The organism is Kitasatospora sp. NPDC093102 (genome assembly GCF_040683915.1).
Classification (GTDB): Bacteria; Actinomycetota; Actinomycetes; order Streptomycetales; family Streptomycetaceae; genus Kitasatospora.
Genome location: NZ_JBFBFA010000010.1, coordinates 56,328 through 167,828 on the forward strand (window position 1 = coordinate 56,328; position 111,501 = coordinate 167,828).

Consider the following 111,501-nt stretch of genomic DNA (forward strand, 5'->3'; position numbering starts at 1 on the left):
CCGGGCGGAAGGACCACCGCGATCCTACCCGGTGGGGCCCAGGGCTCCGCCAGTGGATTGCACAGGCGTACCGGGCGTGTGGAGCGGGCCTTGAGGCGGGGTGTAGTGGGCGGCGCGAACGCGGCGGAGCCAGGCCTCGACGGGGCGCGGGTCGGGGGCTACGGGCAGGACGCCGGGGCCGGTGAGGCGGTCGGCGGCGTCGGCGAGCAGGCCCTCCGCGAGGGCGGGGCGGTCGGCGATGCGTTCGCCGAGTTCGCGGATGCGTTCGGGGTCGGGCAGCCGGATCAGGTTGCGGCCGGTCTCGTGCAGGCGGACGGCCTGCTCGACCAGCCGGACCAGGTGCCGGGCGTGCTTGGCAGCCCGGCGGCGGGTGGCCGGGTCGGTGGTGTCGCGGGTCAGCAGCTTGCGGAACTGCTGGTCGGCGTAGCCGAGGTAAGCCTTCCGGACGGCCGACGCGCTGAGGAAGGCCGCCCGCAGGCCGACCAGTTCGTCGCCGAGCGGGGTGCGGACCTCGTACAGCTCGTCCGGCAGCCAGACCAGTTCGGAGGCGGTCGGGTTGCAGCTCAGCGCCAGCCTGCACCACTTGGCGGCCTCGTGCAGGGTGAGGTCGGGCGCGGTGCTGACGTGGGACTCGGCCGGGCGGTGCAGGCCGTGCAACTCCTCGGTGGGGGTGGCGAACAGGCCCAGCCGGTCGAGGTCGGAGCCGGCGTGGGCGAAGCCGTACGCGGTGGAGCCGACGATGCCCGAGAGCAGGACCGTGCCGGGAACGGACAGAACGGAAGCTACGGCGGGAACGGCGGGAACCGTGGACATCGGCGGACTCCTCTCGTACGGACGGGCGGGCACCGCATCCTCGTCCGGGCATCCTCGCCGGAGCGGGCCGCGCCGGGCGAGCGAATTCCGGTCCGGGGCCGGCCCGGCCGCCGGTACCTGGGTCCATGGAGCACGGCCCTGATCGCGGCCCTGCGGGCGGCCGCCGCGGGTGTCGCCGGCCGGACCGCCGGGTAGCGTACCGGGCATGTCGACCACCCCCACCGACGAGGTCCTGATCGTCACCGGCGCCGGGCGCGGCATCGGTGCCGCCACCGCCCTGCTGGCCGCCCGCCGCGGCTACCGGGTCTGCGTCAACTACCGTACGGACGAAGCCTCGGCGTCCTGTGTCGTGGACGCGATCCGGGCCGGGGGCGGCACCGCACTCGCGGTCCGCGCCGACGTCAGCCGCAGCGCCGAGGTGGAACGGCTGTTCAGCACCGTGGACGACGAACTCGGTCCGCTCACCGGGCTGGTGAACAACGCCGGCACGCTGGAGAAGCAGTGCCGGCTGGAGGAGATCGACGAGGACCGGCTGAACCGGATCTGGGCCGCCAACATCACCGGCCCGTTCCTGTGCGCGGCCCAGGCCGTCCGCCGGATGTCCACCCGGCACGGCGGGCGCGGCGGCGCCATCGTCAACGTCGGCTCGGCCGCCTCCCGGATCGGCTCGCCGAACGAGTACGTCGACTACGCGGCCGCCAAGGGCGCCGTCGACTCGATGACCCGCGGCCTCGCCCTGGAGGTCGCCGCCGAGGGCATCCGGGTCAACGCGGTGCGGCCGGGGCTGATCCACACCGGCATCCACGCGCTCGGCGGGGAGCCCGGCCGGGTCGACCGGGTCGCGCCCGGCCTGCCGATGGGCCGCGGCGGGCAGCCGGAGGAGGTCGCCGAGGCGATCCTCTTCCTGCTCTCCCCGGCGGCCTCGTACACCACGGGGGCGTTCCTGGAGGTCTCGGGCGGGCGCTGAGCAGCCGGTTCCGCCCCGGCGGGGGCGGGTTCCGGACGGTGTCGCCCCGGCGGGGGCGGGTTCCCGACGGTGTCGCCCCGGCGGGGGCGGGTTCCGGACGGTGTCGTCCGGCCGGGCGGCCTGCGTCGCATTTTTCCTTCCGCCCGCCCGCCACCGCCCGTACGGTGGTGGCCATGACCGACGCCTTCATCGACATCCCCGGTGTGCGCAACTTCCGTGACGCGGGCGGGATCGGCGCCCTCCGCCGGGGCGTGCTGTACCGCTCCGGGTCCTTCCACACCCTCACCGAGGAGGGCGCCCGTCGGCTCAAGTCCCTCGGTCTGCGGACGGTGATCGACCTGCGCAGCGAGTTCGAGCTGGACGTCTGGCCGGACCAGCGGTACGACCTCGACCACGAGACCCTCGGTCTGCCGACCCTGCCCCCGCACGCCAAGGACAGCGACCGGCCGTGGCCCGAGGACCAGGCCGCCCTCTACCCCTTCATGGCCTCGACGGCCGGCCCCTCGCTCGCCGCCGTCGTGCGCCGCCTCGCCGCACCGGAGTCGCTGGCCGCCGTCGTCCACTGCGCCGTCGGCAAGGACCGCACCGGGCTCACCATCGCCGTCCTCCAGTCCCTGCTGGGCGCCTCCGAAGCCGAGATCACCGCCGACTTCCTGCTCTCCAACATCGGCCTCGGCCTCGACAAGGGCCCCACCCCGTACGTCGACGAGACCGGCACCGAGCGCCTCTCCCGTCCGGTCGACGCCGAACTCCTCGTCTCCTCCCTGGCCTGGATCCACGACCGCCACGGCACGATCCCCGGCTACCTCCACCACCACGGCGCGACGGAGGCCGAGGTCGACGCCGTCCGCGCCAACCTCGCGGACTGACGGGACCTCAGCCCGCCTTGCGCTCGAAGCGCCACCACTGGGTCGGGGCGTCGACGTCCTCGTGCTGGTGGACGTCGGCCTCCGGGGTGTCGCCCGCCGTCAGGGGCTTGCCGCTGATGAAGCTGGTGACCGTGTAGGTGCCCGGGGCGTCGACGTGGGCCTCCAGCAGCCACTCCTGGGCGCCGAAGGCGTTGGCCGACCACTGCTGGATCCGGACGCCGTCGTCCGTCGAGGCGCCGGTGACGTCCAGGCGCTTGCCGCTGCCGGCGTTCTCGATGTGGAACAGCGCACCGCCCGGGTGGACGGCGGTGAGGCGCCAGAGCTGGGCATCGCTGCCGTCGTCCGTGCCGAGGACGATCCGGGCACCGCTGCGCCGGGAGGCGTCGGCGACCTGCAGCAGCAGGCCGCTGCCGACGTTGCGGAGGAGGTAGCTGCCGTCGGTGATCGCGGAGTTGGTCACGGCCGAAGTCTGCCACCGGGCACCGACAGGGCCCGTCCCCGGGCCCCGCCGCCGACGCCCACGCCCACGCGTACGCCGCCTCCACCGGGCCGCCCCCGGCCGGGAAACGGAGGCGTTTCCACCGGACCGGCTCCGCCCCCTATGCTGCGGCGAATGTCCACCGAGCAGATACCGTCGCACCGTCAACAGCCCACGTTCTCCGCGGCCGTGGCCGCCCTGGAGGCCGTGGTCACGGCCGGGGACGACGAGCGGTTCGGGCCCGCCCTCGGACTGGTCGGCGGGCTGTTCGGTGCGGCGGACCCGGCCGAGCGGGTGGCGGCCGGTCCCCGGCTGGCCGCGCTGCTGCCGGACGCCCCGCCCTTCCCCCGCGCGCACCTGGCCATGGTGGTGGGCGCCTGCGTGGAGCACGGCGCCGACCCGGTCGCCTGCTCCGGCCCGGTGCTGGCGGGCCTGCGCGGGGCGCTGACCGGCGCGCAGTTGCTGGTGCGGCGCTGGGTCTCCACCGGCGGCGGCCCGCTGCCCAGCGCGGAGGAGGACGATCCCGCCGAGGCGCACGAGCGGATCGCCGACCCGGCGCACCTGGACGAGTGGCACGCCCACCTCGCCGTGGTCGCCTGGTGGACGCTGCACCTGTGGCAGCAGGCGGCCTGGGCGGTCTACGCGCACGCGGAGGTCCGGGCCGAGGCCCGCGCCTCGGGCGTGACCGAGGTGATCCTGGAGCTGTTCGACCGCTACCAGGGCGAGCAGCACGACTTCAAGGGCCTGGCCCACCTGGCGCTGATGCTGGACGACGAGCCGCTGCTGGTGCTCGACCGCCCCACCGGCACCGGCTACCTGCTGCGGATGAACGGCCTGAGCGACACCTTCCAGCTGCACACCCTGCTCGCCGACGTGCTGATCGGCGGCGGCCACCTGCCCGGTGCCCCGCAGGACCGGGAGGTGGTGGCGCTGGCCCGGACGGCGTTCCTGGACGGCCGCCGGGTGATCGCCACCGGCGCCTTCAACCTGGTCGCTCCGGACGGCTCCTGGATCTGGAACGAGGGGACGCCGAGCGACGTCCCGGTGGTGGACGGCGTGCGCACCCTGGTGCTGGAGCCGCTGCCGTACGAGCGGAGCTGGTCGGCCGGGCGGTTCATCCAGGAGGTCCCGGGCGACCTGCGGCTGGAGCGGGTGCTCGACCCGGCGGAGGCCGCCCGCCGGCTGGCCGCGACGGTACCGGGGCAGACGCCCGCCGAGGCGTTCCGGTAGAGGCCCCGGCGGCCCCGTCCGTTCGCCGGGTTATGGTCGGAAACGGACACAGCCCCGAGGAGTGGAGTCGACGATGGCGAAGGTCCCGAACGTGCTCGCGGCCGCCGCGCCCGCCGCGCTGACCGCGGCGAGCGGTCTGGTCGGCGGTTACGGCGTCGCCCGCTGGAGCGGCCGGCGCGAACTGGGCGGCGCGGTGCTGGCGGCAGCCGGCGCCGGGGCGGCCGTGCAGTGGCGCCGGAGCTCGGGCACGGGCACCGCGGCGGCACTGACCGGCCTGTACGTCGCCGCGTTCGGCGGCTCGCACCCGCTGGCGAAGCGGATCGGCGCGTGGCCGTCCGTCCTCGCCGTGACCGGCGTGGTCGCGGCGGCCTCCACGGCCGCGACGGCGCTCTCCGCCCGCAGGAAGTAACCGGCTGCCGGGCGACAGGAGCAGCCGGCTAGCGGACCGCCGCACCGAACCGGGCCTCGAAGGCGGCCCGGTTCGCCGAGACGGGCGAACGGTCCCAGACTGCGAACACCACCCGCTCGAAGGCCGCCCCGTACCGGGCCAGTGCCCCTTCGAAGGCCTCGGCGACCTGCGCCGGGTCGTTGCGGAACACCCCGCAGCCCCAGGCGCCGAGCACCAGCGTGCGCACCTCGTGCCGGGCCGCCGCCGCGAGCACCCGCACGGCCCGCTCGGCGAGCACGCCCCGGACGTCCGTACCGGGCGAACGCCGTTCCAGCTGACCGGCGTTGGGCGCGGGCGAGGTCAGGAAGGTGACCGGGTACGGCTGCGCCAGCAGCTCGCCGCGCCCGTCCCGGATCACCGGCACCACCGGGGAGACGATCACCCGGTGGCTGTACCGGAGGTCGGTGGAGGCCCGGTGCGCCTCGTAGTAGTCCGGCGCCTCCAGCAGACAGCTGTACAGCAGCGCGCTGCGGCACAGGTCCTCCTCCTGGGCGCGGGCGCCGCGCAGGTAGCCGCCGCCGGGGTTGCGCGCGGAGGCGAAGTTCAGCACCCCGACCGGCCCCGCCCCGGCCTCGACCAGTCGGCGGGCGGCCTGGATGCTTCCCTCGGCCGTCACCTCGATCCGCCCCTCCGCCGGCCCCGGCCCGCGGTCGCCCGCGGCCAGCAGCGCGTCCAGCCCCTCCGGCGCATACGACACCGTGCCGGCCTTCGCCGCCGTCAACTCCTCCCCCACCCACACGAGTTCGCCCCCGGTCGTCCGGTAGCTCCCCCGCTCGGCGATCTCCTCGTTCACCCGTGCCACGTCGTGCAGTCTGCTGCTCATGGCCGCGACGCTACGGGACTACCGCACCCGCGCGCCACAGGTTATTCTCACTCCCAGAACAACGCCTCAGGGGGGCACCGCCAGGTGTCGGGGGGTGTCGGGGGAACGCGAAGGGCCCGCTCCGGGGGACGGAGCGGGCCCTTCGTACGTTCAGCCGGGACGGCGGTCGACTACCGCCCGTACGGCGTCAGTTCTTCCAGCGCGGCTTGCGGTCGTCGCGGTCGAAGCCACCGGAGCGGCGGTCGTCGCGGTCGCGGCCGCCAGCGAAGCCGCCACGGTCACGGTTGAAACCACCGCGGTCGGACTGCGGACGGCCGCCGGAGCGGTGGTCGTCGCGGCGCGAGAACGGACGGCTGCTGCCGCCGCGCTCGTCACGGTCCCGGCCGAAGGACGGGCGGTCGCCGAAGGAGCGGGCCGGACGGTCGCCGAAGGAGCGGCCGCCGCGGTCGTCGCGGTCACGGCCGCCACCGAAGCCACCGCGGTCACGGTCGAAGCCACCGGAGCGGCGGTCGTCGCGGTCGCGGCCGCCAGCGAAGCCGCCACGGTCACGGTTGAAACCACCGCGGTCACGGTCGAAGCCGCCCGATCGGCGGTCGTCGCGGTCGCGGCCGCCAGCGAAGCCGCCACGGTCACGGTTGAAACCACCGCGGTCACGGTCGAAGCCACCGGAGCGGCGGTCGTCGCGGTCACGGTCACGGCCGCCACCGAAGCCACCCGAACGGCGGTCGTCACGGTCACGGTCACGGCCGCCGCCGAAGCCACCCGAACGGCGGTCGTCACGGTCACGGTCGCGGTCGCGGTCGCGGTCACGGTCACGGCCGAAGGCCGGACGCTCGCTGCGCGCCTCGCGGTACGACGGGGCGCGCTCCTCGGTCTGCGGCGCGGCGACGGCCTCGGCGGCCGGAGCGGCCTCGGTCGCGGCCGACTCGCCGGACTCGGCCTCAGCGGCCGGCACCTCGTCCTCGATGCCCAGCTCGGCCCGCTCGCGCGCCGCACGGGCGGCCAGACGGTCGGCCTCCTCGCGCAGCTCGGTGGCGCGGCGCTGCGCGCGCTCCAGCTGGCGGGTCATGTCGGCGATCTCGCGCTCGGCGGCACCGGCGATGTTGGCGGCGCTCTCGGCCTGGACCTCGGTCAGCGAACGGGCGCCGGTGATCTTGGCGACCTCCGCGTCGAAGGCGTGGTCGAGGATGTGGCGCGAGGCGTCCACGCCCGCGTCCTCCATCAGGCGGAAGACGCCACGGCGCTGGTGCGGCAGCACCAGGGTGACGACGGCGCCGGAGCGGCCGGCCCGCGCGGTGCGGCCGGAGCGGTGCAGGTAGTCCTTGTGGTCGCCGGCCGGGTCCACGTTGAGGACCAGGTCGATGCCGTCGACGTGGATGCCGCGGGCGGCGACGTCGGTGGCGACGACGACGTTGGTGTAGCCGTCCTTGAAGTCGCCGAGGACGCGGGTGCGGGCGCCCTGGGTCATGCCGCCGTGCAGCGCGTCGGCCTTCACACCGGCCTCGATCAGCTGCTCGGCGACGCGGTCGGCGCCCATCTGGGTGCGGACGAAGATGATCGTGCGGCCCTTGCGGGCGGCGATCGCGTTGGTGATCGGCGCCTTGTCCTTGGGCTTCACCACGAGGATGTGGTGGGTCATGGTGGTGACGGCGCCGGCCGACGGGTCGACCTCGTGGGTGACCGGGTTCTTCAGGTAACGCTTGACCAGGGTGTCGATCTCGTTCTCCAGGGTGGCGGAGAACAGCAGGCGCTGGCCGCCGGCCGGCACCTGGTCGAGGATCTCGGTGACCTCGGGCAGGAAGCCCATGTCGGCCATCTGGTCGGCCTCGTCGAGCACGACGGTCTTGACGTCGTCCAGCTTGGCGGAGCCGCGGTTGAGCAGGTCGCGCAGACGGCCGGGGGTGGCGACCAGGATGTCGACGCCACGCTCCAGCGCGTAGATCTGGTTCGACATCGAGGTACCGCCGCAGACCACCTTGAGGCGCAGGCCGAGCACCGAGCCGAACGGCTCCAGGGCGTCGGCGACCTGCATGGCCAGCTCGCGGGTCGGGACCAGGATCAGGCCGCGCGGGTGCTTGGCGCGGGTGCGCTCGCCGTCGGCGAGGCGGGTCAGCAGCGGCAGGCCGAAGCTGAGGGTCTTGCCGGAGCCGGTACGGCCACGGCCCAGCACGTCCTTGCCGGCCAGCGCGTCCGGGATGGTCGCGGCCTGGATCGGGAACGGGGTGGTGACGCCGCGCTTGGCGAGGGCGCGCACCACGTCGTCGTGCAGGCCCAGGTCGCCGAAGGTGATGGTGGACTCGGCGGCCGCCTCCTCGGTGGCCTCCACGGCCTCGGCGATCACCTCGTCCGCGGCGGTGTCGAGGGTGTCGGTGGTGCCGGTGACATCGGCGGCGGCCTCGTTCGCGGGCATGGCGAAGCGGGCGTCGTCAACGAGAGACATGCAAAACCTTCCGGAAGTGGCACGCGCCAAAGTCCGGGGTTCTGTTTCACAACCGCCTCTATGCGGTCAGCCACGGATCGCCGGAACGCGCCAAGGGCGCCAGATGGGATTAGGGCGCCAGTCAAATGGATCAAACGAACGATCTACCACCATAGACGAGCCTCGGGATCAGAGGCAAACCCCCTGCTCAATCCACTAATGCCCGGCCGCGCGAGGGCTCGGGGCCGAGGAACCGGAGCTGCCGGGGGACGGGTCCGGGGCAGGTGGGACGGTCGCGGCGGGCGAGCTGTGCTCGGGCGCGGGGGTGCTCGACGGGCGGCTGCTCGGGGTCACCGAGGGCGTCCCGGCCGAACCGCCGCCGGAGCGGCCCTCCCCGGTGCCGCCCGCCCCACCGGCGCCGCCGGAGCCCGCCGTGCCGCCGGACCCGCCCGGCCCGCCACCCGGGTGCGGCACGGGGCTGGTGTTCGCACCGCCCGCCGAACCGCCGCCCGGCCCGCCGTCGGGAGCGCCCGCCCCCGGTACCGGGACCACCCCGGCCACCGCGCCGTTCGCCCCCGCGGCCGCATCGCCGGGCACCGTGACGGTGGCCCCGTTCGCCCCGCCCTCGCCCTGGAGGCCCCCCGGCCGCTCGGAGTGCCCCGAGGCCCCGCCCGGGTGCCCGGCGCCCGGCGAGGCCGAGGGCCCGCCGGTCGCCCCCGGCCGGGCCGCCGGACCGGCCTGCCCGACCGGCGCCACGCCGTGCTTCTCCTCCGCCGCCGGACCGACCGACATGCACCCGGTCAGCCCGAGCCCGGCCACCGTCAGCAGCGCCGCCGCCCGTACCGCGCGCGAGCGCAGGACCGCCACCTCCCGCCCCGGAGCCGTACGCACCGCGGCCATCCGTACCCGCACCGCCCGCACCGCCCGTGCCGCCCGTACCGAAGCCACTGAAGGTCCCTCTCTACCGCCCCACCCGGGCCGCCCACTCGCGTGCGGCCGCTTTTCGGTGCCCAACGCGCGCCCGGCCCGGCGGGACACGGGCAGCGCGCAAGCTCGCCCGGCGGGCCCGGCACTCCGGCGTCCGCTCAGCCCCAGAGCGCCGAGGCCAGCTCCGCGCCCCCGTACACCGCGGCCAGGCCTGCCACCACGCTGCCGCCCACGTTGGCCAGCGCGTACCGGCCGGCGCCGGTCTCGGCCAGCCGCAGGGTCTCGTACGAGAAGGTCGAGTAGGTGGTCAGCGCCCCGCACAGCCCCGTCCCCAGCAGAAGCTGGACCTTCGAGGAGGCCGCACCCGCCGCCACCGCGCCGGTCACCAGCCCGAGGACCAGGCAGCCGACCACGTTGACGGTGAACGTCCCCCACGGGAACACCGAGTCGTGCCGGGACTGCACCGCCCGGTCGGTCAGGTACCGCAGCGGCGCGCCGACCACCGCGCCGGCCACCACCAGCAGCCAGTTCACTCCGCCGTCTCCCCCCGGCCCGCGTAGGTCACGACCTCGCAGCGGTCCAGCAGCACCAACCCCTCCGCCACCATCCCGTCCAGCTGCGGCAGGAACGCCCGCACCCGCTCCTCCTCGTCCACGATCACCACCGCCACCGGCAGGTCCTCGCTCAGCGACAGCAGCCGCGTGGTGTGCACCAACGACGAGGCACCGAACCCCTCGATCCCCCGGAACACGCTCGCCCCGGCCAGCCCGGCCTCCCGGGCCCGGTGCACGATCTCGCTGTACAGCGGGCGGTGGTGCCACCGGTCGCTCTCCCCGATCAGCACGGTCAGCCGCAGCGCCGGCCCGCTCAGCCGGTTCACCGCGCGCCCCCGGCCCGCCCGGCAGCGCCCCGCCCGGCTCCACGGCGGACGGCCCGGTGGATCAGGCTCCGGGTCAGCCCGGCCGCCGCCCACACCGCGAACAGCGCGCCCACCAGCGTCAGCCCGAGGTACGCCAGCGCGGGCCCGGGCCGGCCGCCCTCCAGCAGGCGGCGGACGTCCACCGCGTACGTCGAGAAGGTGGTGAACCCGCCCAGCACGCCGGTGCCGAAGAACGGCCGCACCAGCGGATGCGCCTGGCGCCCCTCGGTGATCACCACCAGGAACACCCCGATCACCGCGCAGCCGACCACGTTGACCAGCAGCGTCGTCCACGGGAAGGCCGTCGGCCCGGCCTGCCAGCCGAGCCCGGCCGCGTACCGCGCGGTCGCCCCGATCGCCCCGCCCGCCGCGACCACGGCCACCGCCCGCCCCTGCCCGCGCAGCACCGGCGGCCGGTTCCGGGCCGGGCCGTCCGCCACGGTGCCGCCCGCGGCGTCGTCCACGGTGCCCTCCGAGGTCGTCATAGCCCCATCAAACACCGGCCTCCGCCACCTGGCACACCGTCATCCGACACCGGACAATGATCCGGTGGAGATGACCCGGGAAGAGTTCGAGACGCTGGTCAGCGACGCCCTCGACCAGATCCCCCCGCAGCTCGCGGCCATGATGGACAACGTCGCGATCTTCGTCGAGGACGAGCCCGACCAAAGCGACCCGGAACTCCTCGGCCTCTACGAGGGCACCCCGCTCACCGAGCGCGGCGAGTGGTACGCCGGCGTCCTGCCCGACCGCATCCTGATCTACCGCGGACCCACCCTGCGTCACTGCGAGACCCGCGAGCAGGTGGTCGAGGAGGTCCGCACCACGGTCATCCACGAGGTCGCCCACCACTTCGGCTTCGACGACCACGAGCTGGACGAGCTCGGCTGGTCCTGACCCCCCGCGACCGGCCCCACCACGCCGCACCCCCCACCCGGCCGAAACCCGTTTTGGCGATCCGCCCTGCATCCCATATGCTTCTCGACGTCCCCGAGCGCTGGGAACAGCGGGACAGGCCACAAGCCCTCATCGTCTAGTGGCCCAGGACGCCGCCCTTTCAAGGCGGTAGCACGGGTTCGAATCCCGTTGGGGGCACGCAGGACCGTAGTAAAGTGCAGTGCGCAAGACCTGAGTGGTTCGCCACTTCTAGGTCCCGTGGAGCAGTTGGTTAGCTCGCCACCCTGTCAAGGTGGAGGTCGCGGGTTCAAGTCCCGTCGGGATCGCTCGTCTCGCAAGAGACGGTGCAGTACGGCCAGGTAGCTCAGTTGGTACGAGCGTCCGCCTGAAAAGCGGAAGGTCGCCGGTTCGACCCCGGCCCTGGCCACAGCCGCCTGAAAAGGCAAAACGGCCCCGGAGAGATCACTCTCCGGGGCCGTTTTCATGTCCGGTACGCCAACCGGTACGCCAACGGCTCAGCCGAGCTTGTCGCTCAGCGACCCGAGGGCCTTCCGCTGCTCGTCCAGGGACGCGTGGGCGTAGACCTTCATCGTCACACCGATGTCGCTGTGCCCGGCGATCTGCCGGACGATGTGCGGCGGGACGCCGAGGTCGAGCAGCAGGGTCACGCAGGTGTGGCGGAGGTCGTGGAACCGGAGCGAGAGCCCGAGCCGGTCCCGCAGCGGGTACCAGCTCCGCCGGAGGTTGTCCGGCTCGATCGCCGTCCCGACTCGGCTGGTGAACACCAGCCCCGATTCCGTCCACCGCTCGCCGGCCGCGACCCGCTCCTGAGCCTGCCGCTCCCGGTGAGCCCGCAGGGCCTCCAGGACGAGCGGCGGGAGCGGCAGCGTCCGCAGCGAGGACGCCGTCTTGGTCGGGCCGAGCTGGAGGGCGCCGTCCACCCGCTGGAGGTTGCTGGACACGATGAGCGTCCCGCGCTCCAGGTCCACCGCCGCCCAGTGCAGGCCCAACAGCTCCCCGCGCCGGAGCCCCATGGCCAGGGCGAGGACGTAGAGGGCGTGCAGGCGGTCCGGGCTGGCCGCCTTCAGGAGCAGGCGGGCCTGCGGGACGGTGAGGCCCTTCCCGGTGCCGTAGTCGGGCGTGGGCACCTGCACCAGCTTGGCAACGTTCCTCAGGATCAGCTCCTCCCGGACGGCGTTCTCCAGGGCGTTCCGCAGGACGGCGTGGATCGACTGCACCATGCGGCGGGACAGCTTGGTCTCGCAGCACTCCCCCGCCGCGCAGCACTCCGGCTTCGGCCGTGCCTTGTCCCACTCGTTCTTGCAGCACTGGCAGGCGGTAGCGACACCGGCCAGCCACTTCCGGACGTCGGCGGCCCGGAGGGTCCGGAGCTTCTTGGTGCCGAGCCCGGGGACCAGGTGCACCCGAACCACGCTCTCGTACCCCTGGTAGGTCTTCGGCCGGCGGTTCACCTTCACCACGGTGGCCAGCCAGTACGTCAGGTACTCCTCCACCTTGGCGTTGGTGTCGGGCGTCGGGATTCCCTGGTTGTTCTGCGCCTGAAGCTCCGTCATCTTGTCGCGCACCTCGTCACGGGTCTTGCCGTACACGGAGATGCGCTTGACCTTCCCGGACGTCGTGGTCACGTAGACACGGCCGTGGTAGAGGTCGCGGTTCGTCATGCGGGTGATGCTGCCGTCGCCGTTGGCGCGCTTGGCCATTAGAGGCTCCTGCTCTGGGTGCGGATGTAGGTGGTGAGGTCGTCGGCGGCCACGCGGCGGGCGCGGCCGATGGTGAAGCTCGGCAGGGCGCCGGAGCGGAAGAGGTCGTAGACCTTGCTGCGGCCGAGCCGGAGCGCGGCCATGACTTCGGGGACGGTGAGCGCTTCGGCGGCCGGGCTGGCCAAGGTCTCCTCCTGGGCGGTTGGGGCTGTCGTCTGCCTGTCGCCTCACCTGTCGTGTCGCCTGTCGTGTCGCCTGTCGCCTGTCACCTGTCTGTCGCCTGTAAGGCGCAGGTCAGGGGGGTGTTTCGGGGCTGTGGGGCCCGTTTCGGGGCGGGGACGACAGGTGACAGGCGACAGGCGACAGGCGACAGGCGACAGGTGGGCTCGGCGGGCGGCAGGTCGGGTGGTCGGGTCGGTCGCGGCGGGTGACGGCGTCAGGGGTGTCAGGTCGGCCGTCAGGGGTGTCAGATCGCGGTTGGCCGGCGGGGCGGGTCGGGTCTGCGGGGTGTCAGGACCGTCAGATCGGTCGGCGGGTGGGCGTCAGGGCCGTCAGGGCGGGTGTCAGGCGGGGGTGTCAGGGGCGTCAGAACGGGGTGTCAGACGCGTCAGCTCGCGCGCGCGTGCGCGTTACCCGGGGATCTGGGCGTCAGGACCGTCAGACGGTTTCTGACGCTTCGGGCCTGACGGTCGGCGGCGGTCCTGTGGTGACGCTGTGTGTTGATGGGGGGCTCCTTCGCGCGTACGCGTGCACGCGTACGTGGGACCCCCGGATTCACGGAGCGGGTGATGAAAGTGAGCGCGGAGAGTGACCTCCCACCCACCCCCCACCCGGCCCGGGAACGCCTCCCGAGGGCCCTGGACGGCCGGGGGGAGGGGTTTTCCTCGGGTGGGGGGTGGGTGGGAGGTCACCGGCTGTTGCTCGGCCGGTGCCGGGGTGGCTCGCTCTGCGGGCCGGTGTGCCGTGTGGCGCGGAGGGAAGAGTCCACCCGCCCGCCAGGGGGGCGGGGTGGCTTCTTCTGCCCGGCCGTCCGTGGTGGGGAGCGGGCCCGGGGCGTCGTGGCGGCCGGTGGGACTTCCGCCCGAGCGGCCGATCGTGCGGCGGGTCGGGCGGTGGTCGAGCGGGTCATGGCGGTGGTCTCCGGTCTGGGGTGCGTGGTGGAAAGGGTGGAAAGGTTGGAAAGGGGTCTGACCTGCGGTTTCTTCTGGTGGAAAGCGGGGTGGAAAGGGGTGGAAAGGGTCGGGGGCTGCGGGCGGTCGGGGGCTTTCCACCCCTTTCCACCCGCCTTTTCACCCGGCGTTTTCGCAGGTCAGGGCCCTTTCCACCCTTCTCGCCCTTTTCACCCGGGGGGTGCGAAGAGGTAGACGGTGCGGTGGCGGCCGTCACCGGGCACCTGGACGGCGGCGAAGCCGGGCAGCTCGCACAGGCGGGCGGTGAGGTCGGAGCGGTAGGCGGCGTTGCGGCGCTTGAACAGCCGGTACACCTCGTCCCCGGTGAGCCCGCCGTCCCCGGCGGCCTTCACGGCGGCGGCGAGCTTGTCCAGGTCCGGGTCACCGGTGCCGTTGGCCATCGCCCCGAGGACGTGGGCGGCGCTGGCGCGGGCGTACCGCACGAGGGCCCACGCGGCGCGGAGGTGGGTCTCGCCGATGCGGTCGGTGTGGTCGGTCAGGGCGTAGACCATGGCGGCGCGTTTGGCGTAGGGGGCGGCGCGGGCGGTGAACTCGGCGATCGGGCCTTCGTCGCCTTCGTCCCCGCACAGCGCGAGGTAGACCTCGTCGCGCCAGAGCTGGGCGGCTTCGGGGGTGAGCTGGACTTCGCCGAGGCGGCGGGCGTCGGTGATGACGGTCCGCCAGGCGGAGGCGAGGTTGTCGATCAGTTCGTCGGAGGCGCCGGGGGCGTCGGGCAACAGGAGGTTGCGCCAGACGGCGATGGCGAGGAAGCGGTTGTAGGTGCCGCCGGCCATCTCGGCGTCCTGCATCTTGGCCCGCAGCTCGCGGGAGCTGATGTGGCCGATGACGGCGATGTGCGGGGCGGTGGCGTGCAGCGCGTCGCGGTTCATCACGCCCAGGTCTTCGCCGTTCCAGGCTTGGCGCAGGATGCCGCTCAGGGAGGAGCCTTCGCGGCGGCCCCGGGCCATGGTGACGCCGTACTCGGACTCGATCACCCACAGGCGCTTGTCGGTGACGCCGGGGTCCTTGTCGCCGTCGCCGTCGCGGACCATGTCGATCAGGCCTTCGCCGGAGGACAGGCCGGAGCGGGTGTTGGAGGCGATGAAGTCCGGTACGGCGGCCTTGAGCAGGCGGCGCACGGTGTTGGTGGCGGCGCCCTTCCTGCCCAGGGAGGTGCCGCCGACCGTGAGGGCCCAGATCAGGGCGGGGTGGCGGTCGTTGCCGATCCACATGAACGGCCCCGGTCCGATGGCCGCGCCTGCGGCGGACAGGAGGTTCACGAGGATGCCGACGGGGTCGGCCTCGGTGGTCGGGTCGAGGGCGGCGACGGTCTCTCCGGCCCAGCCGCAGAACACCTCCGGGTCCGGGACGGGGCCCGGCCGGTCGGGGCGCACGAGGCCGGGCGCGGGGTCGTACATCGGGTTCGGTCGGGCCTGTGGTCGGCCGTCGGCGGTGGAGGGGAGGGTTTCGACAGACACGGGTTCTCCAGCGGGTTCACGGGGGCGGGTCGGTCGGTCGGTTGGGTGGTGGGTCGCGCACTGCTCACGCTCCTTCGTCGGGTGCTCACCGCCCCCTTTAAGAGCGCTTCTCCTTGGGGGAGTTGGCGGTGCTCGGTCGGGCACGCTCGCCCCGGTCCGCCGAGGAGAAGCGCTCTTAAGGGGGGGTGTTCACTGGCCGCCGGTCGGGTGCTCACCGGCGCTCACGGCCGTGGTTGAAGAGGCCACCGCCGCGCCTGAAACGGCGGCCGGGCCAGGCGCCGGCGGGTGGGGCACAGACCGGAGAAGCGCTGTTCCGGCCCCGCGTTCACCGGTCGTCGGTCGGGTGCTCACCGGTGTTCACGTCCCTTCGACCAGCGGTTTTCAGGTCCCCGGCCGAGGGCTTCAGCCGGACCCCGGGCCGTTTCAGGGGCGGCTCCGGGCGTTTCAGGCCCGCCTGGTGAGCAGGTGGTGAGCGGGGGTGAACACCCCGGCGTTCACCGGTGAACACCCGGCCGGACCGGGCACCGTTTCAGGCGCCGGGGTGGCCTCTTCAGGTCCGCCCACCCGGGCTTCAGGCCCGCCCGGTGAGCGGCCCGTGAGCGGTCGGTGAGCGGGGGTGAACACCGGTGAGCGTTCACCCGTCCCGGCTGCCGTTTCAGCTCCACCGGCGGCCGTTTCAGGGCCGCCGACGGCCGTCGGCTCGGACGAGCAAGAAGAGCACCGGGGGCGTGCGGGGGTGCTCCTCTTGCTTGTCCAGGTCTCCGGGTTCAGGCGGCCAGCGGGAGCAGCCCGACGGCGGTCTCCGGCAGGCCCAGGAGCCGGGCGACCCGGCGGAGCTGGGTGACGTCGCGGATGGTGCGCTTGCCGCGCTCCAGCAGCGAGACGTAGGGCTGGCTGAAGCCGAGGAGGTCGGACAGGTCCTGCTGCGTCAGGCGGGTCTCGGCGCGGAACTTGCGCAGGATGCCGCCGAGGTCCGGGCCCGCCTCCTCGGCGGTGGGCTCCTCGGCCGGGAGCGGGGCGACGGCGGCCAGGCGGGCGGCACGGCGGTCGTCCGGGCCGACCGCGCGGCGGCACGGGCCGCACAGCCGGTCGGGGTTGCTGCGGCTGAGCCGGGCCGAGCAGCGCGGGCACCGGCGGATCTCGACGACCGTGTTCACGCCGCCACCGCCTTCGAGGCGGCCGGGGCCACCAGCGACAGGACCGGCGCGGGCGGCTGCGGGGCGGTGACACCGAAGATGCGGGTCACGGCGGCGCCGAGGCGGACCGCGAAGTCCCGCAGGTTCGACTCACGACGGCCGGTGTAGACGGCCATCGCCATGTCCGCGTAGGTCTCCGCGTCGTTCAGGTTGGTCTGCGCCATGGCGAACCACAGGCACCCGACGATCTTCTCCTCGTTGCCGTCCTCCAGGTCCTCCTGCATCAGCAGCGCACCCGGGCTGAACAGCAGGCGGCCGAGGATCTCCGCGAACGACAGGTGCAGCGTCATCTGCACCGCCACACGCGGGGCCGTCTCGGTCACCTCCGACTCCCCCCACACGTCCACGAACGTCTGGACGGAGCCGATGGCCAGTGGCTGGGTGTTGAGCGATCCGTGCATGATGGAACTCCCCTCAGTGGGGCCTGAAGCGGCGTACGGACTTGGCGGTTTGAGCGCCGCTTCAGGCATTTCCGCAGGTCAGAGCAGGCCAAAGAAGGCCCTTTGCCGTCTGCGACCTTCCGTCGCTTCCGACACCCACAACATAGACAACCTGCCTAAGCAGGTCAAGAGAGCTGGGTTCCTCGCGCCTGTTGGGCAACTGTCCTAGCATTGGCCCATGGCCCTAGACCCGGACGACTCGCGCCCCCCGTATCAGCAGGTCCGCAGCTATCTGCGGGCCTCGATCCTCGCCAAGAAGCCGGGGTTCGAGCCCGGCGACAAACTTCCCTCCGGCCCTGAATTGGCGAAGCACTTCGGCGTGGCGCGCGGCACCGTCGACAAGGCTCTAGACCTGCTCCGCGCCGAGGGACTGATCGTGACCCGCCAGGGAAGCGGCTCGTTCGTCCGAGAGCGAACCTCTCGGCCGGTCGGACTCCGGCCCCACCTCGAAGCAGCCTTCGAGCAGCAGCAGGTGACTCTGGACTTCGCCGGCTTCTCCAGCGAGACGCTGCACAACGCGTTGCAGGAGCCGCTGGACAAGGTCCGCTCCGGTCGGCTCACCCCGGAGTCCATCACCGTGCGCCTGCTGCTGCCGGACACCACACAGCCGATGGCCGTCCCGGTGCTGGTCGACGGGCTCAAGGACGAAGTGGCGCTTCGCGAGCGGGCCCGGAACATCGCACTGACCAACGCCGGGGGCATCGCCCATTCGGTCGAGGTGTTGGCAGAGCTGGGGCTGGTCCAGTCGGCCAGCGTTCAGGTCAGGGTGCACCAGGCATCCAGCCTGTTCAAGCTGTACATCCTGAACCGGTCGGAAGCCTTCTTCGGCTTCTATCCGCTGCGTGAGCGGACCATCGCGGTGGACGGCACGGACCACACGTTCTACGACGTGACGGGCAAGGACACCACCCTGTTCCACCACGCCGCCGGCCCGGATGACGCCTCGCTCGGATCGCAGTACGTCCAGCAGGCGCAGATGTGGTTCGACAGCGTGTGGAGCACGATCTCCTACGAGCGGCAGCCATGACCACTCCCCCTCAGCAGCTCGCCGACGTGCTCCGGCCGGTGAAGCACGTGCTCCTCGACTTCGACGGCCCGGTCTGCTCGGTCTTCGCCGGTCTTCCCGCCTCCGAGGTCGCGCGCCGACTCCGTGAGGGCCTGCTCGCCAGCGGTGAGCAGGCCCCGACCGGGGCCGAAGAGGAGAGCGATCCCCTCGCCCTTCTTCGGCTGGTCTCGGACGCCCAGCCAGAGCTGACGGAGAGCACGGACGCCGCGCTGACCGCACTGGAGACCGAGGCGGTTCGGGAGGGTCGCCCGACCCCGGGCGGCGAATCGGTTCTGCGGGCCTGCGCCCGGTCCGGTCGGCTGGTCTCGGTGGTCAGCAACAACGCGGGCGCGGCCATCGAGACCTACCTCACCGAGCACGGTCTCACCGGCTACGTGGCGGGCATCTTCGGGCGCATCCCGGGCGATCCCTCGTCCATGAAGCCGAACCCTCGCCTCCTGCTCGAAGCCATGAAAGCCGCGGGCACCGAGCCGGAGCACTGCGTGTTCATCGGCGACGCGGCGCGCGACGTCGAGGCCGGGCAAGCCGCTGGCATCCCCACGATCGGCTACGCCAACAAGCCGGGGAAGGACGCCAAGCTCACCTCCGCCGGCGCCGTGGTGATCGTGGAGTCCATGCAGGTCATCGCAGACGCCTTGACGTGATGGCTCGGACGGCGGCGCCGCCGAAGGCGTACTCCAACCCGTACGCCAACAGCAGCGCACAAGGGCGGACGGCACGGCACAACGACGGACTCTGTGCCCGGCCAGACCTAGGCAGTTGGGGGCCCTGATCCGGCCTGAAAAGCGGAAGGTCGCCGGTTCGACCCCGGCCCTGGCCACAATGCCTGACCAGGCACGATGCCCTCGAAGCAGATCGCTTCGGGGGCATTTTCGTGCTGTTCGACGCCAACGGACGGCGGACGGTCACCGCCCTCCCGCCCGGCGGCACGTACGTGGACCGCGTACGTGACGCGCGCGGCCGCACCGGCACCCACCACATCACCTACGAGTTCGGACTCTCCGACGGGCGGATCCTGCGTACTCGGGTGTCGCATCGGGTCGACCGCACCGGGTACGGCGCGAGCACGTGGGCGCACACCCTCCGCGATCAGCTGGACGTGACAGAGGGACGGACAGGTGTCAGCCCCGCAAGGCCCGGGTTCCCCCTGGAGGGGGAGGGGGTACCGCCCGCGGGATGATCCGGCGGGGTGGGGTGGCGCGGGACGGTGGGTGGCATGGAGACGACACGGAACACGGGCTGGAACCGGGTGATGCCGGCGGCGGGACGGGCGGCAGCGGGGTGGGCGGTGGCCTTCGCGCTGGTGCACGTGTACTGGCTGGCGGACGGGCGGCTGGGGCTGCCGGACGGCCGGTCGGTGTGGAGCAGCACCCCACTGCTGGTGATCGACGTGATCGCGATCCCGCTGTGCGCGGTGGCCGCGGCGGTGGCGCTGGCGCCGCTGCGGCGGTGGGGCGCGCGGGTGCCGCCCCGGCTGCTGGGCTTCGCACTGTGGGGCACCACCGCGCTGCTGGTGCTGCACGCCACGCCGTCCGTGCCGGACTGGATCGCGCTGGCCACCGGCAGCCGGTCGGGTGCCGAGCTGGATGCGATGGCGCGGTTCGCGACCTTCGGCTACGAGCCGTTCTTCCTGGTCGGCGGCCTGCTGTTCGCGGTCACCTCGCTCAGCCGCCGCGCGGTGCACCGGTCAGCCGCGCGGTGAGCCAGTCGGCGGTGGCGGGAAGCCAGTCCGGCAGGGCGGTGCCGAGCAGGTGGTTGCCGTGCGGGACGAGCAGCAGTCGGGCATCCGGGGCACGCTCGGCCAGGGCGGCGGCGTTGGTGACGCCCGGGATGCGGTCCTCGTCGCCCTCGACCACCAGCAGCGGGACGGTGATCGTCGGCGCGAGGGCGGTCAGGTCCACCCGGTCGGCGAAGGCGCGGGCCGCCTCGTCTCCGCCGCAGCGCTGGGCCAGGGTCGCGGTGACGAACGGGACCAGGCCGTCCCAGTCCAGCCGGTACGGGCCGCTGACCACGGCGGCCGCGCACAGCCGCGGCTCGCGGGCGGCGGCCTCGGCTGCGTAGTAGCCGCCCAGGCTGAGGCCGATCACGGCGGTCCGGGCGAGGTCCAGCCCCGCGCGGCCGGCCAGCGCGTCGAGAGCGCGGCCGACCACCCGGTGGTACTCCGGCTCCGGCACGCTGCCGGCGGCCAGTACGCCCTGTCCGGGCCCGTCGACGGCGAGCACCGCGACGCCCCGGGCGAGCAGGGCCTCGGCCACCGCGTGGAACTCCTCCTTGGCCGAGTCCATCCCCGGCACCACCACGACCACCGGGGCCGCTCCCCCGCCGGCCGCCGGGCGGCGCAGCCAGCCCGCGAAGCCCTCGCCCTCGACCCGCTGCGCCCCCGGGTCGAGCAGCGCCAGCGCCCGCCGCATCGCCTCGTCGGCCTCGTCGGCGGCCTCGGCCGCGGCGGCCCGGTCGGGGTGCGGGAGCAGCCCGGCGAAGTGGTACCAGCGGGCGGCGCTCCGGTACCCCTCACCGGCGGTGACGGTACGGCCCCCGGCGGCGGCCCGCTCCGCCGCCTCGGCGTACCGGCGACCGGCGGCCCGGCAGGCGGCCGGCCAGTCGCGCAGCGAGGTCAGCGGGGCGGTCACCCGGGCGTACTCGTACGGGTCCAGGCCGGCGCCGTGGGCGCGCGGGCGGTTCTCCTCGACGAAGGCGGGCAGCAGGCCGGGGGCGTCGAGGAAGGAGAGGTCGGGCACGGCGGGAGTTCCCTTCGAATCGGTCGGAGCGGGGGCTCAGGCGAGGGTCAGGACGGCCTTGCCGCGGATCCGGCGCTCGCGCAGGTCGGTGAGCACGGCGGCGGTCTCCGCCCAGGGCGCGACCCGGCCGAGCTCCGGGCTCAGCCGCCCCTCCCTGGTCAGCCGCACCAGGGTGGCCAGGTCGGTGCCGTCGGAGACGTCCGAGTCCGCGTAGTGGAAGTGCCGGACGACCGCCGACTCCGGGCCCTTGAAGAAGTCGAAGAAGTCGAGCGTGACGGGTGTCCGGGAGGCCTGGCCGAACCAGATCAGGGTGCCGCGCCGGGCCAGCCGGGCCAGCGCGAGCGGCAGCGCGGCGCCGCCGGTGGACTCCAGCACCAGGTCGTACGGCCCGCGGGCCGCGCCCGTCCCGTGGACCACCTCGGCCGCTCCCAGCTCGACCAGCCGCCGCCCGCGCTCCGGGGAGGCGGTGACGGCGGTCAGCTCGGCCCCGGCCGCGGCGGCCAGCTCGGTCACGTAGTGCCCGACGCCGCCGGCGGCCCCGGTCAGCAGCACCCGCCGTCCGGCCAGCGGCCCCGCCGCCCGGAGCAGCCGCAGCGCGGTGAGGCCGGCCAGCGGCAGCGCGGCCGCCCGCACGGCGTCCAGGCCGTCGGGCAGCTCGGCGAGGGAGGAGGTCGGGACGCACACGTACTCGGCCCACCCCCCGGCCGGCGGATGCCCCACCACCCGGCGGCACGCGGCGGGCCCCGACCCGTCGGCGGCGGCCTGCACCACCAGCCCGGCCACGTCCTTCCCCGGCCGCCACCCGGCCCGGGGCGCCTCCAGCTGGAAGGTCTCGCCCCGGTTCACCGAGAACGCCTCCACCTTCACCAGCGCCTCCCCCGGCCCCGGCCGTGGCTGCTCCACCTCCGCGAACCGCACCGGCTCCGCCGCCCGCCCCGTCGCCACCAGCGCCTTCATCCCCACTCCTCCGTCGGACACCCCCTCACCTCACCCCGCGCCGCGCACCCGGTCCAACAACCGGAGGCGCGCGACGACAACCACCGGTTGTGCGGCCGGAAGGGACGCGCCGGAGGCGGTACGGGCGACGCGGCGACCCGCGGGCCCGAGGCGCCCCGCCGACGGGAGGCCGAAGCCAGGCCCTAGGGTGCCGGGGTGGATCTGGATCTGGCGCAGGTGCGGGCCTTCGTCGTCGCGGCCGAGGAGTTGCACTTCGGGCGGGCGGCCGGGCGGTTGGGGATCAGCCAGCAGGGGCTGTCGAAGCGGGTGGCGCGGCTGGAGGCGGCGCTGGGGGTCCGGCTGCTGGACCGGGACGCGCGCGGGGTGGGGCTGACCGGGGCCGGGCAGCGGTTCCTGGAGCCGGCCCGGCGGGTGCTGGCGCAGGGGGAGCGGGCGGTCGCCGCCGCGGGGTGCGCCGCGCGTCCGCTGCGGATCGACGTGTGGGGGCACCTGTACGCCCCGATGCGCACGCTCGCGCAGGCGGTGGACGCGGCGCCGGGACTGCAGGTGGAACCGGTGCCCGGCCGGGACCTGCCGTCCGTCGCGGCGGCCGTGCTGCGCGGGGAGGCGGACGCCGGATTCGGCCGGGTGCACCGGCTCCCCGGCGACGAGGGCGAGTTGACGCACCGGCTGGTCCGGCTGGAGCCCGTGGACGCGCTGCTGAGCACCGACCATCCGCTGGCCGGCCGGGACGCCCTGCGCCCGGACGAACTGCGGGGCAGCGTGCTGCGCTACCCGGCGGCGGTGGACCGGCTGGACTTCCTCACCCGCTTCGCCACCCGCTTCGGGATCTCCCACCGGGTCGGCTCGACCAACCTGGGCCTGGAGCACTTCGTGGAACAGGTCCGCGCCGACCCGGCCTGCTTCTCCCTCGTCCCCGCCGACGGCCCGCTCCCCGGGCGCCCGGGCGTCCGCACCGTCCCACTGGCGGACCCGACCCCGCTCTACGCCTGGTCGCTCCTGTGGCGCACCGGCCCGGCCACCGACCAGCACCCCCGACTCGACGATCTGCTCCGGGCGTTCACCGCCGAGGCGGCCCGCAACCGGTGGCTGGAGTACGACCCGGCCCGCGACTGGCTCCCGGACGCCGACCAGGCCGCGCTCAGCCCCTGACGGCCACCGCGGCCACCCGGCCGGTCCGGTCGGCGACTCAGGAGGTCCGGAGCCAGAGCTCGGTGGTGCGCTCCACCGAACCGTCCGCCTTGTAGTAGGTGACGGACGCGGCGTCGGTGCCCGGCTTCGCGCCGAGGGCGTAGTAGCGGAACGGGGAGTCCCCGACCACGACCGGCACCGCCTCGGTGGTGCCGCCGGCCTTCCAGGTGACCACGACCTTCGCGATCTCGGCCCGGACCCCTTCGATCACCACCGGTGGAACGCCCGAATCGTGGTGGACACCGAGCGACGCGCCGCCGACGGCGGCCGGGTACCGGCCCGGGCCGGAGACCGCGGGCAGGGCGTCGTCCCGCTGCCGCTTGCCGTCCACGGTGTAGTAGTAGTTCACCCTGTCGATGTTCGGGTCCCAGTTGATGTCGATGTCCTTCTGGGTGACGGGCTGTACGTCCGGGTTGGCCTCGCGCTGCTCCGCCCGGATCAGCCGCGCCTGCTCGGCGAAGTCCTCCTTGCTGGAGGGAGCCGGCCACAGGGCGACCCAGGCCTGCCAGGTGTGGCCGTTCGCCGTACCCTCGGCGACCTTGACCCGCACCGGGTTGAACGGGTCCCGGGAGGCGGGAGCGCTCGGGGCGGCGGCCACGGAGCCGGGTGCGCTCGGGACGGCGGCCGCGGAGCCGGGAGCGGCCGGCGCGGAGGCCGGGGTCGAGGCCGCCACCACGGTCGAGACGGCCGCCCGGCCGCGCTCGCCGAGCACCGCCGTACCGCCGGCGACTCCGGCGACCAGCACCGCCGCCGCCCCGGCGGTCAGCAGCCGCCGGCGACACAGCCGCCGCCGGCCTCCGGCGACCAGCCGGTCGTACGGGACCGTTCCGGTGTCGACGCTCCCGGCCAGTTCGCCCAGGGCCCGCACGGCCGCCGACTCGTCGCCGGTCTCCGTGCCCCCGGGCAGGAACCCGTTGTTCATCTCGCCCCTCCGATGCTCGTCAGTCCGATGAGTGAGGAGACCCCGCGGAGTTTGGCCAGCCCTTTGGCCGCCTGGCTCTTCACCGTGCCGACCGAGCAGCCCATCGCCGCCGCGGTCTGGGTCTCGCTGAGGTCCTCCCAGTACCGCAGCACCACGGCCTGGCGCTGGCGCGGCGGCAGGGTGCCGAGCGCGGCGAGCAGCACGGCCCGGTCGTCCGGGTCGGCGCCGGCCGGCGCGGGCCGGTCCGGGAACGCGGTGACCGGGTACTCGACCAGCCGCCGCCGGAACCGTCTGGCGTGCTCGTTGATCACGATCCGGCGCACGTAGGCGTACGGGTCGTCCGCAGCACGCACCCTGTTCCAGGCCGCGTAGGCCCGCTCCAGCGCCTGCTGGACCAGGTCCTCGGCGCCGTGCCGGTCACCCGCGAGCAGGTACGCCGTCCTGAGCAGCCGTGACCACGCGCTGCCGACGAACGTCCGGAACTCCTCGTCCCGGGCGGTCTTGTGGGCTCCCATGAGCACCTCCTCGACCCCCCAGAGCCCGGGACCGCCGCGAACCGTTGCCCGTCGTTCGCGATTCGCCGCCGACGGCTGTGACACTGGAGGGGCTCGAAAACCGAGGTGCGCTCCGCCGTGCCTCCTTGCGAACCTAGAGGGATGCCCGCAGTGAGTTCTCCCGCAGTCCAGTCCGCCACCGCCCCCACCGAGGGTCCCGGAATCGGTGAGCTGGCCGCCCGCCTGCCCGAGCTGACCCTGCGCGACCAGGTGCGGATCGGGCGCCGGCTGGAGGGGGCCCGTCGGGTCCGCAAGCCCGAGGCCCGGCAGAAGATCGCCGCCGAGATCGTTGCCGACATCGACCGCGCCGAGCTGGTCGTCGAGCGGCGCCGGCAGGCCGTCCCGAGGATCGGCTATCCCGCCGAGCTCCCGGTCAGCCAGAAGAAGGACGAGATCCTGGCGGCGATCCGGGACCACCAGGTGGTGATCGTCGCGGGCGAGACCGGATCCGGCAAGACCACCCAGATCCCGAAGATCTGCCTGGAGCTCGGCCGGGGCGTGCGCGGCCTGGTCGGCCACACCCAGCCGCGCCGGATCGCCGCCCGCACGGTGGCCGAGCGGGTCGCCGAGGAGCTGGACAGCCCGCTCGGCGAAGCGGTCGGCTGGAAGGTCCGGTTCACCGACCAGGTCGGCCAGGACACCCTGGTCAAGCTGATGACGGACGGCATCCTGCTCGCGGAGATCCAGACCGACCGCGACCTGCACCAGTACGACACCCTGATCATCGACGAGGCGCACGAGCGCAGCCTCAACATCGACTTCATCCTCGGCTACGTCAAGCAGCTGCTCCCCCGCCGCCCGGACCTCAAGGTCGTGATCACCTCCGCGACCATCGACCCGGAACGCTTCGCCCGGCACTTCAACGACGCCCCGATCATCGAGGTCTCCGGCCGCACCTACCCGGTGGAGGTCCGCTACCGGCCGATCGTCGACGACGTCGACGACGAGGCGGACGAGGCCGACCGCGACCGGGACCAGATCCAGGCGATCTGCGACGCCGCCGAGGAGCTCCAGGCCGAGGGCCCGGGCGACATCCTGGTCTTCCTCTCCGGCGAGCGCGAGATCCGCGACACCGCCGACGCCCTCGGCCGGCTGAAGCTGAAGAACACCGAGATCCTGCCGCTGTACGCCCGGCTCAGCTCGGCCGAGCAGCACAAGGTCTTCCAGCGCTCGCGCAGCCGTCGGATCGTGCTGGCCACCAACGTGGCCGAGACCTCGCTGACCGTCCCCGGCATCAAGTACGTGATCGACCCGGGCACCGCCCGGATCTCCCGCTACAGCCACCGCACCAAGGTGCAGCGGCTGCCGATCGAGGCGATCAGCCAGGCCAGCGCCAACCAGCGCAAGGGCCGCTGCGGCCGCACCTCGGACGGCATCTGCATCCGGCTCTACTCGGAGGAGGACTTCCTCTCCCGCCCCGAGTTCACCGACGCCGAGATCCTGCGCACCAACCTGGCCTCGGTGATCCTCCAGATGACCGCGGCCGGCCTCGGCGACATCGCCGCCTTCCCGTTCCTGGACCCGCCGGACTCGCGCAACATCAAGGACGGCATCCACCTGCTGCACGAGCTGGGCGCGCTCGACCCGGACGAGAAGGACCCGCGCAAGCGTCTGACCCAGCTCGGCCGCAAGCTCGCCCAGCTCCCGGTGGACCCGCGGATGGCCCGCATGGTGCTGGAGGCGGACCGCAACGGCTGCGTCCGCGACGTCATGGTGATCGCCGCCGCGCTCTCCATCCAGGACCCGCGCGAACGCCCGGCGGAGAAGCGCCAGGCCGCCGACGACCGGCACCGCCGGTTCACCTCGGAGACCTCCGACTTCCTCTCCTACCTGGCGATGTGGCGCTACGTCCGGGAGCAGCAGCGGGAGCTCTCCTCCTCGGCCTTCCGCCGGATGTGCAAGTCGGAGTTCCTCAACTACCTGCGGATACGGGAGTGGCAGGACATCTACACCCAGCTGCGCACGGTGGCGAAGCAGTTGGGCGTGACGATCGAGGAGCCGCACCCCGACGCCGAGCCGGACGCCGACCGGATCCACCAGTCGCTGCTGGCCGGCCTGCTCTCCCACATCGGCCTGTACGACGTGGAGAAGCGCGAGTACGGCGGCGCGCGCGGCGCCCGGTTCGCTGTCTTCCCCGGCTCCGGCCTGTTCAAGAAGCCGCCGCGCTGGGTGATGTCGGCCGAGCTGGTGGAGACCTCCCGGCTCTGGGCGCGGATCAACGCCAGGATCGAGCCGGAGTGGGTCGAGCCGCTGGCCGGCCACCTGATCAAGCGCAGCTACAGCGAGCCGCACTGGGAGAAGAAGGCCGGCGCGGTGCTGGCGTACGAGAAGGTGACCCTCTACGGGATGCCGGTCGTCGCCCAGCGCAAGGTCAACTACGGGAGGATCGACCCGGAGCTCTGTCGCGAGCTGTTCATCCGCAACGCGCTGGTCGAGGGCGACTGGGAGACCCACCACAGGTTCTTCGCGGAGAACCGCAAGCTGCTCGGCGAGGTCGAGGAGCTGGAGAACCGGGCCCGCCGCCGGGACATCCTGGTGGACGACCAGACCCTGTTCGACTTCTACGACGCCCGGCTGCCCGAGGAGATCGTCTCCACCCGGCACTTCGACTCCTGGTGGAAGAAGGCCCGGCACGAGCAGCCGGACCTGCTGAACTTCGAGAAGTCGATGCTGATCAACGACTCCGCGGACGGCGTCACCGAGGCCGACTACCCGGACCACTGGCAGCAGGGCAAGCTCCGCTTCAAGCTGACCTACCAGTTCGAGCCGGGAAGCGACGCGGACGGCGTGACGGTGCACATCCCGCTGCCGGTGCTCAACCAGGTCACCGCGGAAGGCTTCGACTGGCAGATCCCCGGCCTGCGGGAGGAGCTGGTCACCGCGTACATCAAGTCGCTGCCGAAGGCGATCCGGCGCAACTTCGTCCCGGCACCGGACTTCGCCCGGGCGGCGCTGCGCGCGGTGAAGGACCGCCAGGAGCTGCTGCTCCCGGCCCTGGAGCACGCCCTGAAGCGCCTGACGGCGGTCACCGTGCCGCCGGAGGCCTGGGACGACGAGCGCGTGCCGGACCACCTCAAGGTGACCTTCCGGGTGGTGGACGGGCGCCGCAGGCTCGCCGAGTCCAAGGACCTGGAGGAGCTGCGGCTGAAGCTCAAGCCCAAGCTCAAGGAGACGCTCTCCTCGGCCGCCTCCGGCCAGGGCATCGAGCAGAGCGGGCTGACCGCCTGGCCGGCCTCGCTGCCGGTGCTCCAGCGCACCTTCGAGCAGCGCTCGCGCGGCCACTCGATGCGCGCCTACCCGGCCCTGGTGGACGAGGGCGGGTCGGTCGGCGTCAAGCTGTTCGACACCCCGGAGGCGCAGGCCCAGTCGATGTGGGAGGGGACGCGGCGGCTGCTGATGCTGACCACCAACTCGCCGGCCAAGTCGATCCAGGGCCGGCTGGGCAACCAGGCGAAGCTGGCGCTCTCGCACAGCCCGCACGGCTCGATCGGTGCCCTGTTCGAGGACGTCGTGGCCGCCGCGACGGACCGGCTGATGGCCCTGGCCGGCGGCCCGGCCTGGGACGAGGCGGCCTTCGGCAAGCTGCACGACAAGGTGCGCGCGGACCTGTACGACCTGTCCGCGGACACCACGCTGAAGACGGCCACCGCGCTGATCGCCTTCCACAAGGCCTCGACCCGGCTGAAGACGGTGGGCAGCCCGGTGCTGCTGAACGCGGTGAACGACATCCGGCTGCACCTGGCCTCGCTGGTGCACCCGGGCTTCGTGACGGCCGCCGGCTGGCAGCGGCTGCCGGACCTCAAGCGCTACCTGCTGGCGGTGGACCGCCGCCTGGAGGCGCTGCCCAACCACCCCCAGCGGGACGCCCAGCAGCTGCTGAAGGTGCAGCAGGTCCAGCAGGCGTACGGGGAGCTGCTGGCGGCGGTGCCGGCCGGGCACCAGCCGTCCACGGAGGTGCGGGCGATCCGCTGGATGATCGAGGAGCTGCGGGTCAGCTTCTTCGCCCAGTCACTGGGCACGCCGAGCCCGGTCTCGGAGAAGCGGATCGTGAAGGCGATGGAGGCGGCGCGGGCGACCCTCTGACCCGGGCGGTGCTCTGAGCTGCGGGGGCCTTCAGGAGCCAGTTCGACCTGGAGGCCCACCATGGGCTACGATCTGTCTTGTTCGCAGCGCGGCAAGCGAGTGAACGAGATCAGAAAACTCTGGTCCCGTGGAGCAGTTGGTTAGCTCGCCACCCTGTCAAGGTGGAGGTCGCGGGTTCAAGTCCCGTCGGGATCGCCGCAGTGCGAAAGGCCCGGAACCGTCAGGTTCCGGGCCTTTCGCTTTTGACCGTTCGGCTCCTTACCCCGACTAGGTCTAGACCACAAGTGACGGACCGTGTGACGGTCGTCACGCCACCCCCTCCGGAGCGGGCCCCTTGGAACCCTCTCCAGAACCTCGCTAATTTAATATGTAAAATTGTACAGGTATTCACTGTAAATCCCCCCCGCCCCACGCGCATCAAATCGTTATCCGGAGTTCAACATTCCGACCGGTTGGCCGGTACCGAACACCGTCGGGCGAGCACGACAAAGGGGCCGCTTACCGGACCCGGCGGAGTCCGGTAAGCGGCCCCTTTAAAGAGCCTTTGGCCTATCAGGCCTCAGTGCGCTGGGCGGGAATCCCGGCCAGCAGAGCGCGCACCTCCGCCTCACGGTAACGGCGGTGACCGCCGAGCGTGCGAATCGACGTCAGCTTGCCCGCCTTGGCCCAACGGGTGACCGTCTTCGGGTCCACGCGGAACATGGTGGCAACCTCTGCCGGCGTCAGCAGCGGCTCAGCATCAGGGGTACGAGCGGTCATGAGCGGCCTCCTCGGGAGAACCGAACCAGGGCGGTTCTATCCTTCAAATTCTGCACCTTGGCCCGCGATGCCCGAAATGGCATAGACGGGCCGAGTCGGTTATAGGACGAACGGCTTGTCCTGGTGTCTACAACTACACCATCCGTCCAGCCCTATCGACCAAACCGCCAAAATTGACCCCTCACGGGTTCAAGGCCGACGGATGGCGATGGACCACCCCATAACGGACAGTCACAAAGCAATGACATCCGGTTACGAGGGGACCAGACCCTCCGTTTCCCCGCAAAGCACGCATCGACTCCAGAACCACCCAAAAGTGGGCACGCTCACGTGAAGTTGGGCTGGTTGTCCCATTTTTGCACATAGGGGTAAGTTCGCGTCAACGGTGAGTAGTGTCACGTTCGACAGCTATTGACCCGAACCAGGACCTTGGTCATCGCGCCCGCGGTCCTTAGGACTCTTACAGTCATACACGCACGGTCCGACGTCAGTTCGCGTGCCGCAGCGCCAGCACCCGGCGCCACCGCGCCGTCAGTTCCCCGTGCACGCGCAGTGCCTCGGCGGTGTCCCCCGCCCGAAGCGCGCGCAGCCCCTCCTCCAGCTCCCCCGCCGAACGGTCCGCCAGCAGCCGCTCCGGGCCCAGCAGATGCACCAGGCCCCCGTAGTCCAGTTCCACCAGCGAGCGCGGGTGGAACTCCTCCAGCCAGCGCCCGACCAGCTCCGCCCCCTGCACCAGCTCCCCGTCCGGCAGCGCCTCGCGCAGCGCCCGGAAGGCCCGCGCCACCCGCCGGCGCGCCTGCGCCATCGGCACCAGGTAGAACAGTGCCGCCGGCCGGTCCCCCCGCTCCTGCCCTTCTTCTTCCCCTCCCCGTCCGTCCGCCGGCCCGGCCCCGCCCGGCACGAAGCAGCGGTCCTCGTCCCCGAACGGCAGGAACCAGTGCACCGGCACCTCCCACCTGCTGGTCAGGATCCACGGCCGGGCGTCCGGGTGCTCGGACCGCCAGCGCTCCCGGTCCGCCTCGGCGGCCGCCCGGGTCACCGGCGGCAGCGCGGTGTCCAGCAGCGCCACCGGCACCCCGGCCCGCAGCTCCTCCAGCGCCTGCCAGCTGCGCAGTCTGGTCGCCCACGGGGAGACGTACAGTACGCCGTCCACCACCCGCAGGTACGCCCGCCCGCTCTCCCGCTCGGGCAGCGCCCGGGGCGTGCGGGCGGCCAGCCCGGCGAGCGCCTCCCGCTGCTCCTCCAGCACCGCCGCCGCCACCGGCTGCGCCGGCTCCACGGCGTCCGGCCCGTGCTCCGCCGCGTAGGCCCGCCAGTGCGCCCGCTCGGCCTCCGGGTAGGCGGCCAGCGGCTCGTACACCCGCAGGTGGGCCGCGTAGGGCGGCTGTACGGAAGTGCGTACGACGGTCACGTCCTGCATGGTCGCACGCGCCGCCGGGCCCCGGGAGAGCACGCCCCCGAACCGTTCGCATCCGCACCCTGCACCCGTTCCCGTCTCACCCTTCGGACGACTGGCCCCAGCTCGGACGAGACGGCGGATCGGCGGCGCGCACGCGGCTACGCTTCGCCTTAGGCGCCCGCACCACAGCAGCGGGCCTTCGATACTGGAGTCACCACAGTGACCGACGTACAGACCCCCGCCACGCACCCCGCACCCGGCGTGCTCAGCAGGATCTTCCGTACCGAACAGGACGGTGCCCCCGGCGACGGTCACGAGCAGGTCGTCCTCTGCCACGACCGCAGCTCGGGCCTGAAGGCGATCATCGCCATCCACTCGACCGCCCTGGGCCCGGCCCTCGGCGGCACCCGCTTCTTCCCGTACGCCTCCGAGGAGGCGGCGCTGGAGGACGCGCTGAACCTGTCCCGCGGAATGTCCTACAAGAACGCGCTGGCCGGACTGGACCTCGGCGGCGGCAAGGCCGTCATCATCGGCGACCCGAACAAGGACAAGAACGAGGCGATGCTCCGGGCCTACGGCCGCTTCGTCGAGTCCCTGCGCGGCCGCTACATCACCGCCTGCGACGTGGGCACCTACGTCCAGGACATGGACGTCATCGCCCGCGAGACCGAGTTCGTGACCGGCCGCTCGCCCGAGCACGGCGGCGCCGGCGACTCGTCCATCCTGACCGCCTTCGGCGTCTTCCAGGGCATGCGCGCCACCGCCCAGGCCCGCTGGGGCCAGCCGACCCTGCGCGGCAAGCGGGTCGGCGTCGCGGGTGTCGGCAAGGTCGGCCACTACCTGGTCGGTCACCTGGTCGCGGACGGCGCCACGGTCGTCGTCACCGACGTCTCCGAGGCTGCCGTCAACCGCGTGCGCGCGGCCCACCCGGAGGTGGAGGTGGTCGCCGACACCGCCGCCCTGATCCAGGCCAAGCTGGACGTCTACGCCCCCTGCGCCCTCGGCGGCGCACTGACCGACGCCACGGTGGCGGCGCTGGGCGAGCTCGGCACCTCGATCGTCTGCGGCGCGGCCAACAACCAGCTGGCCCACCCGGGCGTCGAGAAGGACCTGGCCGACCGCGGCATCCTCTACGCGCCGGACTACCTGGTGAACTCCGGCGGCGTCATCCAGGTCGCCGACGAGATCGACGGCTTCAACTTCGAGCGGGCCAAGAACAAGGCGACCAGGATCTTCGACACCACCCTGGAGATCTTCACCCGGGCCGCCACCGACGGCGTCCCGCCGGCGGTCGCCGCCGACCGCCTGGCCGAGAAGCGGATGCGCGAGATCAGCGCCCTGCGCACGGTGCTGCTGCCCGGCGCCCGCCGCGCCTGACCGGGCCGGTGACCGACCCCGTGATGCGCGGGTGGCCTCCACAGCGGCCACCCGCGCATCACGATGTGGAACCGGATTCTCACTTCTCCGCCCGAACGGGTGATCCGAGGTCCCCGTAGGGGGGATAATCGATCCCGGAACGACGGAGCCGAGCCACCACCGAACAGCGCGCAAACCGCCGCAAAACCTCCGCTGACCTGGGAAGACCCGGTCGCGGACGCGGTCTGTGCGCGCCACGTCACACCGACGACGTACCGTCCGGCGGCGGAAACAGGTACCGTTAATGCTCCAGGGGACGGCTTCTCCACTTCGGGCAGGCCGATCCCGAACATGAACACGTGTCAGACTCGGGGCCGTGAGCCCCGCCGTTGAGGGGGTCGACCCATGGGGCGCGGCCGGGCCAAGGCCAAGCAGACGAAGGTCGCCCGCCAGCTGAAGTACAACAGCGGCGGCTTCGACGCTAACCGTCTGTCCAACGAGCTGGGCGTATCTCCGTCCACCGCCTCGATCGAGCCGGAGCCGATCGAGGAAGAGGACGACGACGACCCGTACGCGGAGTACGCAGCCCGCTACGGCGACCTCGATGACGAGGACGACAACGAGCCGGGCACCGGGCCGTCGCGGGCCTCCCGCCGCTCGTAACCACAGCAGTCCCGCCGGCCGGTCCGGGCGCCCAGGGCGCCGGGCCGGTCTTCGGCGTTCCCTCGTACCGCGTTGCTCCGCACGGTCCGCCGACGGCCTGCACCGCGTGCGAGAGGGCCCCTCCGGTGCACCGGAGGGGCCCTCTCGTCGTCACGGTCCGGGTCAGTTCGCCCGGAAGCCCTCGTAGGCGTTGTAGAGGGCCGCGCCGCCCTCGTGCTCGTCGGTGCGCTCGACGATGTCGCCGAGCAGCCAGGCCTCCACGCCGCGGTCCTCCAGGATCGACAGCACGACGTCCACCGAGTGCGGCGGGACGACCGCGACCATGCCGACGCCCATGTTCAGCGTCTTCTCGATCTCCAGGGTGGCCACCCGGCCGACCTCGGCGACGGTCCGGAAGACCGGCAGCGGGGTCCAGGTGCCGCGGTCCAGGCGGGCGTGCAGGCCGTCCGGGATCACCCGGGCCAGGTTGGCCGCCAGGCCGCCACCGGTGACGTGCGAGAAGGCGTGCACCTCGGTGGCGCGGGTGAGCGCCAGGCAGTCCAGCGAGTAGATCCGGGTCGGCTCCAGCAGCTCCTCGCCGAGGGTGCGGCCGAACTCCTCGACCTTGCGGTCCAGCTTCCAGCCGGCCTCGTTCAGCAGCACGTGGCGGACCAGCGAGTAGCCGTTGGAGTGCAGGCCGGAGGCGGCCATCGCGATCACCACGTCGCCGGCCCGGACCCGGTCCGCGCCGAGCAGCGCGTCGGCCTCCACCACACCGGTGCCGGCGCCCGCGACGTCGTACTCGTCCGGGCCCAGCAGGCCCGGGTGCTCGGCGGTCTCGCCACCGACCAGGGCGCAGCCGGCCAGCGCGCAGCCCTCGGCGATGCCCTTGACGATCGCGGCGACCCGCTCCGGGACGACCTTGCCGACGCAGATGTAGTCGGTCATGAACAGCGGCTCGGCGCCGCACACCACCAGGTCGTCGACGACCATGCCGACCAGGTCGTGGCCGATGGTGTCGTGCTTGTCCATGGCGGCGGCGATGGCCACCTTGGTCCCCACGCCGTCGGTGGCCGAGGCCAGCAGCGGCCGCTCGTAGTCCTTGAAGGCGGACACGTCGAAGAGGCCGGCGAAGCCGCCGAGACCGCCGACCACCTCGGGGCGGTTGGCCTTCTTCACCCACTGCTTCATGAGCTCGACGGCGCGGTCGCCCGCCTCGATGTCGACACCGGCGGCGGCGTAGGTGGCGCCGTTCTGGTTGCTGGTCACTGCGTGCGGCCCTTTCGGGTCAGGTGGGGGCGGTTCTTGAACAGCCGGGGGTGGAACAGCGGTGGGGCCCCGGTTCGCGGGACCCCACCGTGCGTTCGTTACGGGCGGCGCAGCGCGTCGGCCGCGCCCGCCCCGCCGAGCAGCGCCTGGACGCCGTCCAGGTCACTGCCGCTGGTCGGCTTGCCACGGACGGCCGGCTGCTGCTGGCCGCCCTTGATCTCGGCCTCCAGCAGGAGCTTGCCGAGCAGCGCCGGGTCCGGCAGCTCCATCGGGTACTCGCCGTCGAAGCAGGCCCGGCAGAGCCGGTCCTTCGGCTGGGTGGTGGCCTCGATCATGCCGTCGATCGAGATGTAGGCGAGCGAGTCGGCGCCGAGCGTGCGGCCGATCTCCTCCACCGTCATCCCGTTGGCGATCAGCTCCGCGCGGGTGGCGAAGTCGATGCCGAAGAAGCAGGGCCACTTCACCGGCGGCGAGGAGATCCGGATGTGCACCTCGGCGGCGCCCGCCTCGCGCAGCATCCGCACCAGCGCGCGCTGGGTGTTGCCGCGCACGATCGAGTCGTCCACGACCACCAGGCGCTTGCCCGCGATGACCTCGCGCAGCGGGTTGAGCTTGAGCCGGATGCCGAGCTGGCGGATGGTCTGGCTGGGCTGGATGAAGGTGCGGCCCACGTAGGCGTTCTTCACCAGGCCGGAGCCGTACGGGATGCCGCTGGCCTCGGCGTAGCCGATCGCGGCGGGGGTGCCGGACTCGGGCGTCGCTATCACCAGGTCCGCCTCGACGGGCGCCTCCTTCGCCAGCCGGCGGCCCATCTCCACGCGGGAGAGGTGCACGTTGCGGCCGGCGATGGTGGTGTCGGGGCGGGCCAGGTAGACGTACTCGAAGACGCAGCCCTTGGGCTTGGCCTCGGCGAACCGGGAGGTGCGCAGGCCGTTCTCGTCGATGGCGATGAGCTCGCCGGGCTCGACCTCGCGGATGAAGGAGGCGCCGACGATGTCCAGCGCCGCCGTCTCGGAGGCGACCACCCAGCCGCGTTCCAGCCGGCCGAGCACCAGCGGGCGGATGCCCTGCGGGTCGCGGGCGGCGTAGAGGGTGTGCTCGTCCATGAAGACGAGCGAGAACGCGCCCTTGACCTTGGGCAGCACGACCTTGGCCGTCTCCTCGATGGAGAGGTCCGGGTGGCCGGCGAGCAGGGCCGTCACCAGGTCGGTGTCGTTGGTCGCGGCGGTCCGGCCGGAGCGCGAGACGTGCTCCTCGCCGGGGAGTTCGGCGACCATGGCCGCCAGTTCGGCGGTGTTCACCAGGTTTCCGTTGTGCCCGAGGGCCAGCGAACCGTTCACGGTCGCCCGGAAGGTCGGCTGGGCGTTCTCCCAGACCGAGGAACCGGTGGTCGAGTAGCGGGCGTGTCCGACGGCGATATGCCCGTGCAGCGACCCCAGCGAGGCCTCGTCGAAGACCTGGGAGACGAGTCCCATGTCTTTGAAGACGAGAATCTGGGAGCCGTTGCTCACTGCGATGCCCGCGGATTCCTGACCGCGGTGCTGCAGGGCGTAAAGGCCGAAGAACGTGAGCTTGGCGACCTCCTCGCCGGGAGCCCAGACACCGAAGACGCCACACGCGTCCTGGGGGCCTTTCTCACCGGGAAGAAGATCGTGGTTGAGTCTTCCGTCACCACGTGGCACGTCTTCGAGTCTAGGGCAGCTGACTCGGCCTTCCGGAACCCGGGACTGCGGGTTTGTCCGCCGACCACGAGTTAACGCGCGTAGACAAAACCCCTTACGGGGCCGGGATTTCGGGTGGGGGGAATTCCGGCGGGTGGCGGTTGGCCTTGTGGTTCGCGCCCGTTGGGGAGTTCCGTGTGCGTAGCGGCGGGGGTCGGCGCGCGGACGAACGTGAGCCTGCTCACCCGGGCGTTCACCGGGCGGTCGCGCGGACGATTCCGCGGCGACCAGGCCCGTTCCACGCCGCCGGCAGCCGCTACGCCGCCGGCAGCAGCAGGCCCCAGGCCCCCGGGTGCACCGTCCAGGTCCGGGCCCGGACCGGGCCGACCGGGTGGCCGTCCGCCTCGTAGCCGAAGCCGCGCCCGACCACCGAGACGCTCGCCGCCCGGGCGCGCACCAGGGCGCCGGAGGCCGCGACCACGACCTCCATCTCACCCGTCCCGTCCGAGGCGCCGGACGGGAGCGTGACCTGGACCAGCCGGACCGGCCGGTGGACGTCCGCGAGCAGTCGGCCGTCGGCCTCGACCCGGACCCGGGAGCTGTGGTCGGCACCGTCCGGGGTGAGTGCGTTCGCCTGCTCGGCCGCAGCCAGTTTCGCCCATAGCGAACGCCAGCCACCCGTACGGCCCACCGGCCGACGCGCACCCCCGCCGGTGATCCGCACCCCGCCCAGCGCCACTCCGCCGCCGTCGTCCACCAGCAGGTCCAGTCGGCGCGGCGCGCCCGACAGCACGGCCCGCGCGGCCCGCACCGGCTCCCCCGGCACGCCGAGCGCGCGGGCCGCCGCCAGCTCCTCCGAGCGGCCGACCGGAACCATGCCCACCGGTTCTGCGCCCAGCTCACGCTGCCGGTGCAGGGCCTGGAGCACCCGTTGCAGCGCGAGGTCGGAACCGATCACCACCGGTCGCCTCCGCCCCCGGTGCGAAAGCACCCGGTCGAGCTCGGAAGGGCTCTCCGGAAAGGCCACCTTGGCGTCCGCGCCCCCGCAGAGCACGTCCTTCGCGATCCGCACCGACTCGCCGTCGGTCTGCCGGGCCACCGGGTCGAGGAGCAGCAGGAGCGGCTCCGGGCCGCCGGTAGCAGGCGTGGACAGGGACGACACGACCGGTCCTTCCTCAGGTAATCTCTCGGTGCAAGAGCCCCTTGCGCCATTGCGCCAGGGGCTTCGTCTATCTCGGGGCAGACTGCGGCCTACGCAGGATGCCCCAACCGGAAGGGGTGTACGCCTGTGCCGGCACTCGTGCTCGTTGGCGCTCAGTGGGGAGACGAGGGCAAGGGGAAGGCCACCGACCTCCTCGGCGGCTCCGTCGACTACGTGGTCCGCTACCAGGGCGGCAACAACGCCGGTCACACGGTGGTCATCGGCGACCAGAAGTACGCCCTGCACCTGCTGCCTTCCGGAATCCTCAGCCCGAACGTGACGCCGGTGATCGGCAACGGCGTCGTGATCGACCCGGCCGTGCTGCTCTCCGAGCTGGCCGGCCTGAACGAGCGCGGCATCGACACCTCGAAGCTGCTGGTCTCGGGCAACGCCCACCTGATCACGCCGTACCACCGCACCCTGGACAAGGTCACCGAGCGCTTCCTCGGCAAGCGCCGGATCGGCACCACCGGCCGCGGCATCGGCCCGACCTACGCGGACAAGATCAACCGCGTCGGCATCCGGGTCCAGGACCTGTTCGACGAGTCGATCCTGCGCCAGAAGATCGAGGCGGCGCTGCACGACAAGAACCAGATCCTGGTCAAGCTGTACAACCGCCGCACCATCCCGGCCGACCTGGTGGTCGAGGAGTACCTGGGCTACGCGGAGAAGATCAGGCCCTTCCTCGCCGACACCACCCTCGTCCTGGACGAGGCGCTGAAGGCGAACAAGGTCGTCCTGCTGGAGGGCGGCCAGGGCACCCTGCTCGACGTCGACCACGGCACGTACCCCTTCGTGACCTCGTCGAACCCGACCGCGGGCGGCGCCTGCACCGGCGCCGGCATCGGCCCGACCAAGATCGACCGGGTCATCGGCATCCTCAAGGCCTACACCACCCGCGTCGGCTCCGGCCCGTTCCCGACCGAGCTGTTCGACGCGGACGGCGAGGCGCTGCGCCGGATCGGTGGCGAGCGCGGTGTCACCACCGGCCGCGACCGCCGCTGCGGCTGGTTCGACGCCGTCATCGCGCGCTACGCGACCCGGGTCAACGGCCTCACCGACTTCTTCCTCACCAAGCTGGACGTGCTGACCGGCTGGGAGCAGATCCCGGTCTGCGTCGCGTACGAGATCGACGGCAAGCGGGTCGAGGAGCTCCCCTACAACCAGTCGGACTTCCACCACGCCAAGCCGGTCTACGAGACCCTGCCGGGCTGGAACGAGGACATCAGCAAGGCGAAGTCCTTCGCCGAGCTGCCGAAGAACGCCCAGGCCTACGTGAAGGCGCTGGAGGAGATGTCGGGCGCGCCGATCTCGGCCATCGGCGTCGGCCCGGGCCGCGACGAGACGATCCAGATCAACTCGTTCATCTGAGCCCGGCCTCGCGTTCCGAGGGCCCCGCGGATCCGTTCCGCGGGGCCCTTCGCCGTACCCGGTGCAGACATTTGCACTAGTGCAGACATCTATTGCGTCTAGTGCAGAGCCCCGCTACGTTCGGATCATGACCGCGAAGCTGCCCTCACCCGTCACCCTCACCGGCCGCCACATCCGCCTGGAGCCGCTGGAGCGCCGCCACCTCTCCGGCCTCTGGGACTCCATCGGCCACGACCCCGAGGTCTGGCGCTGGATCCCCGTCCACGTGCCCGCCTCGGAGGAGGACCTCGGCGCGCTGCTCGACGTCCGCCTCGCCGAGGCGGCGAGCGGGGAGTCGGTCTACTTCGCCGCCGTCGACCTCGCGAGCGGCACGGCGGTCGGCGTCACCGGCTACCACGACTTCAGCGCGGAGAACGAGTACCTGGAGATCGGCGGCACCTGGTACGCCCGCTCGGTCTGGCGCACGGCGGTCAACACCGAGGCCAAGCTGCTGCTGCTCACCCACGCCTTCGAGGAGCTGGGCATGGGCCGCGTCTTCTGGAAGACCGACGCCCGCAACGAGCGTTCGCGCACCGCGATCCAGCGCCTCGGCGCGCAGTTCGAGGGCGTCCACCGCCGCCACCGGCTCCGCCCCGACGGCACCTGGCGGGACAGCGCCTACTTCGCGATGCTCGCCGACGAGTGGCCGGCCGCCAAGTCCCGTCTGTCGGAGCGGCTTTCGCGGGGCTGAGCCGCGGATCGGCGGAGTTCGGCGGCCACTTCCGCTACTTCCGCTCGCCGGCGGCGGAACGGCCGGCCGCGAACTCCCGCTTCACCGGGCGTGGTTCGTGCGCCTGGATGTTCACCAGCCAGACCAGCCAGCCGACGAACAGGACGGCGAGCAGGAGCACCGACAGTCCGGCGACGAGGAGCGCATTCACCGGGACGCGGAAATGCGCTGAAGAGGGCGGGGCCGGCGGGGAGGGCCGGGGGGCGAGGAGAGGGGCATGGCTGTCTCCGGTCGGTGATTTCGGGCGCCGCGACCATGCATCTGGCGTGTCATTACGGCCGACTGACGGCGGTTCGACGACTGTTTAGGCGGCAACAAGTCAGTGAGTGACACGGACGACCATAGGGTCAAGGTGCCAGAGTTGCTACCGAGCGGGAAGACGTTCACTCCATCGTGGGGTATCCCCCGTTTCGCTGGCTAGGGCCCGGTGTGCGCGGCACACTTCACCGGAAGCATCGCCCCAGCCGCGACCCGGAGAAGAGAGACATGCCACCCCGCCTGTCGCCGACCGTCCGCCAGCAGCGCCTCGGGATCGAGCTGCGCAGGATGCGCGAACACGTGGGCGTCACGCCCAAGAGCCTGGCCGCCACCATCGGCACCGACCTGCCCAAGATCTCCCAGATGGAGAACGGGAAGTCGGGGATCAGCGCCGAGCGGCTCCGGATCTGGGCGCGCACCTGCGGCTGCGAGGACGGCCCCTACCTGGACGCGCTGTTGACGATGACGCAGGACCGGCGCAAGTACTGGTGGGACGGCTACCGCGGCCGGCTGCCGAACGGGATCATCGACATCGCGGAGATGGAGCACCACGCGGCCTCCCTGTCCATCCTGAACAGCACCTTCATCCCCGGCCTGCTGCAGACCCCGGAGTACGCCGCCGCGGTGTTCGAGCGGCTGCCCCCGCAGTACCGGCAGGAGGCGGACGTCCGGAAGGCGTTCCGGATCCGGCGCCAGCAGATCTTCGTCGATCACCCGAAGCCCTACAGCGCATTCCTGCACGAGTCCGCGCTGCGCATGCAGTTCGGCGGTCCGGACGTGCTGCGCGACCAGTTGCGGAGCCTGCTGGAGAATTCCGAACGGCCGGGCGTGGAGATCCGGGTGATCCCGTTCAGCGTGCCCACCTACACCGGCTCCGGGGAGAGCCTGTACCTCGCCCGCGGGCCGGTTCCGGAGCTCGACACCGTCCAGATCGATCTCTCCCACGGGCCGAAATTCGTGCACACCCAGGCCGAGCTGGCCTCCTACCGCCGGATCAAGGAGGAGACCGCGGCGATCTCGCTCGGCCCGGACGAGTCCCGGGACTTCATCCGGGCCTTACTGAAAGACTTCGCATGAGTACGTGGCGCAATACGTGGCGCAAGGCGTCGGCGAGCGGCGAGAGCACCGACTGCGTCGAGGTCAGAGCGGCGGGCGGACTGGTGGAGATCCGGGAGTCGGACCGGCCCGAGGTCATCGTGCAGACCACGCCGCGCAAGTGGGCCGCCTTCGTCCGCGGGGTGAAGTCCGGGGAGTTCGACCGGTACGGTGACTTCTCCCGGCCGTGACCTCCGGCCCGGCCCGCCGCGGACGCCGGGGCCCTTCTCTTTGCCCTAGGCTTGCAGCCCACAGTGGATCCCTGCGCCTGGCACGGCACTCCGGGTGGGGTGCGCGTGCGGGAGAAATCGGAGCATCCGAGGATGGCTCGGCACCTGATCACCAGCGCCCTTCCCTACATCAACGGGATCAAGCACCTGGGCAACATGGTCGGGTCCATGCTCCCGGCGGACGTCTACGCCCGCTACCTGCGCCGACGAGGGCACGAGGTGCTGTTCATCTGCGCCACCGACGAGCACGGCACGCCCGCCGAACTGGCCGCCCAGGAAGCCGGGTTGCCGGTCGCGGAGTTCTGCGCCCGGGCGCACGACGCGCAGCGGGCGGTGTACGACGGCTTCGCGCTCTCCTTCGACCACTTCGGCCGCAGCTCCTCGCCGCAGAACCGGGAGATCACCCAGGAGATCGCCCGCGAGCTCCAGCGCAACGGCTTCATCGAGGAGCGCGCGATCCGCCAGGTGTACTCCAACGCCGACGGCCGCTTCCTGCCGGACCGCTACATCGTCGGCACCTGCCCGCACTGCGGCTACGACAAGGCCCGCGGCGACCAGTGCGAGAACTGCACCCGGGTGCTGGACCCGACGGACCTGCTGGAACCGCGCTCGGCGATCAGCGGCAGCTCCGACCTGGAGGTCCGGGAGACCCGCCACCTGTTCCTGCTCCAGTCCAAGCTCACCGAGGAGGTCGAGGACTGGATCGCCACCCACGCCGACGACTGGCCGGTGCTGGCCTCCTCGATCGCCCGCAAGTGGCTGACGGAGGGCCTCCAGGACCGCTCGATCACCCGCGACCTGGAGTGGGGCGTCCCGGTGCCGGCCGACGTGTGGCCCGAACTGGCCGCCGAGGGCAAGGTGTTCTACGTCTGGTTCGACGCCCCGATCGAGTACATCGGCGCCACCAAGGAGTGGGCGGACGCGGCCCCGGCCGGGCAGCTGCGGGACTGGAAGTCCTGGTGGTACGAGGCCGACGAGACCGTCCGGTACACCGAGTTCATGGGCAAGGACAACGTCCCGTTCCACACCGTGATGTTCCCGGCCACGCTGCTCGGCTCGCGCCGCCCGTGGAAGAAGGTCGACTACGTCAAGGCCTTCAACTGGCTGACGTACTACGGCGGGAAGTTCTCCACCAGCCAGAAGCGCGGCGTCTTCGGCAACGACGCGCTGGAACTGCTGCCCGCCGACTACTGGCGCTACTTCATGATGGCGCACGCGCCCGAGTCGGACGACTCCAGCTTCACCTGGGACCTCTTCGCCTCGGTGGTCAACAAGGACCTCGCCGACACCCTCGGCAACTTCGTCAACCGGGTGCTCTCCTTCAGCCGCAAGCGCTTCGGCGACGACGTCCCGGGCGGCCACGCTCCGGGCGAGGCCGAGCAGCGGCTCGGCGAGCAGATCGCCGCCCTGCTCGCCGAGTACGAGGGCCAGCTGGACGCCCTCAACTTCCGCAAGGCGGCGCAGGCCCTGCGCGCGCTGTGGAGCGCGGGCAACGCGTACCTGGACGAGAAGGCGCCCTGGCTCCAGGTGAAGACCGACCCGGACGCGGCGGCGCTGACCCTGCGCACCGCGATGAACCTGATCCACCTGTACGCGGTGGTCTCCGAGCCGTTCATCCCGGCCGCCGCGGCGGCGATGCGCGGGGCCTTCACGCTGCCCGAGGACTCGCCGGCCGCCACCCGCGACTGGATCGGCCCGCAGGAGGCCCGGGCGCTGGACCTGGTGCCGGCCGGGACGGCGTTCACGGTGCCGCCGGTGCTGTTCGCCAAGATCACGGACGAGGACCTGGCGGCCTGGACGGCGCGCTTCGGCGGCTCGGCGGCGTAGCGGTCGCGCTGCGGACGTGAGGAGGCGGGGCCCGGGAGTGAACCAGGCCCCGCCTCCGTTGCGCCCCCGCCCTCAGCCGATCAGGTCCAGCGCGCCCGTCCCGGTGAGGTCGTACGCCCCGGCGAGGACCAGGAAGAGCAGCACCGCCAGCGTCAGCCCGGTGTAGTGCAGCCGCCCGAACAGGTTCCACCAGCGCCCGCGCCAGGCCAGCACCGTGCAGACCGCCATCGCCGGGCTGAACAGCAGGGCCGTCACGACCAGTGCCGGGACCGCGGTCAGCAGCGGCGAGTCGCCCAGGAACAGCGTCTGGTCGAGCGCGTTGGCGTCCGCCGTCAGCAGGACGAAGCAGCCGGTCGCGGCGAGCAGCAGCGCCCCGGTGGTCCAGCCGAGCAGCCGGACGACGGGCCGGTCCGCCCGGCCCCGGCGGCGCACCGGGCGGACCGCCGCGGCCACCGGCCGGCCCAGCACGGTCAGGACGAGCACGGCGAGGCTGCCGACCGCGACCGCCTGGTGCAGGCCGGGTGCCTGGTACCAGGAGAGCCGCTGGTAGGCGACGGTCGGGTCGGCGTCGGTGAGCAGCGCGAGGGTGCCGTCGGCGGACCGCTGGAAGGCGATCCGCGCGGTGCCGCCGACCTGCCGGAACAGGCCGGGTTCGAGCTGCTCCTACTGCGTCTCCTCCGCCTCCGGGTTCCGGGTGACCGGACCGGTGACGGTGAGCCGGCCGTGCTCGGCGGTGACGTGCAGGGAGCCCATCAGGGCGGCGGCCCTGGTGAGGTCGGCGTGGCTGGTGCGGGTGGAGCGGTAGTCGCCGGTGTAGGCGTCCAGGCCGCCGGTGAGCGGGGCGGCCGCGGCGACCGGGGCAGCGGGCAGGAAGCGGTCGAGGAAGGCGTCGAGCACCTGTTGGGTGGCCCACCCGCCGGAGGCGCCGGTGCCGTCCCCGTCGAGGGTCACGTAGAGGCCGATGCCGCGCTGCGGCAGCAGGGCCAGGTTGCTGTGGAAACCGGGCACGTCGCCGTCCTTGACCAGCAGCTGCTCGTCGCCGTGGGTGCGCTGTTCCAGCAGGTAGGCCAGGCCGGGCAGGCGCGGGTCGGGGCCGTGGTGGCGGGCCAGCAGCCGGGTGACGGAGGCCGGGTCGAGGAGCCGGCGGCCGGGCGGCCCGGGTAGCTGTCCCTGACCTGGAAGGCGGTCAGGTAGTGGTTGACGTCGGTGCCCAGGTCCAGCTTCCCCGCCGCGACCTGCTGGAGGACGGCGATCGCGGTGAACACCTTGGCGTCCGAGCCCATGAAGAAGGCGGTCCTCGCCGGATCGACCGGCTTGTTCGTCCTGACGTCCGAGACGCCGTATCCGCCGGAGAAGACCTCCCGCCCGCCGGCCACCACGGTCACGGCGGCCCCGGGGATCCGGTGCTCGGCGAGCAGCCGGGGAACCAGCCCGTCGAACAGGGCTCTCACCTCGCCGGGGTCGGGCGAGGACGGCGGCGTGCCGTTTCCGGCCGCCGGCCCGGCGGCGTGGGCCGGGGTGAGGCCCTGGAGGAAGAGGCCGAGGGCGGCCAGCGCCAGGACCGACGTCCAACTCTGGTACCAGGACGGCGTACTGAAGGCCCAGGTCACCGACGACGGCACCGGCGGCGCCGACCCCTCGCGCGGCACCGGGCTGCGCGGCCTGGAACGGCGGCTTGCTACCTTCGACGGCGTCCTGGCCGTCCGCAGCCCGCTCGGCGGCCCCACAACCCTGACGATGGAGCTGCCGTGCGAGTTGTCCTCGCCGAGGACCTCTTCCTCCTGAGGGACGGGCTGGTCCGAATGCTGGAGGCCTACGACTTCGAGGTCGTGGCCGCGGTGGACACCGGACCGGCCCTCCTGGAGGCCCTGCTCACCGAACGCCCGGACGTGGCCGTCGTGGACGTGCGGCTGCCCCCGACGTTCACCGACGAGGGACTCCAGGCGGCGCTGGAGGCACGGAAGCGGATACCCGGGCTGCCGGTGCTCGTGCTCTCCCAGTACGTCGAGCAGCTCTACGCCAAGGAACTGCTCGCCGACGGCAGCGGTGCGATCGGCTACCTGCTGAAGGACCGGGTCTTCGACCCCGACGAGTTCGTGGAGACCGTCCGCCGGGTGGCGTCCGGCGGCACCGCGCTCGACCCGCAGGTGATCGCCATGCTGGTCAGCAGCACCGAACGCAACAAGCCGCTGGACCGCCTGACGCCGCGTGAGCGCGAGGTGCTGGAGCTGATGGCGGAGGGCCGCTCCAACGCGGCGATCGCCGAGCGGATGGTGATCACCGAGCGGGCGGTGAAGAAGCACACCGCCAACATCTTCCTCAAGCTCGACCTGCCGCCCTCGGAGGAGGACCACCGTCGGGTGCTGGCCGTGCTGGCCTTCCTGGAGGTCACTCCCTGAGCTGCTCCGCCCGGTCCGCAGCGCGCGCTGCCGCCGCCGTCTCCTCGGCCGCCGTCTCCACGGCCACCGTCTCCACGGCCACCGTCTCCTCGGCCACCCAGGCGAGGTAGCCCGGGCTGCCGCCCGTCACCGGTACGGCGATCAGCTCGGGCGTCCCGTAGGAGTGCAGCCCGGCCACGAACGCGCCCAGCCGGTCCACGAGTTCGGCCCTGGTCTTGAGGTCGATCCGCCACTCCTCGGCATCCTGCACCTCGCCGTCCCACCAGTACACCGACCGTACGGGGTACACCTGGGCGCAGGCCGCCAGCCGCTCCCGCACCACGGCGGACGCCAGGGCCCGGGCCTGCTCCTCGCTCTCGTGGGTCGTGGTCACCACGACGAAGCCCTGCTCGCTCGCTGTCATGCCCCGACGGTATCCCGGGGCCGGACGGCGAACCCGCTGCGGCTCACCTCGCCCGTCCGCGACAGTTCGGGCAGGCCCGCCAGGAGCACGGCGGGTCTCCCGCCGTGCGGGCCGCTTTCCCGCTGCCCCGGCCGTTTTCCCGCTGCCCCGGCCGTTTTCCGGTTGCTCCGGCCGCTCCGCGGTTGCCACGATCACCCGATGACGACCTTCACCGGCCACGACGGCACCCGGCTCGGCTACCGCGTGCTCGGCGGGGGCGAGCCGCTGCTCGTCCTCGCCGGCGGCGCGATGCGCGACTCCGCGTACCTCGGCGACCTCGGCGGTCTCTCCGCGCACCGCGCCCTGCACGTCCTCGACCTGCGCGGAACGGGCCGCTCGGAGCACCCGGCCGACCCGGCGAGCTACCGGGTCGACCGGCAGGTGGCGGACGTCGAGGCCTTCCGGTCGCACCTCGGGCTCGACCGGGCGGACGTCCTCGCCCACTCCGCCGGCTGCTCGCTCGCCACCCTGTACGCACTGCGGCACCCCAAACGCACCGGGCGGCTGGTACTGGTCACGCCCAGCCTCCGGATCTTCGGCGGCACCGCCACCGAGGACGACTACCGCGAGGCGGCCGAGGCCCGCGGCCTCGCCGAGGAGGAGTGGTACCCGGCCGCCCTGGCCGCCGTCCGCAGCGCCTTCACCGGGGGCGCCGCCGACCCCGACGTCGTGGCACCGCTCTTCCACGGCGACTGGAACGCCGGCGCCCGCGCCCACGAGGCCGGCCGCGCCGCCCAGAGCCACCCGGAGGCCGCGGCGGCGTACCACGGCGGCGGTTTCCGGCCCGCCGCCGTGCGCGCCGGAGTCGCAGAACTCCCCTCCCCGGCGCTCCTGTTGGCCGGCGAGTACGACCCCGACCCGCGGCCCGGGGCGGTCCGCGCCACGGCCGCGCTGTTCCGCCGCGCCCGTGCCGTCGTCCAGCCCGCGGCCGGCCACTACCCGTGGCTGGACGACCCGGCCGCCTTCACCCGTACGGTGGCCGGCTTCCTCGCGCCCTGACCAAGCGCCCGCCGGGGCGGTCCCGCGACCGTTGTCCTTCCGCCGTACGCCGCCGGCGGAGCCGCCGGGTCAGTCCCGGCGGGCCGTGTGGACGGTCATCGCGGAGAGGTAGAAGGCGTCCGGGCGGTGCAGGATGCCGGTGGGGGCGTCCTCGGCGAGCAGGGCTTCCAGCGTGGCCCGGTCCTCGGCGTCGAGCTGTTCGGCGAGCTGGTCGCGCAGTCGGGTCAGCCGGGCGTGCAGGTAGCCGCGGACGGGCCCGGCGAGCGGGGCGGGGTGGTCGACCAGGAAGGTGCGGGTGCCGGTCGGGGTCAGCCCGGCCCGCGTGAGCATGGCCGGCCAGTCCTCGATCTCCGCTGTGCTGCCGGGCAGTTCGGCCCGCATGGTGCTGAAGCCGTCCTCGTGGGCGGCGTCCATCCGGGCCTGGAAGCCAGGCCGGCCGAGGCCGAAGTCGCGTGGCAGGTAGCGCGCCGGAAGGCCGCGTTCGGCGACGGCGAGCAGGCCTCCGGGCCGCAGCACCCCGGCGAGCGAGGTGAGCGCGGCCTGCTGGTCTCCCAGGTGGTGGATGGCATTGCCGGACCAGATCAGGTCGGCCTCGCCGAGCTTGTCGAACTCGGCGGGCAGGTCGGCCTGTCGGGTGTCGAGTCGGCCGCCGGAGCGGGTCCGGGCGCGCTCCAGCAGGGCGGCCGACTGGTCGACGGCCACCACCTCGGCCGCGGGGAAGACCTCCGCCAGCAGCCCGGCGATCACCCCGGGCCCGCTGCCGACGTCGAGGACCCGCCGTACCGCGCCCTCCCCGTGCAGGCCGAGCAGCCACCGCCCGGCCTCGGTGACGGCGCCGGCCCGCAGGTCGGCCTCCACCTCCAGGTGCGCGGCGAGCGCGTCCCAGTCGAAGTCGGCGGCGGGGACATGCCCGTGGGAGTGGCCGTGGGAGTGGCCGTGCTGGTGCGCTGACATCCGGATTCTCCGATCGTGGGTTGACGAAAGCTTTCCCGCTCAGGCGGGCAGGGCGGCGCCGGACGCGCGGTACCGGTCGACCGCCCGGTCGACCTCCTCCGCCACGAGGTCGTGGTCGAGCGCGAAGGCGGCCGCCGCGCCCATCCCGGCGGCGGTGACCACCTGGGCGCGCGGGTCGGCGACGTTGCCGACCGCCCAGACGCCGGGGAGGCTGGTACGGCCGGTCCGGTCGGTGGTGACCCAGCCGTTGTCGTCCCGGGCGCAGTCGAGGCCGAAGAGCAGCGCGTCCCGGGGCACCGGCTGCGGGAAGACGAACACCGCCTCGCGCGGCACCACCTGGCCGGTGGCGAGCTCGACCCCGCGCAGGCGCCCGTCGTCGGACACCAGACGGACGATCCGGCCCTCGACCACCCGGACGTCCCGGGCGGCGAGCCGTTCCCGCTCGGCGTCGGTCAGCACCAGGGTGTGCGCGAGCAGCACCACGTCCGCCGACCACTGCCGCAGCAGCAGCGCCTGGTTGACCGCCCCCGGGCCGGTGCCGAGCACCCCGAGCGGCCGGTCGCGGACCTCCCAGGCGTGGCAGTACGGGCAGTGCAGCACGTCGTGGCCCCACCGCTCGGCCAGGCCGGGCAGCTCCGGCAGTCCGTCCCGCAGCCCGGTGGCGATGACCACCCGGCGCGCGTGCAGCACCGGCCCGCCGGCCAAGTGGACCACGAAGCCGGGCGCCGCAAGCCCGGCCTCCCTCGCGAGTCCGGCGGATTCGCCGGATTCGCCGTGCTCGACGTGCTCGACGTGCTCGACCCGGGCGTCGATCAGGTCCACCCCGTAGCGGGCGACCTCCTCCCGTCCGACCGCCAGCAGCGCCGCCGGGGGCATGCCGTCCCGGCTCAGGTAGCCGTGCATGTGGGCGGCGGGCGCGTTGCGCGGCTCCCCGGCGTCCACCACCGCGACCCGGCGCCGGGCCCGGCCCAGCACCAGCGCGGCGTTCAGTCCCGCCGCTCCGGCGCCGACCACCACCACGTCGTAGCGCTCGTTCTCCCTGGTTCCGGCCGTCCCGGTCGTCTCGCCCATGGCGCTCACCTCCACCGCCAGGTTGCGACCCGCTTCAGCACATCGGCAAGCTTTGTTGCCGCCTCAGCAAACCTCGACCTCAGCAAACCTCGACCTCGGCGGACCTCGCCCTCAGCGGGCCTCGACGGCTCGTGCCCCCGTCCGCCGCCAGTACGACCGGGCGGCCACCACCAGCGCGACCCCGTACCCGGCGAACCCGCACATGCCGACCCAGGAGATCTCCAACACGCTCTGCTCGCTGGCGAACTCGCCCAGCCTGATCCGCGTCACCCCGGCGGTGCACAGCGTCAGGTAGCCGATCCCGACCAGCCCGTACGGCGCCAGCGTGGCCGCGCCCAGCAGGGCCGGGGTGAGCGGCAGCCAGCGCGGCACCCGACGGCCGCTCAGCGGCAGGGTCCAGCGCGGGAAGACCTGCCCCCACGGACGGACCAGCCCCCAGAGCAGGAACACCCCGAGCAGCGCCAGCAGCATGGTGCCGTCGAGCCCCCAGCGCTCCAGGGCGAGCCAGAGCTCGGAGGAGCCGTCGCGCACGTAGCCCGCGTACATCTGGTCGCCATCGATCCCGGCGAAGCTGCCACCGAGCGCCCAGACCAGCTTCATCAGCACGTACGGCATGAACGCCAGGGTCCCCGCCCAGGCGGCGAGTTGGACGATCGGCGGGGCCGCCGTGGGAGCCGGCGCGGCCCGTTCGGCCCGGCGCTCCGGCCCGCCGCTGGCGCCCGCCCGCAGGCCCAGGGCGGTGCGGGCCAGCAGCACCGCCCCCACCACCGCCAGGGCGCGCTCCACCGTGTCGGGGACACTGTCCACCCGCTGCCCGAACAACATCGTCACCACGTCCATCAGCAGGCCCCAGGCCCCCACCGCGGCCGCCCCGCACAGCAGCCACAGCAGCCGGCGCACCGACTTCCGCCGCACCACCGCCAGGCCGGCGGCGGCCGAGACCGCCCCCGCACCGGCGACCACCCACCCCGGCCAGCCCGCGCCCGACAGTTCCGTCCCGCTCAGCACGCACCCCAGCCCGAACCCGGCGTACCCGAGGCCCCAGCCGCTCACCGCCCACCCGTTTCTCACCATGCCGCCAGGCTCGCCCGCACCGCCCGCACCACTCCTCCCCCGGTGCGGTGATCCGGCTCCCCCGCCCGGGGGAACCGGGCCGCACTTGCACCGGAGCGCACACCGACCGCCGGGCTCCGGTGCGCAACCGACCCACCGCCACCGCCCGCGGCCCGACTGTTCCGCCAGGCCCCGACGGCCAGGCGGGACGGAAAGCGCGACGCGGCGCATTACAGCGCGATACACTGGCGCCATGAAGACCATCACGCAGCGCGAACTCGCGGCGCGGTCCAAGGCCGTACTCGACGACGTCGAAGCCGGCGAGATCTACCACGTCACCCGCAACGGCACGGAGATCGCCGAAGTCCGGCCGATCAGCAGCCGCCGACGGTTCGTCCCCGTGGACGAGCTTCAGCGCAAGTGGCGGAGCGCGCCCGCCGTCGACGCCGCACAGCTGCGGGCCGAGGCCGACGCCTTCTACGGCAACGAGGACCGGGTCGACGACGGCAGCGACCCGTGGGAGAGCGCATGAGCGAACGACGCCAGCGCGGCCTGCTCGACACCTGCGTGGTGATCGATCTGCCGCAGATCGATCCGGAACTCCTGCCGGTCGAGGTCGCCGTGCCCTCCGTCGTGCTGGCCGAGCTCTCACAGGGTGTCGCCATGGCCAAGGACCCGGTGCAGATGCTGGCCAGGGCCCAACGACTGGCAGATGCGGAGGCGGAGTTCGCCGCCCTCCCGTTCGACCGTGAGGCCGCCCGGCGATTCGGAACACTGGTCGCACTCACGATCCAGGCCAAACGCGACCCTCGCCCTCGCCGCATGGACCTGATGATCGCTGCCACCGCCGCCGCCCACGGCCTGCCGCTCTACACCCGGAACGCGGACGACTTCATCGGCCTGGAGCGGGGGATCGAGGTCATCGCGGTGTAGCCGTCCCGCCCGGCGACGACGGCCGGGCGGGGCAGCGGTTCACCCCCTCGGGGCGGCGAAGCAGTGGACGGTGACGGTACGCCCGGAGGCCCACCGCTGGTCGCCGCTGCCGAGGTTGGTCCAGCCGAGGCGGCGGTAGAGGGCCACCGCGGCGGTGTCGGTGGCGAGGACGTCGAGCACCGGGTGCAGGCCGAGCGCCCGCGCGTGCGTCACGGCGCAGGCCAGCAGCCGGGCGCCGATGAGGTGGCCGCGCGCCCTGGGGGCGACGTAGAGGCGGCCGACCACGGCGGTGAGCGCCGGGGGGCCGCCGGTGCGGTGGCTCCACAGCGCGGGGGCGAGGTCGCCCGGGGCGCTGCGGGCGAGGCCGACGTGGCCGGCGAGCCCGCCGTCCGACTCGGCGATCCAGGCGGCGAGCAGGCCGTCCGGGGTCAGCCAGGCGGTGGGGAGCTCGGGCCAGTCGGCGGGATAGCCGTCGGCGGCGTGGACGTCGCCCAGCACCCGGACGCAGTCGGCGAGGTCGTCGGCGCGGCGCGGTCGGACCACCACCCCCGCCCCGGCCTGCCGCGAGTCGGACGCGACGACGGTGGCGCGTTCTTCGAGGTCTTCCATGCCGGTACGTTACCGGCCGGACCTCACCGTCGCAGCAGGTCGACGACCCCGGTCAGGTCCTCCTCGCCGCCGCCGATCTCCAGTCGACGCTCCATCAACCGGAAGTACGGTCGAAGGAGTTCGGCGCTCACCCCCTGCTCCTCGGCGGTGCGCAGCAGCGTCTCCTGGCCGGCCACCTGCATCGCCAGGTTGGACACCACGTCCTGGGCGTAGTCGCCGCTCTCCAGCTGCTCCGCCGTCCTGGCCACCGAGCCGGACATCGCGGCGAGCCAGCCGCCCAGCAGCGGCGCCAGCTCGCTCGGCGCCACGGCCTCGCCGCGGACCAGCGCGAAGGCGTGCGCGATCCCGGCGAACATCCCGTACATCCCGCTGAGCAGCGCCACGTCGTGCAGCGCCGCGTAGCCGGCGTCCTTGCCCACGTAGCGGGTGCCGGCCGGGGCGGCCAGGGTGCCGCCGTGCTCCTCGAACAGCTCGGCCGAGCCGCTGTAGAACACGTACGCCCCGGACGCCGGGACGCCGATCATCGGCGGGACGGCCATGATCCCGCCGTCCAGGTAGCGGGCACCGCGCTGCTCCGCCCAGGCGGCGCGGGTGCGGGCCTGCCCGGGGGTGCTGGTGACCAGGTTGACCAGGTCCTTGCCGGTCAGGTCCACGCCGTCCAGCGCCTCCAGCACGGAGGCGTCGTCGAGCAGGCAGACGACGACCAGCCGGTTCGCCGCGACGGCCTGCGCGACGGTGGCGGCGACGGTGGCACCGCGGGCGGCGAGCCCGCCGGCGCGGGCGGCGGTGCGGTTCCAGACGGTCAGCGGATGCCCGGCGGCGAGCCAGGCCTCGGCCAGCGCGGTGCCCATCGCACCGAGGCCGAGCAGGGTGAGCGGGGTCTTGGACGTGTTCTCAACGGGGTTGGTTGCCATGGCACTCAGCCTCCGCGCCGGCCCCGGAAACGATCAAGTACGCACTTCGAAGTGGGTGGTTACCCTGGGGTGAGCATCGAGGTCGGCGGGGCCGGAAGGGGTGGGCATGGCGATCGTGCCGAGGCCGGGGGCGTACGTCTGCGGGACGGACGCCGCGATGGACGTGATCGGCGGCAAGTGGAAGGTGTCGATCCTCTGGGCCCTGGGCGAACGCCCGCGCTGCCGCTTCGGCGAGCTGCGCAGGCTGCTGCCGGGGATCACCGAGAAGGTGCTGGCCGCGCACCTGCGCGAGATGGAGGCGCACGGCATCGTGCACCGGGAGGCGTACGACGAGGTGCCGCCGCGGGTCGAGTACGCGCTGACCGAGGCGGGGCACCGCCTCAACACGGCGCTGGGGCCGCTGGGGGACTGGGGGCGGGAGCACGTCCTGGGCAAGGCGCCGTACCCGGCGTAGCGCGGCCCCGCCCGACGGCGTCCGGCCCGAGCGCCGCCGGCCGGTGTCCCGCGGCCCGTCCCGGCGCCGTCGTTGCAGTACTAGGCGATCGCGGCCGACACCACCGCGGCCACCGCGATGTTGCAGGCCGCCGACACCCACACCGCCGGGTGCGGCTCCGGCTCGACCAGGATCTCGCCGAGCCTGCCCGGCGTCAGCAGGTCCACCAGCCAGAAGGCGACGGCCATCAGCACCAGCCCGAGCAGGCCGTAACAGGCCGTCGAGACCAGGCCCTTGGCGAAGTCGGCGTAGGTGTACATGATCGCGGTGAAGACGATGCCGCCGATGCCGAGCAGCGCGGAGCTGAGCAGGACGGCGGCGTTGCGGTTGCGCTCGACCCAGATCTGGTGGCCGAGCCTGCCGGGCGTCAGCACGTCGACCAGGCCGATGCCGAGGAGCAGCAGCACCACGCCGAGGACGCCGTAGGCCGCCGCCGCACCGAGCCCGTGCAGGATGTCGTTCATCGTGGTTCCAGTCCCCGGTCCGCTCGTGCCGTGCCCCTTGACCGCCACGGTCAAGGGTTGGCAAAAGATACCCCACCCGGGTGAGGGGCGGACCGGAGTTCCGGAAACCGGGGACAGTCAGTCCTCGTCCTGCACCAGGTGGTCGACGCAGGCGGCGACGGCCAGCAGCAGACCGGTGTCCGCGCCGTCGGCGATCTCCACCCCGTAGGTGTCCCGGATCCGGAACCACTTGCGGCTGATCCGGGCCAGCTCGTCGCCGTGGTGGTTCTCGATCCGGTAGTCCTTGTCGATCAGGTTGCCGTGGATCTTCAGTTCGCCGCCGGAGGCCAGGTCCACCAGGTACTTGTCCCGGAACGGAGTGAACAGCTTCTCCCGGACCGTCGCGACCACCTCGCCGTCGGCGTCCTCGATCTTCATCGCGTCGCGGACGGTGAGCATCTTCTCCTTCACCACCGCGACCACCTGCCCGTGCGCGTCCTTCAGCTCGAAGGTGTGCCGCAGCCGCAGGACCTTGCCGTCCACCAGGTACGCCTTGTGACCGTGATCGTCCTCGATCCAGTAGTCGTCACCGACCGCGAACAGCTTCTCCCTGACCAGATACCGCACCGTGCGACCTCCTCCGTGTTGACGTCGCCCCATTCGACCCCGAACCCCCGGCCGCGGAAAAGCACCGCCGCGAAGCACGGCCGGGAAACCCCGTCGCACGGCACCGCCGGATGACCTTCAATACCGCCATGCACCGCGACCTCACCACCGCCGAACTGCGCAGCGAACGCCTCGACCTGCTGCCGATCGCCCCCGGACACGCCGAGGAGCTGGCGGCCGCGCTCGCCGACCCGGCCCTGCACGCCTTCACGGGCGGCCGCCCGGCCACCGTCGAGGAACTGCGCGCCCGCTGCGCCCGGCTCGCCGCCGGCTCCCCCGACCCGGCCGAGGCCTGGGGCAACTGGGTGCTGCGGCTGCGCGCCGACGGAGCCCTCACCGGCTACGTGCAGACCACCGTGCGCCCCGGCGGAGCCGAACTCGCCTGGGTGGTCGGCACCCCCTGGCAGCGCCGCGGCCTGGCCACCGAGGCCGCCCGCACCCTGCTCGCCCACCTCACCGCCGCCGGCGTCACCACCGCCGTCGCCCACATCCACCCCGACCACCACGCCTCCGCCGCCATCGCCCGCGCCCTCGGCCTGCGCCCCACCGCCGACACCCAGGACGGCGAAACCCGCTGGCAGGCCGACCTCACCCGGCCGTAGCCCCGCCCCTCCCCCGTCGGCCCCACGCCACCGGAATGCGGGCACCCGGCGTGCGGTTTGATGGGGTTATGGCATCTCGTGCACGTGTACGCGCCCCCGAGCTGGTCGGGGCAGGCGGTTGGCTGAACACCGGCGGCAAGGAGCTCACGCTCGCCGACTTCCGGGGCAAGATCACCGTTTTGGACTTCTGGACCTTCTGCTGCATCAACTGCCTGCACGTCCTGGACGAGCTGCGGGAGCTGGAGGAGAAGCACCGCGACACCGTGGTGATCGTCGGGGTCCACTCGCCGAAGTTCGTGCACGAGGCCGACCACCGGGCCGTCGTCGACGCCGTGGCCCGCTACGAGGTGCACCACCCGGTGCTGGACGACCCGGCGCTGGTCACCTGGAAGCAGTACGCCGTACGGGCCTGGCCGACGCTGGTGGTGATCGACCCGGAGGGCTACGTGGTCGCCCAGCACGCCGGCGAGGGCCACGCCCACGCGCTCGCCCGGCTGGTCGAGGAGCTGGAGGCCGAGCACGCCGCGAAGGGCACGCTGCGCCGGGGCGACGGTCCGTACGTGGCGCCGGAGCCGACCGCCGGGGACCTCAAGTTCCCCGGCAAGGCGGTCCGGCTGCCGAACGGCCACTTCCTGGTCGCCGACTCCGGCCACCACTCGCTGGTCGAGCTGGCCGAGGACGGCGAGACGGTGGTGCGCCGGATCGGCGACGGGCAGCGCGGTCTGGTGGACGGGGACAGCCCGCGGTTCAGCGAGCCGCAGGGCCTCGCTCTGCTGCCGGAGGGCTCGGAGTACGACGTGGTCGTCGCCGACACCGTCAACCACGCGCTGCGCGGCGTCCGCCTCGCCGACGGCCACGTGGCCACCCTGGCCGGCACCGGCCGCCAGTGGTGGCAGGGCTCGGCCACCGGGGGCCCGGCCCGCGAGGTGGACCTCTCCTCCCCGTGGGACGTCGCCTGGTTCGACGGCCGGGTGTGGATCGCGATGGCCGGCGTGCACCAGCTGTGGTCGTACGACCCGGCCGCCGGCACGGTCGCGGTCGCGGCCGGCACCACCAACGAGGGCCTGGTGGACGGGCCCGCCACCGAGGCCTGGTTCGCCCAGCCGTCCGGCCTCGCGGTCTCGGCGGACGGCGAGCGGCTCTGGGTCGCCGACTCCGAGACCTCCGCGCTGCGCTGGGTTTCACGTGAAACAGGGACGGTCGAAACCGCCGTCGGCACCGGTCTGTTCGACTTCGGCCACCGTGACGGCGCGGCCGGTCAGGCGCTGTTCCAGCACCCGCTGGGCGTCACCGTGCTGCCGGACGGCTCGGTGGCCGTCGCCGACACCTACAACCACGCGCTGCGCCGCTACGATCCGGCGAGCGGCGAGGTCAGCACGCTGGCCACCGACCTGCGGGAGCCCTCCGGGGCGGTGCTGGTGGACGGCGACATCGTGGTGGTGGAGTCGGCCCGGCACCGGCTGACCAGGCTTCGACTGCCGGAGGAGGCGGTGCAGGTCGAGTCGGTGGCGCACCGCACCCAGCGCGCGGCCACCGAGGTCGCCCCGGGCGCCTTCCGGCTGGACGTGGTCTTCGAGGCGCCGAACGGCCAGAAGCTGGACGAGCGCTACGGCCCGTCCACCCGTCTGCTGGTCAGCGCGACCCCGCCCGAGCTGCTGGTCTCCGGCGCGGGCGCGGACACCGACCTCTCCCGTGAGCTGGTGCTCTCCGCCGAGGTCGCCGAGGGCGTGCTGCACGTCTCGGCGATGGCCGCGTCCTGCGACGACGACCCGGAGATCGAGTACCCGGCCTGCCACGTGCACCAGCAGGACTGGGGCGTGCCGGTGAAGCTGGTCGCCGACGGCGCCCGCCGCCTCCCGCTGGTCCTGGCCGGGATGGAGTAGCCGCACAGCAGGAAGGGCGGGGCCCGGCGTTCTCGCCGGGCCCCGCCCTTCGTCAGCTCGGCCTCAGTCCCTCAGCTCGGCTTCAGCCCCTCAGCTCGGCCTCAGCCCTCCAGGAAGGCCTTGATCGCGCTCGCCAGCAGGTACGGGTCGTCCGCGCCGCACAGCTCGCGCGCCGAGTGCATGGAGAGCGCCGCGATGCCGCAGTCCACCGTCGTGATGCCCAGCCGCGCCGCCGTGATCGGGCCGATCGTCGTACCGCAGGGCATGGCGTTGTTGGAGACGAAGGTCTGCCACGGCACGCCCGCCTTCTCGCAGGCAGCCGCGAACACCGCCCGGCCGACGCCGTCGGTCGCGTAGCGGTTGTTGACGTTGACCTTGAGGATCGGCCCGCCGTTCGGCATCGGGTGGTGGCCCGGCTCGTGCCGCTCGCTGTAGTTCGGGTGGACGGCGTGGCCCATGTCCGAGGAGAGGCAGACGGTGCCGGCGAGCGCCCGGGCCCGGTCCTCGGTGTTGCCGCCGCGCGCGTGGATCGTCCGGTCCAGCACGTTGCCGAGCAGCGGGCTCTGCGCGCCGGTGTCGGACTCGCTGCCGGTCTCCTCGTGGTCGAAGGCGGCCAGCACCGGAATGTACGGCAGGTCGGCGGCGGCACCGGCCGTGGCGACGGCGGCGAGCGCGGCGGTGGCCGCGTGCACCGAGAGCAGGTTGTCCAGGCGCGGGGCGGCCAGCAGCTCGCGGTCGCGGCCCAGGTAGGAGGCGGGCTGGACGTCGTGGGTCATGAGGTCCCAGCCGACCACGTCGGCGGTGGCCAGGCCGGCCCGCTCGGCGACGTAGGAGATCAGCGCACCCTCGTCGACCGGGCCGAGGCCCCAGATCGGGGTGAGGTGGCGCTGCTTGTCGAGCTTCATGCCCTCGTTGACCTGGCGGTCCAGGTGGATGGCGAGCTGCGGCACGCGCAGCAGCGGCTCGTCCAGCTGGACCAGCCGGGTGGTGCCGTCCTTGAGCGCGAGCCGCCCGGAGAGGCCGAGGTCGCGGTCCAGCCAGGTGTTCAGCGGGACGCCGCCGTAGATCTCCACCGCGACCTGCCGCCAGCCCTCCGAACCGGTGTCCGGCACCGGCTTGACCCGCAGGTTGGGCGAGTCGGTGTGGGTGCCGACGATCCGGAACGGCGTCTCGGGGCCCGCCCCCTCCGGCAGGTACCAGGCGATCAGCGCGCCCCCGCGGATCAGGTAGCGCCCACCGGCGGCCCCGTCCCAGGCGTCCGTCTCGGCGACCTGCCGGAAACCCGCCTTCTCCAGCCGCTCCGCGGCGCTCGCCACCGCGTGGTACGGGGACGGCGAGGTGCCGAGGAACGCGATCAGGTCGTCGGTGTGCGTCCGGTCGAAAAATGCCTGGCGGGCGGCGGTCGACATACTGCTCCTGGGTCGAGTGAGGGCCGAAGCCGGATGGGGAGTCGGCTTCGCCCCTGAGCATATGCCCGTACACAGACAGGGCATTCGGAACAGTCCGGTCCGATGCGCAACCCGGACACGGCCGTGAACCACCCCGCACGGCCGGAGGTTTCCTCCCTTCGGGTGCGGTCCCGTGACGCGCCGACGGCCCCGGACCCGCGCAAGGCCCAGGACGCGAGGCCCGGGACACACCGAAGGGCCCGGTGGCAGCCGGGCCCTTCGGTGCGAGGGTGTGTCAGGCAGTCAGAGAGGTGTCACACGACGGGGATCCCCCGGGTGACGGCGGGCGGGGCCTAGAAGGCCTCCTCCGCCAGCTCCATGATCTCGTTGTCGATGCCCTCGGCGATCAGTCGCTGCGGGGCGACGGTCGGCAGGACGTTCTTGGCGAAGAAGCGGGCCGCCGCGACCTTGCCCTGGTAGAAGGGGACGTCCTTCTCCGAGGCGCCGGCCTCCAGCTTGGCCAGGGCCACCGCGGCCTGGCGCAGCAGCAGCCAGCCGACGACGACGTCGCCGGAGACCATCAGCAGGCGGGTGGTGTTCAGGCCCACCTTGTACATGTTCTTGACGTCCTGCTCGACCGAGGAGAGGTCGGCCAGCAGCTTGCCGACGATGGCCTCCAGGTCGCCCGCGGCCTTGGCGAGCAGGTCGCGCTCGGCGGCCAGGGCGTCGCCGCCGGCGGCGGAGCCGAGGAACTTCTGGATCTGCTCGGACAGCGCGGTGAGCGCCTGGCCGCCGTCCTTGACGATCTTGCGGAAGAAGAAGTCCTGGCCCTGGATCGCCGTGGTGCCCTCGTACAGGGTGTCGATCTTGGCGTCGCGGATGTACTGCTCGATCGGGTACTCCTGGAGGTACCCGGAGCCGCCGAAGGTCTGGAGCGACTGGGCGAGCTGCTCGTAGGACTTCTCCGAGCCGTAGCCCTTGACGATCGGCAGCAGCAGGTCGTTGAGGCGCTCGGCGGCCTCGTCGTGCTCGCCGCGCAGCTTGGCGGCCATCATGTCGTCCTGGACGGACGCGGTGAACAGGACCAGCGCGCGCATGCCCTCGGCGTAGGCCTTCTGGGTCAGCAGCGAGCGGCGCACGTCCGGGTGGTGGGTGATGGTGACGCGCGGGGCGGTCTTGTCCATGAACTGCGAGATGTCGGCGCCCTGCACGCGCTCCTTGGCGTACTCCAGGGCGTTCAGGTAGCCGGTGGAGAGGGTGGCGATGGCCTTCGTGCCGACCATCATGCGGGCGAACTCGATGATCTTGAACATCTGGCGGATGCCGTCGACCTTCTCGCCGAGCAGCCAGCCCTTGGCCGGGTGCTTGGCGCCGAAGGTCATCTCGCAGGTGTTCGAGGCCTTGAGGCCCATCTTGTGCTCGACGTTGGTGGCGTAGACGCCGTTGCGCTCGCCCAGCTCGCCGGTCTCCCAGTCGAAGTCGAACTTGGGGACGATGAACAGGCCCAGGCCCTTGGTGCCCGGCTTACCGCCCTCGGGGCGGGCCAGCACCATGTGGATGATGTTCTCGGACATGTCGTGCTCGCCCGAGGTGATGAAGCGCTTCACACCCTCGATGTGCCAGGAGCCGTCCTCCTGCTTGATCGCCTTGGTGCGGCCGGCGCCCACGTCGGAGCCCGCGTCGGGCTCGGTGAGGACCATGGTGGAGCCCCACAGGCGGTCGGTCATCCGCCGGGCGACCTCGAGCTGCTCCTCGGTGCCCTCCTCGGCGATGACGCCGGCGAAGGCCGGGCCGGAGGAGTACATCCAGATGGCCGGGTTGGAGCCCAGGATCTGCTCGGCGAAGGCCCAGATCAGCGAGTTCGGGGTGACCTGGCCACCGATCGACTCCGGGATGCCCAGACGCCACCACTCGGCGTCCATGAAGGTCTGGTAGCTCTTCTTGAAGGTGGCCGGGATCGGCGCGGTGTTGGTCTCCGGGTCGAAGACCGGCGGGTTGCGGTCGGCGTCGACGAAGGACGCCGCGAGGTCGTTCTCGGCGAGGCGCGAGATCTCGCTCAGGATGTTCTTCGCGGTCTCGACGTCCATGTCCGCGAACGGTCCGGTGCCGTACACCTGCTCGCGGCCGAACACCTCGAAGAGGTTGAACTCCACGTCCCGCAGGTTGGACTTGTAGTGACCCATGGCCGTTATCTCCGGTTCGTCGCTTCCGGGAGACCGCCGCGTTCCGGCGTCCCGTACCCACCAGTAGGCATCATGATGCTACCCAGCGGTAACTTGGGCAAGCCCCCGCCCGTGAATCCGCTATGAACGTGGTCACGTCCCACAGCCAGGACCGCAGCTCCTTGTCAGGATCGGCGCCAGCGCGGGAGGGTGCGCTCCCGCTAGCCTGTCCGTGTGTACGGATATGACCAGAACGCATACCCGGGCGACCCCTACCAGCAGCAGGCGGGACCGCAGCAGGGCATGAACGGCATGCCCGGACCCGACGCGTACGGCGGGCAGGCGCAGCCCCCGCAGCAGTCCCTGTACCCCGAGCCCTCGCCGCCCTCGCTCGCGGACGCCGTGCGGGCCTTCACCACCGGCTCGATGGCGGTCGAGGACTTCCAGGCGATCTTCATCACCTCGAAGGTGCACTGCCCCCGCGGCGACCGCCCGGGCTTCCTGGCTCTGCACAACACCCCGACGCCGGTGATCCCGATGTTCAGCTCCCTGAAGGAGCTGCGCCGCTACGCCGGCAAGGACTCCAAGCACTTCACCGTCACCGGCGCCGAGGTCCTGGACCTGCTGCCGACCGGCTACGGCTTCGCGCTGGACATGGAGGGCGAGCACCGGATGGTGTTCGACGCCAAGGCCGTCGAACAGATGGTGGACTTCACGATGCGCCGGATGTACGGCTGACCCACCCTGGGAGAGGAGCCCGCGCTCTTCCGTCACCTCATAGTTCAATTTTCAACTTGCTTGTTGTTGAGGATTGAACTAATGTCGTGCGTGCAGGCCAGACACCCCCGAAGGAGGCCGACATGCCCGCCGTGACCGTCGACAACCCGCTGACCCTCCCGCGCGTCACCACGCCCGACCCCGCCGTCACGAGCGCCCGGCCGGTCCTCACCGTGGCCACCGCTCCCGAGGGCTACGAAGGCGAGGGCTTCCCCGTCCGCCGCGCCTTCGCCAAGATCAACACCAAGTACCTCGACCCGTTCATCATGATGGACCAGATGGGCGAGGTGGACTACGCGGCCGGCGAGCCCAAGGGCACCCCCTGGCACCCGCACCGCGGCTTCGAGACCGTCACCTACATCATCGACGGAACGTTCATCCACCAGGACTCGCACGGCGGCGGCGGCACCATCACCGACGGCGACACCCAGTGGATGACGGCCGGCTCCGGCCTGCTGCACATCGAGAGCCCGCCGGAGTCGCTGGTGATGTCCGGCGGCCTCTTCCACGGCCTCCAGCTGTGGGTGAACCTGCCCGCCTCGGACAAGATGATCGCCCCGAAGTACCAGGACATCCGCGGCGGCAGCGTCAAGCTGCTCAGCACCGAGGACGGCGGCGCGCTGCTCCGGGTGATCGCGGGCGAGCTGGACGGCCACCGGGGCCCCGGCACCACCCACACCCCGATCACCATGATCCACGCGTCGATCAGCCCCGGCGCCCAGGTCACCCTGCCCTGGCGCTCCGACTTCAACGCCCTCGCGTACGGCCTCGCCGGCAAGGGCGCGGCCGGCCAGGAGCGCCGCCCGTTCCACATGGGACAGGCCGTGGTCTTCGGCGACGGCGACTCGATCACCCTCCGCGCCGACGAGAGCCAGGACTCGCGCAGCGCCAACTTCGAGGTGGTGCTGCTCGGCGGTCTGCCGATCCGTGAGCCGGTCGCCTGGTACGGGCCGTTCGTGATGAACAGTCACCGCGAACTCCAGCAGGCCATGGAGGACTTCCAGGCCGGCCGCCTCGGCACGGTCCCGGCCTCCGGTCACTGAGGGCCCGGAGCCGACACGGCGGAACGGCCGCAGGTGGCACCTGCGGCCGTTCCGCCGTTTCGCCGTTCCGCGTCCGCCGGCCCGAGTCCGCTACAGCAGCGCGTAGAGGGCCGAGGCGTCGTCGTGCGTCTTGCCGCGCGGCCAGCGCTCGCAGTCGGCGTCCGCCCGCTCCACCGCCCGGACCCGGGCGATCAGCTCGCTCGGCCCCGACTCGGCGAGCAGCCGCAGCGCATCGGCCCAACTGCCCAGCCCGAAGCGCTCGGTGTAGCGCGAGGCACCGTCGGTGAGGGCGGCCAGCGCGTGCAGCCGGTCCAGCCGGACGAAGCCGGTCTCGGCGTGCTCGGCCGCCCGCGGGCCGGCCGCGGCGATCCACGGGCCGTTGCCCCGGTTGCGGGCGGCACGCACGGCCAGCGCGTACTCCAGGTGCAGCGCGGCCCGCTCGGCCGAACCGGGGACGGTCTCCCACACCTGGCGGCGCAGCTCCTCCCCGGCGGGGAAGCGCTGGTTGTCCCCGATCACCTTCGGCGGGCCGTCCTTGAACTCCAGCACCAGCAGCGAGTCGCCGAGCACCAGGTACTCCAGCGCCTCGCCGTGCCGCCGGGCCGCGACGACCATCGCGGCGGGCGTGTTGGGGTGGGCCAGGTCGCACCGGCCGCCGTGCAGCGCGGCCGTCTCCACGATGGCGTCGGCCAGGCACTCGGCGATCGAGCGGTCCGCCCGGTCGGTGAGCCGGGCGAGCAGGTGCACGCCCAGCCGCCGCACGTACCAGGCCGTCCCGTGTCGGCACCCGGACTCCAGGCCGGCCGGCGAGCTCACGCCGTCCAGCAGGACCAGCGCCTCCGGCGAGGCCGCCACGAAGTCCTCGCTCTCGCGGTCGGGCCGCCGCGCTTCCCCTGCGAGCTGTAGCTGCATCCCGACAGTCTGGCCGCCACCCGCGGCCCGCGCCCAGACCCGTGCGCCGGTGTGGCACGGGCCGGGGCGCGGCGCCCGGTGGCAGCCGGGGTGATTCGGCCATACCGTCGGACAGTGACCGGACGATTCGGCCAATCGGAGCGGGTCGGGTTTGGGATCACCTTCGGGTGTCCGGGCGGCCCGCGACTGACGAGGAGCGGAAGATGTTCTGGGAGTTCATCGTGTTGCTGGCCGCCTCGCTCGGCTTCCCGACCGCCGCACTGTTCTACCTGATCGGCGGGCCGCGCTTCCCCGACGAGAAGCGCGGTCCCGACCACCGGGGCACCGGGACTCCCCGGACCTCCTAGAGCGGGTCCGACGGTGCGCGCCCGGCGGGAGTCGTCAGACGCCCCGAAGGCCCGCGCTTTCCGGAATCCCCCGTGTCCCGGAATCTCCGGGGCTCCCGCAGCCCCCGAACCGCTACGCGCTCGCCTGACCCTCCGCCACCACCTTCTCCAGGAAGGCGGCTTGGGCCAGCAGGCGCTCGTCACCGCCCGCCGCACCGACCACCTGGAGCCCCAGCGGCAGCCCCTGCGGGGTCCGCCCCGCCGGCAGGCTCAGTGCCGGCCGTCCGAGGAAGCTCCACGGCAGCGACATCACCGCGTCCCCGGTGCTGTGCAGGCCCTCCGGCGCCCCACCGGTCGCCGAGGGCGCCAGCCACAGGTCCACCCCGGCCGCCGCACCCGCCGCGGCCACCCACTCGCGCAGCCACTCCCGGAACCCCAGGGCGGCCGCCCGGTCCTCGGCCGCGACGCCCTGGCCGGCCCGGATGCCCGCCACCGTCTCCGGCCGGTAGAGCCCGCCGAAGCGGGCGAACCAGTCGGCGTGGCTGCGGGCCAGCTCGAAGCGGTTGACCGCCTGCAACCGCCGGGCGATCCCGGCGAAGTCGGGGAACAGCTCGACCCGGCGCACCGTGAACCCGGCCCGCGCCAGCCGGGCCAGCTGCTCCTCGAAGGCGAGCAGCGCGGCCGGTTCGGCGTGCTCCAGGTACGTCCCGTCCGGCACCCCGAGCACGGGCGCGGCCGGCTCGCCGTGCTCCGCCCGCCAGCCGTCGCAGAGCAGCGGGGCCGCCAGGGCCGCGCCCGCCAGGTCCGCGGTGAACGTCCCCAGGGTGTCGAAGCTCGGTGCATTCGGGATCACCCCCGTGATCGGGATCCGCCCGTACGTCGGCCGGAAGCCCACCACCCCGCAGTACGCGGCCGGGCGGATCACCGAGCCGACCGTCTGGGTGCCGATCGCCAGCGGCACCAGCCCGGCCGCGACCGCCGCCGCCGAACCGCTGCTGGAGCCGCCCGGGGTGTGCCCCGGGTGGTGCGGGTTGCGGGTCGGGCCCGGAGCGCTCGCGGCGAACTCGGCGGTCACGGTCTTGCCCGCGACCAGCGCCCCCGCCGCCCGCAGCCGGTCCACCACCACGGCCTGCGGCCCGGCCAGCACCCCGGGCGGCAGCGCCGAACCGCCGTGCGTGGGCAGCCCGTCCACGTGCACGATGTCCTTGACGCCCACCGCCACCCCGTACAGCGGCGGCCGCCCGCCCGGTTCCGGGTACCGCGCGGCCACCTCCCGCGCCTGCGACCGCAGCCTCTCGTGCCGCCCGGGCTCCGGCACGAACGCGTGGATCAGCGGGTCCACCCGCTCGACCAGCGCGCACAACCGGTCGACGTACTCGGACAGTTCGGGCACACCGGCGCGCAGCCCGGTGGCCTCATCGGTCAACGGCCGGGGCCGGACGAGGGGTTCCTCCATGCCGGTCACAGTAGACCGGCTCACGGGTGGTGTTCGGCCGCCAAGTACGGTGCCTCGCGCAGGAAGTACGCCCCGCAGGTGTGGCAGCACAGCTCCGGTGTCTTCCCCCAGTCCACCGCCTCCCGCACCTGTGCCCCCGGTTCGAGCTCCCGCCCGCACATCGCGACGTCGGCCTCGCCCCGGACCATGTGCCACAGCCGCACCCCCGCGGCCGCACCGCCGGCGCCGTACTCCGCTCGCATCTGGTGCATCATGCCCCCATCGTCAGGCCCCCTCCCACCCCCGGCAACCGGAGGCCCGGGGCCTGCGCCCCTCGCGTGTTCCCGGCTGCCGACCGGGCCTTCAGGACGCCGCGCGCAGGAGGGCGCCGTCCTGCCACTTGAGGATCTTGTCGAAGCTCACGATCGCCCCCCGCAGGGGGTGGTTGCGGAGCTGGACGTGGTCGGTGAGGGCGTGGATGAGGAAGAGGCCGCGGCCGGACTCGGCGGTGAGGTCGGGGAGGGTGTCCAGGTCGACCGGGCGCAGGGTGGGGGTGCTGGGGCGCCAGGGCAGGACGTGGGTGTCGTACGGGTGGCCGTCGCGGCGGGGGCGGTGGGCGGTGAGGACGCGGGCCGGGACGGTGGCGCGGCCGCGGCGGGTGCGGCGGGGCGTACGGCCGGCCACCACCGGACGGGCCCGGGCCGCGGCGGACGGGCGGCGGACGGGCGCGGCGGGGACGGGCAGGCCGGGGCCGGAGTCGGTGACCTCGATCCGCAGCCGGTCGCCGCAGATCGAGGCGGTGACCTGGAAGCCGTCGTCGGGCCGCCCGGTGGCGCCGTGCTCGACGGCGTTGGCGCAGGCCTCGGTGAGGGCGACGCCGAGGTCGTCCGCGATCTGCGGGTCGACGCCCGCCGTCGCCATCGCACCGAGCAGGATGCGCCGGGCCAGCGGGACGCTGGCCGGGTCGCGCTTGAGGTGCAGAGTCCACCAGATGTCCACGGGAGGTCCCTCCTGGCTGCGGCTCCACATACAACTAGGTATCTCCGGGCGATTCCCGGGTGAACCGTGCCCGGGGGCCGCTACCGCCCGTTCGGCGGATGGACCGGGGGACGGGGTCTGTGCCGGGCGACGCGTACGCCCCCTCGCACGCCGCCGCCGAAAGGGGCATTCGTAGGGATTTCCCACCCTGCCCGTGTCCGTGGCGTACGCAATGAGAGGATGGCCCGGCCATGACTGCCCTCGCCGCCGCCCCGCTCCCGGGCGCCCCCGGACCGGCCCAGCCGGTGGGGTCCGCCGCCTGGGACCTGCGGCTTGCCCGGGCGGTCCCGTTCGCGCTGGTGTGCACCCTGATAGCGGCCGCCGGGCACGCCCTGGCGGGTGGCGGGAACGTGCCGCCGACCGCGCTGGCGGCGGGCTTCGCCGCGGTGCTGGCGTTCGCGGCGGTCTGCGGCGGGCGGGAGCGTTCGCTGGCGGCCATCGCCGGGGCGCTGGGTGCCGGGCAGCTCGGGCTGCACTGCCTCTTCCACGGCTTCAACGGCTCCATGCCCGGCATGCACCACGGCGGCTCCGGTCCGCTGACCGTGCCGGAGGTGGCCGGCCGGCTGATCTGCAACGAGGCCCGCCCCGGCACGCTGATCGGCCTGTCCGGCGGCCCGTCCCCGGAGCAGCTGGTCTCCTCCGCGGGCCTGGACCCGCACGCGTTCGCCGCCGCGCCCTGGTGGCAAGGCGGCGTGTTCGGCATGACGCCGTCGATGCTGGCCGGGCACCTGGGCGCCGCGCTGGTCGCGGGCTGGTGGCTGCGGCGAGGCGAGGCGGCGCTGTGGCGACTGCTGCGGGTGGCCGCCGCGGCGGCCCGGGAGCACTGGGCCACGCCGCTGCGCACGGCGTTCGCGCTGGTGGCCGTGTTGCTGCGCGGTCTGTTCGGCGTGGCCGGCCCGGCCCGCCGGTTCGGCGCCCGGGGCGGGGAGAGCCCGCTCCCGGGGGGTGCCGTGCTGCGGCACAGCGTGGTGCGGCGCGGCCCGCCGTGCGGGGCCCTCGCGCACTGACCGGCGTTGCCTGGCGGCCCCGCGGCCGTACCGGGTGCCCGGTGTGCGCACCGTCCGGCCGTTCCCCCGTCCACCGGGGCGGCCCGAGGCTCTGCCCCCACGTCCCCGCGCGCGGCCCCCGCGGCACGGCTCACGTCCGTCGCCCGGTACCGGCTGCCGCCAGCTCCGATCGGAGACCCCGCATCATGCGTTCCCTTCCCGCCCGCCGTCTCGCCGCCGTCGCCCTCACCGCCGCCGCCTCCGTGGTGGCTCTGGCCGGCCCCGCCTTCGCGCACGTCACCGTGAACCCGGGCGCGGCCGCCCAGGGCGGCTACACGGCCGTCGACTTCCGGGTGCCGAACGAGAGCGACACGGCGGGCACGGTGAAGCTGGAGGTCAACCTCCCGCTGGACCACCCGCTGGCCTCGGTCCGGACCCTGCCGCTGCCGGGCTGGACCGCCACGGTCGAGAAGGCCAAGCTCGACAAGCCGATCAAGGTGCACGGCAACGACGTCACCGAGGCCGTCTCCAAGATCACCTGGACCGCCGACGCCGGCACCAAGATCGCCCCCGGCCAGTTCCAGGAGTTCCGCGTCTCGCTCGGCCCGCTGCCGACCGACACCGACAACCTGGTCTTCAAGACCCTCCAGACCTACGACAACGGCGACGTCGCCCGCTGGATCGACGAGACCAAGGACGGCCAGCCGGAGCCGGCCAAGCCCGCGCCCGTCCTGAAGCTCACCAAGGCCGCCGAGGGCGACGGCCACGGCGTCACCGCCTCCCCGGCCGCCGGCGCCCACAGTGACAGCTCCGACCACACCGCCGCCTCCGCCGACGCCAAGTCCAACGACTCCACCGCCCGCACCCTGGGCGTGGTCGGCATCGTGGTCGGTGTGATCGGCACCGCCGTCGGCGTGCTCGGCCTGCGCCGCAAGAGCGGCGGCTCCGCCTCCTGACCCCCCGTGCCGGCAGGGCCGTGCCCACCTTCCGGGTGCGGCCCCGCCGGCGGTCCACCGCGCACGATCGGAACTCCCATGCCCACCCGCACCACCCGTCTGGCCGGCGCGGCCGCCCTCGCGCTGGCCGCCGCCCTGACCCTCTCCGCCTGCGGCTCCTCCGGCGGCGACTCCACCGCCGCCAAGGTCACCCGGCAGAAGGAGGACACCCCGTACCAGGGCACCAAGCTCGCCAAGAACTTCGAGAAGCCGGACCTCCAGCTGACCGACACCTCCGGCCAGCCCTTCGACCTGCGTCAGCAGACCAACGGCAAGGCCACCCTGCTGTTCTTCGGCTACACCAGCTGCCCGGACGTCTGCCCGACCACCATGGGCGACATCGGCGTCGCGATGAAGGCGCTCTCCCCGGAGGACCGGCAGAAGATCAACGTCGTCTTCGTCTCCACCGACCCGCAGCGCGACACCCCCAAGGTGCTGCGCACCTGGCTGGACTCGATGGGCAGCGACTTCATAGGCCTCACCGGGGACCTGGCCAAGGTGAAGACCGCCGCCAAGTCGCTCGGCATCATGATCGAGGACCCGGTGGTCAACACGGACGGCACGGTCACCTCCACCCACGGCGCGCAGGTGCTGGCCTTCCTCCCCTCGGACGACAAGGCCCACGTGCTCTACATGAGCGGCACCGAGGAGAAGACCTACGAGCACGACCTGCCGCTGCTCGCCAAGGGGGTCGCGGCGTGACCTCGGCGAAGACCGGAACCCGCCGCTTCCACCGCAGCGCCCTGCTCGGCGCCGTCGTCGCGACGGCCCTGGGCGGCGGCGCCATCCTGGCGGCCTGCGGGACGGGCGGCGGCACGGGCGGCCAGGACGGCACCCCCGGCGGCCCGGCCAGGCTCAGCGTCGCCGACTCCTACATCCCGCTGCCCCCGGCCGGCGGCATGGCGGCCGGCTACCTGACCGTCCGCAACGACGGCGGACAGGACCAGCTGCTCAAGGTGACCAGCCCGGCCGCCGATTCGGTCACCATGCACCGCTCGACCGCGTCGACCATGGAGCAGGTGGACAGCCTGGACGTCCCCGCTCACGGCGCCCTGCAACTCGCCCGCGGCGGCACCCATCTCATGATCATGGGGTGGCAGAAGGCCCCCGTCCTCGGCGACGAGCTGGAGTTCGACCTCACCTTCGCCAAGTCCGGCACCATCTCCGTCAAGGTGCCGGTCAAGGAGCTCACCTACCGCCCCGGCCAGAGTTAAGGGGACCGCCACCATGCAGTCGGCCGGCCTGGAGAAGGCCACCCACCGCCGGATCGCCGGGGTGCTCGGAGTGCTCGGCGCCCTGCTCGCGCTGATGCTCGCGGGCGCCGGGCCGGCCTCCGCGCACGCCACCCTGGATTCCACCGACCCGCGGCAGAACTCGGTGGTCGCCACCGCCCCGCAGGCGGTGACGCTGACCTTCAGCGAGTCCGTCTCGCTCTCCGGCGACTCCGTCCGGGTGCTCGACCCGGCGGGCAAGGCCGTGGACACCGGCAACCCGGCGCACGCCGACGGCAAGGGCAACACCGCCCGGGTCGGGCTGCGGAGCGGACTCGCCAACGGCACGTACACGGTGGCCTGGCGGGCCGTCTCGGACGACTCGCACCCGGTCGGCGGGGCGTTCACCTTCTCGATCGGCGCGCCCTCGGACACCTCGGTGTCGGCCACCGCGCTCCAGGGCGCCGACGCCGACGGCGTGGTCGCGGCGCTGTACGGCACCGGCCGCGCCGTCGCGTACGCGGCCTTCGCGCTGCTGGTCGGTGTCGCCGCCTTCGTGCTGGTCTGCTGGCCGGCCGGCACCGCCCGGCGCCGGGTGCAGCGGCTGCTGATGACCGGCTGGACGGCGCTGCTGGTCTCCACCGTCGCGGTGCTGATGCTGCGCGGCCCGTACGAGCGCGGCTCGGGGGTCGGGCAGGCCTTCGACCTGTCGCTGGTGCGCGCCACGCTGGACGAGCGGATCGGCACCGCGCTGGCCGCCCGGCTGCTGCTGCTCGCGGCGGGCGGGGTGTTCCTGTCGTTGCTGGTGGGGCAGCTGGGGCAGCCGCCGCGGCCGGTCGTCCCGGAGCCGCCGGACGGGGAGCAGAACGGCTCCGACGGCCCCGGGGGCTCCGAGGACGACGCCGAGGCCGCCGAACTGCGCGCGCTGGAGCGGCGGGCCGCCGAACGGCCGCAGCACGAGGTCCGGCTCGGTCTCGGCGTGGCCGGGCTGGTGCTGGCGGTCGCCCTCTCGGCGACCTGGGTCGGCGCCGACCACGCCTCGGTGGGCATCCAGGTCTGGCTGGCGCTGCCGCTCGGCATCCTGCACCTGATCGCCATGGCGCTCTGGCTGGGCGGGCTGGCCGCGCTGCTGGTCGCGCTGCGCGAGGGCGTCGGCGCCGAGGTGGTGAACCGCTTCTCGAAGATCGCCTTCGGCTCGGTGGCCGTGCTGGCCGCGACCGGGATCTACCAGTCCTGGCGGGGCCTGGGCAGCTGGGGCGCGCTGACCGGCACCGAGTACGGGCGGCTGCTGCTGGTGAAGAGCGGCTGCGTGGTCGCGATGCTCGGCGTCGCCTGGATCTCCCGCTCCTGGCTCGCCCGGCTGCGCTCGGCCCCGGCCGAGGCGGTGGAGGTCGCACCGGCCGAACTGCCGGAGCCGGTCGCCGTGTCGGCGCACAGCGAGGACCCGGTCCGGCAGGCGCAGCTGGAGCGCCAGCTGGCGGCCCGGCAGAGCGCCGGACGCGACCGCGGGCTGACCCCGACCCGGGCCGGGCTGCGCCGCTCGGTACTGGTCGAGGCGCTGGTCGCGGTGGCGGTGCTGGTGGTCACCACGATGCTCACCAACTCCCCGCCCGGGCGGGTGGCGGGCGAGGTCAAGGCCGGGGCGGCCACCGCTCCGGTCGCCGGCGGAGCCGCGGCGGCTCCGCAGACCGAGCCGGGTCGCACCGTCGAGCTCAAGCTCCCGTACGACACCAAGGGCCGGACGCCGAACGCCAAGGGCACCGCGGTCGTCACCCTCAACCCGGCCCGGACCGGGTCGAACGAGGTGAAGCTGGCGCTGGACGGCACGGACGGGCAGCCGGTGGACGTCCCGGAGGTGCAGCTCGCCTTCACCCTGCCGGACCGCGACCTCGGCCCGCTGCCGGTCGCGCTCACCCCGGAGGGCACCGGCCGCTGGAGCGGCACCGCGCAGCTGCCGCTGGCGGGCAACTGGGTGGTGTCGGTGCAGGTCCGCTCCTCCGACATCGACCAGACCACCCCGACCCAGCAGTTCAAGATCGGGTGAGCAGGATGACGGACGTGTCGACGAACCACTATTCGACGGGGCCCGCGGGCTTCACCCGGCGGGCGCTGCTCGGCACCGCCGGGGCCGGGCTGCTGGCCGGTGCCGGCGCGGGCGTCGCCGGGGCGGTAGCCCTGGACGGGCCGCCCGGCGGGACGGCGGCCGCGGCGGGCCGGTCCGGTCGGGCGCTGGGCGCGGCCCGGGTGCCGTTCCGCGGCGAGCACCAGGCCGGGATCACCGACCCGCAGCAGGCCAGTGTCCGGCTGGCCGCCTTCGACCTGGCCGAGGGCGTCGGCCGGGACGGGCTGCGCACCCTGCTGCAGCGCTGGACGAAGGCGGCCGAGCGGCTGACCGCCGGGGAGCCGGCCGAGGAGTTCGACAACCAGGTCGCGCTGGACGCCGGGCCCTGCTCGCTCACCGTCACGGTCGGCTTCGGCGGCGCACTGTTCGACAGGGCCGGGCTGGCCGACCGCCGCCCGCCCGGGCTCGAACCGCTGCCCGCCTTCCCCGGCGACGCGCTCGACCCGGCCCGCGGCGACGGTGACCTGTTCGTCCAGATCGGCGCGGACGACGCCCTGGTCGCGGTGCACGCCCTGCGGGTGCTCCAGCGGCTGGCAACCGGTACGGCGGCGCTGCGCTGGCAGTCGGCAGGCTTCGCCCGCACCCCCGGCGCCGCCGCGCAGCCGGTGACCGGGCGCAACCTGATGGGCCAGATCGACGGCACCAACAACCCCGGGCCGGACGAGGAGGGCTTCGCCGCCAAGGTGTTCTGCGCCGCCGGCGGCGACGAGCCGGCCTGGCTGACCGGCGGCTCGTACCTGGTGTTCCGGCGGATCCGGATGCTGCTGGACCACTGGGAGGCGCTGCCGGTGGACCGGCAGGAGCGGGTGATCGGGCGGCGCAAGTCGGACGGCGCCCCGCTCGGCGCGCCCGCCGGGGCCGGTGAGCGGTCCCCGGTCGACCTCACCGCGCAGGGCCCGGACGGCACCCTGGCGATCCCTGCCGACGCGCACATCCGGGTCGCCGCCCCGGCGGCCAACGGCGGGGCGGCGATGCTGCGGCGCGGTTTCTCGTACCACGACGGGCTGTTGCCGGACGGCTCGCCGGACGCCGGGCTGCTCTTCCTCGCCTTCCAGGCCGACCCGCGCAGGGGCTTCACCCCCGTGCAGCGCAAGCTCTCCCGGGGCGACGGCCTGTCCCGCTTCCTGCGGCACGAGGCCGGCGGCCTGTACGCGCTGCCGCCGAGCGCGCCGCCCGGCGGCTACCTCGGCCAGCAGTTGTTGGAGGGGTAGTCGCCCGGGGGTTCGAAGAAGGGCCCCCGGAATTCACCGCCGCAGTCCCGGCCTCTGGAACGCTTTTCTGCCGGGGCCGCGGAATCGTTATGGTGACTGCTTCGGCTCACCCTGCCCGCGCAGCACCGAGATCCCCACGGAGGCGTCATGTCGGCCACCCGCTACACCTACCTCGGACCGGCCGGCACGTTCACCGAGGCGGCCCTGCACACCCTGCCCGAGGCGGCGACCCGGGAGCTGGTGCCGCTGTCCTCGGTGGCGCTGGCGCTGGACGCGGTGCGCGGCGGGGAGGCGGCCGGGGCGTTCGTCCCGATCGAGAACTCGGTGGAGGGCGCGGTCACCGCGACCAACGACGAACTGGCTTCCGGCGCACCGCTGATGATCTACCGTGAGGTGCTGCTGCCGATCACCTTCGCGCTGCTGGTGCGGCCGGGCACCGATCTGTCCGGGGTCAAGACGGTGACCAGCCACCCGGTGGCCCAGCCGCAGGTGCGGCGCTGGCTGGCGGCCAACCTGCCGGAGGCGAACTGGGAGTCGGCCGCCTCCAACGCGGACGGCGCCCGGCTGGTCGCCGAGGGCCGCTACGACGGCGCGTTCGCGGGCGAGTTCGCGGCGCCGATCTACGGGCTGGAGCCGCTGGTCAAGGACATCGCGGACGCGAAGAGCGCGGCCACCCGGTTCGTCCTGGTCGGCCGCCCGGGGCGGGTCTCCTCGCCGACCGGCGCGGACAAGACCTCGATGGTGGTCTGGCTGCCGGACGACCACCCGGGTGCGCTGCTGGAGCTGCTCCAGGAGTTCGCGGTGCGCGGGGTCAACCTGATGCGGATCGAGTCCCGCCCGACCGGCGAGGGCATGGGCAGCTACTGCTTCCTGATCGACTGCGAGGGCCACCTGTCCGAGCGCCGGGTCGGCGAGGCGATGATGGGGCTCAAGCGGATCTGCCCGCAGGTGCGGTACCTCGGCTCCTATCCGCGCGCCGACCGGCAGGAGTCCACCCACCGTCGGCCGGGGACCTCGGACGCGGATTTCACCTCGGCGGCGGACTGGCTCTCCCGCGCGCTCGACGGCCGCGGGGACATCTGAAGCCCGCGGGGCGTCCGTAGCCCGCGGGCCGGCTGAAGCCCCCGGGGCATCCGGACTCCTCCGGACATCCTGGCTACATCTTTTGTCTTTCCGACCTTTTCCGACAGTTTCGGACCGGTCCGATCGGGCGGGGCGGGTGGCCCCACCCGTCATCCACAGGTGGCCCGGAGCCGGAGACCGCTGTCCACAGGGCCCCCGCTGTCCACAGCCGGAAGTTATCCACAGGCCTGGGGACGAGTCGACAAACCGGTATAGCCATTGCCCAGACCTGGTCGGACCATCGGTTTGCGTCGCAGAGATGACCAATCGGACCAGAGTCACCCGGTTGCCACCAAATCACCCGTCCGAGTGCTTCAATTCCCTCACTCGAGAAGGTGGATTGAGGTTTGAAACCTCAATCTCCGGGTTCGTTCACGCGGAAGGCAATCCTCCCTTTTGATCCACAGGCCCGGGGCCGGGCCTGTGGATAACCCGGCGCCGGAGAGTTCCCCACACCGGTTATCCACAGGCATGGGCGAGTTATCCCCAGGGGAAAAGCCGTACCGGTGGAGGAACGGTCTCCCGGTACGCTTGGGCCTGTGATTGACCTTCGCCTGCTCCGTGAGGACCCTGACCGAGTGCGCGCCTCGCAGCGCGTCCGTGGCGAGGACGTCGACCTGGTCGACGCCCTCCTCTCCGCCGACGAGCGGCGCCGGTCCTCGGGCAGCCGCTTCGACGAACTGCGCAACGAGCAGCGGGTGCTCGGCAAGCAGGTCGCCCAGGCCAAGGGCGACGAGAAGGCCGCCCTGCTCCAGCGCACCAAGGACCTGGCCGCCGAGGTCAAGGCCGCCGACGCCGAGCAGAGCGCGGCCAAGGAGGAGGCCGACCGCCTGCTCCGCTCGCTGGCGAACCTCATCGACCCGGCCGCCCCGGTCGGCGGCGAGGAGGACTTCGTCACCCTTGAGGAGATCGGCACCCCGCGCGACTTCGCCGCCGAGGGCTTCGAGCCCCGCGACCACGTCGAGCTGGGCCAGATCCTCGGCGCGATCGACACCGAGCGCGGCGCCAAGGTCGCCGGTGCCCGCTCCTACTACCTGACCGGCGTCGGCGCGCTGCTGGAGCTCGCCCTGGTCAACATGGCGATCGCCCAGGCCACCGCGGCCGGCTTCACCCCGATGATCACCCCGACCCTGGTCCGCCCGGCCGCCATGGACGGCACCGGCTTCCTCGGCCAGGCCGCCGAGAACGTGTACCACCTCGCCGAGGACGACCGGTACCTGGTCGGCACCAGCGAGGTCCCGCTCGCGGCGTACCACATGGACGAGATCCTCGACGCCGACAAGCTGCCGCTGCGCTACGCCGGCTACTCGTCCTGCTTCCGCCGCGAGGCCGGCACCTACGGCAAGGACACCCGCGGCATCATCCGCGTCCACCAGTTCGAGAAGGTGGAGATGTTCGTCTTCACCACCCCCGAGGACGCGGAGAACGAGCACCGCCGCCTGCTCCAGTGGGAGAAGGACTTCCTCAACGCGCTGGAGCTGCCGTACCGGGTGATCGACGTCGCCTCCGGCGACCTCGGCGCCTCGGCCGCGCGCAAGTTCGACATCGAGGCGTGGATCCCCACCCAGGGCAAGTACCGCGAGGTCACCTCGACCTCCAACACCACCGAGTACCAGGCCCGCCGGCTGTCGATCCGGATGCGCGAGGAGGGCAAGACCCGCCCGCTCGCCACCCTGAACGGCACCCTGGTCGCCGTCCCCCGCACCATCGTGGCAATCCTGGAGAACCACCAGCAGGCCGACGGCTCGGTCGTCGTGCCCGAGGCACTGCGGCCGTTCCTCGGCGGGCGGGCCGTCCTCGAAGCGGTCAGGTAGCCCGGCCCGCACCGCCCAGCACGACCTGCAACTCCCGGGAGACGTACGGCCCATGAGCACCATCAGCCCCAGCCCCGCCTCCCCCGACGGTGGCGACCTGCCCTACCGGCTGGTCGCCACCGACCTCGACGGCACCCTGCTCACCAGCGGGGAGACCGTCTCCGAGCGCACCCGCGCCGCCCTCGCCGCGGCCACCGGCGCGGGCGCGCTGCACATCATCGTCACCGGGCGCTCGGCCGTCTGGGCCCGCCCGATCTTCGACGAGATCGGCTACACCGGGATAGCGGTCTGCGGCCAGGGCGCCCAGGTGTACGACGCCGGCGCGCACAAGCTGCTCACCTCGCTCACCCTGGACCGGCGGCTCGCCGCGATCGCGATCGAGAAGATCGAGGCCCGGACCGGCCCGCTCGCCATCGCCGCCAACCAGGACGGCCTCGACGGCCAGGTGCTGGCAGGCCCCGGCTACGAGCTGCTGATCGGCTCCGACCTGCCGGTCGTCCGGGTCGAGCGCAGCGCGCTGTTCGACGCACCGCTCAGCAAGCTGTACATCCAGCACCACGCCCTCACCGACGACGCCCTCGCCGAGGCCGCCCGACGCGCCGCCGGCGACCTGGTCGGCGTGGTGATGGCCGGCGCCGGCGTGGTGGAACTGCTCCCGCTCGGCCTGTCCAAGGCCACCGGCCTGGCCGTCGCCGCCCGCCGCCTCGGCGTCCGCGCCGCCGACACCATCGCCTTCGGCGACATGCCCAACGACGTCCCGATGTTCGGCTGGGCCGCCCACGGCGTCGCCATGGCCAACGCCCACGAGGAACTCCTCGCCGTCGCCGACGCCGTCACCACCAGCAACGACGAGGACGGCGTCGCCGCGGTCCTGGAGCGCCTCTACCCGCAGCGCTGACGCCTCCGGCGGGGCCGGGCCGCAGGCCCGCGGGCCCCGGCCTCCCTGCTGCGGCCCTCCGCCGCGCCCGGTTCCCCGCGCCCCGGGTGGGACGCGGGGAACTCCTGTCCGGGGAGGGGGAGGGAGCACGCCGACAGGTGGTGAGCGGGCCGGCCAGGGGGCCGGTCGGGTGTTCATGCGCTGTTCAGGGGTGGGTTGTAGGATGACCGGGCAAGCGGTTGTAGGATGACCGACGACCGATGATGGCGTGTGCGGTGGGAAGGGAGGTCCGGCATGAGCGGCGGTTTGCAGGCAGCCGGGCGGCGCTCCCTGGTGGACACCGCGATCGAGCAGTTGCGGGAGCAGCTGGCGGGTGGGGCGTGGCCGGTGGGGTCGCGGATTCCCACCGAGCACGAGCTGGCCGAGCAGCTGCACGTCGGGCGGAACACCGTCCGGGAGGCGATCCGGGTGCTGGTGCACGCCGGGATGCTGGTCTCCCGGCAGGGCGAGGGGACGTTCGTCCGCTCCACCAGCGACCCGGCGTCCGTGCTGCGCGGCGTCCAGCGCTCGGGCATCCGGGACGTCCTGGAGGTCCGTGCGGCGCTGGAGACCGAGGGCGCCCGGCTGGCCGCGCTGCGGCACACCCCCGAGGACATCCGGCGGATGCGCGCCGCGCTGGCCCGTGAGGCCGAGGTGTTCGCGGCGCACCCCGAGCGGGCGAGCCGCGAGGCCACCGTCGAGCACGACCTGGAGTTCCACACCGCCGTCGTCGAGGCCGCGCACAACCCCGCGCTGGCCGAGGTGTACCGCTACTTCGGCGCCTCCGTACGCGAGGCGATGACCTCCGCCTTCGGCGACCACGACATGCCCGAGGCGGTCGTGGCCACCCACGAGGCGCTGGTCGACGCGATCGAGAGCGGTGACCCGGACCGGGCCGAGGCGGCGTGCCGTGCGCTGCTCGCCGGCCCGACCGCGGCCGTCGAGCAGCTGCTCGCGGCCATCGCGGCCCGGAAGTAGGACGGCGCGAGCCTCCCTTCCGCCGTCCGCATCCACGCACATTCACGAAAGAACAGCACACCCATGGCCGTCACCCGTGCCCAGCAGCCGGTTGTCACCACTCCTGCCCCGCTCCCCGTTCGAGCCCGGCTGGCCCATCCGCTCCTGCTGCTGACCGGCATCGTGCTGGTCGCGCTGAACATGCGCGCCTGCCTGGCGGCGGTCTCCCCGATGGTCGGCGAGATCCAGCGGACCTTCGGCCTGTCCGCCACCGCGAGCGGGCTGATCACCACCGTTCCGGTGCTGTTCCAGGGCGTCGGCGCCCCGCTCACCCCCCGGCTGACCCGCCGGTTCGGCGCCGAGCGGGTGGTGCTCGGCGCGGTGCTGGTGCTCGGCGCGGGCGTACTGCTGCGGGTGCTGCCCTCGGTGACGGCCCTGTACGCGGGCTGCGTGGTGATCGGCGTGGCGATCGCGGTGCTGAACGTGTCGATGCCGGGCCTGGTCAAGCGCGAGTTCCCGGACCGCGCGGCCACCATGACCGGCGTCTATTCGACCACCATGCTGGTCGGCGCCACGCTCGCGGCCGGCACCTCCGTCCCGCTGGAGCACGCGCTCGGCGGCGGCTGGCGGGCCTCGCTGGGCGCCTGGTCGCTGCTCGCGCTGATCGCGGCGGTGGCCTGGCTGCCGCAGGTGCTGCGCTCCCGCCAGGAGCGGCAGCAGGGAGCGGTGGCCGCGGCCGGCGCGCCGGCCAGGCCGATCGAGGGCATCTGGAAGTCCCCGCTGGCCTGGCAGATCAGCCTCTTCATGGGCATCTCGTCGCTGCTGGTCTACACCCTGGTCGCGTGGATGCCGACCATCCTGGCCGACCACGGCATGGAGCGCGGCCAGGCCGGTCTGGTCTTCGCCTTCTCCAACCTGGTGCAGGTGGCGGGCGCCTTCCTGGTGCCGCTGATGGCCGGCCGGATGACCAGCCAGCGCGCGCTGGCGGTGACCATGGCCGCCCTGAACGGGCTGGGCATCGCCCTGCTGCTGGTCGCGCCGGTCTCCGCCGCGTGGGTGTCGGCGACCATCCTCGGTGTGGCCCAGGGCGGTTCGCTGGGTCTGGGCCTGGCGTTCATCGTGCTGCGCACCGGCACCGCGGCCGGTGCCGCCCAGCTGGGCGGGATGTCGCAGGCGATCGGCTACCTGGTCGCGGCGGCCGGCCCGGTGGGCGCGGGTGCGCTGCACCAGCTGACCGGCGGCTGGGAGGCCACCCTGGTGCTGATGCTGGTGCTGGTCCTGGTGGTCGGCGCGGCCGGCTGGGGCGCGGGCCGCAACCGCACCCTCTGAGCCGCACTCCCGGACGTCCGCGAGACCCGGGTGCACTGAGCCCCGGACGCCCTCACGGGTGTCCGGGGCTCGCTGCCGTACCGGGCCCGGTTCCCTCCAGGGCCCGGTTCCCTACGGGGCTCCGTGCCGTACCGGGCTCACTCCTCGCCGGCGAGGGTCATCCCGGCCAGCTTCACCGAGGCGAACACCGTCGCCGCGACCGTGACCACCAGCAGCAGCGGCACGGCGGCCCCGAGCGAGACGTCCGAGCTGATCGCGTTCTGTCCGGCGACCGCCTCGGCCACCGAGCGGCCCCACTGCTGGACACTCAGCGTCCGGGCGCCCTCGACGAAGTTGCCGACCGTCGACTCCCAGATCAGGGCGTACGCCAGCCCGGCGACCACCGCGTGCCGGGTGACCACGCCGAGCAGCAGGAACAGCGCGCTGTACGCGGCCCCGGCGACCAGCACCGCCACGGTGTAGCCGAGCGCCACTCCGTCCTGGGTGCCGACCAGCAGCAGCCCGGCCAGCAGCGTCGGGACGACCGAGAACAGCCAGGTGACGCCGATCGCGACGACCAGCTTGGTGGTGACGATCCGCCACCGGGGCAGCGGCTTGGCGAGCAGGTAGACGATCGAGCCGTCGTCGATCTCGTTGGCGATCACCCCGGTGCCGACCACCAGCCCGAGGATCGGGACCAGGGTGCCGAGGCCGAGGGCGCCGAGGATGTTGCCGGCCGTCTCGTGCGGGTCGGCGCTGGACACGCTCGCGATGGCCGCGATGACCAGCAGCAGGGCGGGGACCACCAGCAGCAGCAGGCCACGGCGGCGGCCCAGCAGCCCGCGCAGGGTCAGCCTGGCGACGGTGGGGTTCATGGTCGGTCGGCCCCTTCCTGGGCAACAACGGCCTGGGCAACAACGGCCTGGGCAACAACGGTCCTGGCGGCGGCACTCACGCGGAGACCAGGTACGAGAAGACGCTCTCCAGCGATTCGTCCGCCGGGGAGACGGTGTACAGCCGGATGCCCGCCTCCCGGGCGACCCTGGGCAGCAGGGTGGTGAAGCCCTGGAAGTTCACCGCTTCGATCCGCAGCGCCCGCTCCCGCTCGTCCACCTCGATGCCGGTGGTGGAGCCGTCGGCGATCAGCGCGGCGGCGAGCCGGCGGTCGTCGCTGGAGCGGACCAGGTAGCGGTGCGGGCGGTCGGTCATCAGCCGGCGGATCCTGCGGAAGTCGCCCGAGGCGGCGTGCCGTCCGGCGACCACCACCTCGATGTGCCGGGCCAGCTGCTCGACCTCCTCAAGGATGTGGGAGGAGAACAGCACCGTCCGGCCGTCCTCGCCGAAGCGGCGCAGCAGGTCCATCAGCTGGAGCCGCTGGCGCGGGTCCATGCCGTTGAAGGGCTCGTCGAGCAGCAGCACGGACGGGTCGTGGACCAGCGCGGAGGCCATCTTGACCCGCTGCTTCATGCCCTTGGAGTAGGTGCCGGTGCGACGGTCCTTGGCGTAGGCCATCTCCACCAGGTCCAGCGCGCGGCGGGCGGCGGCGCCCGGCTGGGGCAGGCCGTGCAGTTCGGCGTTGGCGAGGACGAACTCCCAGCCGGTCAGGTAGTCGTACATCGACTCCCGCTCGGGCACCAGGCCGATCTGCTTGTACACCTGCTGGTTGCGCCAGATCGGCGCGCCGTCCAGGGTGACGGAGCCGCTGGAAGGGGCCAGGAAGCCGCTCATCATGTGGATGAGGGTGGACTTGCCCGCCCCGTTGGGGCCGAGCAGGCCGGTGATGCCCGGGCCGATGGCCATGGTGATGTCGTTGACCGCGACCACGTTCCCGAACCAGCGGGAGACCTTGTCGATGCTGATGGTGGCCATGTCGCCCTCTCACACGTTCCGATAGCGGCGCAGCAGCAGCCGGTACGAGCCGGCCACCATGGCCACCGCGACGAGCGCGAACACCGCCGCTCCGAGGCCGCCCGGCGCGTGCCGGCGGTCGAGCCCCCCGCCGAGGCCGAACACCTCGTTGACCAGGGCCTCCACCAGGTCGGTGGGCGAGATCAGCGACATCCACTGCGCGGCGTCGGAGCCGGTCGTGCTGGGGTTGCTGATCCCGACCGCGGCCGCCCCCAGTGCGGCGCTGACCGCCAGGTAGCCCATGATGGCGGCCACCCCGAAGCCCCGGCGCGGAGTCGCGGCCGCGATCACCACGGCCACCGAGGTCGGCACCAGGGCGTACAGCACCGCCGCGACCAGGCCGTACAGGAAGTGCCCGGTGTTGTGCGCGAAGTCCATCCCGCCGAGCAGCGCGCCGACGTACAGCACCAGCAACGGGGCCGCCATCAGCAGCAGTTGGGCGCAGACCATGGCGCCGAACTTGGCCCTGACGTAGTCGGTGCGGGTGATCGGGCGGGAGAAGTAGAGCGGGACGGTCTGGTAGCGCAGGTCCCGGGAGAGCAGCACCGGCGCCTGGGAGGCGAGGAAGACCGAGACCACCAGGCTGAGCATGGAGAGGTAGCCCGCGTACTCGACCGGCAGCTCGTCGCGCTTCATCACGACCGAGAGCGCCACCATGATCAGCGCCGGCACGGTGACCACGCCCAGCACCAGCATCGGCAGCACCTTGGACTTGCCGGAGCGCCCGAGGCCGTACGCGGCGCGCAGGCTCTGGGTGAAGAGCGCGCGGGTGGCGTAGGCGCGGCCGAGCCGGGGGCCGGTGTAGCCGCGGTAGCCGATGTCGTGGATGACGCCGGTGTCGGCGGACCTGGTCTCAGGAGGCAGCGACATCGTTCGTCCCTCCCCTGCTGTCCTGCGGGGCCTGGGCGTCCCGCTCGTGGGCGTCGGTGAAGAGCTCGGCGACCCGGTGGCGGCGCTGCTCCAACCGGACCAGGCCGAGGCCGAGTTCGGCGACGGCGTCGCGGATGGTGTCGTACGTCGAGTCGTCGGCCAGCCGCACCAGCAGCTGGTGCGAGCCCTCCGGCTGGACGGACAGGCCGGCCGCGGCGAGCCGCTCGCGGACCGCCGGGCCCGGCTCCAGGCCGTGGTCCTCCGGGTGGTCGCTGACCTCGACCGTGAGGACGGCCGTCGCCTCGGTGAAGGAGGCGGTGGAGGAGGAGCGCAGCAGCTTGCCGCCGTCGATCACGACCAGGTGGTCGCAGGTCCGCTCCAGCTCGCCGAGCAGGTGGGTGGTGACCAGCACCGAGATGCCGAAGTCGGTGTGCACCCGGCGGATCAGGCCCAGCATCTCGTCCCGGCCGGCCGGGTCGAGGCCGTTGGTCGGCTCGTCCAGCAGCACCAGCTTCGGGTCGTGCACCAGCGCCTGGGCGAGCTTGACCCGTTGCTTCATGCCGGTCGAGTAGCCGCCCATCGGGCGGTACCGCTCCTCGTAGAGGCCGACGTGCCGCAGGGTGTCCGCGGTGCGCTCACGGGCAGCGGTGGCGGGCAGGCCCGCCATCCGGGCCATGTGCACCACGAACTCGGTCGCGGAGACGTCCGGTGGCAGGCAGTCGTGCTCGGGCATGTAGCCGACCTGCGCGCGGATCTCGGAGCCCCGGGTCGCGACGTCCAGGCCGAGGACCTCGCCCCGGCCGGAGGTCGCCGGGGCGAGCCCGAGCAGGATCTTGATCAGGGTGGACTTGCCCGCGCCGTTGGCCCCGACCAGACCGACCACACCCGGCCGCACCTCGACGGTGAGCTGGTCGAGGGCAGTGACGCGGGGAAACCTCTTGGTGAGGCCGTCCGTCTTGATGACAGCTGTGGACACGGACACCAACGTAACGGTCTTGCGCGGCAAGGGCCATGGGCTCGAATGACGAGCCCGTCTGCTGCTGCGGTATGACGCCGTGACCCCTCCCCCCTAGGGGTTCGGCAAAAACAGAACCCGCCTGTACCCTTTGTCGAACTCTTTGCCTACTTGCCGAATTCTTTGCCGACGGGGGTGCCGGAACAGCGTGCCGGCACGGGAGGGGATCGATCGACATGTCTGATCGGGCGACCGCATTCGACCGGATGATGAACCCTTGGGCCTACGACGCGGACGGGAACCTGACCGCCCAGGCCCGCGCCCAGGAGGCGGCCCGCACACAGATCAACTCGGCCTCGGCGTCGGGCGGCGGAGGCGGCGGGGGCGGGGGCGGCTTCAGCGCCGACCCCAACGCGCTCACCACCGCGGGGAACAACTCCGACCAGATCCACGCGCGCCTCAACACCGACGGCCGGGGCGCCGACGAGGCCACCGCCAAGGTCTCCACCTCGCTCGCCAACTGGAGCACCGGCAAGGCCGCGGCGGGCGCCGCCGGCACCTGGGACCAGTGCGTCGCCGCCCTCGGCAGCACCATCGGACAGACCACCCAGGCGCTGCGCGCCACCGCCACCAACTACCGCCAGAACGAGTCGGCCGTGCAGCACGACCTCGACGCCTGAGAGGACCGCAGCGATGGTCGACTTCCACGAACTCAGCACCGCCGACTTCGGCGTCCTGGACAACGCCGCCACCGCCTGGACCACCATGGCCCAGAAGCTCAAGTCGCTGGACGACGACTGGGACACCACAGTCATAGCCAAGGTCAACTCCGCGTGCTGGAGCGGCCCTTCGGCCGACCAGGCCCGCCCCGGCCTCCAGCGCACCAACGAGCAGTTGACCGCCGCCGTCACCGAGGCCAACGCCTTCGCCTCGACCTTCAAGGAGGCGTCGACCGAGTTCAAGGCGGCGAAGGCCAAGCTGGACAAGGCGGTCGCGGACGCCCGGACGGCCGGACTGACCGTCACCGACAACGGCACCGTGAGCTGGCCCCCGGCCGACAACGCCACCCGGCACGACTACGAGGCCTTCCGGGATTACCAGAAGGAGTGGGGCGACAAGGCGGGGGCCGCCCGCAAGGCGATCGACGCGGCGGTCGCGGAGGCCACCGCCGCCGACGAGCGGATCGCCTGGGCGCTGCGCTCCGACAGCCTGACCGACGGGCAGAAGTCCTTCAACAGCGGGGCGATCGGCAGCGGCCCCGAGGCGGACGGCAGGCGCGCCGCCAAGCTCGCGGCCAGGGGTGGTGACATCACCGAACCCGAACTCACCGAGCTGAACTCGCTGTTGGCCGCGCACGGCAACGACCCGAAGTTCTCCACCAAGTTCTACCAGGACCTCGGCCCGGACGGCCTGATCAAGTCCTGGAACAGCATGGTCGGCGACCCGGCGCACCCCCGCGACGACAAGTCCCCGCGCTGGAAGGCCTACGAGGAACTCCAGAAGAACCTCGGGCTCAGCCTCGCCACCGCCACCCGCACCACCACCGAGCCGCACTTGTCCGACGAGTGGGCCGCAGCGCTGCGCAAGGCCGGCTCCCAGCCGGTCTGGGACAAGCCGTACCGGGCCTCCGGCCTGGACTACGTGCCGTACGGCTACCAGGTGCTCTCCGGCATCCTGATGAACGGGAACTACGACGCCCACTTCATCAACCCGATCGCCGAGCACGTCACCCAGCTCGACACCCAGGACAGGTACTGGCCGGCCCCGCCGCCCGGCTCCAAGATCCACGGTTTCAACCTGACCGGCGGCGACGAGGCGGGCTCCGGCTTCCGCCCCACCACCGCCGTCCTGGAGGCGCTCGCGCACAGCCCGGAGGCGGCCAACAAGTTCTTCACCGAGCAGCCGACCGCGTACAACCAGGACGGCACGGTCAACAAGGGCGGCAAGCCGAAGCCGGCCGACTACTTCGACTACTACGTGCACGACAAGGACTGGATCCCGGACACCACCTCGCGGGACTCCAAGGTCTGGGACGCGAGCAAGCAGGCCGGGCCGGCCGCGCTCGGCCGCGCCCTGGAGGCGGCCACCACCGGCCACCCGTACGACGAGCCGGGCCCCGTCCCGCCGGCCAGGCACACCACCGAGCAGGCCGACCTGATGCAGAAGGTCGTGGACACCTTCGGCCGGCACGGCGACGGCGGCGCCCTGGAGGACATCAAGGAGGACGGCAAGCTCTCCGCGATGAGGGTGAGCCTCGGACACATGACCGCCGAGTACATCGGGGACGTGCAGAACGCCCTCTCGACCACCCACGCGCTCCCGGTCAACGGCTCCCCAGCCGTTCTCAACAAATCCAGCGTGGGCGGTCTGCTGGACGCGCTCGGACGGGATCCGGAGTCCTACGGCGCGGTGGTCAACGCCAACCAGGCGTACACCACCGCCCTCATCCGAGGCCACATGGACGGCGGGCAGACCGACTTCGCCCGGCTCAACGTCGACATCGACAACGTCGCCCACGCCGGCGGAATCGTCAGCGGCTTCCTCAACGAGGCCCGGGTCGACGAGGTGCACTACCAGCACGCCAAGTCCGACCAGGAGTTCAACGAGGCGCTGGAGAAGAACGTCGGCTACGGCAAGGACGCCTTCAACGCCATCATCGGTACGGTGACCGACAAGGTACCGCTCGGCGGCGAGATCGCGGGCCAGATCGTCGACTCGATCGCCGAGAGCGTGATCGAGGCCAACAAGCAGGACACCACAGCGTCTGGCAACCAGGCGGCACGCGACGACAACGCCGGTGGCCAGAACCAAGCGGTGGGTGGCGTCAAGCAGGCCATCATCGACGCCGGCGGCACCTCCGGGATGAGCCAGGACGACATCAAGCGCCTCGCCGAGAGCGCCGGGATCAGCGTGACGAACGGGTACACCGCCGGGGTCACCAACAACCACGTCAACCACGCGAAGGGCAGCGCATGACGGGGTACGGAGGACGCTGGGTGCTGCCCGCCGCGGCAGCCGTGGCCGTCGCGGCCGCCGGAACGGTCGGCTACCTGGACTGGCGCGGCCACCGGCCGGTCGATACGGCCGGCCGGGAGGCCTATCTCTGCACGCTGCCCACCGGTGACGACACCCCGCTCGGACGGCTGCTGCCGCCGGGCGGGCAGGACGTGGAGGAGAGGTCGACGGGCCGTACCTCCGACCCGGTGTCCTGCGCGGTCCGCGTGGACGGGCGCGCCGCGATCACCACGTCCGCCGTCTTCCAGGACGGCGGGCCCACCCTCTCCCCCGCGGCCGCCGAGCACCCGGATGCCCGCCGCTTCGACGCGGGCAGCGTGGCCGCGTCCTGGCCCGGCGGCGCGACCGTCTCCGACTACTGCCTGGGCGGGCCGGTCGGCCATGTCCAGCTGGTCGTCACCGCCGGTGAGGCGGTCCGGGCCGGCTCGGCCGACCAGCAGCAGGCGGACCTGGAACGGATCGCCCGGGACAGGCTGAAGAAGAGCATGAAGGACGTCTGCCGGTGAAGCGCTTCCGACTGGTGATCGCGAGTTCGACGGCCCTGCTGCTGGGCGGTGGCCTGCTCGGCTGGCACGTGTACCTCGACCGTACCGAGTACCGGCCACCGGGCGTCGAGCTGTCGCACGGGGAATGCCGGGGCACCCTCGACGCCCCGGGGTTCTCCACGATGATGGGACACACGCCCCGGGTCTTCGTGACGACCGGGTTCCGCCCCTCGACGCAGGACAACACGCCCGGTATGGACTGCCGGGTCGAGGGCCAGGGCGGACGGGTGCTCCAGATCATGGCGAACAGCTCCAGGTTCCCCGGCAACGGCCTCGACGGGGAGGTCGCCTTCGGCTGCACCCTGAACGGCAAGGCCGAGCCCTACCGGGCCGCGCTCAGGTTCAGCCGCGACTTCCCCCGGGCAGACATCCCCGACCGGGCACACGTGGCCGAGCTCCTGACCAGCTTCGCCGAACGAGCTGCCGGGGAACTGGGCTGTGCGCACGGCGCCGAGTCGGTCACCGAGGTGTGAGCCGGCCGGCGCCGCTCCTGGCGCCGGATCAGCTGTGGGCGCGCTCCCACAGCTCGGTGACCTTGCCGGAGGCGTCGATCGCCACCTTGTAGTCGCCGGCCGAGCACGACGAAGGAACCCCCGTGGTGACGCATGATCAGTTCTGTGGCGCGGCGGACAGACTAGCGCCCCGGCCCGACACCCTCGCCGACGGCGGGGCTCAGACCAGCTGGGCGAGGCCCTCGGTGGCGATCCTCTCGAAGACCGCGTGGTCGTTCTCGAAGACCGAGTCGGGGACCGGCCAGTGGATCACCAGCTCGGTGACGCCCAGCTCCCGGTAGGTGCCCGCCCAGTCGACGAAGGCGTCCACCGACTGCAGCGGCTTCTCCGCGGTCGAGCCCTGGAGCAGCACCTTCTCCAGCGTCGCCACGTCCCGGCCGACGGCCTCGCAGGCCGCCGTCAGCTTCTCGATCTGCCGCGCGATCACGCCGGGCGCCTGCTCCACCGGCACGTCCGCCGGGCCCTTCGGGTCGCCGTACGTCACCCAGCCCTGCCCGTACTCGGCGGCCAGCTTCAGCCCGCGCGGACCGGCCGCCGCCACGTAGAACGGCACCCGCGGGGTCTGCACGCAGCCGGGGATGTTCCGCGCCTCGACCGCCGAGTAGTGCGTCCCCTCGCGGGTCGTGGCGTCGTTGCGCAGCAGCTCGTCCAGCAACGGCACGAACTCCCCGAACCGGTCGGCCCGTTCCCTCGGCGACCACGCCTCCTGCCCCAGCGCCGTCGCGTCGAACCCCGTCCCACCGGCCCCGATCCCCAGCGTGAACCGCCCGCCGGACACGTCGTCCAGCGTGATCAGCTCCTTCGCCAGCGTCACCGGGTGCCGGAAGTTCGGCGAGGACACCAGCGTCCCCAGCCGCAGCCGCTCGGTGGCGGTGGCGGCGGCCGTCAGCGTCGGCAGGGAGCCGAACCACGGCTCGTCCTGGAACGACCGCCAGCTCAGGTGGTCATAGGTGTACGCGGCGTGGAACCCGAGCTCCTCGGCCCGCCGCCAGATCTTCTGTCCCTCGCTCCACCGGTGGATGGGGAGGATCACCGTGCTCAGACGCATACCACCGACCCTACGGTAGCCGTCAGCGGCCGGCGCCCTCGTACGGAGATCGAGCACGTCGTGTGAAGCGCGCTTCGGTCCGCCCGTCCGGTGGCGAAGAGGACGGGCTCCTTCACGCGTTCGCGGCCGGATTCCTCTCCAGGACACGACCGCCGGTGCGGACCGGCCCCCGGTCGGATTCAACGCTGCAGCCAGCTCAGCAGGGTCGTCGCCGTGAACACCGTGCCCGACGCCAGACAGACCGCGCGCGGGGTCAGCCACCTCGGGCCTTCCAGGGGCCGGGACTGCGGGACCGGAGCCAGCAGCGCGTCTGCGAAGGCCTGGGCGGTCGGCGGTCGGTCCGCCGGCTCGACGGACATCGCGGCCCGCAGCAGCAGGACGACGTTCGGTGGGAGCTCCGTTCCGGCTGGGAGCGCCGGCAGCGTCGAGGCGGTCGGCTGGTCGGTCATCAGGGCTGTGGCGCGTCCGCCCGGGCCGAACGGCTTCTGCCCGGTCAGCAGCTCGTAGGCCACGACGGCCAGCGCGTACACGTCGGCCCTCCCGTCGAACCCGCCGGTCTGGAAGGCCTGTTCCGGTGCCATGTACGCGGGCGTGCCCGTGGTCACCGTCAGCCCGGATGCGTCGGCCAGTTGCTTCGCGCTGCCCAGATCCGCCACCAGCACCGCGGCGGGCGCAGGGCCGGTGGCGAGCAGCAGGTTGGACGGCTTGACGTCGCGGTGCACCACGCCCGCCTCGTGCAGGACCTGGACCGCGTAGCCCGCCTCCGCGGCCAGCCGCAGCGCCTCCTGCGGGTCGCACTGCCCGACCCGGTCCGCCAGGGTGCCGCCGCGTACGTAGTCCATGACGAAGTAGGGCCGGTCCTCCTGCACCCCGACGTCGTGCACCCGGACCACCCGCGGGCTGGCGATCCGGCGCAGCAGCCTCGCCTCCGTCAGGAACCGCTCGCGCACATCGGCGTTGGCGGCCCAGTTCTCGGCCAGCACCTTCACCGCGACCTCGGTGTCGAGCTCCGGATCGTAGGCCTTCCAGACCGTGGCGAAGGAGCCGGCTCCGAGCCGCTCCAGGAGGAGGTAACGGCCGAGCTTGCGCATGTGGCAGCATTCTGCCGGAGTCGGGGGGAGTGCGGAACTCCCGTTCGACGGGCGGGATGCCAGGCGGGACGAACGGGGGGATCCAGGTGTTCGAGGAAGGCGAGCTGGAACGGCTCGTGGCGGCTGCTCAGGCGGGGGACCCGGGGTCGACGGAGTACCTGCTGGCCAAGCTGCGGCCGGTGGTGCTGCGCCGCTGCTCGCGCTTCCTGCCCCACCACGCCGACGCGGAGGAGGCAGCGCAGGACGCGCTGCTGTCCATCAGCACACACCTGGGCGAGTACGGCGGCCACGGCTCCTTCCAGGGCTGGGTGACGGTGATCGCCTCGAACGCCGCCCGGTCCACCTACCGCTCGATGCGCCGGCGCGCCGAGGACAGCCACGCCGACCTCCCCGAGCCCGTCGACCCGCGCACCACCAGCGTCATCGCCGGGACCCGGCTCGACCTGATGGAGGCGCTGGCCGCGCTGGAGCAGCAGCACCCCACCCTGGTGGAGGCCTTCGTGCTGCGCGACCTGGGCGACCTGACCTACGCCCAGGTGGCCGAGGAGCTGGGCGCCCCGTTGGGCACGGTCAAGGACCGTATCCACCAGGCCCGCCGCTTCATGCGCGAGCGCCTGGTCACCGGTCTGTGAACGGCGGTCCCGCGGCGGGCGGCGGCCACGCCGTCGTCCGGCCCCGGTCCGCCGTCGCCGCCCTGGTGGCAGCCGCCGCGCTCGGGCTGGCGACCGGCCGATTCGTCCTGCCACCGCCCCCCGGCGCTACCTCGCCCCCGGCAGCGCGGTCGGGTGCCGCGGTCGGCGGGGAGTCCCAGGGCGCGTCCGCTCTCGTGACGCCCGGCGTGTCCGGCCCGACGCCCGCGCCCTCGGCCTCCGGCTCCGCCTCGCCGACCGGTGCGACCGGGCCGGTGACGACCGCGAACCTTCTGGAACCCGCGGCGTTCGGCCCGGACGTCGGCATCGGGCAGATCCACGTCACCGACCGGTACGGCGACGGGGTTTACGCCAACGCGGCCTGCTCCGGCGAGAAGACCCTCACACAGACCCTGGGCGGGCCCGGTGCCCACTTCCGCGGACTGATGACCAGCCCCCGCACCAACCCGGACGACCCCACGCTGGCCGCCGACCGCGTCGACCAGGTCGCCCGCGAGGTCGCCGCCGAGACCGTGAGCCCTTCCCGGGCGCAGAACTTCGCCGAGCGCCTGCTGCTGGAGGAGGTGCCCTGCCAGGAGGAACCGCCAGGGCACTGGGTCTACGGAAGGACCACGACGCTGCAGCTCGCCCCGGACGTCACCGCGAGCTGGATGGGCACCTACCAGGGGTCCCTCAACACCAACGGCACAGCGCCCGAGGGCAAGGAGCCCTGCGGCGGCATCGCCGTGCTGCGCAGCGGCAACCACTACGGGGTGCTGGAGGTCGACGCCTGCCTGGGGACGGCCGCGATGGACCGCGTCGTCAGGGCCGCTCTGTCACAGCTGTGAAACAGCCGGTCCGGGCTCCAACTTTCCCTCCCCCGGCGGCATCTCCCCGGTTGTACGAGGACGCAGCAGGCGTCCCGACCAGCAGGGGGACCAGATGACCGAGAACCAGGCCGTCCAGCAGAAGTCCGTTCGCCGCAACCGGGTCGCCGCCGCGGCCTGCTTCGCCGCCGCACTGATCACGGTCAGCGTCGTCGGCACCCAGTCGGCCACCGCCGACGGGGCCGCGCAGCGCACCGCGGTCGCCGCCCACCCGGCTGCGGTCGCCGCGTCCGGACTCGGCTCCGCCGACCTCGTCCAGAGCGAGGACTTCCAGCAGGGCCTGAACCCGGTCGGCGCGACCATCGCGCTGACCGGACGCCAGGGGCTGTCCGCGTGCTCCGGCGAGGAGACGATGCGCGACCTGACCAAGGGCAAGGCCACCGCGTACGCGTCCGTGACCTGGACCTTCGACACCAACGGCCGACTGATCGAGTCGGCCGCGAGCGCCCCCACCGGGACCGAGGCCGCCACCTGGGAGCAGCAACTCGTCGCGCTCGTTCAGGACTGCCAGGACGAGCCCGCCGGCCACTGGTACTACGGCGCGGCCCACACCCTGACCGTCACCGGCGGCACCGCCCACTGGTACCCGGCGTACAACGGCGACGGCACCGTCAGCGGCGGGGTCGCGGTCCTGCGCAGCGGCACCAGGGTCGCCATCGTCGAGCTCACCGGCCGGCCCACCGACGCCCCGACCTCCGTCGAAGGCATCGCCACCGCAGCACTGAAGCGCCTCTCCTCCTGAACGGCGGCCCCGCTCCGCCCGCGCCGCCGGGCGGAGCCGGCGGCCGAGTGCGGGCTCTTCCCGAGTGGGCCGCCAGGGACCGTCCGCAGTGTGTTCTCGCAGGTCGGCCCGTGATGGGTGAACGAGGCTTGACCGAGGACACCAGCGTCCCCAGCCGCAGCCGCTCGGTGGCGGTGGCGGCCGTCAGCGTCGGCAGGTCGCCGAACCACGGCTCGTCCTGGAACGACCGCCGGCTCAGGTGGTCACAGGTGTACGCGGCGTGGAACCCGAGCTCCTCGGCCCGCCGTCAGATCTTCTGTCCCTCGCTCCACCGGTGGATGGGGAGAATAACGGTACTCAAGCACATGCAACGACGATACGCGCGCATCTCGGCGCACCTTCGGACCGCTCCCGCAACGGTGAAGGGGAGGTCGGCTAGCGTGGCGCCATGGGCACACTGAGCAGGCGAGAACTGACCGCGCTGGTCGAGGAGGCGACGGTCGACACCTACGACGAGCACGAGGAGGTGTCGGCTCTGTTCACCGCCGTCGAGGAGAACCTGGCGGTGCCGTTCAGCACTTCGGTGCTGGACGTCGAGGTGACCGTGCGCGGCGTCGACCTCTCCCAGGACGGAAGGATCGTCGCCCTGTGCACCCGTGGCAAGTTCCGGCAGAAGATCGGGCTGCTGGACCTTCCCCTGCCGGAACCGGCTCCGGACGGAGCGGAGTGGGTCGAGGCATATCGCCACTACTGGGCGCAGTGAGCGTCGGAACCTTCGAGAACGGGAGGGCGAGCATGACTGTCGTGGTGCCGAGCGAGGACGAGGCGTCATTGCGAGGCCTGATCGAGCGCTGCGCCGAACTGAAGGGCGAACTGGTCGAGTTCGCCGAGAGCGCGCGCTTCGACCGGTGGCTGACCCCACTCCTGCTGGAAGCAGCCGGCCCCGAGCGACGGCTGGACGAGGATGAGGCGATCCGGATCATCGATCACTTCATCCTGCGGTTCCGTCTGCCGGACGGTTCGACCGTGGTGGACCGGTTCGTCGCAGGGCGGCGGGACCTGACCGAGGCCGACCGGCAGATGCTGCTCGGCTGGCGTGACCCGGTCGAGGGCATCTTCGAGGTCCAGTGCAGGGACGGGGACGCCGTCGTCCTGCTGAACCTGATCGACGACCTCGAATACCGCACGTACTCGAACGTCGGGCGGGCGGCCTTCCGCGGAGTGTCCAAGGGGGGATTCCTGCACACCTGCCTGGTGCCCGTCCACTCGGCCGACGGGGCATGGCTGATCTCCGGAATGGTGTCGCACTACCCGAAGTCCGACGCCACCGAGATCGCCCGGGCCGCGCTCCACCTGGCCACCGATCACCCCGAACTGGTCTTCCGCAACCCGGAGAAGATCGAGCAGGGATGGGAGTCGATGCGGGCGGACCGGGCCGCGTTCATCCGGTTCTGCGGCAGCGACGAACTGGTCCTTCCCCCTGCCGAGGTCGAGGAGAGGCTCAACGCCTACTACCGGCACCGGCAGGAGGCCGCGGTCGCCGAGCGGCCCGACCGGGCCCGGGGCAGGCGGCTGCCGGGAATCGATCTGCCGGCCTTCGAACTGCCGCAGGCCCTCGCGGCATCGGACACAGTGGGCGTCATCTACGACGACGTCGACGGGCTCAACTTCTACGCCGACTACGGGATGCTGCGGGACCTCTTCGCCGACCCGGCCCTCGCGGGCCGCAGGCGGCACCAGGACCTGCTGCGCGTGTACCTGCGCGAGGAGTCGATCGCGCCGCTGCCGATCCGCCGCCTGGCCGCCGCCCACCCGGAGACGGTCGACGCGGTGTTCCGGAAGCTGCTGCGCAGGCCCGGATTCGCCTGGACCGAGCACGGTGACGAGCTGCTTCGCCGGCGCAAGCCCTGGTACTACGAGAGCGAGCCCCGCCCCGGCGTCTCCGTGATCGGCGAGCGCCTCGGCGAACTCGCCGCCGGCGGCCGACGGCAGAAGTTCACCAGGGCGCGGCGCGCGCCCCGCAGGACCGGTCACCCGTAGCCGGCGCGCAAGGAACCGGAGCGAGCCGGTACGAGCGGGGCTAAGGGTGCGGGCGGGTGCGTTGGGCGGGGAGGGACGGGGCGGAGGTGCGGCGGGCGAGCTCGGCGAGGGTGTGGAAGAGGACGTCGCCGAGCAGGACCGGGTCGCGCGAGGCGTCGGGCGCCTGCGGGTCGCGGGTGTCGGGGCGGGCGGTCGGGGGCGGCTGGTCGCGGAGCTGGCGTGTGGGCATGGCTCTTCCTGCCGACGGGGTTGCCGTGGGCAGTCGTGCCCGCCGTAGCCGACCGGGCACCCCGGGTACGGGGGGATCGGCCGGAAACGGCGCATGAAGGGCTTGATCACGGCCTGGACGGCCCGTGGCCGCGTCCCCGCGGCGGTGACCCGGCCGCGCCGATGGGCGAAGATGGACCGGTGACCGAACCCCGTAGCGCGCCCCGCCTCATCGCCACCGACCTGGACGGCACCCTGCTCTGCTCCGGCGGCACCGTCACCGACCGCACCGCCGCGGCACTGGCGGCGGCCGAGGCGGCCGGGGTGCAGGTGGTGTTCGTGACCGGGCGTCCGCCGCGCTGGATGCAGCAGGTGAGCCCGCACATCGGCGGTCACGGGGTGGCGATCTGCTCCAACGGCGGCGCAGTGGTGGACGTGCGGCGCGGCGAGCTGCTGGAGACCTTCCCGCTGCCGGTGGAGACCACCCTGGCGGTGGTCGACGTGCTGCGGGCCAAGCTGCCCGGCACCGCGTTCGCCTTCGAGCACCCGGGCGGCTGGGCCCGCGAGGCCGGGTACGCGGTGCCGATGTGGGGCGACGAGATCGAGCACGAGGTCGGCCCGGCGGAGGAGCTGCTGGGGGCCGGCGGGCCGGTCCGGGGCCTGTTCAAGCTGCTGGCCAAGCACCCGGACCTCGACCCGGACAAGTTCCTCGCCGAGGCCCGGGAGGCGGCCGGGCACCTGGCCGAGATCACCCGCTCCGCGCCGATCCCGCTGCTGGAGATCAGCGCGCCCGGCGTCACCAAGGCCAGCACGCTGGCCCGCTGGTGCGCCGGGCGCGGGATCGACCGGAGCGAGGTGGTGGCCTTCGGCGACATGCCGAACGACCTGGAGATGCTGGCCTGGGCCGGCACCGCGTACGCCGTCGCCAACGCGCACCCGCAGGTGCTGGCGGCGGTGCCGCTGCACACCGTGAGCAACGAGCAGGACGGCGTCGCGGCGGTGCTGGAGCGGCTCCTCGGCCTGTAGCGGACCGGCCCGCCGGACCGGCCTAGCCGAAGCGGCCGTTGACGTAGTCCGAGGTCCGCTGGTCGCGAGGGCTGCCGAAGACCTGCCCGGTCGGCCCGGCCTCGACGATCCGCCCCGGGGTGTCGTGGGTGGCCAGGAAGAACGCGCAGGTCTGCGAGACGCGTTGGGCCTGCTGCATGTTGTGGGTGACGATCACGATGGTGAGCCGCCCGCGCAGCTCGGCGATGGTCTCCTCGACCCGCCGGGTGGAGGTCGGGTCGAGCGCGGAACACGGCTCGTCCATCAGCAGGATGTCCGGCGAGACGGCCAACGACCGTGCGATGCACAGGCGTTGCTGCTGTCCGCCGGAGAGCGCCCCGCCCGGGGTGTGCAGCCGGGTGGACACCTCGTCCCAGAGCCCGGCCCGGCGCAGGCTGGTCTCCACCAGGTGCTGGCGTTCCTCCTTGGACACCTTGATCCCGGCCAGCTTGAGCCCGCTGGAGACGTTGTCCTGGATGGACATCGCCGGGAACGGGTTGGGCCGCTGGAACACCATGCCGATCCGGCGCCGCACCTCGGCGGGCCGGCGGCCGGGCCGGTAGACGTCGTCCCCCTCCAGCAGCACCTCGCCGGAGAGGGCGGCGCCGCGCACCATCTCGTGCATCCGGTTGAGGATCCGCAGGTAGGTGGACTTGCCGCAGCCGGACGGGCCGATCAGCGCGGTGACCTCGCCGGCCGGCATCGCCAGCGAGACCCGTTCCAGCACCTTGCGGCTGCCGAACCAGGCGGAGACGTCCCGGGTCTCCAGCCCGGCGAGCGGCTCGCCGTCGGGCCGGCCGTCCGGGTACTGCTGGTCGGCGTACGGGGCGGGGGCGACCGGGGGCAGGGTGATGGTGTCGGCGACCGGGTCGGCCGGCGAGGGGTCGACCAGTGGGGTGTCGGTCAGTGGTGCGTCGGTCATCGGAACGGTCCTCCGGGCGCGCGTCAGTAGAGGTTGGGCAGCAGGGCGGCGGCGTTCTCGTAGACCGCCCAGAGCAGCGCGCCGACCACCGGCGCGAGGCTCAGGTACGCGGCCGAGCGCCGCCAGTACCGGGCCAGCACCAGGGCGCCGGCCACCGCACCGAGCAGACCGAGCGACCACAGCTGGAGCGTGGCCAGCGCGCCCTTGTCCGCGGCCAGCGCCTTGTCGTACCGGACGGTCGCGGGCCGGCCGCCGGGGTTCTGCTCCGGGTCGCCCTCCAGCCGGGCGCCGATCAGCACGGTGGAGCCGGGGATCCAGTCGGAATCGCCGGTGACCAGCACCAGCCGGTTGCGGGCCGGGTCGGCGATCGGGTGGTCGCCGTCGCCGTACACGTTGACGGTGTAGGTGAACTTGCCCTGGCCGGTGGTGGCTTCGATCTTGTCGCCGACCCGCAGCTTGGACAGCTCGGCGAACGGCGCGCCGAAGGTGGCGCCGCGGCCGAAGACCACGGCGATGCCGCGCTGGCCGGGCAGCGCGGTGTCCCGGCGGTGGCCGGGGCCGCGCATCAGGTCCCGGCCGGTGGTGCCCTCGACCACCACGGCCTGGTGCAGGCCGATCGCCGGGATGTCCAGCAGCGCCACCGGGTCGCCGTCGGCGGCCGCGCCGGTCGGGGCGACCGCCCGGGCCAGCTGGTCGCGGAAGGTCTTGTACGCGGTGGACTGGTAGTGCTTTTGCTGGACGTGCGAGAGCGTGAACAGGTACCCGACGAAGCCGAGCACCAGCGCGGCCGCCAGGCTGACCGCCCAGGCGCCCTGGAGGAACCGCCGTCGCCCGGGGGAGGCCGCGGGCCGGACCGGGGCGGTGGGCGCGGCGGGGGCGGCCGGCTGCGCCGGCGTACTCTGCGCGACCGGCTTCTCCAGCACCGGGGCGGTCACGAGGTGCCGCCCGGGCGGTTGCGGCGGCGCAGCAGACGGCGGCCGAGCAGCGGCGGGACGAGCACCACGGCGAGCAGTTCCAGCGCGGTGAGGGAGGACAGCATCCAGTCCTCGGGCTTGCCGCTGACCTCGACCACGTTGGCCGCCACCTCGGTGGCGGCGCCGCCGCGGCCGCGGGCGACCACCTGGCCGGTCTGCGGGTCGATCACGTCCCCGGTGCCGTCTCCGGCACCGGGCGCGTTCGGGTCACCGGCACCGCCGGCGGCGTTCGGGTCACCGGCACCGCCGGCCGCGTTCGGGTCACCGGCGGCCGCACCGGCACCGCCCGCGCCGTTGCCCCCCGCCCCGTTGCCGGCCTTGCCACCGCCGTTGCCCCCGGTGCCACCCGAACCGCCGGAGCCGCCGTCGCCGCCCGAACCGCTCTTCACCGCCTGGCCGCCCTGCACGGTGCAGGGCACCGGCGCGTCCTTCTTGTCGCACGGGCTCGGCATCGGCGCGTTCTTGAGGACGGTGAGCTCACCGGCCGAGTTGAAGGTCGGGTTGGCGCAGTTGGAGAGGGTGTCCGGGTTCACCGGGCTGGCGTTGCCCGGGATGCTCTTGGTCTGGAGCAGACCGCCCTTGACCAGGCCGCGCGGGATCGGCGAGTAGCCGAGGCCGTCCGCCTCGCCCTGGCCCTCGCAGAGCACGTAGGACAGGAAGCGGCTGAGCGCGGAACCCTTGTCGTTGTTGAACCGCGGCGGCACCGGCTGGGCGGCCCCGGCACGCGGCACGATCACGTAGCTGTAGCTGGAGATCGGGTAGGAGCGCGGGTCGTCCATGGTGTAGACGCCGTCGAGGTTCTGCTGGAGGTAGTTCGGGTCGGTCACCGGGGTGTTGTCGTCGACGCCGCGGATCTTCGCCGCGGTGAGCGCCACCGCGACGTTCGAGGCGGTCGGCAGGGAGTAGTAGCCCGCCGAGTTGAGCACCTTCACGACCGGCCAGTTGCTGCGCTTGGCGAAGGCGTACTCGTCGTAGCCGATGGTGCCCAGGTTGTTCGGGTCCTTGATGTAGCCGGCGACGGTGTCGGAGCTGCTCTGCGCGGTCATCCGGCCGGAGGCCGGGAAGAACTCGGTGTAGTCACCGCAGGTGGTGCCGTTGACCCCCTTGCAGTACGCCTCCCACTGGCCCTGGTGGGTGTGCTGCATCCACCGGGTGAACTGGGCGGTGGCACCGGAACCGTCCGAGCGGACCACCGGGGTGATCGGCAGGTTCGGCAGGGCCTTGCCGTAGTCGGCGGCGATCTTCGGGTCGTTCCAGTTGGTGATCTTGCCGGTGAAGATGTCCACGATCGTCTGCGGGGAGAGCCGCAGGTCGCGGACCTGCTTGCCGCCGATCACCAGGTTGTACATGAAGGTCGTCCCGCCGGCCGTGATCGGCACGTAGGAGAAGCCGTAGACCGGGTTCTCCTTGGTGCCCTGGCCGCCGCTGCGGCGGTCGCCGCTGAGGCCGGTGTCGTCCTGGGTGCGGAACGGCACGTCGGAGGCGGTGAAGTCGTCCTGCCCGAGGCTCCAGGCGTTGCGGCCGGCCGCGGAGCCGATCGGGTTGAAGTTGATCTGGATGCCCTGCGGGCCGACGTCCTGGCGCCACTGGTCGATGGCCGGACCGGCCCAGCTGGAGCCGTCCGCGTTCAGCGCGACCGAGGCCGCGTACGCCGGGACGGTCTGCCCCAGCAACAGGGAGGCCGCGGCGAGCAGCAGGGACAGCAGCCCTGCCGCCAGTCGGGCCACGGAGCGCCTTGCGGCCTCCCAGGACATGTGAACTCCTCTGGTTCCGAGGGTGGTTGTACGGAACATCACTGCTTCTTCGGCTGGGTGACGAACGGACGGGCGGTGGCCGCCGCGGCGGCGGCCTCAAGACGGCGGGCTTCCCGGTTGAGGCGGCGCTTCTGGGCCCGCGTCAGCTGGCCGGGCTGCCGGCCGCCGAGCACGCGGGCGGTGACGAAGAGGATCAGCACCACGGCCATCAGCGTCAGGCCGGCGGCGAAGCCGCGAGCGATCATTCCGTCGTAGGGCTGCTTGACGTAGTTCCAGATGTACAGCGGCAGCGACACCTGGTGCTCGGCGAACGGGTTGCCGTTGAACTGCGAGGTGAAGCCGGCGGTGAGCAGCACCGGCGAGGTCTCGCCGACGCCGCGTGCCATGCCGAGCACCACGGCCGTCATCAGGCCGGGCCGGGCGGTGGGAAGCACCACGTTCCACACCGTGCGCCACTGGCTGCCGCCCAGTGCGTACGAGGCCTCGCGCAGGGTGCCGGGCACCAGCCGGATGACCACCTCGGAGGCCCGGGTGACGATCGGCATCATCATCACGGTGAGCGCGAGCGAGGCGGCGAAGCCGCTCTTCTCGAAGCCGAAGGTGATGATCACGATGCCGAACACGAAGAGCCCGGCCACGATGGACGGCAGCGCCGTCATCGCCTCCACCAGCGTCCGCACCGGCCGGGCCATCCGGCCGCCGACCTCGGACATGAAGACCGCCGCGGCGATGCCCAGCGGGACGGCGAACAGCGTTGCCAGGCCCAGCTGTTCGAGCGATCCGACGATCGCGCCGAGCGCACCGCCGGAGTCGATCGGGGAGAGCGGGCCGGTGCGCTCCATCGACTCGGTGAAGAAGTTCAGGTGGCGCGCGGCCTCCATGCCCTTGCTCGCCACGAACCCGATCTGGTCGGCGATCAGCGCGACCACCAGGATGCCGGCGCTCCACGCCACCACGGACACCAGGCGCTCGCGCACCATCAGGGAGCCCCACTGGAGCCGGCCCAGCGCGAAGTAGCCCGCCAGGAACAGCAGGTACCAGCAGAGCAGGAAGCCGGACGCGCCGCTGAACGGCAGCACGCGCTCGTACAGCAGCCAGTTCAGCCCGAGCGAGCCGGCCAGGGCGCCGGCCACGGTGAAGACGTCCTCGGAGGTGACGCCGCCGAGTCGGACCTTCTTCTCGGGGCGGGGTTCGGCTGTCGCGGCCGGTTCCGGACCGGCGGCGGGCCCGGACGCCGCGACCGGCGGCAGGTCGAGCGTGGTCATCGGGTGGTCCCTTCACGGTGGTTCGGACGGCGGTGGGTCTGACGGCGGTCGGTCGGACGGTCCGTCATGCTCAGTCCGCCGTCGAGGCGCCGGAACGGGACCGGTTGATCACGAAGCCGGCCGCCACGTTGACCACCAGGGTGAGTGCGAACAGCACCAGGCCCGCCGCCATCAGCGCGGAGAGCGAGAGCTTGTCCGACTCGCCGAACCGCAGCGCGATCAGCGCCGAGATCGAGTTGGCGCCGTTCTCCAGGATGTGCGTGATGGTCTTGAAGCTCGGCGAGATGATCAGCGCCACGGCGATGGTCTCGCCCATCGCCCGGCCGAAGCCCAGCATCACCGCGCCGATGACGCCGCCCTTGCCGAACGGCAGGACGACCGTGCGCACCATCCCCCAGCGGGTCGAGCCCAGCGCGTACGCGCCCTCCCGCTCCCCCTGCGGGGCCTGGGAGAAGACCTCCCGGCTGAGCGAGGTGATGATCGGGATGATCATCAGGGAGACGACCACGCCGGCGATGAAGGTCGAGGAGGTGTAGGAGGTCCCGATGTCGCCGGTGCGGACCTTGAGGAAGGGGATGTACTCGCCCAGGTGGTTGGCCAGCCAGCGGACGAAGCCGACGATCCGCGGCTGGAGGAAGAACAGGCCCCACAGGCCGTAGACGATGCTGGGGATCGCCGCCATCAGGTCGATCAGCGAGACCAGCGCGCCGCGCAGCCGCGGGGGCGCGTACTCGGAGATGAAGATCGCGGTGGACAGCGCCACCGGGACGGCGATGACCAGCGCGATGACGGCGATCAGCAGGCCGTTGGGCAGGACGGCGGCGATGCCGAAGTTGTGCGCGGCGGTCTGCCACTTCTGCTCGGTCAGGAAGGACCAGCCGACCGCCCGGAAGGCGTCCGTGCCGCGCAGGATCAGGAAGAAGGCGATCAGGCCCATGATCGCGAACACCGAGAACCCGGCCACCCGCAGCACGCCGCGGAACACCCGGTCGGCCGGGGTGGCGGGGGCGGTGATGGCGCGGGGGACGTCGGTGTCGGGTGCGCGGTCGGGTCGGCCCGGCGCCCCGGCGGGCGTTGCCGCGGGCTCGGCGGCGGCTGTCATGGCTGCATCTCCGTGCTCGGGTACGGAGGCCCGGGCTGAGCCCGGGCCCTGAGGGTGGCCCGGCAGGGCCGGAACGGCGGCCCCGCCGGGTCGTACGACGGCGTGCGCGTCACGGGCGGCGGCGCACCCGCGACCAGCCCTTGCGCAGCCCGTTCAGCGCCCGCTCACCGGCCGGCGTGCCGCCGAGGATCAGCGCCGCCGGACCGCCGACCAGCAGCACCAGGCCGCCGATCAGCGCCACCGGGAGCAGCAGCCGGGCCGTGCCCGAGCGGTCCGCGGCGGGCGTTCCGGCCGCCACTGGGGCGACGGCCAGCGGGCTGCCGCTCGCGGCCGGCGTGGCGCCGGGCTTCGCGCCGGGCGCGGCGGCGGCGACCGCCCCGGTGCCGGTGCCGCCCGCACTGTCGGAACCGCCGGTCAGACCGCCGGAGGAACCGCCGCCGATGCCGGAGCCGGACGAGGAGCCGCCGGTCGTGCCGTCACCGAAGCCGGTACCGCCGGTGGTGCCGGTGCCCTCGCCGGAACCGGAGGACGTGGTGCCCCCGGTGCCGTTCGTCCCCTCGCCGCCCTCGGCCGGCGGGGTCGTCGGCGCGACCTGGTTGCCGGGCAGCTTGCCGTCCTGCGTCTCCACGTGCTTGGCGGCGTCCTGCGTCTGCTGGCGCTGGGCGCCGCTCAGGGCCAGGAAGCCCGCCGCCAGCTTGCCCGGCTCGAAGCCGTACACCTGGCCGCTGGTCGTCACCGTCTTCAGGAACTGGGAGATCGCCCCCGCCTTGGCCCCCGACAGGCCCTGGGTGGGCACCATCGCGTACTGCACGGCGGTCAGCGGGTAGGCCCGCTGATCCCGTGCGAAGGCCGAGTCGGCCGTGCCGTACGGCAGTTGCTGCACACCGGTGGCCGGGTCGGTCGGCATGTCCGCCACCGCCGCCTGGAAGCCGGCACTGTCGGGCGAGACGAACTGCCCCGCCGGGTTGAGCAGTTGGGCCTCGGGCAGGGAGAAGGCCTTCGCCTGGCCGGAGTCCATGATGGTGAACAGCGTCCGCTCGCCCTTCTGCATGGCGGGGCAGGCGGAGTGGGTGCCGTCACCGGCGACCGTCGCGTTGGTGCAGTTGGGCGTGTTCTGCAGGAGCTTGCGCGCCATGTCGCCCAGCCCCATGGTGTTCGGGTTCCACTCGTACTGCTTCCAGCGGTCGAAGGGGTCCTTCGTGCCGCCGACGATGCCCGAGGAGTCCTGCCGGATGAAGGACTCGACCGGGTACCCGGAGAAGGTGGGGCGCAGGTAGTAGGTGTTCACGTGCGTGCCCCACTGGTCCGGCTCGCCGTCCAGGAAGCGCACCGCGTCCGGGTCCGAGGCGATCCACGAGGTCAGCTGGTACACCAGGTCCGTGGTACCGCCGACCACCGTCGGGCTGGAGTTGCCGGTGTTGCAGAACCGCGGCCAGGCCAGGCCGGAGGCCGGGGGAAGGGGGTTCAGCTTGAGGAACTCCTGGTCCGCGAAGACGCAGACGGGGTTGCCCCGCACCGAGGCGATGTCCGAGCCGTCCGGGTCGTAGGACTGGGTCAGCATCTTGGCCAGCAACCGGGCGTTGAGCTTCATGTCGCGGATCTGCCGGCCGGACGCCGGGTCGTCCACCACGAAGACCACCGAGATACCGCTCGTCGCCAGTGGCGCGTAGACGTACGGCCGCGGTGGTGCCTGATGGTCCGGCCGGGCGGTCAGCGCGATGTCCTTCCGGCCGCCCAGGAAGTCCTCCCGGGCCTGCGGCTCCCCGCCGGCCGAGCTGTACTGCAGTGCCAGGGGCGAGTCGCCCAGGCAGAGACCGGCCCGCCACTGCTGCATGGCCCGGTTCGCCATCTCCAGACCGGCCAGCGTCATGTCGGCGGTCCGCTCCTTGCACGCGGCCGGGGTGGGCGCGAACTCCAGCGGGATGGCGATGTGGTTGTCCCACGCGCACTGCTCGCTGGTCGCCAGGTTGTTCCAGACGTTGAGCCTGGCGTTGACGTTGTCGCTCGCCGTGGGGGCGAAGTCGCTGTACACGTCGGAGTCGTGGTTGTTGCAGTCGACGACGCCGTCCGGGTTCCAGGTCGCGATGCTGTCCCCGCCGTAGTTCGGCACGACCACGATCGAACACTTGTGGCTGTCGTCGCAGCCCAGCGTCGGGCTCTGCAGCGAGGTCCAGACCTCGATGTCCGCTACTCCCGAACCGTCCGTGCCGGTCGGAGCGATGACCATGTTGCTCACGGAGAAGTCCGGCGTGGTCAGGCCCGGGTCCGGCTTCTTCTGGTTGAAGCCCTTCGCCGGGTCCGCGTTGTAGAGCGTGCTCCCGTAACAGTCCGTGATCTTGGGGTCCTCGCCCCGGCACTGGTAGATCCGGACCGGGTAGCTGGCATTGGCCCCGAGCACCGGGGTCAGCGTCACCGGTGACCCGTAGGGGTCCACGGTCGGAGTGAACCCGCTCCACGACACCTGGACGACCTGGTTGGTCAGGCTCTTCGTCTGGGAGACGGTGATGCTGCCCTCAGGCCCCTTCGACTGGGTCGCCGGGATCCAGACCTTCGGCCCCTTCACCGTCTTGGCCGACCCGGCCGCCGCGGCGGCCGGTGCCACCGCGCCCAGGCCGATCGGCACCACCCCGAGCGCGACCACCACGGACCACACCAGTGCGGCCGCCGGCAGCCGGCGTCTCCACCCCCCCGGTTCTCTCCGGACGGGCAATCGGACTCTCATGACGGGCACCTCCGTGCGGATCCGCGCCACCGGGTGCGCGGCGCGAGGGGGATCGGGCTGCGGGCGCGACCGGCGATTCCGGTACGCATCCATTCGGCCCGCCCCACATGGCCGGATCCGGTCGCCCACGTGTACGAGAGCACAACGCGGCGACTCCGTAGCGGAATTGGGCGATCCACACGGGGAGGCCCGCACCTGACGGCGCGGGCCTCTCGGGGGTCGGACGGCGTCAGCCGTTGACCGTCAGGGAGAAGGAGCCCACCGACTGGCCGTCGGTGAAGAACTTGGTGTTCAGCTTGGTGTCCAGGTACTGCGCGCCCACGGCGTCCACCGTGAAGTCCGACGCGTTCAGCGTCTGGGTGGTTCCGGTCTTCGCGGTCTGCAGCACACCGGCCGGCGCCAGCAGCTCGACCGGCGCGGAGCCTCCCTCCGGCACACCGGTGAGCCGCCAGCTGTCGGCGCTGAACGCGAGCTGCTTGAAGCGCACGCTCTTGCCGGTGAAGTAGTCGATGAACAGCAGGCTGCCGCCCAGCTGCACCTCGCCGTAGTAGCCCACGAGGTTGACCGAACCGCCGGTCACCGGGAAGGAGACCTTGAGGCCCTCGGCCGAGCTGTAGGAGACACCCGCGTCCGGCAGCGGGAGTACCACCACACCGTTCTGCGCCGCGGAGGACACGAAGGCGGTGCTGACGGTCGCCACGGCGCTGCCGGTGGGCGCGGCCGGCGTGGTGTCGGCGGCGGCCGCACCACTCAGGCTGGTCACGGCGATGACGACCGCGACGCTGCCGGCCAACAGCCGGGCGGAAGTACGGGACATGCTGAACTCCTTGGGAGAGGAATCGAGTCGGTGCTGGTGGAACACCGGTCGGACGACCGGCAGCTCTGGGATGCCACAGCACGGCGGCAGGCAGCGGGAACGTTCGACTCCGGACGAAGAAACCGCAGGCCGGGGTCAGCCGAAAGCCGTGGCTCCGGATGTCGGCGGCAGCCGCCGGGTCCTTGCAGATCCAGCCGTTCGGACCGAGGACCGCGCGCAGCGCGGTGCCGTGCGCGTCGGTGGCCGTCCGCTCGGAGTCCCGGATCATGTTGTGGACGATGCGGCCGGCGGCCACGGGCACGAGGCCCGTGGCCGCCGGGTGGTGCGGGGTGGTTCAGCTCTGGACGAAGGAGCCGCAGGCCGGGGTGACCAGGAAGCCGTAGCTCTTGAGGTCGGCCTTGGCGGTCGCGTTGGTGCAGATCCAGCCGGTGGGGCCGAAGATGGCGCGCAGCGCGGTGCCGTGCGCGTCGGTGGCGGTCCACTCGGTGTCACGGATGGCGTTGTAGACCACGCGGCCGAAGGCGGAGTTGGCGAAGGCGGCGTTGATGACGCCGTTCGCCACCGGGGCGACCGGGGCGGTGCCGAGGACGACGCTGCGCAGGGTCAGGGTGCCCGGGGCGTCGGTCGAGGTGCTGTGACCGCCGACCGTCTGGCCGAGGTACTTGGCGACGGAGTAGGGGAAGATCACGTTCGGGTCCTGCAGGTGGCTGTCGGTGCCCTCGTTCTCCTCCGGGCCGTCCTGGACGCAGGTGCCCAGAGTCGGGTTGCCGATCGCGGTCAGGAAGAACGCGCGGGTGCCGGAGTTGGCCTGCGGCAGGTAGGGCAGGATGTTGGTGGCCGGCTTGGTCGAGTCGATCTGGTTCCAGGTACGGGCGGCCGGGTCGCACTGGTAGATGGCCTTGAGCTGCGCCACGGTCAGCGACGCCGGGGCGTTGCCGGAGGCCTGGGCGGACCAGGTCACCGCGTCCTTGGCGAGCGCGACGAAGTCGAGGCCGTGGGCGTCGGTGGCCGCCGGGCCACGGGAGGAGCGGGCGAAGTCGACCGTGGCGGAGGTGTTGTTCGCCAGGGCCTTGACGCCGGCGCCGGAGCCGTTCGGGCGGTCGATCGAGGTGGCGCCGGTCTTGGTGGTGATCGGCGAGGTGCCGGTCGCGTCCCAGCTGTACAGACGGGGGGCGTTCGGGTCGGTCAGCGAGGCGTTGTAGTCGGCCGACAGCTGGTTCAGGACCGTCTGGGTCGTGTCGGAGCCGACGCCCACGATGTCGATGGCGCGGGGGGTGACACCGGTGGCCGGGTCGGCGACAGCGGTGCCGCTGACGACGGTGGCGACGGAGGTCGCCAGCGCGGCGACGGTGAGCAGCTTGGCAGCGGTCTTACGCATGTTCCTCTTCCTTCGGGGGAGAGACGTACATCGCGACCCGCACTCCGGTCGGGAGCTCGGGGCCGGTGGCCGCGTCCGCTGCGGCCTTCCCGGCGATGCCGATCCTGTCCGGCGGGGATGTTCCGCCGGAAGGGAGGCCGAGTCCGGCAGGGGAATGTCGACTCATCGGTTCAACGAGGTTTAGCCACTGGTCAGCGTGCACGTGACAGGGGCACTTCCGGGGCTCCTGACCTGGGCGACGTTCTTCTCCAGGAGGCTGCTCGGAGTGTTGCCGGAAACCTGTCCTTCACCGGAACTGCACGAACGGAGGAGGGTGCACGGAGAGCGCACGGAAGCGTCCGGGGATCGGACGAACACCCGGCAGGATCACCTGGCTCCGGACACGCCGACATGACGGCCCGTCGCTCGACGAGCCGTCATGTCACCTGTGTCCTAGAGCGGCCAGCGGCCGTCCCGCCCGGACCGCCGCAACTCCTGCCCCACCCACTGCAGTCCGGACAGGAACCCCTCGATCCCCGCCTGGCACTGGTCCCGCCGCAGGTACCCCCGCGCGCTGCGGGCGACCGGAACGGCGTCGGCCGCCCCCGGCCGGGTGCTGCGCACCGGCAGGTAGGCGGCCCAGACCCACTGGCGCCCTTCGGACTGCCCGACCGAACACCGCAGCGCGGCCCGTTCGATCAGCAACTCACGGACCGCCTCGGCGAGTTCGTCCTCACTGCGGTAGGTCCGCACGCCGACCCCGAGCGGCCGCCCGTTGGCGGCCCGCAGCGCCCAGCCGAGGCAGCGGTCCGCCGCCGGCACGATCAGCAGCCGTGGACCGCGCCGCTCAGCGGCCATCGGCGCGTCTCAACGGCACTGCGGGCTCCGGGAGTTCGCGCGGCGGCTGCTTGGAGAGCAGCACCACGAACCGCCGGAAGGCGTTCTGGCAGGTCGCGTACCGCTCGTACGCGCGGCTGGAGCGCACCTCGGGGAGGGCGCGCGAGCCCGGGACGACCCAGATCCACCCGATGCCCTCCCGCACGTGGGTGATCCGCGCGGTGAGCCCGGCCGCCGCGATGCGCAGGCCGTCGAAGCCCCGCTCGGCCTCGCCGGCCGTCTCGAACGCGGCCGGGGTGATCGCGACCACCCGTCCGTTGGGCGCCTTCAGTTGCCAGCGGTAGCGCCCGTCCGCTGCCCGTTCGGCGCGGAACCCCCCTCGACTTGCCCCTGCTGCGGTGTAGCCGCGGCCGGCAGCGTTCACTGCCCCCTCCGTCCGGTTGCCCTCCGGATTCCCCTCCGAGCGGGAGCAAAGCTATGTGTGCACACGGAGGCCCCGAAAGCCCAGAACGTTCACAACTTGCGCTGTTGGTCGGGAAGTTCTCTCTTGTTTAACTTTCACGGTTCCCGACCGGGAACCGGCCGGGAACGATCAGAGCCGGGCCGACCAGCGCACCATCGTCCCCTTCCGGTACGGCCCGCTCTCGTGCCAGGCGTCGCCGCCGAGCGCCTCGGCGCGCCGGGTGAGGTTGAGCAGGCCGCTGCGCCGGCCGCCCTCCGGGATGCCCACCCCGTCGTCGGTCACGGTGAGCAGCACGCCGGGCCGCCCGCCCCGGTCCAGCGACTCCGGGTCGCCGCCCACCGGGCGGCCGTCCTCGCCCAGGTGGGTGGTCGCGTCGATCTCCACGCCGACCCGGGAGGCGCGCGCGTGCCGGGCCGTGTTGGAGAGCATCTCGCGCAGGGCAGCCAGCAGTTGACGGCCGGTCTTCTCGCCGACCATGCTCTCCACCGGCCCGACGAAGCTCACCGAGGGCTTGAAGCCGAGCGCGGCCGCGGCCTGGCTGGCCTCCCGCAGCACCCGGGTGCGCAGGGTGTCCGGCGCGTCGCCGTGATTGTCGTGCTGGAGGGCGTAGATGGTGGTGCGGACCTCCTGGATGGTGGCGTCCAGCTCGTCCACCGCCTTGCCGATGCCGGACTTCACCTCGGGGACGATCGCCCGCCGGGCGGCGCTCTCCAGCATCATCCCGGTGGCGAACAGCCGCTGGATCACCAGGTCGTGGAGGTCCCGGGCGATCCGGTCGCGGTCCTGGAAGACGGCCAGGCGCTGCTGGTCGCGCTGGCCCTCGGCGAGCCGCAGGGCGAGCGCGGCCTGCGAGGCGAAGGTCTGGGCGAGCTGCTTCTCGCTGTCGGTGAACGGCAGCGCTCCGCGTGGGCGCCAGACGCAGAGCCCGCCGAGCACCCGTCCGGCGGCGACCATCGGCACGGCCATGGACGGGCCGAAGCGGCGGGCGAGCCGCATCACCACGGTCGGGTCGCCGGACATGTCGTCCAGGTAGACGCTCTCCCCCGCGAGCAGTCGGGCCGCGAAGCTCTCCCTGGGCAGCAGCTCCCCGCGGACGAACTCGGCCAGCTCGCCGGAGGCGTGCGCGACCCGCATCTGGCCGTCGCCCTCGCCGCCGCCCTCCGGACCGGTCGGCAGCAGGATCATGCCGATCGCGGCGTCCGCCAACTCCCGTACCTGTTCGGCCGCGACGGTCAGCGCGGCCTCGGCCTGCTCCGCGGAGAGCAGGGCGGTGGCGACGGCGGCGGCGCCGGCGATCCAGCGTTCGCGGCGCCGGCCCTCCTCGTACAGCCGGGAGTTCTCGATGGCCACGCCGGCCGCCGCGGCGAGCGCGTGCACCACCTGTTCGTCCTCGGGGGTGAAGGCGCCGCCGCCCTTCTTCTCGGTGAGGTAGAGGTTGCCGAACACCTCCGCGCGGATCCGGATCGGCACGCCCAGGAAGGTCCTCATCTGCGGGTGGTCCGGCGGGAACCCGGAGGAACGCGGGTCGGCGCCGAGGTCGGTCAGCCGCAGCGGTTCGGGGCGGTCGATGAGCACGCCGAGGATGCCCCGGCCGGTGGGCAGTTCGCCGATCTCGGCGGCGGTCTCGTCGTCGACCCCGACATGGATGAAGTCGGCCAGGCCGGTGCCGCCGGGGGCGATCACGCCGAGCGCCGCGTACCGGGCATCGACCAGTTCGGCCGCGCCCACGGCGATCCGGTGCAGGGTGGCGTGCAGGTCCAGCCCGGCCCCGATCGAGACCACCGCCTCCAGCAGCCGCTGCATCCGGTCGGTGACCGCGGCGGCCGACTGCAGGCGCTCGGCGACCTCGGTGACCAGGGTGTCCAGCCCGAGCGAGGCGATCTCGGGCACCCGATGGGGTGTCGGCTCGGGTGTGGCCTCGGGGAGGTCCGGCGTGGGGTCCGGCGTGGGGTCCATGGAGAAAGCCTACGTTTGTACGCTTTTCAGCCGAAGGCTGGCGCGACCGGCGGCACGTGATCAGCGGCCCACCGGCTCCAGCAGCCCGTCCGCCTCCCGCTCCCGCTGCCACATTGCGTGCAGCCGCCCGTCCGGGTCGGCCACCAACTCCGACCAGCGGCCCCGCTCGGCCACCCGTCCGCCGTCCAGCACCAGCACCTCGTCCACCGTGGCGTCGTCCAGCCCGGCCAGCCGGTGGGTGATCAGCACGGTGGTACGGCCCTCGGTGGCAGCCAGCAGGTCGGCCGTCAGGGCGTCGGCGGTGGGCAGGTCGAGGTGCTCGGCGGGCTCGTCCAGGACCAGCACGGGGAAGTCCGCGAGCAGCGCCCGGGCGAGCGCGAGGCGCTGGCGCTGGCCGCCGGAGAGCCGGGCACCGTGCTCGCCGACCATGGTGTCCAGGCCGTCCGGCAGGCTCTCGGTCCACTCCAGCAGCCGGGCGGCGGCCAGCGCGGCGCGCAGCTCGTCCTCCTCCGCTCCCGGCCGGGCCAGCCGCAGGTTCTCCCGCAGCGAGCTGTCGAAGACGTGGGCGTCCTGGGCGCAGAGCCCGATCACCCGGCGGACGGACTCGCCCGCCAGCGCGCGGCTGTCCACGGCCTGCGGACGGCCGTCGGCGAACCTGACCGTCCCGGCGCTCGGCTCCAGGAAGCGCAGCAGTGCCTGGGCGAGGGTGGTCTTGCCGGAGCCGGACGGGCCGACCACGGCGATCCGGCGGCCGGCGGCGAGGTCGAGGTCCACCCCGGCGAGCGCGTCCACCGTCCGCCCGGGGTGCCGCACGGTCAGCCCGCGCACCGCAACGGGCAGCGGCTGCTCGGGCAGCGGCTGCGGCTTCAAGGGCTCGGCGACGGGCTCCGGGGCGTTGAGCACCTCGTCCAGCCGGGCCTGCGCGGCGCGGCTGCGCTGGCGGGCCTGGACGGCGAGCGGCATCCCGGTGACGGCCTCGAAGGCGGCCAGCGGGGTCAGCACCACCACGGCCAGGCAGACCGGCGCCAGTGCCCCGTCGCGTACCCCCTGGACGCCGACGGCGGCCGCGGCGGCCACGGTCAGCCCGGTGAGCAGCGCGATCAGCCCGGTGCCGAGCGCCGTGGTGGCGGCCGAGCGGGCGGCCAGCCGGGTCAGCGCGGCGTCGGCGGTGCGGACGGCGGCCAGCCGGCCGGGCAGCGCGCCGGCCACGGTGAGCTCGGCGGTGCCGGTGAAGGCGTCCACCACGGCGGTGGCCAGGCGCCCGCGTGCCGGGGCCTGGCGCCGCTCGGCGCCGGCCGACCAGCGGGCGGCCAGGGCGGGCACCAGCACGCCCGCGAGCAGCAGCCCGAGGCCCAGCACCAGCCCGGCGGCGGGCAGGAAGACGGCCATCGCCACCGTCGAGGCCAGGGCGACCAGGCCGGCCACCGCGGCCGGCAGCCGCCAGCGCAGGTAGTGGTCCTGGATCGCGTCCACGTCGGCGACCAGCCGGGAGAGCAGGTCGCCGCGCCGGAAGGCGGGCAGTCCGGCCGGGGCGAGCGCGCTCAGCCGCCGGTAGACGGCGGCCCGCAGGGTGCCGAGGGTGCGCAGCACCGCGTCGTGCGAGACCAGCCGCTCCGCGTAGCGGAAGACGCTGCGGCCGATGCCGAAGGCCCGCACCGAGGTGACGGCCATCATCAGGTAGAGCACCGGCGGCATCTCGGAGGCCCGGGAGATCAGGTAGCCGGAGGTGGCCATCAGGGCGACGGCGCAGCCGAGGGCGAGCGCGCCGAGCAGGATCGAGAGCGCCAGCCGGGGGGTGGTGCCGGCCTCGGGCTCGGGCTCCTCGGCCACGGCCGGTGCGGGGGTGGGGCGGCCGCTGTGGGCGAGCGGGGCTGTGATGCGCCCGCGCGCCTCCGGCTCCGGGAGGGCGGCCGGTCCCGCCAGCCGGACCCGCTGGTCCGCGACGGCCAGCAGGGCCGGCCGGTGCGCGACCACCAGCACGGTGCGTGCCGGGTCCGCGGCGAGCACCCGGACGGCGTCCACCACGGCCGCCTCGGAGGCGCCGTCCAGGTTGGCGGTCGGCTCGTCCAGCAGCACCAGCGGCCGGTCGTCGGCGAGCAGCACCCGGGCGAGGGCGAGGCGCTGGCGCTGCCCGGCGGAGAGCCCGGCGCCGTCCTCCCCCAGGACGGCCGTCAGGTCGGTCACGAAGTCGAGCGCGTGCGCGGCCCGCAGCGCCGTCCACAGCTGCTCGTCGGTGGCCTCCGGCCGGTAGAGCCGCAGGTTCTCGGCGACCGTCCCGGCGAACAGGTGCGGGTGCTGCGGCACCCAGGCGATCTGTCGCCGCCAGCTCTCCGGGTCCAGCTCGGCCAGGTCGTGGGTGCGGCCGTCGGCGGCGGTGATCCGGACGGTGCCGGACTCCGGGGCGGTGAGGCCGAGCAGCACCGCCAGCAGGGTGGACTTGCCGGCGCCGCTCGGGCCGGTGAGCGCCGTGCTGGAGCCCGGGCGCAGGGTCAGCCCGGCGCCGTCCAGCGCGGGCTCGGTGCGCCCGGGGTGCCGGACGACCAGGCCCTCGACGGCGATCACCGCGCCCGCGAGTTCCGGCGCCGGGGTGGTGCCGGCGGCGGGCAGCGGGGTCTCCAGCACCCGGAACAGCTCGTCGGCGGCGGTCAGCCCCTCGACGCTGGAGTGGTAGAGCGCGCCGACCTGGCGGATCGGGAAGTACACCTCGGGGGCGAGCACCAGGATCAGCAGGCCGGTCTCCAGGTCGAGCGTGCCGTCCACCAGCCGGAACCCGACGGTGACGGCGACCAGCGCGACGGACAGGGTGGAGAGCAGTTCCAGGGTGAAGGAGGAGACGAAGGCGATCCGCAGGGTGCGCAGGGTGGCCCGGCGGTAGTCGGCGGTGATCCGGGCGATGGTGGCGGCCTGGGTGCGGGCCCGGTTGAACACCTTGAGGGTGGGCAGCCCGGCGACCACGTCGAGGAAGTGGTGGGAGAGCCGGGCGAGGGTGTTCCACTGCCGGTCCATCCGGGACTGGGTGGCCATCCCGATCAGCACCATGAACAGCGGGATCAGCGGCAGCGTCCCGGCGATGATCGCGGCCGAGGTGAAGTCGGCGCCGACGATCCGCAGCAGCACGATCACCGGGACGACCACGGCCAGCGCCAACTGCGGCAGGTAGCGGGCGAAGTAGTCGTCCAGCGCGTCGATGCCGCGGGTGGCGAGGGTGGTGAGTTCGCCGGTGCGCCGGCCCGCCAGGTAGGACGGGCCGAGCGCGGTGGCGTGGTCGAGCAGCCGGCGCCGCAGGGTGGACTTCACCCGGGCGACGGACCGGTGGGCGGTGAGTTCGGTGAGCCAGCCGACCAGCCCGCGCCCGACCGCCGTCAGGGCGAGCAGCAGCAGCGGCGTGGTCAGCTCGCCGAGCGTCGCCCCGCGCTGGAAGGCGCGGACGACGATCTCGGCGATCAGACTCGCCTGGGCGACCACCAGGGCCGCGCCGACCGCGCCGAGCAGCACGGATCCGGCGAGGAAGGCCCTGGTGGTGCGGGCGTACCCGAGGAGTCGGGGGTCGACCGGCTTCACGGCGTCAGACCTGCTCGAGTTCGGCGGCCGGGGCGTGGCCGGGGATGTGCTGGACCCCGATCCGCTTGCGGAACACCCAGTAGGTCCAGCCCTGGTAGAGCAGCACCAGCGGGGTGAACACGGCCGCCACGATGGTCATCAGCCGGAGCGTGTACGCGGCGGAGGACGCGTTGCTGACGGTCAGGCTCCAGGCGTCGTTCAGGCTGGACGGCATGACGTTCGGGAAGAGCGACAGGAAGAGCATCGCGACCGCGGCCACGATGGTCGCCCCGGAGAGGACGAACGCCCAGCCCTCGCGGCCGATCTGGTTGGCCGCGAGCGCGCCGAGCAGGGCCAGGACGGCGATGACCAGCGCGACCAGGCTGCGGCCGTTGCCGCTGTCGGCCTGGGTCCAGACCAGGAAGACCAGCGCCAGCACGGCGGTCGCCAGCCCGGCCTGCAGGGCGGCCCTGCGGGCCCGCTCGCGGATCTCCCCGACCGTCTTGAGCGCCGCGAACACCGCGCCGTGGAAGGTGAACAGGCTGAGCGTCACCAGGCCGCCGAGCAGCGCGTACGGGTTGAGCAGGTCCCAGAAGGTGCCGACGTAGTTCTTGTGCGCGTCGATCTCGACGCCGCGCACGATGTTGGCGAAGGCCACACCCCACAGGAAGGCCGGGAGCAGGGAGGTCCAGAAGATGGCCTCCTCCCAGTTGCGCTGCCAGCGGACGCCGTCGCGCTTGGCCCGGTACTCGAAGGCCACGCCGCGGATGATCAGGCAGACCAGGATGATCAGCAGCGGGATGTAGAAGCCGCTGAAGAGCGTCGCGTACCAGTCCGGGAAGGCGGCGAAGGTGGCGCCGCCGGCGGTCAGCAGCCAGACCTCGTTCCCGTCCCAGACCGGGCCGATGGTGTTGATCAGCACCCGGCGCTCGGCGGTGTTGCGGGCGAGCGGCTTGGAGAGGATGCCGATCCCGAAGTCGAAGCCCTCCAGGAA

The 111,501-nt window shown here is 72.9% G+C and carries 108 protein-coding genes, 5 tRNA genes and 2 pseudogenes (1 of these 115 cut by a window edge); 54 read left to right on the forward strand and 61 right to left on the reverse strand.

All coding sequences use genetic code 11. The annotated features are described in order from the left end of the window. Positions 1-24: 24 nt before the first annotated feature. Positions 25-813 carry a nucleotidyltransferase domain-containing protein gene (locus AB0O11_RS16440; protein WP_363386594.1) on the reverse strand — a complete coding sequence of 263 codons (789 nt, stop codon included), beginning with the start codon at positions 811-813 and terminating at the stop codon, positions 25-27. Positions 814-1,018: 205 nt separating this feature from the next. On the opposite strand from AB0O11_RS16440, the gene AB0O11_RS16445 reads away from it, so the two are divergent. Both AB0O11_RS16445 and AB0O11_RS16450 read left to right on the forward strand, forming a co-directional pair. Then, complete coding sequence (locus tag AB0O11_RS16445) at positions 1,019-1,780, forward strand: SDR family oxidoreductase (RefSeq protein WP_363386596.1); 762 nt, start codon at positions 1,019-1,021, stop codon at positions 1,778-1,780. A gap of 173 nt (positions 1,781-1,953) precedes the next feature. Next, complete coding sequence (locus tag AB0O11_RS16450) at positions 1,954-2,649, forward strand: tyrosine-protein phosphatase (protein WP_363386598.1); 696 nt, start codon at positions 1,954-1,956, stop codon at positions 2,647-2,649. Positions 2,650-2,656: 7 nt separating this feature from the next. On the opposite strand, the gene AB0O11_RS16455 is transcribed toward AB0O11_RS16450, so the two are convergent. Next, positions 2,657-3,289, reverse strand: coding sequence for an RICIN domain-containing protein (locus AB0O11_RS16455; protein ID WP_363387069.1), 633 nt, complete (start codon positions 3,287-3,289; stop codon positions 2,657-2,659). Between AB0O11_RS16455 and AB0O11_RS16460 the strand changes: the two genes are divergently transcribed. Then, the gene (locus AB0O11_RS16460; protein WP_363386600.1) at positions 3,263-4,357 is read left to right on the forward strand and encodes a hypothetical protein; all 1,095 of its coding nucleotides are present in this window, start codon (positions 3,263-3,265) and stop codon (positions 4,355-4,357) included. The two genes, AB0O11_RS16455 and AB0O11_RS16460, sit on opposite strands and share 27 nt — an antisense overlap. Before the next feature lie 73 nt (positions 4,358-4,430). Beyond that, the gene (locus AB0O11_RS16465) at positions 4,431-4,766 is read left to right on the forward strand and encodes a hypothetical protein (RefSeq protein ID WP_363386602.1); all 336 of its coding nucleotides are present in this window, start codon (positions 4,431-4,433) and stop codon (positions 4,764-4,766) included. A gap of 28 nt (positions 4,767-4,794) precedes the next feature. On the opposite strand, the gene AB0O11_RS16470 is transcribed toward AB0O11_RS16465, so the two are convergent. From AB0O11_RS16470 to crcB (AB0O11_RS16495), 6 genes are all read right to left on the reverse strand, one after another. Next, positions 4,795-5,628: a TIGR02452 family protein gene (locus AB0O11_RS16470; protein ID WP_363386604.1), complete on the reverse strand. Its 834-nt coding sequence runs from the start codon at positions 5,626-5,628 to the stop codon at positions 4,795-4,797. 187 nt (positions 5,629-5,815) lie between these two features. Continuing rightward, entirely contained in the window at positions 5,816-8,038 is a 2,223-nt protein-coding gene (locus tag AB0O11_RS16475; protein WP_363387072.1) for a DEAD/DEAH box helicase, read from the reverse strand. Positions 8,039-8,263: 225 nt separating this feature from the next. Further along, the gene (locus AB0O11_RS16480; RefSeq protein WP_363386606.1) at positions 8,264-8,995 is read right to left on the reverse strand and encodes a hypothetical protein; all 732 of its coding nucleotides are present in this window, start codon (positions 8,993-8,995) and stop codon (positions 8,264-8,266) included. A gap of 137 nt (positions 8,996-9,132) precedes the next feature. Then, the gene (crcB, locus tag AB0O11_RS16485; protein WP_363386608.1) at positions 9,133-9,507 is read right to left on the reverse strand and encodes a fluoride efflux transporter CrcB; all 375 of its coding nucleotides are present in this window, start codon (positions 9,505-9,507) and stop codon (positions 9,133-9,135) included. Further along, a complete protein-coding gene (locus tag AB0O11_RS16490) occupies positions 9,504-9,854 on the reverse strand; it encodes a DUF190 domain-containing protein (protein ID WP_363386610.1) in 351 nt (116 codons plus the stop codon). Before AB0O11_RS16490 ends, crcB (AB0O11_RS16485) begins: the two co-directional genes overlap by 4 nt. Then, positions 9,851-10,378 carry a fluoride efflux transporter CrcB gene (gene crcB, locus AB0O11_RS16495; RefSeq protein ID WP_363386612.1) on the reverse strand — a complete coding sequence of 176 codons (528 nt, stop codon included), beginning with the start codon at positions 10,376-10,378 and terminating at the stop codon, positions 9,851-9,853. Before crcB (AB0O11_RS16495) ends, AB0O11_RS16490 begins: the two co-directional genes overlap by 4 nt. Positions 10,379-10,448: 70 nt before the next feature. Between crcB (AB0O11_RS16495) and AB0O11_RS16500 the strand changes: the two genes are divergently transcribed. From AB0O11_RS16500 to AB0O11_RS16515, 4 genes are all read left to right on the forward strand, one after another. Continuing rightward, on the forward strand, positions 10,449-10,790 hold the full coding sequence (locus tag AB0O11_RS16500) for a metallopeptidase family protein (protein ID WP_363387075.1): 342 nt from the start codon (positions 10,449-10,451) through the stop codon (positions 10,788-10,790). A 125-nt stretch (positions 10,791-10,915) separates the two neighbouring features. Beyond that, positions 10,916-10,988 (forward strand) — tRNA-Glu (locus tag AB0O11_RS16505). Between the two features lie 54 nt (positions 10,989-11,042). Next, positions 11,043-11,116 (forward strand) — tRNA-Asp (locus tag AB0O11_RS16510). Between the two features lie 27 nt (positions 11,117-11,143). Next, a tRNA-Phe gene (locus tag AB0O11_RS16515) sits at positions 11,144-11,217 on the forward strand. Between the two features lie 88 nt (positions 11,218-11,305). On the opposite strand, the gene AB0O11_RS16520 is transcribed toward AB0O11_RS16515, so the two are convergent. The 5 genes from AB0O11_RS16520 to AB0O11_RS16540 all read right to left on the reverse strand — a co-directional run bounded on the left by AB0O11_RS16520 (position 11,306) and on the right by AB0O11_RS16540 (position 16,755). Further along, entirely contained in the window at positions 11,306-12,511 is a 1,206-nt protein-coding gene (locus AB0O11_RS16520; RefSeq protein ID WP_363386614.1) for a site-specific integrase, read from the reverse strand. Next, entirely contained in the window at positions 12,511-12,696 is a 186-nt protein-coding gene (locus tag AB0O11_RS16525; RefSeq protein ID WP_363386616.1) for a helix-turn-helix domain-containing protein, read from the reverse strand. Before AB0O11_RS16525 ends, AB0O11_RS16520 begins: the two co-directional genes overlap by 1 nt. Positions 12,697-13,850: 1,154 nt before the next feature. Further along, entirely contained in the window at positions 13,851-15,158 is a 1,308-nt protein-coding gene (locus tag AB0O11_RS16530; RefSeq protein ID WP_363386618.1) for a DUF3987 domain-containing protein, read from the reverse strand. A gap of 767 nt (positions 15,159-15,925) precedes the next feature. Continuing rightward, on the reverse strand, positions 15,926-16,315 hold the full coding sequence (locus AB0O11_RS16535; RefSeq protein WP_363386620.1) for a helix-turn-helix transcriptional regulator: 390 nt from the start codon (positions 16,313-16,315) through the stop codon (positions 15,926-15,928). Further along, entirely contained in the window at positions 16,312-16,755 is a 444-nt protein-coding gene (locus tag AB0O11_RS16540; RefSeq protein WP_363386622.1) for a hypothetical protein, read from the reverse strand. The genes AB0O11_RS16535 and AB0O11_RS16540 overlap by 4 nt, the downstream gene beginning before the upstream one ends. A gap of 217 nt (positions 16,756-16,972) precedes the next feature. Between AB0O11_RS16540 and AB0O11_RS16545 the strand changes: the two genes are divergently transcribed. From AB0O11_RS16545 to AB0O11_RS16560, 4 genes are all read left to right on the forward strand, one after another. After that, positions 16,973-17,821 carry a GntR family transcriptional regulator gene (locus AB0O11_RS16545; protein WP_363386624.1) on the forward strand — a complete coding sequence of 283 codons (849 nt, stop codon included), beginning with the start codon at positions 16,973-16,975 and terminating at the stop codon, positions 17,819-17,821. Then, a complete protein-coding gene (locus tag AB0O11_RS16550) occupies positions 17,818-18,504 on the forward strand; it encodes an HAD-IA family hydrolase (RefSeq protein ID WP_363386626.1) in 687 nt (228 codons plus the stop codon). Before AB0O11_RS16545 ends, AB0O11_RS16550 begins: the two co-directional genes overlap by 4 nt. Before the next feature lie 99 nt (positions 18,505-18,603). Then, positions 18,604-18,680, forward strand: a tRNA-Phe gene (locus AB0O11_RS16555). 396 nt (positions 18,681-19,076) lie between these two features. Then, positions 19,077-19,562 (forward strand): DUF3995 domain-containing protein, encoded by a 486-nt coding sequence (locus tag AB0O11_RS16560; protein WP_363386628.1) that lies wholly within the window; start codon positions 19,077-19,079, stop codon positions 19,560-19,562. On the opposite strand, the gene AB0O11_RS16565 is transcribed toward AB0O11_RS16560, so the two are convergent. Together AB0O11_RS16565 and AB0O11_RS16570 are read right to left on the reverse strand one after the other, a co-directional pair. Continuing rightward, entirely contained in the window at positions 19,525-20,598 is a 1,074-nt protein-coding gene (locus AB0O11_RS16565; protein ID WP_363386630.1) for an alpha/beta fold hydrolase, read from the reverse strand. The two genes, AB0O11_RS16560 and AB0O11_RS16565, sit on opposite strands and share 38 nt — an antisense overlap. Positions 20,599-20,634: 36 nt before the next feature. Beyond that, a complete protein-coding gene (locus AB0O11_RS16570) occupies positions 20,635-21,555 on the reverse strand; it encodes a zinc-binding dehydrogenase (protein ID WP_363386632.1) in 921 nt (306 codons plus the stop codon). Between the two features lie 195 nt (positions 21,556-21,750). On the opposite strand from AB0O11_RS16570, the gene AB0O11_RS16575 reads away from it, so the two are divergent. Then, positions 21,751-22,707 (forward strand): LysR family transcriptional regulator, encoded by a 957-nt coding sequence (locus AB0O11_RS16575; RefSeq protein ID WP_363386634.1) that lies wholly within the window; start codon positions 21,751-21,753, stop codon positions 22,705-22,707. Between the two features lie 37 nt (positions 22,708-22,744). On the opposite strand, the gene AB0O11_RS16580 is transcribed toward AB0O11_RS16575, so the two are convergent. Both AB0O11_RS16580 and AB0O11_RS16585 read right to left on the reverse strand, forming a co-directional pair. Further along, a complete protein-coding gene (locus tag AB0O11_RS16580; protein WP_363386636.1) occupies positions 22,745-23,668 on the reverse strand; it encodes a hypothetical protein in 924 nt (307 codons plus the stop codon). Beyond that, entirely contained in the window at positions 23,665-24,183 is a 519-nt protein-coding gene (locus tag AB0O11_RS16585; protein WP_363386638.1) for a SigE family RNA polymerase sigma factor, read from the reverse strand. Before AB0O11_RS16585 ends, AB0O11_RS16580 begins: the two co-directional genes overlap by 4 nt. A 201-nt stretch (positions 24,184-24,384) precedes the next feature. Between AB0O11_RS16585 and hrpA the strand changes: the two genes are divergently transcribed. Then, the gene (hrpA, locus tag AB0O11_RS16590) at positions 24,385-28,305 is read left to right on the forward strand and encodes an ATP-dependent RNA helicase HrpA (RefSeq protein WP_363387078.1); all 3,921 of its coding nucleotides are present in this window, start codon (positions 24,385-24,387) and stop codon (positions 28,303-28,305) included. Positions 28,306-28,426: 121 nt separating this feature from the next. Beyond that, positions 28,427-28,500, forward strand: a tRNA-Asp gene (locus AB0O11_RS16595). A 357-nt stretch (positions 28,501-28,857) separates the two neighbouring features. Here AB0O11_RS16595 and bldC read toward each other — a convergent pair. Then, the gene (gene bldC / locus AB0O11_RS16600; RefSeq protein WP_014137253.1) at positions 28,858-29,064 is read right to left on the reverse strand and encodes a developmental transcriptional regulator BldC; all 207 of its coding nucleotides are present in this window, start codon (positions 29,062-29,064) and stop codon (positions 28,858-28,860) included. A gap of 487 nt (positions 29,065-29,551) precedes the next feature. Then, positions 29,552-30,475 carry a hypothetical protein gene (locus AB0O11_RS16605; RefSeq protein WP_363386641.1) on the reverse strand — a complete coding sequence of 308 codons (924 nt, stop codon included), beginning with the start codon at positions 30,473-30,475 and terminating at the stop codon, positions 29,552-29,554. Between the two features lie 249 nt (positions 30,476-30,724). On the opposite strand from AB0O11_RS16605, the gene AB0O11_RS16610 reads away from it, so the two are divergent. Next, positions 30,725-31,840: a Glu/Leu/Phe/Val dehydrogenase dimerization domain-containing protein gene (locus AB0O11_RS16610; RefSeq protein ID WP_224280996.1), complete on the forward strand. Its 1,116-nt coding sequence runs from the start codon at positions 30,725-30,727 to the stop codon at positions 31,838-31,840. A 384-nt stretch (positions 31,841-32,224) separates the two neighbouring features. Further along, entirely contained in the window at positions 32,225-32,482 is a 258-nt protein-coding gene (locus AB0O11_RS16615; RefSeq protein WP_363386644.1) for a DUF3073 domain-containing protein, read from the forward strand. Between the two features lie 162 nt (positions 32,483-32,644). On the opposite strand, the gene purM is transcribed toward AB0O11_RS16615, so the two are convergent. From purM to AB0O11_RS16630, 3 genes are all read right to left on the reverse strand, one after another. Continuing rightward, positions 32,645-33,730, reverse strand: coding sequence for a phosphoribosylformylglycinamidine cyclo-ligase (gene purM / locus AB0O11_RS16620; RefSeq protein WP_363386647.1), 1,086 nt, complete (start codon positions 33,728-33,730; stop codon positions 32,645-32,647). Positions 33,731-33,828: 98 nt separating this feature from the next. After that, positions 33,829-35,412, reverse strand: coding sequence for an amidophosphoribosyltransferase (purF, locus tag AB0O11_RS16625; RefSeq protein WP_363386650.1), 1,584 nt, complete (start codon positions 35,410-35,412; stop codon positions 33,829-33,831). Positions 35,413-35,707: 295 nt separating this feature from the next. Then, the gene (locus AB0O11_RS16630) at positions 35,708-36,553 is read right to left on the reverse strand and encodes a diacylglycerol kinase (protein WP_363386653.1); all 846 of its coding nucleotides are present in this window, start codon (positions 36,551-36,553) and stop codon (positions 35,708-35,710) included. A gap of 126 nt (positions 36,554-36,679) precedes the next feature. Between AB0O11_RS16630 and AB0O11_RS16635 the strand changes: the two genes are divergently transcribed. Both AB0O11_RS16635 and AB0O11_RS16640 read left to right on the forward strand, forming a co-directional pair. Beyond that, positions 36,680-37,963, forward strand: coding sequence for an adenylosuccinate synthase (locus tag AB0O11_RS16635; protein ID WP_363386656.1), 1,284 nt, complete (start codon positions 36,680-36,682; stop codon positions 37,961-37,963). A gap of 127 nt (positions 37,964-38,090) precedes the next feature. Beyond that, a complete protein-coding gene (locus tag AB0O11_RS16640) occupies positions 38,091-38,693 on the forward strand; it encodes a GNAT family protein (RefSeq protein ID WP_363386659.1) in 603 nt (200 codons plus the stop codon). A 34-nt stretch (positions 38,694-38,727) separates the two neighbouring features. Here AB0O11_RS16640 and AB0O11_RS16645 read toward each other — a convergent pair whose 3' ends face one another. After that, positions 38,728-38,883 (reverse strand): hypothetical protein, encoded by a 156-nt coding sequence (locus AB0O11_RS16645; protein WP_363386662.1) that lies wholly within the window; start codon positions 38,881-38,883, stop codon positions 38,728-38,730. A 335-nt stretch (positions 38,884-39,218) separates the two neighbouring features. On the opposite strand from AB0O11_RS16645, the gene AB0O11_RS16650 reads away from it, so the two are divergent. The 3 genes from AB0O11_RS16650 to metG all read left to right on the forward strand — a co-directional run bounded on the left by AB0O11_RS16650 (position 39,219) and on the right by metG (position 42,142). Then, on the forward strand, positions 39,219-40,067 hold the full coding sequence (locus AB0O11_RS16650; protein ID WP_363386665.1) for a helix-turn-helix transcriptional regulator: 849 nt from the start codon (positions 39,219-39,221) through the stop codon (positions 40,065-40,067). Further along, a complete protein-coding gene (locus tag AB0O11_RS16655) occupies positions 40,064-40,276 on the forward strand; it encodes a DUF397 domain-containing protein (protein WP_363386668.1) in 213 nt (70 codons plus the stop codon). The genes AB0O11_RS16650 and AB0O11_RS16655 overlap by 4 nt, the downstream gene beginning before the upstream one ends. A gap of 132 nt (positions 40,277-40,408) precedes the next feature. After that, the gene (gene metG, locus AB0O11_RS16660) at positions 40,409-42,142 is read left to right on the forward strand and encodes a methionine--tRNA ligase (protein WP_363386670.1); all 1,734 of its coding nucleotides are present in this window, start codon (positions 40,409-40,411) and stop codon (positions 42,140-42,142) included. Positions 42,143-42,214: 72 nt separating this feature from the next. Here metG and AB0O11_RS16665 read toward each other — a convergent pair whose 3' ends face one another. From AB0O11_RS16665 to AB0O11_RS16675, 3 genes are all read right to left on the reverse strand, one after another. Continuing rightward, complete coding sequence (locus AB0O11_RS16665) at positions 42,215-42,625, reverse strand: hypothetical protein (protein ID WP_363386673.1); 411 nt, start codon at positions 42,623-42,625, stop codon at positions 42,215-42,217. 180 nt (positions 42,626-42,805) lie between these two features. Continuing rightward, positions 42,806-43,150, reverse strand: coding sequence for a hypothetical protein (locus tag AB0O11_RS16670; RefSeq protein ID WP_363386676.1), 345 nt, complete (start codon positions 43,148-43,150; stop codon positions 42,806-42,808). Continuing rightward, entirely contained in the window at positions 43,090-43,791 is a 702-nt protein-coding gene (locus tag AB0O11_RS16675; protein WP_363386679.1) for a serine hydrolase domain-containing protein, read from the reverse strand. The genes AB0O11_RS16670 and AB0O11_RS16675 overlap by 61 nt, the downstream gene beginning before the upstream one ends. Between AB0O11_RS16675 and AB0O11_RS16680 the strand changes: the two are divergent. Further along, a pseudogene (locus AB0O11_RS16680) lies at positions 43,688-43,927 on the forward strand (sensor histidine kinase); the annotation flags it as partial. The gene AB0O11_RS16675 and the pseudogene AB0O11_RS16680 sit on opposite strands and share 104 nt — an antisense overlap. Next, on the forward strand, positions 43,891-44,541 hold the full coding sequence (locus AB0O11_RS16685) for a response regulator transcription factor (protein WP_363386682.1): 651 nt from the start codon (positions 43,891-43,893) through the stop codon (positions 44,539-44,541). The pseudogene AB0O11_RS16680 and the gene AB0O11_RS16685, both read left to right, overlap by 37 nt. On the opposite strand, the gene cutA is transcribed toward AB0O11_RS16685, so the two are convergent. Further along, positions 44,531-44,944 (reverse strand): divalent-cation tolerance protein CutA, encoded by a 414-nt coding sequence (gene cutA, locus AB0O11_RS16690; protein WP_363386685.1) that lies wholly within the window; start codon positions 44,942-44,944, stop codon positions 44,531-44,533. The genes AB0O11_RS16685 and cutA overlap by 11 nt on opposite strands. A 198-nt stretch (positions 44,945-45,142) precedes the next feature. Here cutA and AB0O11_RS16695 point away from each other — a divergent pair, with 198 nt between their 5' ends. Further along, a complete protein-coding gene (locus AB0O11_RS16695) occupies positions 45,143-45,982 on the forward strand; it encodes an alpha/beta hydrolase (RefSeq protein WP_363386688.1) in 840 nt (279 codons plus the stop codon). Positions 45,983-46,051: 69 nt separating this feature from the next. Here the strand turns inward: AB0O11_RS16695 and AB0O11_RS16700 are convergent, their stop codons facing one another. The 3 genes from AB0O11_RS16700 to AB0O11_RS16710 all read right to left on the reverse strand — a co-directional run bounded on the left by AB0O11_RS16700 (position 46,052) and on the right by AB0O11_RS16710 (position 49,081). Beyond that, on the reverse strand, positions 46,052-46,936 hold the full coding sequence (locus tag AB0O11_RS16700) for a class I SAM-dependent methyltransferase (protein ID WP_363386691.1): 885 nt from the start codon (positions 46,934-46,936) through the stop codon (positions 46,052-46,054). A 39-nt stretch (positions 46,937-46,975) separates the two neighbouring features. Further along, entirely contained in the window at positions 46,976-48,007 is a 1,032-nt protein-coding gene (locus AB0O11_RS16705; RefSeq protein WP_363386694.1) for an NAD(P)/FAD-dependent oxidoreductase, read from the reverse strand. A gap of 111 nt (positions 48,008-48,118) precedes the next feature. Then, complete coding sequence (locus AB0O11_RS16710; RefSeq protein ID WP_363386696.1) at positions 48,119-49,081, reverse strand: hypothetical protein; 963 nt, start codon at positions 49,079-49,081, stop codon at positions 48,119-48,121. 232 nt (positions 49,082-49,313) lie between these two features. On the opposite strand from AB0O11_RS16710, the gene AB0O11_RS16715 reads away from it, so the two are divergent. Both AB0O11_RS16715 and AB0O11_RS16720 read left to right on the forward strand, forming a co-directional pair. Then, the gene (locus AB0O11_RS16715) at positions 49,314-49,592 is read left to right on the forward strand and encodes a PhdYeFM domain-containing protein (protein WP_363386699.1); all 279 of its coding nucleotides are present in this window, start codon (positions 49,314-49,316) and stop codon (positions 49,590-49,592) included. Next, positions 49,589-49,993, forward strand: coding sequence for a type II toxin-antitoxin system VapC family toxin (locus AB0O11_RS16720; protein WP_363386702.1), 405 nt, complete (start codon positions 49,589-49,591; stop codon positions 49,991-49,993). Before AB0O11_RS16715 ends, AB0O11_RS16720 begins: the two co-directional genes overlap by 4 nt. A 39-nt stretch (positions 49,994-50,032) precedes the next feature. Here the strand turns inward: AB0O11_RS16720 and AB0O11_RS16725 are convergent, their stop codons facing one another. Both AB0O11_RS16725 and AB0O11_RS16730 read right to left on the reverse strand, forming a co-directional pair. Continuing rightward, positions 50,033-50,602 carry a GNAT family N-acetyltransferase gene (locus tag AB0O11_RS16725; protein ID WP_363386705.1) on the reverse strand — a complete coding sequence of 190 codons (570 nt, stop codon included), beginning with the start codon at positions 50,600-50,602 and terminating at the stop codon, positions 50,033-50,035. Positions 50,603-50,625: 23 nt separating this feature from the next. Next, entirely contained in the window at positions 50,626-51,516 is an 891-nt protein-coding gene (locus tag AB0O11_RS16730) for an NAD(P)-binding domain-containing protein (RefSeq protein WP_363386708.1), read from the reverse strand. A 106-nt stretch (positions 51,517-51,622) separates the two neighbouring features. Between AB0O11_RS16730 and AB0O11_RS16735 the strand changes: the two genes are divergently transcribed. After that, the gene (locus tag AB0O11_RS16735; protein WP_363386711.1) at positions 51,623-51,970 is read left to right on the forward strand and encodes a helix-turn-helix domain-containing protein; all 348 of its coding nucleotides are present in this window, start codon (positions 51,623-51,625) and stop codon (positions 51,968-51,970) included. A gap of 80 nt (positions 51,971-52,050) precedes the next feature. Here AB0O11_RS16735 and AB0O11_RS16740 read toward each other — a convergent pair whose 3' ends face one another. Then, positions 52,051-52,473, reverse strand: a complete 423-nt coding sequence (locus tag AB0O11_RS16740) for a DUF350 domain-containing protein (RefSeq protein WP_363386714.1) — start codon at positions 52,471-52,473, stop codon at positions 52,051-52,053. A gap of 117 nt (positions 52,474-52,590) precedes the next feature. Beyond that, complete coding sequence (locus AB0O11_RS16745; RefSeq protein WP_363386717.1) at positions 52,591-53,079, reverse strand: LURP-one-related family protein; 489 nt, start codon at positions 53,077-53,079, stop codon at positions 52,591-52,593. A gap of 128 nt (positions 53,080-53,207) precedes the next feature. On the opposite strand from AB0O11_RS16745, the gene AB0O11_RS16750 reads away from it, so the two are divergent. Further along, on the forward strand, positions 53,208-53,720 hold the full coding sequence (locus AB0O11_RS16750; protein ID WP_363386720.1) for a GNAT family N-acetyltransferase: 513 nt from the start codon (positions 53,208-53,210) through the stop codon (positions 53,718-53,720). Positions 53,721-53,788: 68 nt separating this feature from the next. After that, positions 53,789-55,603, forward strand: a complete 1,815-nt coding sequence (locus AB0O11_RS16755) for an NHL domain-containing thioredoxin family protein (protein ID WP_363386722.1) — start codon at positions 53,789-53,791, stop codon at positions 55,601-55,603. A gap of 101 nt (positions 55,604-55,704) precedes the next feature. On the opposite strand, the gene AB0O11_RS16760 is transcribed toward AB0O11_RS16755, so the two are convergent. Continuing rightward, entirely contained in the window at positions 55,705-57,012 is a 1,308-nt protein-coding gene (locus tag AB0O11_RS16760; protein WP_363386725.1) for a M18 family aminopeptidase, read from the reverse strand. A 332-nt stretch (positions 57,013-57,344) separates the two neighbouring features. Beyond that, positions 57,345-59,174: an acyl-CoA dehydrogenase gene (locus tag AB0O11_RS16765; RefSeq protein WP_363386728.1), complete on the reverse strand. Its 1,830-nt coding sequence runs from the start codon at positions 59,172-59,174 to the stop codon at positions 57,345-57,347. Positions 59,175-59,387: 213 nt separating this feature from the next. On the opposite strand from AB0O11_RS16765, the gene AB0O11_RS16770 reads away from it, so the two are divergent. Both AB0O11_RS16770 and AB0O11_RS16775 read left to right on the forward strand, forming a co-directional pair. Then, the gene (locus AB0O11_RS16770; RefSeq protein WP_363386731.1) at positions 59,388-59,891 is read left to right on the forward strand and encodes an SseB family protein; all 504 of its coding nucleotides are present in this window, start codon (positions 59,388-59,390) and stop codon (positions 59,889-59,891) included. 122 nt (positions 59,892-60,013) lie between these two features. Further along, positions 60,014-60,973, forward strand: a complete 960-nt coding sequence (locus AB0O11_RS16775; protein ID WP_363386734.1) for a pirin family protein — start codon at positions 60,014-60,016, stop codon at positions 60,971-60,973. A gap of 90 nt (positions 60,974-61,063) precedes the next feature. On the opposite strand, the gene AB0O11_RS16780 is transcribed toward AB0O11_RS16775, so the two are convergent. Then, positions 61,064-61,885 carry an integrase gene (locus tag AB0O11_RS16780; RefSeq protein WP_363386737.1) on the reverse strand — a complete coding sequence of 274 codons (822 nt, stop codon included), beginning with the start codon at positions 61,883-61,885 and terminating at the stop codon, positions 61,064-61,066. Between the two features lie 203 nt (positions 61,886-62,088). On the opposite strand from AB0O11_RS16780, the gene AB0O11_RS16785 reads away from it, so the two are divergent. Next, complete coding sequence (locus AB0O11_RS16785; protein ID WP_363386740.1) at positions 62,089-62,232, forward strand: hypothetical protein; 144 nt, start codon at positions 62,089-62,091, stop codon at positions 62,230-62,232. Positions 62,233-62,344: 112 nt separating this feature from the next. Here AB0O11_RS16785 and AB0O11_RS16790 read toward each other — a convergent pair whose 3' ends face one another. The 3 genes from AB0O11_RS16790 to AB0O11_RS16800 all read right to left on the reverse strand — a co-directional run bounded on the left by AB0O11_RS16790 (position 62,345) and on the right by AB0O11_RS16800 (position 64,645). Next, positions 62,345-63,667, reverse strand: coding sequence for an amidase (locus tag AB0O11_RS16790; RefSeq protein ID WP_363386743.1), 1,323 nt, complete (start codon positions 63,665-63,667; stop codon positions 62,345-62,347). A 20-nt stretch (positions 63,668-63,687) separates the two neighbouring features. Beyond that, on the reverse strand, positions 63,688-63,921 hold the full coding sequence (locus tag AB0O11_RS16795; RefSeq protein ID WP_363386746.1) for a hypothetical protein: 234 nt from the start codon (positions 63,919-63,921) through the stop codon (positions 63,688-63,690). An 88-nt stretch (positions 63,922-64,009) separates the two neighbouring features. Further along, the gene (locus AB0O11_RS16800) at positions 64,010-64,645 is read right to left on the reverse strand and encodes an ATP-binding protein (RefSeq protein ID WP_363386749.1); all 636 of its coding nucleotides are present in this window, start codon (positions 64,643-64,645) and stop codon (positions 64,010-64,012) included. A gap of 230 nt (positions 64,646-64,875) precedes the next feature. On the opposite strand from AB0O11_RS16800, the gene AB0O11_RS16805 reads away from it, so the two are divergent. From AB0O11_RS16805 to AB0O11_RS16855, 11 genes are all read left to right on the forward strand, one after another. Continuing rightward, complete coding sequence (locus tag AB0O11_RS16805; protein ID WP_363386752.1) at positions 64,876-65,691, forward strand: hypothetical protein; 816 nt, start codon at positions 64,876-64,878, stop codon at positions 65,689-65,691. A gap of 185 nt (positions 65,692-65,876) precedes the next feature. Next, the gene (locus tag AB0O11_RS16810; protein ID WP_363386755.1) at positions 65,877-66,626 is read left to right on the forward strand and encodes a YcnI family protein; all 750 of its coding nucleotides are present in this window, start codon (positions 65,877-65,879) and stop codon (positions 66,624-66,626) included. Between the two features lie 78 nt (positions 66,627-66,704). Then, a complete protein-coding gene (locus AB0O11_RS16815; protein ID WP_363386758.1) occupies positions 66,705-67,367 on the forward strand; it encodes an SCO family protein in 663 nt (220 codons plus the stop codon). Continuing rightward, a complete protein-coding gene (locus AB0O11_RS16820; protein WP_363386761.1) occupies positions 67,364-67,879 on the forward strand; it encodes a copper chaperone PCu(A)C in 516 nt (171 codons plus the stop codon). Before AB0O11_RS16815 ends, AB0O11_RS16820 begins: the two co-directional genes overlap by 4 nt. Before the next feature lie 13 nt (positions 67,880-67,892). Further along, positions 67,893-69,920, forward strand: a complete 2,028-nt coding sequence (locus tag AB0O11_RS16825) for a FixH family protein (protein ID WP_363386764.1) — start codon at positions 67,893-67,895, stop codon at positions 69,918-69,920. A gap of 14 nt (positions 69,921-69,934) precedes the next feature. After that, positions 69,935-71,209 (forward strand): iron uptake transporter deferrochelatase/peroxidase subunit, encoded by a 1,275-nt coding sequence (gene efeB / locus AB0O11_RS16830; RefSeq protein WP_363386767.1) that lies wholly within the window; start codon positions 69,935-69,937, stop codon positions 71,207-71,209. Between the two features lie 147 nt (positions 71,210-71,356). Beyond that, on the forward strand, positions 71,357-72,292 hold the full coding sequence (gene pheA, locus AB0O11_RS16835; protein WP_363386770.1) for a prephenate dehydratase: 936 nt from the start codon (positions 71,357-71,359) through the stop codon (positions 72,290-72,292). A gap of 578 nt (positions 72,293-72,870) precedes the next feature. Then, complete coding sequence (gene serS, locus AB0O11_RS16840) at positions 72,871-74,145, forward strand: serine--tRNA ligase (RefSeq protein ID WP_363386773.1); 1,275 nt, start codon at positions 72,871-72,873, stop codon at positions 74,143-74,145. Positions 74,146-74,197: 52 nt separating this feature from the next. Then, positions 74,198-75,043 carry an HAD family hydrolase gene (locus AB0O11_RS16845; RefSeq protein WP_363386776.1) on the forward strand — a complete coding sequence of 282 codons (846 nt, stop codon included), beginning with the start codon at positions 74,198-74,200 and terminating at the stop codon, positions 75,041-75,043. A gap of 273 nt (positions 75,044-75,316) precedes the next feature. Further along, complete coding sequence (locus AB0O11_RS16850) at positions 75,317-76,039, forward strand: FadR/GntR family transcriptional regulator (protein WP_363386778.1); 723 nt, start codon at positions 75,317-75,319, stop codon at positions 76,037-76,039. Between the two features lie 63 nt (positions 76,040-76,102). Further along, positions 76,103-77,347, forward strand: a complete 1,245-nt coding sequence (locus AB0O11_RS16855) for an MFS transporter (protein ID WP_363386780.1) — start codon at positions 76,103-76,105, stop codon at positions 77,345-77,347. A 137-nt stretch (positions 77,348-77,484) separates the two neighbouring features. On the opposite strand, the gene AB0O11_RS16860 is transcribed toward AB0O11_RS16855, so the two are convergent. The 4 genes from AB0O11_RS16860 to AB0O11_RS16875 all read right to left on the reverse strand — a co-directional run bounded on the left by AB0O11_RS16860 (position 77,485) and on the right by AB0O11_RS16875 (position 81,080). After that, entirely contained in the window at positions 77,485-78,201 is a 717-nt protein-coding gene (locus AB0O11_RS16860) for an ABC transporter permease subunit (protein ID WP_363386783.1), read from the reverse strand. Positions 78,202-78,277: 76 nt separating this feature from the next. Beyond that, a complete protein-coding gene (locus AB0O11_RS16865) occupies positions 78,278-79,195 on the reverse strand; it encodes an ABC transporter ATP-binding protein (RefSeq protein ID WP_363386786.1) in 918 nt (305 codons plus the stop codon). Between the two features lie 9 nt (positions 79,196-79,204). Continuing rightward, on the reverse strand, positions 79,205-80,104 hold the full coding sequence (locus AB0O11_RS16870; RefSeq protein ID WP_363386789.1) for an ABC transporter permease: 900 nt from the start codon (positions 80,102-80,104) through the stop codon (positions 79,205-79,207). Then, a complete protein-coding gene (locus AB0O11_RS16875) occupies positions 80,088-81,080 on the reverse strand; it encodes an ABC transporter ATP-binding protein (RefSeq protein WP_363386791.1) in 993 nt (330 codons plus the stop codon). The genes AB0O11_RS16870 and AB0O11_RS16875 overlap by 17 nt, the downstream gene beginning before the upstream one ends. 215 nt (positions 81,081-81,295) lie before the next feature. Between AB0O11_RS16875 and AB0O11_RS16880 the strand changes: the two genes are divergently transcribed. From AB0O11_RS16880 to AB0O11_RS16895, 4 genes are read left to right on the forward strand one after another with little or no spacing between them, the layout of a single operon-like run. Beyond that, on the forward strand, positions 81,296-81,739 hold the full coding sequence (locus AB0O11_RS16880) for a hypothetical protein (protein WP_363386794.1): 444 nt from the start codon (positions 81,296-81,298) through the stop codon (positions 81,737-81,739). 13 nt (positions 81,740-81,752) lie between these two features. Next, positions 81,753-84,035: a hypothetical protein gene (locus AB0O11_RS16885; protein ID WP_363386796.1), complete on the forward strand. Its 2,283-nt coding sequence runs from the start codon at positions 81,753-81,755 to the stop codon at positions 84,033-84,035. Next, positions 84,032-84,580 carry a hypothetical protein gene (locus AB0O11_RS16890; protein WP_363386799.1) on the forward strand — a complete coding sequence of 183 codons (549 nt, stop codon included), beginning with the start codon at positions 84,032-84,034 and terminating at the stop codon, positions 84,578-84,580. The genes AB0O11_RS16885 and AB0O11_RS16890 overlap by 4 nt, the downstream gene beginning before the upstream one ends. Next, positions 84,577-85,092: a hypothetical protein gene (locus tag AB0O11_RS16895; RefSeq protein ID WP_363386802.1), complete on the forward strand. Its 516-nt coding sequence runs from the start codon at positions 84,577-84,579 to the stop codon at positions 85,090-85,092. Before AB0O11_RS16890 ends, AB0O11_RS16895 begins: the two co-directional genes overlap by 4 nt. Positions 85,093-85,291: 199 nt before the next feature. Here the strand turns inward: AB0O11_RS16895 and AB0O11_RS16900 are convergent, their stop codons facing one another. Together AB0O11_RS16900 and AB0O11_RS16905 are read right to left on the reverse strand one after the other, a co-directional pair. Then, positions 85,292-86,179 carry an LLM class flavin-dependent oxidoreductase gene (locus tag AB0O11_RS16900; protein WP_363386805.1) on the reverse strand — a complete coding sequence of 296 codons (888 nt, stop codon included), beginning with the start codon at positions 86,177-86,179 and terminating at the stop codon, positions 85,292-85,294. Positions 86,180-86,358: 179 nt separating this feature from the next. After that, entirely contained in the window at positions 86,359-87,270 is a 912-nt protein-coding gene (locus tag AB0O11_RS16905) for a serine/threonine-protein kinase (RefSeq protein ID WP_363386808.1), read from the reverse strand. Positions 87,271-87,356: 86 nt separating this feature from the next. Here AB0O11_RS16905 and AB0O11_RS16910 point away from each other — a divergent pair, with 86 nt between their 5' ends. From AB0O11_RS16910 to AB0O11_RS16920, 3 genes are all read left to right on the forward strand, one after another. After that, positions 87,357-87,902, forward strand: coding sequence for an RNA polymerase sigma factor (locus AB0O11_RS16910; protein ID WP_363386811.1), 546 nt, complete (start codon positions 87,357-87,359; stop codon positions 87,900-87,902). Further along, on the forward strand, positions 87,899-88,747 hold the full coding sequence (locus AB0O11_RS16915) for a hypothetical protein (protein WP_363386814.1): 849 nt from the start codon (positions 87,899-87,901) through the stop codon (positions 88,745-88,747). The genes AB0O11_RS16910 and AB0O11_RS16915 overlap by 4 nt, the downstream gene beginning before the upstream one ends. 94 nt (positions 88,748-88,841) lie before the next feature. Then, on the forward strand, positions 88,842-89,528 hold the full coding sequence (locus AB0O11_RS16920) for a hypothetical protein (protein ID WP_363386816.1): 687 nt from the start codon (positions 88,842-88,844) through the stop codon (positions 89,526-89,528). 109 nt (positions 89,529-89,637) lie between these two features. Here AB0O11_RS16920 and AB0O11_RS16925 read toward each other — a convergent pair. Further along, positions 89,638-89,874: pseudogene (locus AB0O11_RS16925) on the reverse strand (LLM class flavin-dependent oxidoreductase); the annotation flags it as partial. An 81-nt stretch (positions 89,875-89,955) separates the two neighbouring features. On the opposite strand from AB0O11_RS16925, the gene AB0O11_RS16930 reads away from it, so the two are divergent. Together AB0O11_RS16930 and AB0O11_RS16935 are read left to right on the forward strand one after the other, a co-directional pair. Further along, positions 89,956-90,270: a hypothetical protein gene (locus AB0O11_RS16930; protein ID WP_363386819.1), complete on the forward strand. Its 315-nt coding sequence runs from the start codon at positions 89,956-89,958 to the stop codon at positions 90,268-90,270. 32 nt (positions 90,271-90,302) lie between these two features. Further along, positions 90,303-91,547 (forward strand): hypothetical protein, encoded by a 1,245-nt coding sequence (locus AB0O11_RS16935; RefSeq protein ID WP_363386822.1) that lies wholly within the window; start codon positions 90,303-90,305, stop codon positions 91,545-91,547. A gap of 40 nt (positions 91,548-91,587) precedes the next feature. On the opposite strand, the gene AB0O11_RS16940 is transcribed toward AB0O11_RS16935, so the two are convergent. Beyond that, positions 91,588-91,776, reverse strand: a complete 189-nt coding sequence (locus AB0O11_RS16940; RefSeq protein ID WP_224282655.1) for a hypothetical protein — start codon at positions 91,774-91,776, stop codon at positions 91,588-91,590. Between the two features lie 161 nt (positions 91,777-91,937). Between AB0O11_RS16940 and AB0O11_RS16945 the strand changes: the two genes are divergently transcribed. Further along, complete coding sequence (locus AB0O11_RS16945) at positions 91,938-92,780, forward strand: HAD family hydrolase (RefSeq protein ID WP_363386825.1); 843 nt, start codon at positions 91,938-91,940, stop codon at positions 92,778-92,780. A gap of 22 nt (positions 92,781-92,802) precedes the next feature. On the opposite strand, the gene AB0O11_RS16950 is transcribed toward AB0O11_RS16945, so the two are convergent. The 13 genes from AB0O11_RS16950 to cydB form a co-directional block, all read right to left on the reverse strand. Further along, complete coding sequence (locus AB0O11_RS16950; protein ID WP_363386828.1) at positions 92,803-93,720, reverse strand: phosphate ABC transporter ATP-binding protein; 918 nt, start codon at positions 93,718-93,720, stop codon at positions 92,803-92,805. Positions 93,721-93,743: 23 nt separating this feature from the next. Beyond that, positions 93,744-94,655, reverse strand: coding sequence for a class E sortase (locus AB0O11_RS16955; RefSeq protein ID WP_363386831.1), 912 nt, complete (start codon positions 94,653-94,655; stop codon positions 93,744-93,746). Beyond that, positions 94,652-96,448, reverse strand: coding sequence for a phosphate ABC transporter substrate-binding protein PstS (locus AB0O11_RS16960; protein ID WP_363386834.1), 1,797 nt, complete (start codon positions 96,446-96,448; stop codon positions 94,652-94,654). The genes AB0O11_RS16955 and AB0O11_RS16960 overlap by 4 nt, the downstream gene beginning before the upstream one ends. 38 nt (positions 96,449-96,486) lie before the next feature. Continuing rightward, positions 96,487-97,713: a phosphate ABC transporter permease PstA gene (gene pstA / locus AB0O11_RS16965; RefSeq protein ID WP_363386837.1), complete on the reverse strand. Its 1,227-nt coding sequence runs from the start codon at positions 97,711-97,713 to the stop codon at positions 96,487-96,489. A 70-nt stretch (positions 97,714-97,783) separates the two neighbouring features. Further along, positions 97,784-98,815 (reverse strand): phosphate ABC transporter permease subunit PstC, encoded by a 1,032-nt coding sequence (pstC, locus tag AB0O11_RS16970; protein ID WP_363386840.1) that lies wholly within the window; start codon positions 98,813-98,815, stop codon positions 97,784-97,786. 109 nt (positions 98,816-98,924) lie between these two features. Then, entirely contained in the window at positions 98,925-101,459 is a 2,535-nt protein-coding gene (locus AB0O11_RS16975) for a hypothetical protein (RefSeq protein ID WP_363386843.1), read from the reverse strand. 307 nt (positions 101,460-101,766) lie between these two features. Further along, a complete protein-coding gene (locus tag AB0O11_RS16980) occupies positions 101,767-102,354 on the reverse strand; it encodes a hypothetical protein (protein ID WP_363386846.1) in 588 nt (195 codons plus the stop codon). A gap of 334 nt (positions 102,355-102,688) precedes the next feature. Beyond that, positions 102,689-103,732, reverse strand: a complete 1,044-nt coding sequence (locus tag AB0O11_RS16985; protein ID WP_363386849.1) for a substrate-binding domain-containing protein — start codon at positions 103,730-103,732, stop codon at positions 102,689-102,691. A gap of 432 nt (positions 103,733-104,164) precedes the next feature. Beyond that, positions 104,165-104,569, reverse strand: a complete 405-nt coding sequence (locus AB0O11_RS16990) for a hypothetical protein (protein ID WP_363386852.1) — start codon at positions 104,567-104,569, stop codon at positions 104,165-104,167. Next, a complete protein-coding gene (locus AB0O11_RS16995; RefSeq protein WP_363386855.1) occupies positions 104,559-104,972 on the reverse strand; it encodes a hypothetical protein in 414 nt (137 codons plus the stop codon). Before AB0O11_RS16995 ends, AB0O11_RS16990 begins: the two co-directional genes overlap by 11 nt. Positions 104,973-105,140: 168 nt before the next feature. Next, entirely contained in the window at positions 105,141-106,967 is a 1,827-nt protein-coding gene (locus AB0O11_RS17000; protein WP_363386858.1) for a GAF domain-containing protein, read from the reverse strand. Positions 106,968-107,027: 60 nt separating this feature from the next. Beyond that, positions 107,028-110,528 carry a thiol reductant ABC exporter subunit CydD gene (gene cydD / locus AB0O11_RS17005; protein WP_363386860.1) on the reverse strand — a complete coding sequence of 1,167 codons (3,501 nt, stop codon included), beginning with the start codon at positions 110,526-110,528 and terminating at the stop codon, positions 107,028-107,030. Positions 110,529-110,532: 4 nt separating this feature from the next. Beyond that, positions 110,533-111,501, reverse strand: the 3' portion of a protein-coding gene (cydB, locus tag AB0O11_RS17010; RefSeq protein ID WP_363386863.1) for a cytochrome d ubiquinol oxidase subunit II. The gene runs 57 nt beyond the window's last position; only the last 969 of its 1,026 coding nucleotides appear in the window; the start codon falls outside the window, past its right edge; its stop codon occupies positions 110,533-110,535.

Bases quoted from the DNA above. Each gene is read 5' to 3' on its own strand.
- AB0O11_RS16795 (WP_363386746.1), bottom strand. From the start codon at position 63,921: ATGATGCACCAGATGCGAGCGGAGTACGGCGCCGGCGGTGCGGCCGCG.
- AB0O11_RS17000 (WP_363386858.1), bottom strand. From the start codon at position 106,967: ATGGACCCCACGCCGGACCCCACGCCGGACCTCCCCGAGGCCACACCC.
- pheA (WP_363386770.1), top strand. From the start codon at position 71,357: ATGTCGGCCACCCGCTACACCTACCTCGGACCGGCCGGCACGTTCACC.
- AB0O11_RS16570 (WP_363386632.1), bottom strand. From the start codon at position 21,555: ATGAAGGCGCTGGTGGCGACGGGGCGGGCGGCGGAGCCGGTGCGGTTC.
- AB0O11_RS16815 (WP_363386758.1), top strand. From the start codon at position 66,705: ATGCCCACCCGCACCACCCGTCTGGCCGGCGCGGCCGCCCTCGCGCTG.
- AB0O11_RS16825 (WP_363386764.1), top strand. From the start codon at position 67,893: ATGCAGTCGGCCGGCCTGGAGAAGGCCACCCACCGCCGGATCGCCGGG.
- AB0O11_RS16930 (WP_363386819.1), top strand. From the start codon at position 89,956: ATGGGCACACTGAGCAGGCGAGAACTGACCGCGCTGGTCGAGGAGGCG.
- AB0O11_RS16720 (WP_363386702.1), top strand. From the start codon at position 49,589: ATGAGCGAACGACGCCAGCGCGGCCTGCTCGACACCTGCGTGGTGATC.
- AB0O11_RS16585 (WP_363386638.1), bottom strand. From the start codon at position 24,183: ATGGGAGCCCACAAGACCGCCCGGGACGAGGAGTTCCGGACGTTCGTC.
- AB0O11_RS16725 (WP_363386705.1), bottom strand. From the start codon at position 50,602: ATGGAAGACCTCGAAGAACGCGCCACCGTCGTCGCGTCCGACTCGCGG.
- AB0O11_RS16845 (WP_363386776.1), top strand. From the start codon at position 74,198: ATGAGCACCATCAGCCCCAGCCCCGCCTCCCCCGACGGTGGCGACCTG.
- AB0O11_RS16700 (WP_363386691.1), bottom strand. From the start codon at position 46,936: ATGTCAGCGCACCAGCACGGCCACTCCCACGGCCACTCCCACGGGCAT.
- crcB (WP_363386612.1), bottom strand. From the start codon at position 10,378: ATGACGACCTCGGAGGGCACCGTGGACGACGCCGCGGGCGGCACCGTG.
- pstC (WP_363386840.1), bottom strand. From the start codon at position 98,815: ATGACAGCCGCCGCCGAGCCCGCGGCAACGCCCGCCGGGGCGCCGGGC.
- AB0O11_RS16740 (WP_363386714.1), bottom strand. From the start codon at position 52,473: ATGAACGACATCCTGCACGGGCTCGGTGCGGCGGCGGCCTACGGCGTC.
- AB0O11_RS16580 (WP_363386636.1), bottom strand. From the start codon at position 23,668: ATGAACAACGGGTTCCTGCCCGGGGGCACGGAGACCGGCGACGAGTCG.
- pstA (WP_363386837.1), bottom strand. From the start codon at position 97,713: ATGACCACGCTCGACCTGCCGCCGGTCGCGGCGTCCGGGCCCGCCGCC.
- AB0O11_RS16655 (WP_363386668.1), top strand. From the start codon at position 40,064: ATGAGTACGTGGCGCAATACGTGGCGCAAGGCGTCGGCGAGCGGCGAG.
- AB0O11_RS16920 (WP_363386816.1), top strand. From the start codon at position 88,842: ATGACCGAGAACCAGGCCGTCCAGCAGAAGTCCGTTCGCCGCAACCGG.
- AB0O11_RS16865 (WP_363386786.1), bottom strand. From the start codon at position 79,195: ATGGCCACCATCAGCATCGACAAGGTCTCCCGCTGGTTCGGGAACGTG.
- AB0O11_RS16855 (WP_363386780.1), top strand. From the start codon at position 76,103: ATGGCCGTCACCCGTGCCCAGCAGCCGGTTGTCACCACTCCTGCCCCG.
- AB0O11_RS16710 (WP_363386696.1), bottom strand. From the start codon at position 49,081: ATGGTGAGAAACGGGTGGGCGGTGAGCGGCTGGGGCCTCGGGTACGCC.
- AB0O11_RS16705 (WP_363386694.1), bottom strand. From the start codon at position 48,007: ATGGGCGAGACGACCGGGACGGCCGGAACCAGGGAGAACGAGCGCTAC.
- AB0O11_RS16750 (WP_363386720.1), top strand. From the start codon at position 53,208: ATGCACCGCGACCTCACCACCGCCGAACTGCGCAGCGAACGCCTCGAC.
- AB0O11_RS16850 (WP_363386778.1), top strand. From the start codon at position 75,317: ATGAGCGGCGGTTTGCAGGCAGCCGGGCGGCGCTCCCTGGTGGACACC.
- AB0O11_RS16890 (WP_363386799.1), top strand. From the start codon at position 84,032: ATGACGGGGTACGGAGGACGCTGGGTGCTGCCCGCCGCGGCAGCCGTG.
- AB0O11_RS16445 (WP_363386596.1), top strand. From the start codon at position 1,019: ATGTCGACCACCCCCACCGACGAGGTCCTGATCGTCACCGGCGCCGGG.
- AB0O11_RS16980 (WP_363386846.1), bottom strand. From the start codon at position 102,354: ATGTCCCGTACTTCCGCCCGGCTGTTGGCCGGCAGCGTCGCGGTCGTC.
- AB0O11_RS16730 (WP_363386708.1), bottom strand. From the start codon at position 51,516: ATGGCAACCAACCCCGTTGAGAACACGTCCAAGACCCCGCTCACCCTG.
- AB0O11_RS16945 (WP_363386825.1), top strand. From the start codon at position 91,938: ATGGGCGAAGATGGACCGGTGACCGAACCCCGTAGCGCGCCCCGCCTC.
- AB0O11_RS16780 (WP_363386737.1), bottom strand. From the start codon at position 61,885: ATGCAGCTACAGCTCGCAGGGGAAGCGCGGCGGCCCGACCGCGAGAGC.
- AB0O11_RS16870 (WP_363386789.1), bottom strand. From the start codon at position 80,104: ATGTCGCTGCCTCCTGAGACCAGGTCCGCCGACACCGGCGTCATCCAC.
- AB0O11_RS16905 (WP_363386808.1), bottom strand. From the start codon at position 87,270: ATGCGCAAGCTCGGCCGTTACCTCCTCCTGGAGCGGCTCGGAGCCGGC.
- AB0O11_RS16470 (WP_363386604.1), bottom strand. From the start codon at position 5,628: ATGAGCAGCAGACTGCACGACGTGGCACGGGTGAACGAGGAGATCGCC.
- AB0O11_RS16500 (WP_363387075.1), top strand. From the start codon at position 10,449: ATGACCCGGGAAGAGTTCGAGACGCTGGTCAGCGACGCCCTCGACCAG.
- AB0O11_RS16785 (WP_363386740.1), top strand. From the start codon at position 62,089: ATGTTCTGGGAGTTCATCGTGTTGCTGGCCGCCTCGCTCGGCTTCCCG.
- AB0O11_RS16805 (WP_363386752.1), top strand. From the start codon at position 64,876: ATGACTGCCCTCGCCGCCGCCCCGCTCCCGGGCGCCCCCGGACCGGCC.
- AB0O11_RS16790 (WP_363386743.1), bottom strand. From the start codon at position 63,667: ATGGAGGAACCCCTCGTCCGGCCCCGGCCGTTGACCGATGAGGCCACC.
- AB0O11_RS16935 (WP_363386822.1), top strand. From the start codon at position 90,303: ATGACTGTCGTGGTGCCGAGCGAGGACGAGGCGTCATTGCGAGGCCTG.
- AB0O11_RS16810 (WP_363386755.1), top strand. From the start codon at position 65,877: ATGCGTTCCCTTCCCGCCCGCCGTCTCGCCGCCGTCGCCCTCACCGCC.
- AB0O11_RS16650 (WP_363386665.1), top strand. From the start codon at position 39,219: ATGCCACCCCGCCTGTCGCCGACCGTCCGCCAGCAGCGCCTCGGGATC.
- AB0O11_RS16465 (WP_363386602.1), top strand. From the start codon at position 4,431: ATGGCGAAGGTCCCGAACGTGCTCGCGGCCGCCGCGCCCGCCGCGCTG.
- AB0O11_RS16735 (WP_363386711.1), top strand. From the start codon at position 51,623: ATGGCGATCGTGCCGAGGCCGGGGGCGTACGTCTGCGGGACGGACGCC.
- AB0O11_RS16900 (WP_363386805.1), bottom strand. From the start codon at position 86,179: ATGCGTCTGAGCACGGTGATCCTCCCCATCCACCGGTGGAGCGAGGGA.
- AB0O11_RS16985 (WP_363386849.1), bottom strand. From the start codon at position 103,732: ATGCGTAAGACCGCTGCCAAGCTGCTCACCGTCGCCGCGCTGGCGACC.
- AB0O11_RS16715 (WP_363386699.1), top strand. From the start codon at position 49,314: ATGAAGACCATCACGCAGCGCGAACTCGCGGCGCGGTCCAAGGCCGTA.
- AB0O11_RS16615 (WP_363386644.1), top strand. From the start codon at position 32,225: ATGGGGCGCGGCCGGGCCAAGGCCAAGCAGACGAAGGTCGCCCGCCAG.
- AB0O11_RS16885 (WP_363386796.1), top strand. From the start codon at position 81,753: ATGGTCGACTTCCACGAACTCAGCACCGCCGACTTCGGCGTCCTGGAC.
- AB0O11_RS16950 (WP_363386828.1), bottom strand. From the start codon at position 93,720: ATGACCGACGCACCACTGACCGACACCCCACTGGTCGACCCCTCGCCG.
- AB0O11_RS16475 (WP_363387072.1), bottom strand. From the start codon at position 8,038: ATGCCCGCGAACGAGGCCGCCGCCGATGTCACCGGCACCACCGACACC.
- AB0O11_RS16440 (WP_363386594.1), bottom strand. From the start codon at position 813: ATGTCCACGGTTCCCGCCGTTCCCGCCGTAGCTTCCGTTCTGTCCGTT.
- AB0O11_RS16880 (WP_363386794.1), top strand. From the start codon at position 81,296: ATGTCTGATCGGGCGACCGCATTCGACCGGATGATGAACCCTTGGGCC.
- metG (WP_363386670.1), top strand. From the start codon at position 40,409: ATGGCTCGGCACCTGATCACCAGCGCCCTTCCCTACATCAACGGGATC.
- AB0O11_RS16520 (WP_363386614.1), bottom strand. From the start codon at position 12,511: ATGGCCAAGCGCGCCAACGGCGACGGCAGCATCACCCGCATGACGAAC.
- AB0O11_RS16940 (WP_224282655.1), bottom strand. From the start codon at position 91,776: ATGCCCACACGCCAGCTCCGCGACCAGCCGCCCCCGACCGCCCGCCCC.
- bldC (WP_014137253.1), bottom strand. From the start codon at position 29,064: ATGACCGCTCGTACCCCTGATGCTGAGCCGCTGCTGACGCCGGCAGAG.
- AB0O11_RS16760 (WP_363386725.1), bottom strand. From the start codon at position 57,012: ATGTCGACCGCCGCCCGCCAGGCATTTTTCGACCGGACGCACACCGAC.
- AB0O11_RS16990 (WP_363386852.1), bottom strand. From the start codon at position 104,569: ATGGCCGCTGAGCGGCGCGGTCCACGGCTGCTGATCGTGCCGGCGGCG.
- AB0O11_RS16460 (WP_363386600.1), top strand. From the start codon at position 3,263: ATGTCCACCGAGCAGATACCGTCGCACCGTCAACAGCCCACGTTCTCC.
- AB0O11_RS16545 (WP_363386624.1), top strand. From the start codon at position 16,973: ATGGCCCTAGACCCGGACGACTCGCGCCCCCCGTATCAGCAGGTCCGC.
- AB0O11_RS16540 (WP_363386622.1), bottom strand. From the start codon at position 16,755: ATGCACGGATCGCTCAACACCCAGCCACTGGCCATCGGCTCCGTCCAG.
- AB0O11_RS16775 (WP_363386734.1), top strand. From the start codon at position 60,014: ATGCCCGCCGTGACCGTCGACAACCCGCTGACCCTCCCGCGCGTCACC.
- cutA (WP_363386685.1), bottom strand. From the start codon at position 44,944: ATGACAGCGAGCGAGCAGGGCTTCGTCGTGGTGACCACGACCCACGAG.
- AB0O11_RS16755 (WP_363386722.1), top strand. From the start codon at position 53,789: ATGGCATCTCGTGCACGTGTACGCGCCCCCGAGCTGGTCGGGGCAGGC.
- AB0O11_RS16960 (WP_363386834.1), bottom strand. From the start codon at position 96,448: ATGTCCTGGGAGGCCGCAAGGCGCTCCGTGGCCCGACTGGCGGCAGGG.
- AB0O11_RS16560 (WP_363386628.1), top strand. From the start codon at position 19,077: ATGGAGACGACACGGAACACGGGCTGGAACCGGGTGATGCCGGCGGCG.
- AB0O11_RS16860 (WP_363386783.1), bottom strand. From the start codon at position 78,201: ATGAACCCCACCGTCGCCAGGCTGACCCTGCGCGGGCTGCTGGGCCGC.
- AB0O11_RS16640 (WP_363386659.1), top strand. From the start codon at position 38,091: ATGACCGCGAAGCTGCCCTCACCCGTCACCCTCACCGGCCGCCACATC.
- AB0O11_RS16765 (WP_363386728.1), bottom strand. From the start codon at position 59,174: ATGGGTCACTACAAGTCCAACCTGCGGGACGTGGAGTTCAACCTCTTC.
- AB0O11_RS16450 (WP_363386598.1), top strand. From the start codon at position 1,954: ATGACCGACGCCTTCATCGACATCCCCGGTGTGCGCAACTTCCGTGAC.
- AB0O11_RS16695 (WP_363386688.1), top strand. From the start codon at position 45,143: ATGACGACCTTCACCGGCCACGACGGCACCCGGCTCGGCTACCGCGTG.
- AB0O11_RS16550 (WP_363386626.1), top strand. From the start codon at position 17,818: ATGACCACTCCCCCTCAGCAGCTCGCCGACGTGCTCCGGCCGGTGAAG.